Genomic DNA, 115,343 nt, shown 5'->3' on the forward strand with positions numbered 1-115,343 from the left:
CGAGCTGGCCAAGAAGAGCCCTGCCAAGGAAACGAAGTCGGCGACCAGCGAAGCCAGCAAGTAGTTTTGCTAGTCCTGCGTTCAAACTAGTTCGATATATTGAACGGGCGTTTGTCAGGTGACAAACGCCCGTTTTGTTTCTTGATGGTCAAAGGATGACCGATGACAAAAGATCGGCAAGTCGCGATTCCCACAGCGCGACCCGCAGCAAACGAGCAGCGCCGACTCATCACGCCCATGCGTTGTCTCTGGGCGAGCGCCGTTTTGACCGCCTTGACCATCGTGGCGTTGCCGTTCGATGTCTCGATCAGCGCGTGGATGAAACAGAACCACATCCGTGGCGAACTCGAGCGCATCATTTCGCTGTGCGAGTTCTTTGGCTTCGGCTGGACAGTGCTGTTTGTCGCGGTTACCGCCGCTTTCATCGATCGCCGCGGTTGGCGTGTCATGCCGCGACTGGTGATCGGTTCACTCGGCGTGGGCCTGGTGGCTGATCTGGGAAAGATCATCATCGCCCGTTGGCGGCCGAATGCCGATTTTGCGCCGCAGGGCTTTCGCGAGACGTTCATCAGCTGGCTGCCGTGGATCTGGCCCGAACAACTGCCGGACAAATGGAATCGCGGCTTTGCATCGTTTCCCTCCGGCCATTCCGCGACCGCGGTCGGACTGGCACTCGCGCTCAGCACGCTTTATCCCAAAGCAACGCTCTGGTTCATCTTTCTGGCCGGCATGACGATGCTCCAACGGGTCGAAAGCCGGGCGCATTATCCGAGCGACACGTTCGCCGGCGCCGCACTGGCCTGCTTCATCACGGCAGTGCTACTCCATTCGAACTGGCTGCAAAGCAAATTCAACAAACTGGAAAAATAGGCCGCTAGCACAACTGATCTTGGTCGATTGCTGCAACCGCAGGTACGATTCGCCGCATGGACGTGTCGCTGCTACTCGCGAATATTTTCTCCCAGATCCCGGGAAACTGGGGACTGGCGGCAGCGCTCGCGGCGGCTTGCTTTCTGCTGCTGCGCGGCAACTGGTTGAAGCAAAAGCGCTCGCAAGATTCCACGCCCGATCCGGTAGCCATCCAACAGTCGTTCGCACCCAAGACACGCGAACTCTCGGCGCACCACGCGCCAGAAGACCTGCTCCGCTGGCAAGTCGAGATGCACGAACTGGCCCGCGATGTGAAAGCCGAGATTGATACCAAGGTACTCGCGTTACAGTCGCTCATGATCATTGCCAACGAACACGCGCAGCGACTCGAATCGCTCATCGCGCAGGCCGAAAAGAACGGCGCGACCAAAGCGGAGCCGCCCATTACCGGGCGCGAAATCCTCACACGCATCGAAAACATGAGCCGCGATCTGCCGCCCCTCAATGCGAAGGCTCAAGGCCGAGAAGTGCTCAACGCCGCTCAAGCCAAGCTGGCCCGACAACTCGCCGAAGAGCACGACTACACGCCTGTGCAAATTGCTCAATACATCGGCGCGAGTACGGTTGATGTGGAGATGTTTCTCAGTCTGCACTCGCCGACTGTGTAGTCGTCACGCTCCGCGTGGCGCGCACCACGCGGAGCGTGGTGACTACACTGAAAGGCGACTTTACGACAGCTGCAACAGCTTTTCGTTCTTCTTCACAGCAGCCGGCACGCTAATGGTGATCAGCACATTTTTGAACGCCGGCGTCTTCGAATACGGATCCGCGGTGCGCGGCACGAGGACGTTCGATTCGGGGTAATACATCAGAGCGTTGCCGGCGCGGATTTCCGGGAAGGGCCGAACGAGAATGTTTTTCATCTCGCCCACTTCGCTGGTGATCGTCACCGGCTGATCTTCTTTGAGGCCCAGCCGTTCGACGTCGTCGGGATGAAGCAGAATCACATCGCGACGAGTTTGATTGCGATACAGGTCATAGTCTTCGTACACAACCGTGTTGAACTGCCCTTCACTGCGAACGGTCATCAGTCGCAGCTGTTCGCCGCTACCGCGCAGTTCCGGCAACTGATGGCAATGAATCTTTGCGCGGCCCGAGGGCGTCGGGAAGCCCGGCTTGTGAAACGTACGGCCGGGGATTTGAAATTCTTCCTTCGTCTTGTCGATCGTCGCGAGTTGCTCAAAGCCCGGCACGACCTTGGCGATGGCTTCACGAATCTTGCCGGTGTTCTGCATCGACTGCCAATCGATCGGCCCCGCATCGCCCAGCACCTGCGATGCCATGGTCGCGATCACTTCCACTTCGCTCCGCGGCCCTTCGTGCCGGGCCGGACCGCCGTCGCTGAGGCGGACGTAATTGAACATCGACTCCTGCGTCGTGACTTGCGGCTCTTCGTCGCGGGCGAGCACCGGCAGAATGATCGTTTCCTTGGCGAGGCCGTGAGCATGACCGGTGTTGAGCGTCGTGTTGAGATAAACGAGCGTATCGAGCGCGGCAAGTGCTTCGCCGGCAAACGTCGCCTCGGGATTGCTGCCGTAGAGATTGCCGCCCAGGCAAAAGCCAAACTTCAATCGGCCCGCGTGCGACTCTTCCATGCAACCGAGCGTATCAAGACCTTTGGTCGTCGGCAGTTGCACAGCAAACTCGCGCTCGAGCGCCGCAAACACGCTGTCCTTCAGCTTCGGTGTCACGCCCATGCTGCCGATCCCTTGCACGTTCGAGTGCCCGCGAATCGGCATCACGCCGGCGCCCTCCTTGCCGATCATCGCGCGGAGCAGCGCGAGATTGACGATGCCCTGCACGTTCTCCACGCCGTTGGCGTGATGCGTAATGCCCATCGTCCAGGCAAAAATCACTCGCTTCGCCGCGGCGTATTGCGCGGCCATATCGTCGATCTCGGCTTTCGATACGCCGGACTTACGTTCGACGTCTTCCCAGCTGAGTTCTTGCAGCGTAACCAGAAATTCGTCGTAACCCTCGCAAAACTCGCGCAGATACGCTTCGTCGTGGGCCTTCAGCTCCACGATCCGCTTCGCGAGGCCATGCAGCAACGCTAGATCGCCGCCAATGTGCGGCTGCACATAGGTCGAGCTGATCTTCGTGCCGAAGAACAAACTCCACATGTTGCTCGGCACGCGGAAGTTGACCATACCCGTTTCGATCACGGGATTGATCGAGATCACCTTGCCGCCGTTGTTGCGGACCTTCATCAGCGACGACATGAGGCGCGGATGATTACTCGGTGGATTGCCGCCAATGAGAAACACCAGGTCGGCGTGCTCGACATCCTCGAGCGTAACCGTCGCGGTCCCCGTGCCGAGCGAAGTCGTCAGGCCCACGCCGCTGGCTTGGTGACAATAGAAGCTGCAGTTGTTGACGTTGTTCGTACCGTACATGCGGGCGAACAGCTGCAGCAAAAAGCCCGCTTCGTTCGAACTGCGGCCGCTGAAGTACCAAAACGTTTCGTTCGCCGTGAGCGTTTTCAACTTGCGCGAGATTCGGCCGAGCGCGTCTTCCCACGAGATCGGTTTGTAATATTGCTCGCCTTTTTCCAGCACAACAGGCTGCGTGATGCGGCCGCAAGTTTCCAGCTCGAGGGGCGAAAACTGCTGCATCTGCGGCGTGCTGTAAGTGCTCCAAAACTCCGGCTTGATAGCCCCCTGCATGTCAGCCGCCATGGCTTGCAGCGACTTCTTGCAGAACTCCGGCCAGCTGCCGGCTTCGTTGACCATGCCCCCTTTTTGGCCGCCCATGCCCAGCGCGCAAGTCTTGCACGCGTTTTTGGTCCGCATGGCTTGGAACATTTTCCAGATGCCGCCGACCTCGCGTGACTTTTTCAGCGTGTACCAGATGGCGCGCCAGCCGCCACCACTTTTGACTTTTGACATGAGCGGGAGCTTTAGGAGGGAGAGACTGCTGGAAGCAATTATACCCCGCATTTCCGGCGGCCGCTCAGGTTTCCCGCGATACGTCTGGCATAGTTTTTTCGTACGACGCTAAAATGGAGACATGACCACGTTTTCAGCCATCATATGGTGCGTGCTCGCACCAGTCATGCTTTACGTAGCATGGGTTATCCTGTCGAGTGCCCTCACACAATCTCGAACGTCGAAACTGCCCCTCATCTTGCTCCTATCCGGTCTTAGTTTTGGCATTTCCGGTTTGGGTTTTGCTAGTTTTTCAATTGGGCACTTTGCAAGTCAACACGCTTTCTCCCTAGGTTCACTGTTAGTCGCAATCACTGCCTTCCTTCTCTTCGTTGCTGTTGGCTGGTTCGCGAAGGTTAGATTTCCGCAAGAGAAAGAATCGTTTGAAGAAACAAGTAGTACGGGGTCACAAAATCAGAACGATTCAAGTGACGTAGCTTCCCACGTACAGCGCCCGCAGGAGTAACAAAATCGTAGCGGAGTATTTCTTCCTGATGTCACCGCTACTTGGTCAACTGGACAAACGATTTGCACCAGAGATCGATTCTGCTTTCTTCGTGCGTCGTTTGCCTATCGTGCCGCGCGTTGCTGGGTCATCTCAATCGCCAGCAAAAGCCCACGAGCCTTATTGAGAGTTTCCTGATACTCACTCTCCGGATCGCTGTCGGCCACGATGCCGGCGCCGGCTTGCACGTAGGCTTGGTTCCCTTGCACGACAAGCGTCCGCAGCGCGATGCAGGTGTCCATGTTTCCCGCGTAATCGATGTAACCAACCGCGCCGGCATAAGGGCCGCGGCGATGGGGTTCGAGCTCGTCGATGATTTCCATCGCGCGAACTTTGGGAGCACCCGAAACAGTGCCAGCCGGCAGACACGCTTTCATCGCGTCGAAGGCATCGAGTTCGGGCCGGAGTTCGCCAGTCACGTTCGATGTGATGTGCATCACGTGGCTATAGCGTTCGATGACCATCACGTCGCTGAGCTTCACGCTGCCGAAGCGGGCAACGCGGCCGACGTCGTTGCGGCCTAGATCGACCAGCATCACGTGTTCGGCCCGTTCTTTCGGGTCCTTCATCAGTTCATCGGCCAGGCGGCGATCTTCTTCGTCAGTTTCGCCGCGCTTGCGGGTGCCGGCGAGCGGCCGAACCGTCACGATGCCGTCCTGCACGCGGCACATCACCTCGGGCGAGCTGCCGACGAGTGTGGTCTCCGGCGTGCGGAGGAAAAACATGAACGGGCTCGGGTTCACGACACGCAGCGTGCGATAGACCTCGAAGGGATCGCAGTTGAGCTCGAGCTGCAAACGCTGGCTGAGGACGACTTGAAAAATGTCGCCGGCGCGGATGTATTCAACGCACTTCTTTACGGCGTCTTGGTAGGCAGACGAAGTCGTATTCGATTTGAATGACAGCGAGAGTTTGTTCGAACGCTGAATGTCGACCGGCGGCAGCGCGGCTGCTTGCGTCAGTTTCTCGACCCATTCATCGACGCGCCGCTGTGCATCGGCATACGCAGTTTCGAAGTCAGCGAACTTATCGAGCCGAGCCATAGCGATGACGTACAGCGTCTTGTTGACGTTGTCGAACACCAGCATCCGATCGACGAGTCCGAAGCACAGATCCGGCAAGCCGCGATCGTCCTTCGGTGGATTCTTCAGTTTTTCGACGTAGCGAACCACGTCATACGCACAGTAACCAATGGCCCCGCCCGTGAACGGCGGCAGCTCGGGCAAGTGAGCCGCGGGAAACTCGGCCAAGCGGCGACGGAGTTCGACGAGCGGGTCGTCGATGGTGAGCGTCTCTTCCCCCTGCTCGCTCTTCACCGTCACTTGGTTGCCGCGGGCGGTGAGCGACAGGAACGGGTCCATCGCCACGAACGTATAGCGGCCGACTTTCTCGCCGCCGATCACGCTTTCGAATAGCGAGGCATAGCCACCCTGATCGAGCAGGTGGAACGCACTCACGGGCGTGAGGCTATCGCTGAGCAGCCGGCGATAAACGGGAACAAGCTTGTGCCCGGCAGCAAGTTTCTGGGCATCGGCAAGAGCAGGCAAATGAGGGGAGTTTGGCATGGAAGGATTTTAACACAGGTTTGTTTTTTGGGGATTGGGGCCCAGGGGATTGGACGCCGCGGGGATGCGAGGATAATGCACCGATATGACCCCGCCCGACGAAAAAAGTTCACGACGCGATTTCCTGGCCGGCCGTGCCGCGAAGAAGGAAATCGTGCGGTTTGTCGAGGAAACCACGCCGCGGCCCGCTGTTCCTACGGCCGAACCGCCGCGACCCGCGCCGCCGTTGTTGCATGTCAGCCGCGATGCCATGGCGTGCGAGTTCGAGATTTTTTTCGATCCGGTCCGCTATCCGAGCGGGGCCGATGTCTCGGTCGCGGCCCTCGATCTGGTGGCGGCGCTCGAAGATCAGCTGACCGTTTATCGTGACACCAGCGAAGTCGCTCGGCTGAATGCCATTGCTTCGTTTCGGGCGGTGCCAGTCGAGACCGGACTATTTGAACTGCTACAGAAGGCGAAAACGCTCTCGCGGCAAACGGGCGGAGCCTTTGATGTAACGGCTGGGCAGTTGAGCAAAACGTGGGGCTTTTATCGCCGCGCGGGACGCATGCCGTCGGCTGATGAGATTGAGGAAGCTCTAGCGACGGTCGGTTACGAGCAACTGGAATTGGCTGCCGACCAACAGTCGGTGCAGTTTCTCAAGCCCGGTATGGAAATCAATCTCGGCGCGATCGGCAAGGGTTATGCGCTCGATCGTGCCGCCGACATGTTGAAAGAAAAAGAACTCTGCGATTGCCTGCTGCACGGCGGCAACAGCAGCGTGCTCGCGCGGGGCCATCGCGAGGGAGATGCCGGCGGCTGGACGATCGCGCTGAAACATCCGCTCCGGCCGACCGAGCGATTTGCCGAGTTCACTCTCCGCGATCAAGCTCTCGGCACTTCCGGCAGCGGCACGCAGTATTTTCACCACGGCGGCCGGCGGTATGGTCACATTATCGATCCGCGCAATGGTTGGCCGGCGGAGAAAATCCTCTCCAGCACAGTCATCGCCCCCACGGCTGCCGAAGCCGATGCGTTTTCGACGGCCCTGTATGTGATGACGCTCGACGAAGCGGCCGCGTTCGCGCAACAGCGGCCCGATGTCGCCGCCCTCCTCACCACCTTCGGCAAGCATCCTGGCGAAATCGGCGTCCATCCGTTTAACCTCGCCGACGACGCTTGGCGTGTTTAGCGAAGGACTCTACCTTTCCGCTGCTACGCCCGTTAGCATCGCCACATGCTCGAGCTCAACGAACAAAACGCCGTCGAGATTCTGCACGCCCACGGCCATCTGCCGACAAGGCAGGGCGTGACTGTGCGCGAACTTTCCGGCGGAGTCTCGAACGCGGTGTTTCTGATCGAGCACGGCGACGAGCGTTTTGTTGTGAAGCAAGCTCGCGGCAAATTGCGGGTGGCTGCTGATTGGCAATGCAGCGTCGAGCGGATCTGGCGAGAAGTGGAAGTGCTGGCGGCGTACGCGGCGCTGCTCGATGGAAGTGCGCTTAAATTCGGCCAGATTCCCGCGTTGCTCTGGAAAAACAACGAGCTCTACGCCTACGCGATGACCGCTGCCCCTCCAGAAGCGGAGACCTGGAAACAGCGGTTGCTCGCCGGAAAAATCGACTTCGCGCTCGCCGAGGCGGCTGGCTCGATGCTGGGCTATCTGCACGGGCGCAGTTGGAACCGCGCCGACCTGGCAGATCAATTTCAAGATCGAACGTACTTCGCACAGCTGCGTCTCGAGCCGTATTATCTGGCAGCCGCTCAAGCTTTTCCCCGTTTATCGAATCCACTGTCGGATCTAGTTGATCAGACCTGGCGCGAACGGCATGCTCTGGTGCATGGCGATTTCAGCCCCAAGAATTTACTCGTCACCGAGCAGTCGTTGCTGCTGATCGATTTCGAAGTTGGCCACTTCGGCGATCCGGCATTCGACTTGGGATTCTTCCTGACGCATCTCTATTTGAAGGCGATTCATCTCCCCGCGAACCGCGATCGAATCTTGTTGCTCATTGATCAATTCGCTCACGACTATTCCGCCCGCATCAGTTCGTTTATATCGTCGGACGATCGCCAGTTGCTTTGGCGGCGAACTAGGCAGCACTTGGCCGGTTGCCTTGTGGCGCGTGTCCATGGCAAAAGCCCGGTCGATTATTTAGCTGCTGACGAGCAAGCGCGAGCGGTAGGCTTGGCCGAGAAACTGTTTGCAATCGATGAAACGGTTTCGTGGGAAGAGACAACTCAGCTGTTAAGAAACGAACTGAACTCTTAACCGATCTGCCTCCTCGCTGAAACTTTTGCGCACGCGCGGTATCTTGCCGACTTCGATTTCGCTCGCGACTGGAGAATTCGACCATGTTTCGAAACGCCGTTTGCCTGGTAGCGTTGCTCGCTTCTCTCTCGTTGCTATCGACGACTGCTCTGGCGCAGAACGCCAAGCCCAAGAACGTCCTGTTTCTCGTCGCCGATGATTTGAACTGCGATTTGCATTGCTATGGGGCCGAGCAAGTCGCCACGCCGAATATCGATGCGCTGGCGGCGAGCGGCACACGGTTCGACCGGGCTTATTGCCAGTACCCGCTCTGCAGCCCGAGTCGTTCGTCGTTCCTCACCGGTCGTCGGCCGAATGCCACAAAGGTCTTGAAGAATCCCGGCGCGGGGAAGTTTGCCACCGATTACACCTCGGCATCGCCTCACTTTCGCGAAGCCTTGCCGAACTGGGTGAGCATGCCGCAGCTGTTTAAGAACAATGGTTATCAAGTGGCCCGCGTTGGCAAGCTCTATCACTACGGCGTGCCCGGCCAGATCGGCACGCCGGGGCTTGATGACAAGGCTTCGTGGGAATATGTCGTGAATCCCGCCGGCCGCGACAAAGCCGAAGAGAACAAGATTTTCAGTCTCACGCCGGGGAGCTACGGTGCTTCGCTCAGTTGGCTGCGGGCGGAAGGAACCGATCTGGAACAAACCGACGGCCTGAGCGCGACGGCCGCGATCAGCCTGTTGGAGCAATACAAAGACAAGCCATTCTTTCTCGCGGTTGGTTTCTTTCGGCCACACACGCCCTATGTCGCGCCGCAGAAATACTTCACGACGCCACCCAGTGAGATCAAACTGCCATCTCTTTCGGCCGACGACAAATCGCGCACACCGGCGGCCGCTTACGTGAGTGCCAAGCCTGAGCAAGAGAAAATGACCGACGCGCAGCGGCAAGAAGCGATTCAAGCCTATCACGCCTCGATCTCGTTTATGGATGCTCAAGTGGGCCGCGTGGTCGACGGGCTGAAGAAGCTGGGCCTCGCCGAAAACACCGTGATCGTCTTCACGAGCGACCACGGCTACCACATGTACGAGCACGGTCTGTGGCAGAAGATGAGCCTCTTTGAAAACAGCGCTCGCGTGCCGCTGATCGTGGTCGATCCAGCAGCAAAGTCGAAAGGAAAAGTATCGACGTCACTGGCCGAGCTCGTCGATCTCTACCCGACCCTCGCCGATCTGTGCGGACTGAAAGCCCCTGCCGAAGTCGACGGCCTCAGCCTGCAACCCGTCCTCAACGATCCCGCCGCAACGGTCAAAGACGCCGCCTTCACGCAATGCCGCCAAGGCTACAGCATCCGCACCACGCAATATCGCTTTACTTCGTGGAACGGCGGCAAAGCTGGCGAACAACTCTACGACCTGAAAGCCGATCCGCAGGAAGCAAAAAATCTAGTCGCCGAGCCGCAGCACGAGAAGTTAGTCGCTGAGTTGCGTGCCCGACTGCAGGAATATGCAAAGAATGAACCGGCAGGGAATTAAGGACGTTTTCCCGTCTGGCAGGTAGTGAACTACGATAGAGATATGAGCACGACACCTTCTTCAATACCCGATCCCGCAGGCTGGACGTCAACCACCGTCAGCATGGGGCCTGAGATACTCGATCGGATGGAGCGCGCCGTGACCAAAGTTCGTGAACGCTTGCTGCGCGCGACAAAAGCCCTGAACCAAGCCGGCATTCCGTACGCCGTGGTCGGTGGACATGCGGTGGCGTCGTGGGTGGCCACGATTGATGAAGGCGCTGTTCGCAATACGCGCGATGTAGATCTGCTTGTGCGCCGCAACGATTTGCCCGTCATCACCAGTGTGCTTGAGCAAGCGGGTTTCGTGGCCGGCAAGGCGATGGACGTAGTCTTGTTTCGTGATGGCGAGGATGGCAAACCCAGCGAGGCGATTCACTTGCTCTTCGCTGGCGAAAAGACGCGGCCCGATCATTTGCTCCCCGCACCGGAGATCGAAACGATCGATGATCCCGCGAACTTTCGAGTTTTGCAGCTGGAGTCGGTGCTGATCATGAAGCTGATGAGCAATCGCGATAAGGATCGGACTCATCTTCGTGACTTAATTGCCTTGGGCTTGATCGACGCCACCTGGCTGCCGAACTTGCCCACCGAACTCGCCGCGCGGTTGCAGCACTTGCTCGATACGCCCGATGGTTAAATAACGTTGCCAAAATCCTTGTCCCGCCCCATTCGTAGGATTAGATTCAGAGGCGCAGACTCTTCTCTTTCTCTCGGACCTGTCAAATGGCGGCGGTCTCGCAACTCCTAGCCGATCTCGCGACGGGCGTCGCGCTCCTGACCATACCCGTCCTCGCGCTCTTCCTCGCGTTCACCAACCGCCTGCGGATGAACGTGTTGTATTGGTTGCTGATTGTGCTACTCGTCGCCGCCGGCGCGATGCACATGACGCAGGCCATTCCTTGGCTGCGCGAAAACAATACGCTGCATTTCATCGTCGGCACGACGATGGCCATTCTCTCGTGGGCCACACTCATCACGCTCTTGATCGTGGTGCCGCGGTTGCTCGAGCAGCGCAGCCCCGAAGAGCTGCAGCATCAGATCATCCGCCGCGAGTTGGCCGAAACGCGTCTGAAAGAAACGATCGCACTCTATCAGTCGTTGAATGAAAGTCTGCCGCTCAACGTGATCCGCAAGGATCTGGCCGGCGGTTTTATCGATTGCAATCAGCGATTTTGCGATACGCTGCAGCGCTCGCGTGAATCGATCTTGCACCGGAACGACTTCGATTTTTTCCCCGAAGAGCAAGCGGCCAAGTATCGCTACGACGATATGCAGGTCATCTCCACCGGCCAACCACTGGAAGTCGTCGAAGAATACGTCGGCCCGCATGGCGAGAAGTTGTACATGCAGGTGCTCAAGGCGCCCGTCCGCGATGCCGCGGGCAAGATCATCGGCGTGCAAGGAATGTTCTGGGATGTCACGCTTCGCATGCGAGCCGAAGATGCCTTGCGGGCCAGCGATGCTCGCTTCCGTAAGCTGGGGCAGTCGAGCATTATCGGCGTGATTGTCGCCACCTTCGACGGCCGCATCCTCGAAGCCAACGACGCCTTCCTGCATATGATCGGCCGGACGCGCGAGGAGTTTACCAAGGGGATGGTCCGCTGGGATGAAATCACGCCGGCCGATTTTCGCGCGGGCGACGAGCAGGCTATCGCCACGTTGCTCGAACACGACGATTGTGCTCCCTACGAAAAGGAATTCATCCACGCCGCCGGCCATCGCGTGCCCGTGCTGATCGGCGTGACGATGCTCAGCCGTTCGCCGCAAGAATGCATTTGCTTCGTGGCCGATATCACGAAACAGAAACAGACCGAGCGCGAACTAACTGCCGCCAAAGAAGCAGCCGACCTGGCGAACCGCGCCAAGAGCCAATTCCTGGCCAACATGAGCCACGAAGTTCGCACGCCCATGAACGCCGTGATCGGCCTGACCGAGCTTGTGCTCAATACGCCGCTCGAAATGCAACAGCGCGAATATCTGCAACTCGTGCTGCAATCGGGCGAAGGCTTGCTCTCGGTCATCAACGACGTGCTCGACTTTTCGAAGGTCGAATCTGGACACATCGAGCTCGATCGGCAACCGGTTGCGCTGCGCGAATGTCTGGGGGATGCGCTCAAGTCGCTCGCCGTGCGCGCTCACAGCAAGCAGCTGGAGCTGTTGCTCGACGTCGGTCCAGACGTGCCCGAGTGGGTTGTCGCTGATCGGGGTCGGCTGCGGCAAGTGATCATCAATTTGGTGAGCAACTCGATCAAGTTCACCTACGCGGGCGAAGTGATCGTGAATGTTGCGCTCGTCGGCAAGAGCGCCAGCGTGCACGAACAATCGGTCGAAGTGAAATTCTCGGTCACCGACACCGGCATCGGCATCGCGCAGGAAAAACAGCGTCTCATCTTCGAGCCCTTCGAGCAGGCCGATGCCTCGACCACGCGGCAGTTCGGCGGCACGGGGCTGGGGCTGACGATTGTGCAGCGGCTCGTCGATCTCATGGGTGGCTCGATCGACGTCGCCAGCAATCTGGGCCGCGGCAGTACGTTTCATTTCACCCTCACGCTCGATACTTGCCCGGCACCCGCTTCGGCGGTCGCTCAGCGCGCGGTGAGTCTCGATGGCGCCCGCGTGATGGTTGTCGACGATCACGCCACCAGTCGGCGAATTTTGGAAGAAACGCTTCGTAGTTGGCGGATGCAGCCGCTGCTCTTCAGCAGCACGCAGGCCGCGATTCAACATTTCGAAGCATCGAATGGTCAGCCTCCTTGCGATCTCGTGCTCGCCGATGTTCGGCAAAATGATCACGAGGCCTGGCAACTGCTCGAACAGATTCGCGGCAACCCGGCCACGGCCGATCTGCCGGTGATTCTGCTGATGTCGCACGACATTCTCGACATAGCGCCGCAATGTCAGCGGTTCGGCATTAAGACGCGCCTGTTCAAACCGGTGAAGCAATCGGAGCTGCTCGACGCTCTTGCCGATGCGCTGCATTCCGACGAATTGAACGACGGCGAAAAGAGTGCGCCGCTGCCGGCCTCGACGTCGCCGGTCGCCGTTCGTTCGCTGCGAATTCTGCTGGCGGAAGACAGCCTGGTGAATCAGCGGCTGGCCGTTGGGACGCTTGAGCGGCTCGGCCATCAAACAACGATTGCGAACAACGGGCAAGAGGCTTTGTCGCTCTTGCAGCGGCAGTCGTTCGATCTGGTCCTGATGGACATTCAAATGCCCGAGCTCGATGGCCTGGAGACAAGCCTGCGCATTCGCGAGCAGGAAAAACGCACCGGTGGTCACATTCCGATCATCGCGGTAACCGCCCATGCATTAAAAGGAGATCGCGAGCGTTGCCTGGAGGTCGGCATGGACGGTTATGTATCGAAACCGATCCGGCAGAAGTTGCTCATCGAGGAGATCGAGCACGTGCTGGGAACGTCGCTCGCGCCGCGGCCGGTATCGGCCGACGATTACTCGGTGAATGGCGTGAGTCCGATCAACTGGCAAGTGGCTCTCGATTTCTGCGGTGGCGATCCGGCGCTGTTACGCGATATCGCCGAAGCCTTTCTCGAAGAATGGCCGAAGCGCTCGACCGAAATCCGCCGCGCGCTCGATGCCTGCGATTTTGAACTGCTGCATCGCGCCGCCCACACGGTAAAAGGTTCGATGCGCTACTTCGGCGCTCATCAAGCCTTTCAAACGGCGCTCGATCTGGAATTGCGCGGCTCGCAAAAGAGCGACGCCGGGGCCGAAGAGATCTGGACGCGATTGCAGCATGAAGTGCAATGCGTCGTGCCGCCCCTCGTCGAGTACGTCCAAGGCCGCCTGCAATTGCCGGCGATGCCAGTGGCTGTTTAATCACCAAGGGAGGCGCGGCTCGCGGCTGCTAGCGTTCGACTCAAATCTCGCCTTAATTGCGCTTGCTGCATTCTCGGCGCCTTGGTAATTATCGCCCCGCACTGGTCATCAACGCGGTGGCCGTGCCGAACATTCATTGCGAAACTTTGGAAAGCTTCATCGTCCGTCATTCGTTTGCGGGAATGAATGACTCCCCCCCTCCTGGGTCGAAGCAACTAAGCTCGCGACGGGCAATTTCTGGGTCAATTGACGTCGCGGGTGCTTCACGATGAAGCTTTTACTGGCGGTCGGAGCGGGTTACACCGCTCCGGCCCCAGGGAACACGCGGGGCACTCACCAAGCATGGTGAGTGCCCCGCTTTTTTTTGCGCCTGCAGAAAACCCTCGCACATGCTGCCCGGTTCATTTCTCCGGAAGTGACAATCGCGTGACACGGCAACATTGAGATTTCGGGCCGCCGATGCCAGAATGCAGAAGGTCTGGAGAGAAGAAATTCTGTAGGAGAGGCAAACCATGCACGCGGATCGACCCCGAACAGGCCTGGCTTGCATCTGCTTCTTGTGGCTCTCTTGCTTGGCAGTCGCTCAAGAAAAATCTCTCGACGAGCAGTTGCTCGACGACCTCAAGCCGCCGCCGGCGAAGGTGAAGCCTGTCTCGCCGCCGAAACCCGCTGACAAACCGGCGAGCAAGCTCGATGAGGAACTCCGCCGAGATTTAGGAGGCCGCGATCTGGGTGGAGAGGATCTCGGCCAGGAGAAAAAGGAAGAGCATCCGCTGCTGAAGCTCGGCCGCGAGATGCGTGAAGTGCAAGAGCGAATCGCCGCCAAGGACACAGCCGAAGGGACGCAGCAAAAGCAAAAGGAAATTGCCGCCGAGTTGGCCAAGCTGATCGAGCAGGCCCAAAAGAAACCGCAGGGGAGCAAGCAGCAGGGAAATCAAAACAACAAGCCCAGCAACGGTTCGACGCAAAGCGGAGCGAACAGCGGCGACAACCAGCCACAGTCGCAGCCTGGCCAGCAGAGCACCCAGCGACTCGAGCAAGGAGAACAGACGCAGGCCCAAATGAACGAAGTGAAAGAGGCGATGCGGCGGATTTGGGGCCATCTGCCCGAGAAGGAACGGGAAGAAATGATCGGGGCCTTGGGCGAGCAGTTTTTGCCGAAATACGAACGGCTGATCGAAGCCTTCTATAAAAGACTGGCGGAACGACCTGCCGCGCGACCATAATGGCGGCCGGTAGGGTTTTCGAAAGGAAGTGTGCATGTTGCCAATTTGCCGCCGAAATTTTCTCGCTGCCACGGGAAGCCTGCTAGGAGCAGGACTCGCTGGCAATTTTCTGCCTGCTGCTGCGCAGGCCAAATTCGGCGATGCCGAACGCCTGGCCGCAACCCTGATCAAGCCCGCCACCCAAGCCGCCATCGACAAAGCACTCGCCTGGCTCGCCAGCCGGCAGAACGACGATGGCTCGTTCGGCGGCAATGGTTACAGCCGCAACATCGCCGTGGTCAGTCTCGCCGGCATGGCCTTCCTTTCGGCCGGCAACACTCCTGGCCGCGGTGAGTATGGCGAGCATGTCAACAAATGCATCAGCTATGTGCTGAATGCTGCCGATGAGAGCGGCTTTGTTTCGGTGCCGTCGACGGCTTCGCACGGGCCGATGTACGACCACGGCTTTGCGACCCTGTTCCTCGCCGAAATTTACGGCATGACGCCCGATTCCGATGTGCGCGACAAATTGCATCGCGCGGTTCGGCTGATCGTGACAACACAGAATCAAGAGGGTGGCTGGCGGTATCAGCCCAAGCCGGTCGAAGCAGACATCAGCGTGACCATTTGCCAGATGATGGCCCTCCGCGCCGCTCGCAACGCCGGCCTCTATGTGCCGAATGAAACGGTCGACCGCTGTATTGAATATGTGAAACGCAGCCAGAACGCCGACGGCGGATTCATGTACATGCTGCAGGGCGGCCCGAGCAAGTTCCCGCGTTCCGCCGCTGGAGTCGTCGCGCTCTATAGCGCCGGCATCTACGAGGGAGATGAAATTCGCAAAGGCCTCGATTACATTTCGCAGCAGTTGCCGAAGGCCGAAGACTTCAGCCGCGATACGCATGCGATGTACGGCCATTACTACGCCACCCAGGCCATGTGGCAAGCCGGCGGCGAGCACTGGAACAAATGGTATCCCGCCATTCACGATGTGCTACTCAAATGGCAGCAAAACGACGGCTCGTGGATGGATCTGATCTGTGCCGAATATGGCACAGCCATGGCGTGCATCATTCTGCAAATGCCCAACAACTACTTGCCGATTTTCCAACGGTGATTCGCGCTACGTTTTTGCTCGCCCTGTTGATGCTGCCGTCGCTGGTCCGCGCGCAAACATCACCAGCCTTTCCGATCACCGGCGAGCCCTTCTCGGCTGAACTCGCCGGGTTCGATACGCAGCAAAACGTAAAATTCAAAATCGGCAACAAACTGCGGATCATGCCCGCAGCGGAACTGGTCCGCTGGGGAACATTTCGCGATGCCGACACTGGTCCGCAGATCATTCTCGCCAGCGGCGGCGCACTCCGGGCCGATGTGTTGTCGCTCGATGAAACGCATCTCGTCATCGGCGATGCTTCGGATTTAGGCAGCGTGCTTTGGGGCGAGTCGTCGCTGCCGGTTGAAGCCGTCGGCGGACTCGTCTGGCAACCGCCAGCCGATTCACTCGCTCGCGATCGACTGCTGTATCGGTTGCTCGCGCTACCCGTCGGCGATGACCAGGTGCTGCTCGGCGGCGGTGAAGTCTTGCAAGGAACCTTGCTCTCCGTCCCGCCCGCAGGTCGTTTCGCCGAAAAGTTGACGAAGCAGGAACTGGCCGCGGCGGAAGTCTTCACATTGCAACTGCCGCGAGTCGAAAAGCCGCTGCTGATCGCCGCGAGCAAGGTTGTCGCCGTTCGCTTCGGCGCTGCCGCGATTGCGAAGCCCGCCGCGAATCAAGCCTTCACGCGCGTCGGTTTTCGCGATGGCTCGTGGCTGAATGCCAGTCGTTTCGAAGCTAACCGCGATAGCGTGCTCGTCCATTTTCCCGGCGGCGGCAAAGTCGCAGCCAACAATGCCTTCGGCGATGGCTCGGCCGATTGGTTTTGGAAACAGATTTCGCTCCTGCAGCCGATCAGCAACTCGGTTGTGTACGTTTCCGACCTGCAACCGATCGGCTACAAGCACCTGCCGTTTCTTTCCGGCGAATGGAAATACGGCGTCGACCAGAACGTGCTCGGCGGTCAACTTCGCACGCCCGACCAGGTTTTCTTCAAAGGCTTGGGCATGTTTCCCGCCTCGCGCCTGGCCTACGCGCTCGACGGCAAATTCCGCCGTTTGCAGGGGCAACTCGCCATCGACGAACGAGCCAAGCTGCAAGGGAGCGTCGTCTTTCGCGTGCTGCTCGAGACGGCCAGTGGTTGGAGCACGGCTTACGAAAGCCCGCTCATCCGCGGCGGCGATGCCAAGCCGATCGAACTCTCGCTCGACGTCAAAGACGCCCAGCGGATGGCCATCCTCGTCGACTTCGGCGATCGAGGCGATGCTTGTGACTATGCGAATTGGCTCGACCTGCGACTTTTGAAATAGCGAGCTATGGTGCGGCGAATCATCAAGTTGCTGTTGCCGGTGGCGTTCATCGTTGGCGCTTGCTTTTTTTGTCAGTCAAGCTTTCGTCGCTCTCAACTTGCGAAAGAGCACGCGCAGCTGACTCGCCAATTAGGCACGTTCGACCGCACGTCAAACGACAAGATCTATCTGCGGGCCGTGGATACGGGCGAACCGCTGCACTTCGCCTGGCGGATGTTCTTGCCCGCCAACTATCAGTTCGGCATGCAAACCAAGGTCATAGGTCCTGGTGGCGGAATTTCCTCAGCGGATCAGGAGTTTATCCTGCGCTATCGGCTTTACGAGCAGGGCGAAAAGTGGTTTGTGTACTCCGAGATTTTCGACTTTCGGCATGGTGGCTCGATCGAAGTGAAATCTCCCGAGTTGCTGGAATTTCTCTCGCAACGTCCCGAGAAAATCCGCGAACTGCGAGTCGACCAATTTGCCCGTGATGAAACCAAGACGCTAGGCCCTCAGGAAGCAGTCGACCTGCTCAAGCTCTGGATCCCATCCGACAAACCCATGCCCGTGGGCACGGAAAAATTAGTCGAATGGATTCGCCTTGGCCCGGCAAATGTCTCCAACGCGCCGCTTCCCTCGCTGCCGCAATGAATTCGAATCCCCCCACAACTCGGCGCTGGCCCCAACTCGGGCTGCGGACGCTGCTCCTGGCCGTCGCGGTGGCCGGGATTTGGTTGGCTGATTTTGTGAATCGCCGTGAGATCGGACGATTGGAAGGGAAAGTCAAAAGCCAACGAACAGCCGCGCGCGTTTTCGAAGTGAAGGACTCGAACGCCCTCGTCTATTTGCGTGTCAATCCGTTACGGGCGGACGATTACCGGTGGGATATTCACGTTCCCAGCGGTCAGTTCCGGCTGGTGCTGGCCACAAAAAACTTTCCCAACTCCAACCAACTACCGCCGGGCGAGTCGATCGTCTTACCTGCCGGCCGCTCACGAGTCGTGCTCGACAGCCAAGATGTGGATGGCACGTTGACGGCGAGCGCGCAACTCAACGGCAAAACGGTTCTCACCGCGCAGCAAACCTACAAGGCCACCGCGATACCGCAGCGGCCCGAGCGTTTAGGCTCGCGTGAAGCCACGCACGAGAAGGGAAACAGGCCAGTGATGTTGCACCGTCTTCGCCACCCGAGCGGCGACACCGGTCTGATGCTGTGGATCGAACCGGCGGTGAACTGAAAACGGCGGCGCTGTATACTTCAGCGCGGAGAAATTTGCCCGATGTCCGCTATTCCTCAACCACGATACAGCTTCGAAGAATACCTGGCGCGCGAACGCGTTGCTGAGGAACGGAGCGAGTTTTATCGTGGCCAAATCTTCGCGATGGCGGGGGGCAGTCCCCGGCACAACACGATCTGCCTCAGTATCGCCAGTGCGCTGAAGAGTCGTTTGCGAGGCGGCCCGTGTCGTCCGTTTGCCAGCGATCAACGGCTACGAATTCCCACGAACGGGTTGTCGACTTATCCAGATATTTCCGTGGTCTGCGGCGAACTGAAATTCAATGAAATCGATCACGACGCGATCGTAAATCCCAAGGTGCTAGTCGAAGTCCTTTCGCCGTCGACCGAAAGTTACAACCGCGGCAAAAAGTTTGATCTCTACCGTGAGCTGCCCTCGCTGCAGGAGTACATTCTCGTCTCGCAAGACGAGGCACTCGTCGAACGCTTTGTCCGCCAAGACGATGGCGATTGGCTGCTGACTGTCTTCAAAGGTATGAACTCGGTGCTCGAGCTGGGGACGATCGCCTGCCATCTCTCATTTGCTGAAATCTACGAAGACATTTCGTTCGGGCCGGATGAGACTCAGTTGAACATTACGAACTGAGATCGCGAAATTACTTGACCATCCGAATCGACAACGGATAACGGTAGGCATTCCCTTGGTACGCGCTCACGCCGGCGATGACGCTCATGATGATCAAAAGCGGAACAGCAACGATTGCGCCGACGCACGTGAGTGAGATGAGGAGCATGGTCAGCTGAAAGTTGAGAGCTTCTTTGGCCTGGTCTTGCAAGAAGGGGGAGTCCTTCTTCAGCACCATGCAGAGGATCGGCCCGAGAATTCCGAAGCTGACGTAGACTGACAAGTGCGAGGCCAGAGCGAAGACGCGCTCTTCGTTGTCGGATTTAATCGGTAGGGGTAAGTCGGACATGTTTGTTGCTTTCGAATTTCAAAACCTGCGGCCAGTGAAGGGGGATTCGCTACGACGGCAGGTTTCTTTTGCGCTCAGCGAGAAATTGTCGCAGGAACTGCGGCGATGACAGTTTTCGCTGCAGATCGCTGGTTAGTTCCTGTACGAGGGGCGCGCATTCGGCGAGGAGTTCGTCATCGCTCATTTCATTCGCGGCTCCCAGCACGGGCAGGCGTTGTCGCCAGCGGAGATCTTTGAGTAACTCGCGGCGGAGGGAATCGACCAGGTCGATGCCGGTCGGCGAGAGAATGCCGATCGAAAGCGAGGTGGAAATCTGCGGCGCGCTGGTGCGATGCCAGTAGCCGGCGGGAATGTAGAGCCAGTCGCCAGCCGCGAGCGTGCAACGCATGGCCGGCATGATTTCGCGCTCGTAACGCATGTCGGCAGGGATGGTTTCGACGAGCGGCCAGGGGTTCACCGTGTTCTTCCGCAGCCACCAATCTTTCGTCCCCTCCGTTTGCAGGATGAAGACATCTTCGGCGTCGTAGTGCCAGCCAAAACCAGGGCGCTCGGCGGGGGTGCAATAGACGTGCACGTCGATGGGCGCCAGAAACGCCGCTTGAAAATCAGCAGCTATTTTGGCCAGCAGCGGATCATGCCGATCGGCGTGGCGGATGCAAAGGGTGTAGCCATCGGCGAGGGCAGTGCGACCGACTTCGGCGCTGTTCACCGCAGCTCCGGGCCAAGGAAGACCTTCGCGGGTGACGAGCAGATCGAGTTCTGGCTGCGGCAGCAACCGCTCACAGGTGGCAGCGACATCCCACTCGACGACGTTTCGGCAACCGCCGGCGAGAGCAAACGGGCTGCGGAACATGTTTTCGGCGAGAAAGGTCGCGGCGGGAAGGCTGCCGAGAAGCTGTTGCAAAATCGTCATGAGGAACCAGAGCAGAGGCGGTCGTTTGGCAAGCAACGCGCGCGAGCGTTGCTCACCGCGCGTTGGCCTCATCGTAGCAGGATCCAGAAAACTGCGTGATTTGCCGTACAGAATTCACTGCATAAAACCGCAGCAAAATTTGGCACGCTCGTTGCATTTCTGATCGCCGCGTAGCAGTGACGCTTGTTTTGTCACAGCTGCACAACCCACACGAGGAGAGAAAATCATGGCAACGCTCGGCACTATCATTTCGTGGATCGTCTTCGGTCTGGTCATCGGTCTCATTGCTCGCATGCTTTATCCAGGCCGCCAGTCGATGGGCTTTTTCGCCACCATGCTACTCGGCATCGCCGGCTCGCTGGTGGGCGGTTTCATCTCTTGGGCGATGGGCTTCCGGCCAGAAGAAGGAGCGTTTCGCGGCGCGGGCTGGATCATGTCGATCGTCGGCGCCCTGATCGTCGTTTGGCTGGGACTTGCCGCCTCGACGCGCGGTTCGGCGGGACGCTTGACGTAAGTGTAATGAGCGTTGGTTTGCATTAGCCACCAGCTTTAGCTGGTGGCTAGATAACTGGTTTGCTGGGCTTCAGCCATGGACCTCCTACGAGGTGGAATGGCTGAAGCCCGCAGCGTTTTTTGCGCATTACCACCAGCTGAAGCTGGTGGCTAAGTTGCTGCGGCAAGACATCAAAAAATGCTGCGTCGAGGCGGCGCTGCAGTTTGCCGCTTCCCTCTCCTTGTCACCTTCGCCCTTCGTCTCCTATGTTGAGGAATGGCCCGCAGCGAATCGTTGCGGCCATGGCGCGAGTTCAGTGACTATCAGCAGAGGACCGCCGCGTGGGTTTTCGTATTCATCGTCCCTATGAGCCAGCCGGCGATCAGCCCGCGGCAATCGAAGCCCTGACCGCTGCCATCGAAAAAGGGCAGAAGTCGCAAGTGCTGATGGGTGTGACCGGCTCGGGCAAGACGTTCACGATGGCCAACGTCATCCAGAACGTGCAACGCCCGACGCTGGTGATCTCGCACAATAAGACGCTGGCCGCTCAGCTGTACGGCGAGTTCAAGGAGTTCTTTCCGAACAACGCCGTCCACTACTTCGTCAGCTATTACGACTACTACCAGCCGGAAGCGTACATTCCGCAGCGTGATATCTACATCGAGAAAGACGCCTCGATCAACCAGGAACTCGATCGTCTGCGTCTAGCCACGACGAGCTCGCTCGTTAGCCGCAAGGACGTGATTATCGTCGCGAGCGTCTCGTGCATTTACGGCTTGGGTTCGCCCAAGGATTACAAGGCGATGATGGTCGGCCTGACCGTCGGCCAGGTGATCGATCGCGACGACATGCTAAAGCGGCTCGTCGACATTCAATACGACCGCAACGACATTTCGTTCGAGCGCTGCAAGATCCGCGTCCGCGGTGATTGCGTCGAAGTCTGGCCGTCGTACGAAGAGTATGCCTATCGCATCGAGTTCTGGGGCGACGAGGTCGAGAAACTCTCGATCATCAATCCGACGAGCGGCGAAACGCTCGTGCAGCAGCAACAGCTGTTTATTTATCCGGCCAAGCACTTTGTGATGTCGGAAGACCGGATCAAGGCCGCCATCGATTCGATCAAGAGTGAACTCGACGAACGGCTGCAACAATTGCGAGAAGCCGGCAAGCTGCTGGAGGCGCAGCGGTTGAGCGCGCGGACGCGATTTGATCTCGAAATGCTGCAGGAAGTTGGGCATTGCCCGGGCATCGAGAACTACAGCCGGCCCCTCTCCGGTCGGCCGCCGGGTTCGACGCCCGATACGCTCTACGATTTCTTTCCCGAAGACTATTTGCTAGTCATCGACGAATCGCACGTCACGCTGCCGCAGATCCGCGCGATGTACAACGGCGACCGTGCGCGAAAAATGACGCTCGTCGAGCACGGCTTTCGGTTGCCGAGCGCGCTCGACAATCGGCCGATGAAATTCGACGAGTGGGAAAAGAAGATCAACCAGATCGTCTACGTTTCGGCGACCCCCAACGAATACGAACTGCAGTCGACCGGCGGCGAAGTGGTCGAGCAGATCATTCGCCCGACGGGCTTGCTCGATCCGGTCGTCGAAGTGAAACCAGCCCGCGGCCAGGTGCCAGATCTGCTCGAGCAAATTCGCGAACGGGTGAAGCTCGGCGAGCGCGTGCTCGTTACCGCCCTCACCAAGCGTCTCGCGGAGGATTTATCGGCGTATCTCGTCGAACAGAAAGTGCAGTGCAAATGGTTGCACAGCGAACTCGATGCATTTGAACGCGTCGAGCTGCTCCGCGATCTGCGGCTCGGCCATTTCGATTGCCTGGTCGGTGTGAACCTGCTTCGCGAAGGTCTCGACTTGCCAGAAGTGTCGCTCGTCGCGATTCTCGATGCCGACAAGGAAGGCTTTTTGCGGAGCGAGACGTCGCTGATTCAAACCATCGGCCGCGCCGCTCGTAACGTGAATGCCAAGGTCATTCTCTATGCCGATAAGATGACCGAATCGATGCGACTCGCCATCGAAGAGACCCGCCGCCGGCGTGAGATTCAGGAAGCGTACAACAAAGAGCACGGCATCACGCCCGAAACGGTAAAGAAGAACATTCGTCAGGGCATTGAGGAAGCCGTCTCGGCCCATCGCATCGCCAACGAAGCTGTCGGCCGGAAGGACGAAACGGAGTATGTCACGCAGGAATATCTCAACGAGCTCGAAGCTGAAATGTACGCGGCCGCCGAAGCGATGGAGTTCGAACGGGCCGCAATCCTGCGCGATCGGATCACGAAGATGCAGGATTCGATCGGCGAAAAGGTGAGCGACGTGAAAGTCGACTCCTATTCGCCCAAAGGCAAGAAACGCGGCGGCGGCAAAGGTCAACGCGTACCTCGGCCGAAGAAGAATGCTTGAGCTACAGTGCGATGCGAGAAGTAGAACTGCCGCGCACCGTTCAAAACGAAATCGACGCCGGGAGACTCACGCTCCATTGGGGCGATGGCGTTCCACTCAAGGCATATTTCGAAGGAGCAGATGAAGCATTTGTCGATTTGTGCAAGCTAGGAACTCTGATTGAGTTGAATCTCGATAGTTCAGCAGTCACTTCCGCAGCGTTTGCGGCTGTCGCGTGGTCGACTCGATTGGAAGCACTGTCGTTACAATTCACTTCTGTTAGCGGAGATGCGTTCAGGGCATTGCGCTCGTGCACGAATCTACAAACCTTGGTCTGTAACCCTGCTCAGGAAGTGACCGAAGCCGCAACCGCAATCGGCTCTCTCGTCTCCTTGCGCGATCTGAATATCGAAGCAGGGAGTTGGTGTGATCTGGATGTGAGGCTGATCTGCGAGAAACTGCGATTGAGAAGCCTCAGCCTGGCTCAATGTTCTCAGCTTTCCGACGAGTCGGCAGCCGCACTTTTGCCGCTAGTGCCGAGCCTTGAGAGTTTCTCCGCGAGCGACACAAGTTTCGGTGACGATGCGTGCCGTTTCATTGGCAAGTTGGATCATTCAATCAAACTGGGTTTGGGCGGGACCGCAGTGACTGCAGTTGGCGTTGCGCAGCTTCGATCGCTTGTGCAGCTACGATCTCTGCGGCTAATCGGGTGCACTAATCTCAATGACGCAGATTCATTTATCGATACGATAGCTGCACTGACGAACCTCGAATCGCTGTTCATCGACGGATGTGCGATGCCGCGCTCGGCGGTTCTGAAACTATCGCGATTACGAAAGTGGAAATTGTTGTCAGCGTGAAGAATATTCACGCTGAAATGACCCGCGTTGAATGAAGGACGCGTGCTTTTTCGAAAGAACGCGTAAATTCGCCGCACCAAATGGCGGGATTCTCAACCGGTAGTTTTCCGACAGGCTACAATGCGGGCGCTATTCACTCTTCCTTTTCATCGAGGGGCTACCATGAAACTGCGCCTGGTTTGTCTGTCGTTGCTGTTATTGGGTTGTGTAACCACTATTGGCTGGTCACAACCAGCGGGCGGCTCGAAGCCGAACATTCTCTTCTTGGTTTCGGACGACACCGGCTACGGTGATCTCGGTCCTTATGGCGGCGGCGAAGGCCGCGGCATGCCGACTCCCAACATCGATCAACTCGCCCGCGAAGGGATGACGTTCTATTCCTTCTATGCTCAACCGAGTTGCACGCCCGGTCGCGCGGCGATGCAGACTGGAAGAATTCCGAACCGTAGCGGCATGACGACCGTCGCTTTTCAGGGACAAGGCGGCGGACTTCCCGCGGCCGAATGGACCCTTGCTTCGGTGTTGAAAACGGGCGGTTACAAGACCTACTTCACCGGCAAGTGGCACCTGGGCGAAGCCGACTACGCGCTGCCGACCGCGCAGGGCTACGACGTGATGAAGTACTGCGGCTTGTATCACTTGAATGCCTACACATACGCCGATCCAACCTGGTTCCCCGACATGGATCCGGAGTTGCGCAACCTGTTTCAAAAAGTGACGAAAGGTTCGCTGTCGGGCAAAGCAGGCGGCGCGATCACCGAAGATTTCAAAATCAACGGTCAATACGTAGACACTCCCGACAAGGGCGTCGTCGGCATTCCTTATTTCGATGGCTATGTCGAAAAAGCGGCGCTCGAATTCTTGGACGATGCGGCCAAATCGAAAGAGCCGTTCTTCATCAACGTGAACTTCATGAAAGTGCATCAGCCGAACCTGCCGCACCCTGACTTCGTTCACAAGTCGATGTCGAAGAGCAAGTTTGCCGACTCCATCGTCGAGCTCGATACGCGTATCGGGCGGATCATGGACAAGCTGCGCTCGCTCGGCCTCGATAAGAACACGCTCGTGGTTTACACGACCGACAACGGCGCCTGGCAGGATGTTTATCCCGATGCCGGCTACACGCCGTTTCGCGGCACCAAAGGAACCGTGCGCGAAGGTGGCAATCGTGTCCCCGCCATTGCCAGCTGGCCCGGCAAGATCAAGGCTGGAGCGAAGAATCACGAGATCGTCGGCGGTCTCGATTTGATGGCCACTTTCGCATCCGTAGGCGGTGTGAAACTGCCAGCCAACGATCGCGAAAACAAACCGATCATTTTCGACAGCTACGACCTGACTCCCGTGCTGACCGGCACCGGCAAATCGCCGCGCAATACTTGGTTTTATTTCACCGAGAACGAACTCGCTCCCGGTGCTGCCCGCGTCAACAACTACAAAGCCGTCTTCAATCTCCGCGGCGACAACGGCCAGGCCACGGGCGGCCTTGCAGTCGACAGCAATCAGGGCTGGAAAGGCCCGGAGAAGTATGTTGCCACCGTGCCGCAAGTTTTCGATCTCTGGCAGGATCCGCAGGAACGCTACGACATCTTCATGAACAACTACACCGAGCGAACGTGGACCATGATCACGATCTCGTCCGAGATCAAAAAGCTCATGCAAACGTACGTGAAGTATCCGCCCCGCAAAGCTCAAAGTGAGTCGTACACTGGACCCGTCACCATCTCGAACTACGAGAAGTTCCAGCATGTTCGCGAACTGCTGGAAAAAGAGGGAGTGAAAATCCCGATCCCCTCGGGCAACTAATTTTTCACTGCAGATAGCTCCGGTTGCTTCAGCAACCGGAGCGGCGCAGCCGCAAGAGGCATCCGGCTCAACGGCTGATTTCTAGCGGCGCCTGTTTGGCAAATCGACGATCTCTCGTAGGCGCACCGCACACAGGATGCCTCTCACCGCTGGCGCGGAACCGATTGCTGAAGCAATCGGTTCTAGCCAAGGCCCAGCATACTATTCAGCCACTTCGTGAATAGTTCGGCATCGGCTTCATTCGACTGCTCCGGCAGAGTGAGCGAGCTTGGCGATTGCGTCGCCGAATCAAAAAACGGCAAGGTCAGCGGAAACTTCTCTACGCGATCACCATCCGAGTCTTTCGACTCTTGCCGAGAATACGTCACCGGTTGCAGATCCTCGTGAGCAACCGAATAGCTCACGCCGTTTGGCGAGCGGAGTTCGATGCGACTGCGCAGCGGATCGCGGCGGATCTCGGTGTACTTCCGCCGGGCAAACCACCAACCCCACACAGCCGCGGCGATCGTCGCAATCCAACCCAGCGCGATGGCCACGTCAGATGGCAGCAGCATGGTGATCAGCAAGAAGGCGAACACGCTGACGAACCCGGTTCCGCCGCCAGCCATGAGGGCGGCCAGTGCCGGACTGATTTCGTAAAGGCGAATCGTCTGCCCCAGCACATCGTTGCGAAAGTACACGCCCATCATCGGCCTGCCGAGTTGTCTCGATCGAATCCAGGCACAGGCCCCAGCGACAAAACCGAGCGCCACGGCGTTGAAGGGCACCAGAAATAACAGCACGAGCAGATTGGCCGAATCCAACCCGAGTTCCAAAACCGCTTCCTCCGGCGCTGCCGAGTCGTAATGCACCGTCGCGGCATTTCCCGGCAAATACTTGCTGACAGTCGCCTGCGCGTGCGCCTCACCAATGCTCACTGCGTCGTAGCGAATCCGCTTTCCCTCGAACGGCCGACCGTTGACCTCGTAGCGGTATTCAACTTCCGCCTTGTACGAACTCCCTTCACTGTCGCGGTCGACTTTCACTTTCGACTGGGTGATGGTCCCATTCGTGGTCGCAAACGAACTGGCTCGAACTTGCTGGCAGGCATTCCAGCCCAACATGCCATCGAAAAAGAAGACAAAACTGCACCACAGAAGCCCAAAGAGACCGAGGAAAATTCTGCCGCCGGTGTCGTGCATGGGAACCAGATTTCGCGGTGCAGGTGTCAGATGGATCTCCTGAGTTATCTACCTGACGATTCGTTTCGTCCAGGCTGACCTTGGAAAGCTACTTCGGAAATTCATTTTCCCGGTAGTCTTACTCGCGATAAGGCTGATGCTGGTAATACTTCGGCGAATTGTCCAGGCGAACATGCAGCCAGTAAACGCCAGCGCCTGCCGTGCTCAGCCAGACTGGCTCAGCGTTGATTCGTTCCTGCATCGCGTTGCCAACGCATTGCCATAGCCGATCGCGCTGCTCGGCAGGTGCACCGCGAACGAACGCGCCGAGATGCGGATAATGCTTGTCAGCGGCGAGCGGAACGGGCGCAACCAGCACGGCGTTGCGGCCGAGATTGGCGAAGGTCACGACCGATTCGTCTTCAGCAGCGCGATAGAAGTGCTCGGCAAACGCATCGCGCTCGGGCCGCGGCGCCAGTCCGGGGCTGTCGTGAACGACGAACTCGAACGGCTGGTGGATGGTCTGCTGAGTGACCGGTGGCGTTTCCCAGCGGAAGGATGGATAGGGAACGGCGGCGAGCAGTTGATTGAACCAAGTGCGAAACGTTGCATCGTTTTGCCAGGCAGCGATGACTTGCTCGAAAGAAGCGTCTCGCCCGTCGATTTGGAGTTGATACTTTTCAGTTCCCGCGCGCACGAGTTCGCGAGTTGCCGACCATTCAGGCATATTTGTTTTCCAAGGGGCTACGGGAGTCGCGGAGTAAAGGCACCGAAATGAACCATGCCGCGGATTGACATCAGTACAATCGCTACGGCGACGATCAGCATCGGAAAATGTAGACCGAGCGCCCAGTAGAGCTTGCGACGCAGGGCGGGCCGGATCGGCAAGTCGCTTTTCCAAACATCGAGCAGCACCCAGGTCGCATACAACTGCAGCGGAATCATCATGTAACCGACGAGCACCGCGCGATAAGCCCGCTCGATGTTGTCCTCACGTTCGTTCAGCGGCGGCTCGTCCTCTTCGTCGTCAGTGCCCGGCTTTGGTTCGACGAGTGCAGCAGCTTCGTCGCTTGATTTTTCTTCTGCCGTCTCGTCTGCCGCCTGCTTGTGTCGCTGCTCGAGTTCATCGAGCACCGCATCGGCTCGTTCCACATCTTCCTCGGCAACCTGGAGCTTGATGCCGCCGATCGCGCCCGCGAGATGCCAGAAATTCGAAACCGCAAACTCATCGGCAATGACGCAACGAATGCCCGCGTCTTCGAGTTGCTGCTTGACCAGCCGAGCTTCCATCGCGTTTTGATAGCTTTCGATCGTGATCAGTCGGCCGAGCATAAGAATTCGCTTGCTGAGAAGGGCAGGTCGTTTCTCTCATCATAACTGGTGCGGCAACAAAACAATTGCCGGCCAGCAACCGTCTTCGCTATAACCGACATGCAAGCCATTACTCATTCAAATGAAATTCCGATGAAAACTTTTTCACTCTGCGCGTTGTTGCTTACTGCTTTGCTCGCCGGTTGCACTACCGAACAAGCCTCGACGCCGCCGATCACGGAGACGCCGAAGCCAGCGTCGGTTGATCCGGAGACGCCGCTGCAAAGGTCGCCAATTGAAAGACCGGATCAGATCGAAAAAGTGCCGGTCGAGCCAGCGCCAGCTGATCCAACGCCTGTCGATCCGCCGGCGAAAGTGCCGGAAAACAACCCGCCGACGCCCACTCCGCCGAAACCGGTTGTCAATGTTGACGATCTCGTCAAGCAACTCGCCACAACCGAACGGCAAGCAGCAGCCGTGTCGCTCGCCACGGCGGGAAAGCTCGCAGTCCCCGCGCTGGTAAAGGCACTCGACGATAAAGATTGGCAAGTGCGGGCCGCAGCCGTTTTCGCCCTCGGTCAGATTGGCAAGGATGCCATGGATGCGAAAACTCGTTTGCAGACCATCGCCGAGAAAGATGAAAACGCCAGCGTGCGCGATGCAGCCGCGTTCGCGCTCGATGCGATCTCGGAAGGTTGATTTTTGCAATCAACTCTCGCGCGCGTTACATTGCGGCTCCTCCGTCCCTTCCCACCTTGAGCGTGCGAGGAGCTGCATGTCGCGAAACTCTTTCTTCGTTCTTTGCTGTGCGATTCTGCTCACGCCATCGGCTTCGAGCTTCGCCGCTGATCCGCCCGATTTGATTTTGCATCACGGCAAGATCGTGACGGTCGACAAGCAATTCAGCATCGCCGAAGCGATCGCTATTCGCGGCGAACGGATCACCGCCGTCGGCAAGAACGACGACGTACTAAAGACCAAGGGAGAGTCGACAAAGCTCGTCGATCTGCAAGGCAAGTTCGTGATGCCCGGCTTGATGGATTCGCACGTTCATCCAGGCGGGGCGAGTCTGCACGAGTTCGATCATCCGATTCCCGAGATGGAATCGATCGCCGATGTGCTTGCCTACGTTCGCTCGCGAGCGGCGGTTGTTCCCGCCGGCGAGTGGATTGTCGTGCGGCAGATTTTCATCACGCGACTGAAAGAGCCGCGCTATCCGACCCGGGCCGAACTCGATGCCGCAGCGCCGAAGCATCCCGTGATGTTTTCGACTGGGCCCGATGCGATGCTGAACTCGCTCGCGCTCAAGGAAAGCGGCATCGACAAGGACTTCGTCGTTTCGGGTACCGGCCAGATCGAAAAGGATGCGAATGGCGAACTCACCGGCATGCTGCGGAGTTGTTCGCGTTATGCGAAGAGCAAATCGAGCGGTAAGAGTGCGACGGACGAAGAGAAGACGCAACGGCTGCGCGATTTATTTGCCGATTACAACAGCGTGGGCCTGACGACCGTTTCGGACCGCAGTTGCGGCGAAGGGGAGCTCGCGCGCTATCACCAGATGCACACCGACGGCAAGCTAACCGTGCGGATGATGGTCTCGGGGAGCGTCGATGCCGGCGGCAAAACCGAAGACGTGCAAAAGCGAATCCGCTTTTGGGGCGCTCATCCGTTGCGGGCCAAGAGCAACTGGGTTCGCGTCATCGGCACGAAGTCGTTTCTCGATGGCGGCATGCTCACCGGCAGCGCGTACATGCGTCAGCCGTGGGGCGTGAGCGAGATCTATTCGATTCGCGATCCCGACTATCGCGGCATTCTTTACATCGAACCCGACAAGTTGAAAGCGATTGTGCAAACGGCCGTCGAAGAGAAGTTGCAGTTCACCGCCCACTCGGTCGGCGATGGCGCGATTCATAATTTGATCGATGCCTACGCAGCGGTGAACCCGACGCATCCGGTGCGTGAGACTCGCCCCTGCATCACGCATTGCAACTTTCTGACAAAGGACGCCGTCGCGCAGATGGCCCAGCTCGGCATCGTGGCCGACCTGCAGCCGGCCTGGCTGTATCTCGATGCTCGCGTCCTCACGCAGCAGTTCGGCTACGATCGCGTGCGCTACTTTCAGCCGTACAAAAGTCTGTTCGAGCAGGGCGTGATGGTTGGCGGCGGCAGCGATCACATGCAAAAGATCGGTTCGCTGCGGAGCATCAATCCCTACAACCCGTTCCTCGCGATCGCGACCACGGTCAGCCGTCGCGCGCGTTGGTACGACGCGCAGTTTCATCCCGAAGAATGCATCAGCCGCGAGCAAGCCATCCGCTTCTACACGAGCAACAACGCTTACCTGTTGTTTCTCGAAGAGGAAACCGGCTCGCTCGAACCAGGCAAGCTCGCCGATCTGATTGTGCTCGATCGCGATCTGCTCACCTGCGAAGCCGATCAAATCGCGGCGACGCAGGTGCAGAAAACCTGGCTGGGTGGCAAGTTGGTTTATGAAGCGAAGTAGCACGCGATTCGGGATGGCGAGGCCATCCCGAGAAGACGCGTCCTTTCGCGGAGCGAAAGGCGACTATCGGGGGAACAGGTTCTTGAACTGATCCAGCGGATTCACCGGCGCTTGCGGTGCGGCTCCCGGTGCTGCGGGGTTCGCGCCAGGCGCCTGCCCGGCGGGATTGAAGCCCGGCGGCAGGAACTTGTTGATCTCCGAACCAACTTTGTCCTTGAGCAAACCGGTGGCCGCATTGCGGGCGAGATCCTTCGACAGATTCGCCAGGCCGCGGAAATCGGGGGCCGGTGCTGACAGCGTGCCGCGGATCGGAATCTGCAGCATCTGTCCCTTCAAACCGCTGAGCGCGGCGTTCTTCTTCAGCCAATCGTCTTGCACGGGAATCTCGGCGACCAGTTCCATCGTTTGATCGAGACCCACGCTGCCGCGCGTAGTGATAACGACGTCCTTCACGGCCATCTGCAGGCCCTGGTGATGGACGCGGCCGTCGATCATTTCAAATTTCACCTGCTGTTGCGGCAACACCAGCATGCCGCGGTTGTTGGTCGCGCCGGGCGATTGCGGTTGAGCCGGTGCGGCCCCCGCTCCGCCGAAGAGATTGCCGATGGCAGCGTAGTTGCCGTCGGCGATGTCCTTCACTTGCTTGGCCATGTTCAGGTACTGCTGCGCGAGGGGGCCAGGGCCGACCTCGGCTTTGTGAATGGTCATCACGCCGCCGAGCGATCCCTTGGTGGGAACCATCACGGGGACCTTGGCCATCTCGAGATCCATCGAGAAGTTGCCTTCCGCCCGCGTGACGCCAGCGAGGAGCGGCGCGACGAATTTCATCCAGCCGTCGCAGAGTTCGGGCGAGATCCGCAGGTTCTGAATGACCGGACCTTTGTCCATTTCGATCAGCGGCGATTCGCCGGCGAGATTGAGTCGCGGCGCACCGACGAGTTTGCCTTCGTTGATCGTCAGATCGAGCGGCCCCATATAGACGACGCTGTTTTCCAGCTTCGCCGGAAAGACGCCGGGACCCGCCGACAGGCCGAAGTACGTCGCGCTTTGCCAACCCATCTCGGCATTGGCGACGAGTTCGGAACTGACCACCGCTTTCGAACCAGCGGCCGGCAGCAGCGGCCCCTTCACGGCAAACTGCCGGTTCTCCTTGCCGGTGAGTTCCGGCACGTTGAGGGGTTTTTCGTTGGGATTCTTCGCGAGGGCTTCTTTGTTGAGCTTGTCGTTGATCAGCTGCGTGATCACGGCCAGGTCGTAAGCGATCTGACCTTTCACATCGGCCACGCATTGCTTGGTGAGCCCGGCGACACTGCCATCGGCGTTGAGGCTGGCGAGGGACGATTGCAGCTGAGCCTTGGAAACGGTCAGGGCGTCGGTGGCCGGATCGTAAGAAGCCTGTGAGCTGATCTTTACGAGCGGCTCGACGTGACGCACGACAAACGGCCCGGCCGAAGAGTTCGAAACGAGCGCTGCGTTGCGCGGACCAGGGCCGGGCATGTCGGGCGAGGCGTAGGTCAGGTTCTTGATGTCGTTGGTAAAGATCGCTTCCACCTTGCCATCGCGGAGAGCAGCTTCGAGGCGACCCTCGAGCATGCCGGAGAGCTGATAAGCCCGCGGCTCGGTTTGCGGCATCCATTGCATGAGGCGATTGAGATCGCCGCGATAATCGATCACGCCTTGCACGGTCGGCGTGCTGCCGGTGAGAACGGCTTTGATATTGTCGCCGCGGAGTGCGATGGCCGAGCTGGCGATGGTGGTCGAGGTGCTGATGAACGTCAGATTTTTCTGATCCCAGCTGCCGGCCGTTTCGATGACGACTTGCGGTTCCGAAATGGCGACGCCCGGGCCGCTCACTTCGAGCTTGGTGAGCGACAGCTTCGTGGCCGTGAGCTCCGTCGTTTGCGGCGAGAACGTGCCGTTGCCGTTCAAATCGATGCCACCTCCGGTGCGCCAACCGGCGAGCGGCACGAAGGCTTGCACGCGCGGTTGCCAGGTCGCGAGATCACCCTTGAGCGCGAACCGCAACGGCCAGGCCGTGGTGCTGCTCGGCGCGTCGACTGGCTTGGTGAGCGAAGCTTCGAGTTGATCGGCCGAAGAGAGCACGTTGAACGTGGCCGTGCTAATTTGTTGCAGCGCGGTGCCGACGACTCGGCCCGTCACCTGGCCGCCGAGTTGCAGATTGTCTTCGCGCCACGGCACGACGCCCGGCGCTTCGAGCGCGAACTGACGGACTTGCGCATTGGCAGTTGCTTGCCAGTTGTCGCCCTGATTCTGCTGCCAGTTGAGCTTGGCCGCGAGATTGCCGGCGAGCTTCACGGCGCCGAAGTCGACGAACTGATCGAGCTCGGCGACCAGGCGATTGAGATCGGCGCCGGCGGTGAGTTCACCCTTGGCCAGCGTGCCGTTGCCTTGCATCTCGAAGAAGCTGGCCTTGCCGGTGAGTTGTTCGATGGTCACACCGCTGGCCGATTGCCGCGCGGTGGCTTCGACGGTGAGCGGTTCATCCCACTGCACCTGCCGACCGGCGGCATGCGCGACGAGGTTGTCGGTTTGCAAACCGGCTCGCCACAAACGGCCCGTGGGTTCGCTGCGGCTGACGAGCATCAGGTTGACGCGGCCGCTGGCGATGCGCGTGTCGTTCTTCAGATGGAGCGTTGCCGGCAACTGGGCCGCGAGCGCGGCGAGATCGAGTTGTCCTTGCACCTGCAGCTGCGTATCGCCACCGAGGTTGCCACTCGCGGCAGCAGCCGTCAATTCACCGACCGCGGCCTGTCCGCTGCCGGAGAGGGTGAGGACATTGGTGCGGACATCGAGTCCGGCGACCGTGATCTTGCCAGCCGCGTATTGCACCTGGCCTTGGCAGGCTTCGATCGCCAGACGCGGCACGTCGGTGGTGAGATAAGTGCCGGAAGCAACGGCCAACTGGGGCGCGCTGAGCCGACGCAACTGAATGCCATGGTCCTGCAGGTCGCGAGCAAAGTTGTAAACGAGTTCGGTGGTGAGCGAGCCAGCCGCTTGCACATCGACACCGGCGCGGCGGAGCGCGCCCTGCGAGATATCGAGGGCGAGGCTGTTGGCGCGGAGCGTGACTTGTCCCGAGCCGAGACCTTTTTCCGTCGGCTGCCAGGAGAAATCGCACTGCAGATCGCCGGGAGGAATGGTCGAGGGTTGCGCACCAGCTGGGCGCACGGCGGCGCTTACTTTGCCGGTCTTCGGTTTATCGGCTGCGGCGGTCCAATCGAGCTCGCAGTTCAAACCATCGACGGTCCATTGCTTGCCGGCGATTTGATCGTCGAGTTGCACCGCGCCGCGGAGCACTTCGAGTTGAATGCCGACCGGCTTCGATGCGGATTTCGATTCGCTCTTCGGGAGGATTTTCAGGAAGTCTTCCCAGTTGCTGCCGTCGGCCCGCAGCACGACGTTGGCCTTGGGTTCGGTGACGCGGAACTTGCCAAGGTTGGTGGTATCGAAGGCGAGTTGCAGCAGCGTCTTGTCGCTCTGCAGCTCGGCGACATCGGCCAGGGCGTTGCCCTGAGCATCCTTCAGCACGATGTTCTTGGCCCGAATGCCCGACAGCCAACCGAGCGACAGCGTGCCGATGGCGACGCGGTCTTTCAGTTCCGGCGCGGCAAAGCCCAGGCCGGTCTTCCAAACGCTGGAGCTCGAGGCGATCGCCGGCAGAAACCAGACGAGCACACCCAGCAGCAGCGACATGACGATCAGTCGGCTGGCGAACCAGCGGAGCCGCGAGGGCTTGGCACGTTCCTTGGTGGGCGTGGGTGTTTCTTCGTATTCGTCGTCGTCGGCAGGGGCGACCTTGTGCTTGGCCATGGCCAGTGCTCTCTTCATCCGTGAAAATGGGCTATCAAGCGGCGGATTGTAGAGCGCGGCGGCAGTTTTTCCCTAGAGAGAATTGGCCCTGTTGGAGTTCCGGCAGCGGCTGTCGTTGGAGCTCCGGCTTAAGCCGGTTGGTTTGTGCACTTTGGACACGGAGGAGCAGCTGAAGCCGAAACCCGATCGCAACAGCCACCCGAAACAGCTACAATATATTGCAATATCTTGAAGTGAATATCGCAGCCATTCTTATTCGCAAGTCGTTTCCAAATAGAGACTTAAGAAAAAATCAAGAAGTTGCAAGACTTGCAATACTCCGGGAGTACGAAAGAGGGGGTGGGGTGCCAGGATGGCGGCCGCGGATTGGCTGGTCTCTTTTCCGCGAACCGCCTCTCGACGAACTTCCTCGATCCCTGTACACTCTGTGATTCCCAAGAAATCCACCGCATCTCCAGAGCAGTAGCATGTACGCGATCATCGCCGATGGCGGCCGCCAGTATAAGGTCGAAGAAGGCCAGATTCTCTCCATTGATCTCCGCGACGGCATCGCCGAAGGCGCTGCGATCACGTTCGACCAGGTGCTGGCTGTGAGCGGCGCCGGCGGCATCAAGATCGGCAAGCCGGTCGTCAGCGGCGCTACGGTGCAAGCTGAAGTGATCATTCCGCTCGAAAAGGGCGAAAAGGTCTACATCCAAAAGATGCGCCGCCGCAAGAACTACCGCCGCCGCACCGGCCATCGCCAGAAGTACACGCAAGTGAAGATCAACAAGATCCTGGCCTAAGTGCTCGCGGACAAAAAGTCTGCCGCAACGGCGAACCTACATCAAAAAGCCATGCTCCTTATGGGAGGATGGCTTTTTTCGTTGCGCCAGTGAAAATCGGCGGGCGACGTAGCACGAACCCCTAGGTTCGTGTGAGTCGGGCGTGCAAGACACTGCGCTGGTTTTCATACGCGCTCGCACGAACCTAGGGGTTCGTGCTACGCGACTTGATTAGACCAAGCCTGTGATCGGCGCTGGCGTCGAGATCGCTCGCAGCAGATCCTGCGGCAGGCCGGTTTGCAGGCGGGCTTGGCCGAGGTCGACGAGGGAGTGCATGACGGTGGCGAGCAGGTTGTCGAGTTCCTGCGGTTCGGTGTGAGGGCTGCCGCCGTCGCTGGTGCTTTGGCCGATTGTTTGACCCATGTTCAGCCCGCCGCCGTGCAGCAGCAGCGGCGTGAGACCGCCCCAGTGATCGCGGCCGCCGCTTTTGTTGATCTTCGGAGTGCGGCCCATTTCGCCCGTAACGACCACGAGAACTTTCTCGCTCAAGCCGCGTTGATGCAAATCTTCGATCAACGCCGAGAGGGCGTAGTCGAGCGGGCTCCCCATGTAACCCATCCCTTCCTCCACGCCGGCGTTGTTCGAGTCGGCGTGCATGTCCCACACAAAGTTGGTGGTGACCGTCACAAAGCCGCAGCCCGTTTCGCACAAGCGGCGCGCGAGGAGCAGCAGCTTGCCGAGCGACTTGGCGTTGTCGACGTAGTTGTTGTAGTTGTTCCACTTGCGGCTGATCTGATCGGGCCGCACCAGCGGCGCCGTGTCATAGCGAGCGACCGTCTTTGCGTCCTCCTGCTTCAGATCAAAGGCCTTCGCAATGCCGCCGAGCACGGTTTGAAAGGCTTGCGTCTGCAGCCGGTCGACGCCGTTGATGTTCTGTGAATCGAGATTCCGCTGCAAGCGATCGAGACCGGCCAGCAGGTTGCGGCGGTCCTCGACGCGATCGCGCGAGAGATGCAGTTCCAGGTCCTTCTGAAAATTCCCTTCGCCGCCGGGCGTGAACGGCGCGTAAGCCGTGCCGAGCGTGCCGGTGGAACTGAACTTGCCAAAGGCGCTCACTTCTTTTTGCGTATCGGGATCAACCGCCCGCGGATAGAGTGCGGCGTTCGTGGGCATGCCAGTTACGGGATGATTTGTGCCGGCGATGCGGGCGTACAGCGAACCCATATTCGCGCCGAGTGTCGTTTTGCTGACGATCGGTTTGATGTCGTGATTGCCGTCGCCGGTGCGGAACGAACGGACGATGCTGAACTTGTCGTTGAGCGCCGCCAGCCGCTGAAAAGTGCTGCCGAACGTGATACCGGGGATCTTCGTCGCAATCTCGCCGGTCGAACTGCGCACGCCGTGAGGCGCTTCCATCTTGGGATCGAAAGTTTCGAACTGGCTCGGCCCGCCGTGGAGGAAAACAAAGATGACGCTGCGGTCCTTGAGGACTTTGCCCTTACTCGAACCACCAGCTTGCGCTTGCTGCAAACCGATGAGCTGCGGCAAGGTCAGACCGCCGAGCGCGAGGCTGCCGACCTGCAGAAAGTTGCGCCTGCCGAGTCGCGAGTTGCCGTCGTGAAAGGTGAGCATGGTGATCTCGGGCGGGAGTGGAGAGAGGGATTAGCCGAACAGGTCGGTGAGCACACGACCGCCGTCGACGATCGACACGGGACGGCCTTGCGGATCGGGAAGTTGCAAATGGGGATCGATGCCAAGGGCGGAATAAATGGTCGCGGCGAGATCCTCGGGCGTGACCGGTTTATCGATGGGATACGCCGCGTCTTTGTCGCTGCTGCCATAGGCGATGCCGCGCTTCAAACCGCCGCCGGCGAGAACCGCAGGAAAAAGCGTGCTCCAGTGACTACGGCCCCAGGTCGGTGTGGGTTGCGGTGTGCGGCCCATTTCGCCGAGGCAAACGACCAGCGTTTCGTCGAGCAAACCGCGATCCTGCAGATCGGCGATGAGCGTGGCGAGCGCGTTGTCGAGCGCCGGCAAGAGGGACTTTTGCAAGTCGTTGCTCGTGGTGTGCGAATCCCAACCGTAACCATCCACCGCATCGAAATGAACGGTGACAAACCGGGTGCCGGCTTCGACGAGGCGGCGGGCCATGAGCACCGATTGCCCGAACAGATTGCGGCCGTAGCGATCGCGCAGTTCGGGCTTTTCTGCGGCGATGTTCAATGCCTGGCGCGTAGCCGACGAGGTGGCGAGCGACATGGCCCGCTGTTGCAACTTGCCCCAGGCGGTGACGCCGGCGTGTCGATCGAGCTGCCGCAACTGATCGTCGAATTTCGAAACCAGCGTCTGCCGATGCTGCAGTCGTTCGAGCGTGATCCCCTCGGGCAACTGTAAGCCTTGCACTTCGAACTTCAGCTCATCATCGGCGCAGTCGCGATAATACGGATTGTCCTTCGCCGACTTTTTGCCGACGCTCGTCGTCAGGCCGTCGTAGCCACGGCCGAGCCAACCGGCATATTCGCCCGGGCGGCGAAGTTGCGAAGAGTACTCCTGCAGCTTTCCCAAAAAGTTCGGCAGCACGGCGTAGTTCGGCAGGTCGCCTTGCTGCAGGCCGTTCTTCTGCGCGACGTACTCCGTGACCGAACCCAGCGACGGCCAGTCGCGGGGCGTGGCATTGAAACCGCCGCCGATCGGGATCTGCCAACGATGGCCCGTTTGAATGTAATGACCGCCGCCGCTGTGGTCGTTGTAGTTGTGCGTCATCGTGCGAATGACGCACAGCTGATCGCTGATGTCGGCGATACGCGGCAGGTGCTCGCTCACGCGGAGCTCTGGATTGCGGCTCGTGGTCGTTTGGAACGGGCCACGAATTTTCGCCGGGGCGTCCGGCTTCATGTCGAAGGTTTCGAGCTGACTCGGACCACCAAAGAGGAACAGAAAGATGACCGACTTGGCCCGCGGCTTGTTTCCGCTGCTGAGTTGCTCGGCGGCCAACAGTCGCGGCAAAGTCAGTCCAAACAGGCCCGCCCCGGCGGCTTGCAGCACGGTCCGTCGTGTGATGTGGTCGCAGGAGTGAACCTGCGGCGAGCCGAGGAGGGAAAGCATGGTCGCCTCGTTGACCAAGGTGGCGGGAGAGCCCCAGCGAAACGGCTGCGCGAGTCGGCCGCGTCGCTGCGAGTACTCAGTCTCAAAGTATCGGCAGCCGCTGATGCATGCAAGAGAATTCTTGAGGCGGTCGCGGCCGGGAAGCGTCTGGCCGCGGGTGTATACTCAACGCACCTCTTACTTTACCAGGATCTACCGATGCGCTCCGTATCCTTACTGTTCGCCCTCGTTGCCGTCTCGGCCACACTCTTCGCAGAACAAGCCAGCGCGGAGAAACCAAACATCGTCGTCATTGTCGGCGATGACATGGGTTACGCCGACGTCGGCTTTCATGGTTGTACTGACATTCCCACGCCGCATCTCGATAAGCTGGCCGCGAGCGGTGTAAAGTTTACCAGCGGTTATGTGAGTGGTCCTTATTGCTCGCCGACGCGGGCCGGTTTGCTCACCGGCCGCTATCAAACGCGCTTCGGCCACGAGTTCAATCCCGCCGGCGGTGAAGCGGGTTTGCCACTCAGCGAAAAGACGATCGCCGATCGTTTGAAGGGCGCCGGTTATAAAACGGCCCTCATCGGCAAATGGCACCTCGGCGGCAAACCAGACCAGCATCCGCAGGCCCGTGGCTTTGAGGAGTTCTTTGGATTCCTCGGTGGAGCGCACGATTACTTCAGCGACAACGGCATTCTTCGCGGCCGCGAACAGATCGAAGAGCCCGCCTATCTGACCGATGCCTTCGGGCGCGAAGCCGAAGCCTTCATCGAGAAGAACAAATCCAATCCGTTCTTTTTGTACCTGGCCTTCAACGCGGTCCACACGCCGATGCAAGCCGACGATGCGCGGCTGAAAAAGTTCGACATCGCCGACAAAACCCGCCGCACTTATGCAGCCATGATGTCGGCGATGGACGATTCGATCGGCCGCGTGATCGCCAAGCTCGAAAGCGCGAACCTCACCAAGAATACGCTGGTCATGTTCATCAGCGACAACGGCGGCCCCACGATGCCGGGCGTCACGATCAACGGCAGCGTGAACAAACCGTTCCGCGGCAGCAAACGCACCACGCTCGAAGGCGGCGTGCGAGTTCCCTTTGTCATCAGCTGGCCCGGCACCATCCAGCCGGCCACCTTCGACACCCCCGTCATTCAACTCGACCTGCATGCCACCTCGCTAGCCGTCGCCGGCGTGAAGGCGACCGAGGACATGCAACTCGAAGGAGTCAACTTGCTGCCGCATGTGCAGGGCGAAACGAAAAAGCCGCCGCACGACGCGCTCTACTGGCGGTTCGGCCAACAGATGGCCATTCGCGCCGGCAACTACAAACTCGTCCGCTACGACACAACGGCTGACCTCGACGACAAGCCAAAAACGACGAGCCCCGCGAAACTCTACGACCTAAGCGCCAATCCGAGCGAAACCACTGATCTGGCCGAAAAGATGCCCGAGAAAGTCAAAGAGCTGCAAGGCTTGTGGGACAAGTGGAACGAAAAGAACGTGAAGCCGCTGTGGGGCGCCGGCGCGGCTGGCAAGGGAGAAGGGAAGAAGAAAAAGCAGCAGGACGACTAGTCGTCGACCGCTCCGCGGTCGATGAACGGAGCTAAACCAACAACGCGCCGTGAGCACCAGCGCGGCGAAGTATCCAACTGCGAGCATCGGCGGCCCGTTGAGTCGCTACTTCCATTCATCGACCGCGGAGGTTCGACGACTGTGAGCTGGCGACTCAGTTAAAACTCTTGCCGCTCCATATACACACAACCAATCAGCAGCATCACGCACATAAACGCGAGGCTGCTGTAAACGGGGCGCCAAGGACTGATCTTGGGCTCGGGTTCATATTCGTGGCGCTCGGAGTCGGGAGTTTCCAAGGCCTTGTTGTCTTCGGGTTTCTTTTGCTCGGTGAGCAGGTAAGTAACCGTGCGATACAGTTCGCCCGGCTTGGGGCAAACGGTGTAGACCGGCTTGAGTACGTAGAGATAGATCATCGTCTGCACGTCGAGTCGCGGCGCCCAGGTTTGCTTTCGCTCCCACGTTTGCGTGTCGTACTCGCTCACGCGCTGAAACAAATCGGTCACGAGGAACTTGTTGTCGGCTAGAAACTGCGACGAAGAAATATCTCCCTGGCCGCGAACCGGCGCGAGCTTCAGTTTTTCTTCGCCATCGGCGAGGAGCCATAGCTTGCGATTTTCCATGAGGATGGCCAGAGTTTTGCCATCGGGCGAAGCCGAAAGAATGCGAGGGCATTGGCCTGGGGCTGGCTCAAGCGTGCTGCGGAGTTCCAGTGTCTGCGGGTCACGCAACTGCAGCTTGCCATCGAGATGACTGAGATAGAGCGTGCTCTTGGTGGCTGCGATCCAGCCGCGACGTTCGGCCTTGGGCTCGAATTTTTCCGTCTTATCGAGTTCGTATTTTCCCTCGCTCGTCTTCGTCAGCCGTTGCAGTTTGCCGCGCGAGTAAACGAACAGTGTGCCATCGGGGCCAAACGCCGCCGAGAACGGTGTATCCCAGTTTTGCATCGGCGTGGGACCAACTTCGTGCAGCGGCCCACGACTGGGGAACGGAATTTTGTAGCCGAAGAACTTCACTTCGTCGGCTGTCGACGCCAAATCACCTTGCAGCCGATACAACCCTTGGCTGGTGGCGAGCATCGGTTCGCCCGTCGGTTCATTGAAGAGCAACATCGACGACGAAGGAGACACAGGGCCCTCCTTGTAGCTGAACCCAGCGTCGGCCTTACCGCTGCCAATAAGTTGCTGTCCGCTCTTCATCGAAACTTGCACGACAACCGCTTGCTTCCCCTGTTCGTCATAGATGGGACCACGCACCGGCATCTGAGCCACGACCGAGATAATCGGTCGCAAGTTGCGCAGCTCGCGCGACAGCAGGCCGGGAACCCATTTTCGTTTTTCTTGATTCCAGATCAGTGGCGTATTGGTGCAGTCAACGGCCAGCAGCCCGTCATTCGCTGGCACAACGCGCCGCAGCCGCGCTTTGTTGAGCGAGCCTTCGATCCATTCCTTGCTTAGCCCCACGGAAAAGCAGAGGGCCCAGAACACGATCGCCACAATGATGCTGACGATCATGTTTCGCCACACCAGCGCAGCGACGGCGGCCACGGAGTAGTAGATGCCGAAAACGAAGGTGTAAACCGGAATGCACCACATCAACCGCGGTTCCCACACACCCCAGCGCGTGCCGAGCAGAAAATAAATGCCGATGAACAAATAGGTGGCACACATCAGCACGAATGCGCACGAGCCGAGAAACTTGCTGAGAAACATCAGCGAGCGCAGCACTGGCTTGCTCAGCAGCAAGTGGAGCGACCCCGGATCGAACATATTAGGAATGGCCGGCGACGTGACGATGATCGCCACCAGCAGACCGATGCCGAGCAGACCCTTATCCACCAGGAACGGCAGCCAACCGCGGACAATGTCGACCAGCATTTGCTTGCTGACTGGCCAGGCATCTTCGGTCAGGTCGTACCCGGCCAGACAGAGCACCAGCGACGTCGCTTCGCTCTCGCCGATTGCATTCGGAAAAGCTGCCTCGAGCAGCAGTCGATTGAGTCGCAACCGTTCGTCTTTGGCGAGTGCTTTCTCGCGCTGCAACAACGCCTTGCCTTCGGTCGACACGCTCGACGCCGAGAACGACGTCGATTGGTAGAGATCTTCTTTGTTCAGAATGCTTTGCAGATCTTTTACGATCGACTGAGTGACCTCGCGATGGATTTGCTGCTCGTCCAGCGTCGAGCCCGGCAGGATCGGCTTGAACTTGGCGATGTTGTCTTGAGCGGTCGAGTTCATCAGCGACCAGATCCGCTGTGCGCCCGAAGTCCCTTTGCCGGCTTTGGCTTTTTCGAGTTGTTCGATCAGCGCTGGCCAATCAATTTCATTGCCGCGCAGTCCGACGGTCAACGTTTGCCGATAGCTGAGAAGCGCGAGAGCCAACAGAAAAATGGTGATCAGTGCGATCACGATCCACAAGACGTACGAATGAAACGCCTCGCGAAAAGAATCCTTGATGATGGCCAGATACGGTCTCATGCCTGCTCCGTGAGGGCGGTCAAACGCTACTTTTCAATGACTTCTGCCGCGACAATTTCCAGATACGCCTGCTCCAGGCTCATGCGCGGCCGCGTCAGCCCAACAATACTCACCTGCCGGCGGCGAAGTTCGTCGACCAGCGAGTCGACACCCAATTGATCGGGAAGCTTGACGTTAAAACGAAAGCTGTGCGCTTTCACCGGCGTTGCTCCAGCCACTTGCGGATCCGCCACCGCTTGCCAGTTCGTCACGGCTGCTGGCGGAACGGCTTGACGCTGCAAGCTATCGCGAATGGCTGTTTCCTCGCCGACCAGGTCGAGATGCACGTCCACTTCGTTGAGCAAACTCGCGCTCTTACGCGCGGTCAGTTCCTTCACCGGCGCAACTTCTTTCAAAACTCCCTGAGCCAGAATCGCCACGCGATCGCAGATCAACTCCACTTCCTGCAGAATGTGGCTATTGAGAAAAACGGTCTTTCCCTGCTGCTTTAACTCGGCAAGGTAACCGCGGACTTGCGAGCGCGCGATCGGATCGAGTCCGTCGGTCGGTTCATCGAGAATGAAAATGTCTGGATCATGCAGCATCGCCTGCGCGAGTCCGAGGCGCTGCAACATCCCTTTTGAATAGTTCCGCACCGGATCTTTCGCTCGCGGCGCCAGACCAACGCGTTCCAGCAACGGACCGCGGCGCGAGCGAATGATGTGGCTCGGCACGTTGCTCAGATGGCCGTAGTACTCAAGCGCCGTGATCGCCGTTAAATGCCGCGGCACGCGGAGGTTTTCAGGTAAATAGCCAACCCGTTTGCGGGCACGGCGATCGCCGGCAGGAAAGCCCAGCAGCATGGCGAGCCCTTCCGACCGCCGGATGATGCCGAGCAGAATCTTAATGAAGGTCGTCTTTCCCGCGCCGTTGCCGCCGAGCAGGCCGAAGATTTCGCCCGGCTGGACCGTAAAGCTCACGTTTTTTAGAGCCTGCCGTTTTTTACGGCGCAAGATGCCCTCGACATAAGTCTTCGAGAGGTGCTCGACGTGGATAGCTGCCGACATGCAGGTGCCTGAAAAGGTCGAAACGTGCTGCGATTGTTCTTACGCTGCATTGAACTTAGCAGAAATTACCCTCGCGGCGGGGCTTTGGTTTCACCCCGTTTGCCTGCGGCCCGTTTGACGGATAATGAAGCCATTCGCCCTGGAGAACCGCATGTCCGACTTGTCCCCGTCACCGGCCGCCCTCGATTTGTATGCCCAACTGCATCAGCACGCGGCCGTGCTGTCGCTCGGCAACTGCACGCACGTGATCCTCGCGGGCGCCGATCGCGTCGGCCTGCTGAATGCGTTCTGCACGGCGGATATTAAGAAGCTGCAGCCGTCGCAGGGAGCTGAAGCGTTTGTTACGAATCATCAAGGCAAAGCGGCGGGGCATCTGTTGATCCTCGCGGAGGATGATCAACTTCTGCTGCACGGCGCGCCGGGCCAAGGCGAAACTGTGATCCAGCATTTGGATCGCTTTGTGATCTCCGAGCGCGTCGAGTTCAAAAATCAATCGGAGGCAACTACCGATTTGCTCCTCGCGGGGCCGGCGGCAGACTCGGTGGTTAATCAGCTGAAGTTCGCTCAGCCGCAGCCAGAGCGGTTGAGTCACAAGCGATACGCACTTGAAGGCCGCGGAGACTTGTTGCTGACTCGCGTCGATTTTTTCGGAACAACCCCGGCCTATCTGATCACCGTGCCCGCGGAATTCGCCGACCAAGTGCAAGCCGAGATTGCCGCCTGCGGCGCAAGCACTGCTAACAACGAGACCTGCGCTGCCGTGTGGAACATGGCCCGCATCGAAGCCGGCTATCCGCTCTTTGGTCAGGACATTACCGACGACAACCTGCCTCAAGAAGTTTGCCGCACCGAGCAGGCGATCAACTTCAAAAAGGGTTGCTATCTGGGCCAAGAAACAATCGCTCGTCTCGATGCGTTGGGACACGTGAATCGCGTGCTGACCGGTTTGAAGCTTCCTGCCGGAAGTGACATGAAGCCGGGCGATACGATCCAGCTAGGCGAGAAGAAGATCGCGCAGATCACATCGCTGGCCTGGTCGCCCAAGTTGCAGCAACCGCTGGCGCTCGCCTATGTCCGCACGTTGCACGCGACGTCGGGAAAAAAACTGGCCGTGACGGGCGGCGAAGCCGAAATTGTGAAACTACCCCTGGAGTAAATGGAAAAGATGGCTGAGTATCGCTGGAATACATCTGAATTCGCTGAAGGATATGATGCGGCGGCGCCGGAGATTCATCCGCGTTACACCGCAGTGCAGGAGCAGATTGTTCAGTTGCTGATTGAGCATGCGAAATCGCTCGGTGGCAGTTATCACGTTGTCGATCTCGGCGGCGGTTCGGGCCGGTTGCTACAACGGGTATTGACGGCCATTCCGAGCGCGACCGCGACGATCATCGATCAATCGGAAGCCTTTCTCGCGCTGGCCGAGCGGCGGTTAGCTCCATTTGCCAATCGCGTCACCTACGTCGTAAGTCGTCTGCAAGAAGACTGGCTCGCAAAGCTTACGCAGCAGCCGCAGGCCATCATCAGCACATCGGCCATCCATCATCTCGATCCGGTTGAAAAACAGAAGCTCTATCAGCAGATCGCCACGAAGTTGCCTGCCGGCGGCCTGTTTCTCAACGGCGACGAAGTGCGTCCCGAGGACGATGTCGAGTATCAGGCCACGATGGAACGCTGGGCCGATTTCATGCGGGCAGGAATGCAGAGCGGTAAGATTCCACAGGGCTTTCATCCGGCGGCCAGCAGTTGGATCGAGCGGAACGTGACGAAATTCGGTCAGCCAAAAAAGAGCGGCGACGACTGCCACGAAACGGCGCCGGTACAACTCGGCTATTTTCGTGCAGGTGGGTTTCGCGAGGCGGATGTCGCCTGGAGTGAAGAGTTGTGGTCGGTGCTGCGCGGCAAGCGCTAGCTACAATCTCTCCGCCAACTTGTCGAGGATCAGCTTCCCCACATTCAATGCCGATGTCGCCGCGGGCGACGGTGCGTTGAGGACGTTGACGAAACGGCCGGTCCCTTCGATCAAAAAATCGTCCACGATCAGGCCATCGGGCGTGATGGCTTGGGCGCGAACTCCTGTTCGCGCGGGGACCAGGTGTTCGCTGCGGATCTCAGGAATGAGATGCTGCAGCGCGCGGACGAAGGCGGCTTTGCTCCACGATCGCCACATTTCGCCGGCGCCGGTGCGCCAGTACTTGGCAGCGAGGCGGAGAAAGCCGCCATAGGTGAGCGTGCCGACGAGATCGCCGAAGTTGAGGTCGGTTTTGCGATATCCTTCGCGGGCAAAGGCCAGCACCGCATTCGGACCGCATTCGATGCCCCCTTCGATCATCCGCGTGAAATGCACGCCGAGGAAAGGAAACGACGGATCGGGAACGGGGTAAATCAAGTTGCGGCAGAAATGCTCGGCTTCGGGCTTGAGGTCGTAGTACTCGCCGCGAAACGGCACGATGCGGTTCGGCGTGGGATGGCCGCTGAGCTTGGCCAGGCGGTCGCTGTGCAAGCCGCCGGTGGTAACGACGTGCTTCGCCATGAGTTCGCCGGCGGGAGAAATCAACAAGACGCCGGTCGGCTCTTCATGCATCTTCGTCACTTGCCAGCCGGTCAGCACTTCGCCGCCGCGCTGCTTCAAGATCTCTGCGAGCTTGCGCGTGACGGCGGCGTAGTTGACGATGCCGGCTTCGGGAACATGAATCGCCTTGATGCCCGCGGTGTGCGGCTCGAGTTCGCACAGGCGCTCGCGGCCGATCATTTCGCACCGCACGCCGTTTTGCTGGCCTCGCTCAAAAATGATTTCAAGTCGCGGCAGCTCCTGTTCATTGACGGCGACGATCACCTTGCCGCAGATGTCGTACGGCACGCCCTGCTCTTTGCAAAACGCTTCCATCGCCGCTTTGCCGGTACGGCAATTGGTGGCTCGCAGCGAGCCCGGCTTGTAGTAGATGCCGGAGTGCAGCACGCCGCTGTTGTGACCGGTTTGATGGGTGCCGACCTCGGGCTCTTTTTCGAGCACGGCGACGCGCAGCTGCGGAAAGCGATTGCCAATCTGCCAGGCCGTGGCAAGGCCGACAATTCCGCCACCAACGATTGCGACATCAGCCTGGTGCATCGATGGTCTTCAACTTCCTGCCGAGTTTTTCTTCCACACTGCTGACCTTGGCGTTCAATCGGCCCGTTGCGTCTTTGCGATAGTCGAGCTTCATCGTGCAGCTGACGCGATCGCAATCGGCCGAGATCGCGGCCAGGCACTGCTGAAAAACGGCCAGCACTTGGTCAACTTCTCCCTCGATGATCGTCCCCATCGCATGCAGCCGATAGTCGAGACCGCTGGCTTCGATGATGGCCAGGCTCCGCGCGACATAATCACCGACGCTCGGCCCTTTTTCCAGCGGCGCGATGCTGAACTCGAGAAGCACCATTATTTCTTCTCAACCGTGTCTGCGGCGTTCTTATCGACCGCTTTTTCGGCTGGCTTATCCGCAGTGGGCTTTTCTTCGGCTTTATCGTCTTTCTTTTCCACCGGGCCCGGATTCTTCGCTCGATAGTCAGTCCACTTCTTGAAGACTTCGGCTCGCTTGGCTTCGTCCGAATGGCCGATGATGCGCGCGTTGGTCAGCACCATTTGCGGATCGCTAAAGGCCTGGCCGGCGGGAATTGTGTAGTACGACTTCAAATCTTGCTTGGTCAGAAATAGCGCGGCAGCGAGGGCCGAATCGCGAACTTCGACTTTGATCATCACCTTCTCGCGCTCTTGCATCTGCGTCACCAGGTTGGTGTCGGCAAAGAGCTTTTCGATTTGCGGCAGATGCGACTCGTCGCCCATCGCCGCGATCGTCATCAGCGCCATGCTGGCCATGTGCGGCTGGCGGTTGGCTTTGAGGATCTTTTCGGCGCAGGTCAGGCCTTCCTTCATATTGAACCGGCGGGCCAGCGACATAGCCGAATAGGCGGCGAAATCTTCGCTCTTGAGGATCAGTCGCGAGAGCATTTTCCTCGGCACATCGCCGCGCGAACTGCCGGTGATCGCATCGGCGAAATTGGCCTGGCTGCAATAATTGAAAACCACGCTGTTGTGATTCTGATTGAGCGAGACATCTTCCTCGCCGGCGACGAACACCAACATGGCCACCTGTCCGTAACCGAGCTGCGTGTTGCCACCGCCGCCGAACTGCGCGAGCTGTTGATTCTGCTGAATACGCACGCCGAACAATTCGGCTACGTTCTTGGGATTGGATTCGAGCGTTTGCAGCATTTCAGGATCGGCCTTGGTCAGGTCGACGAAGTTCTTACGCGATGACTCGGCATCGCCGAACGCCTTTTTGAAACGAGTCCAACCCGGCAGCTGGTAGTCGTCAGTGGCTTCTTTGCCGGCGATGAATGCATCCAACCGCCGCTGCAGATCCGTCTGGCGGATACGCCCCAGCACGCGCTCGGCCCGGTAACGGACCTCGCGGTCAGGATGTTGAACGGCTCCTTCGACCGCCTTGTAAGCGGGCAAGCCAATACGGGCGAGCTGTTCGGTGGCCGCTTCGCGCGTGGCGAATTCATCGGCGCCGAGTTCTTCGATCAGCTTCTTCACCGTCGGTGCATCGGCGGCGGGCTTTTCCGGCGCGGCGGGTTGAGCGCGAAGCAGCGTGGTAGCGAAGGAAGCAAAACCGAGCAGAATCGGTAGGAGGTAGGAATGGCGGAGCATGCCCGGCCCTTTCGTGCGGCGGATTCAGTCCGGAAGGAATGGACTTCGAGAGAAACAGCCAAGCCCGGATTATAAGATGAACACGGGCCTCTTCGCGAGCATTACGCAGCAAAAATCAGAAACTAGCCGGCTGCCGACTCAACCGTCACTTTTTTTTTATCGACGGCGGCGCGGATCAATTCAAAGACGTCGTCGGGCGAACCCATCGCGTCGACCGATACGAGCAACCCCTGCTTGCGATAGTAATCGAGCAGCGGCGACGTTTGCCGATGATAGACTTCCATTCGCCGGCCGATCGTTTCGGGCGTATCGTCGACCCGTTTTTCGGTAGCGGCTCGGCGGAGCATGCGGGTAATAAGTTCCGCTTCATCGGCTTTGAGCTCGATGACGATGCTGAGCGGCGTGCCTCGCTGGCGAAGCGAATCATCCAGCGACTTGGCTTGCTGAATGGTACGCGGAAAACCATCGAACATGCAGCCGCGGCTGAAGGCGGGCTTGTCGAGCTCTTCGCCAACCATGCTAAGCACGATTGGATCGGGCACGAGTTGACCACGATCCATATACTGCGCGGCGAGCCGGCCGAGCGGTGAACTCTGCTTGGCAGCCCGCAGCAACTCGCCCGTCGATAGGTGAGGAATTTGCAGATAGTCGAGCAATTTGCGCGACGCTGTACCTTTGCCGGCGCCGGGCGGGCCGATGAACACAATCAACATCGCAACCTCGCGGCCGGTGCCCCCATGATCGCAAAAACCTCCACCCGCCTGCGTCTCTGAACTGTGAGTTGACTGTTGCCTAATCCAGTCAACCGATAGCCATCCAACCTATGCTTCGAGCAGACCACGATAGTCACGCATGACCAGGTGACTATCGATCTTTTGAATCAAATCGAAGGCCACGCTCACCGCGATGAGCAGCCCCGTACCGCCATAGAAACTAGCCACACCTGGATCAACCTTCAGCCAAGCTGAGATGATCGTCGGCACGATGGCCACCAGGGCCAAAAAGCCGGCGCCCACGTACGTGATGCGGATCATCACCTTTTCCAAATGCTCCGCGGTCCGTCGGCCTGGCCGGTAACCTGGAATGAACGTGCCGAAATCCTTGAGGTTCTCGGCCATTTCCTTGGGATTGAACGTGATCGCCATCCAGAAGTAGCTGAAGAAGTAAATCAGCGCGACATATAGGAGGTTGTAGATAAACGAGCTGCCTTGGCCCAGTGAATTGGCAATTGCGGCGATGGTCGCGTTTTGGGTCTGGGTTCCCAGCCACTGAAACAAAAACGCCGGCAACATAAGCATGCTGCTGGCAAAGATGATCGGCATCACGCCCGACTGATTGAGCTTCAGCGGCAGGTATTGACGCGAACCACCAAAGACGCGACGACCGCGAACATGCTTGGCGCTTTGGGTGGGAATCTGCCGTTGACCGAGCGTTATGAAGCAAACGCCCATCACCACAATCACGAACAGGAACAGCAAGATCACCAGCGTTTCGATACCGGGCGTGCCGTTGAAACCAGTGAGCTGCCATTGCATGTTGGCAAAGAAGTTCATCATCGCCTTCGGCATCTGAGCCAGAATGCCGGCCATGATCAACAAGCTAATGCCGTTGCCAATGCCGAACTCGTCGATCTGTTCACCCAACCACATCACAAACAGGGTGCCGCAGGTCATGATCGCCAGGCAGGTAAAAAACCAAGCCGGATGCAAATATGGCGAACCTGTCGATGAGATCACCAGGAAGGTGTCGTAAAGCGGCACCGACGCTTGTGAACCCTGCGCTGTCATGCCCCGCAGATAGAAGTAACTCTGCACGATGCAAATCGCGACCGTCAGATAGCGAGTGTATTCGTTGATCTTTTTCCGCCCGGTTTCGCCTTCTTTCCGCAAGTCTTCGAGCGGTTTATAGACGCTGCCGAGCAACTGCAGAATGATCGAGGCCGAGATGTACGGCATGATGCCGAGGCCGAGGATCGTGAGGACCCGCATGTCGGCCGCGCTAAACACTGCCACCTTGGTGAGCAGGTTGCCGAAGGCGGAATTGTCTTCCCGCTGCAGCCGTTCGGCCATCTTTTCCTGGTCGACGATCGGCAGGGGAATTTGATAACCAATCCGGAACACAGCGAGCAGAATCAGCGTGAAGAGAATCTTCTGCCGCAGTTCAGGAATGGTGAAGATGGCTCGGAATTTCTCCCACATAGCATCCGTCCAGTTTTGAGGATCGCGAGCGTTGCTTGGAACCGTGATTCGAGTAAACCGACCGCTAACGCAACTGCAAGCGGTGCATCAGCTTACCAGAAAGCAAGGTAGCAAAAAAAGAGCAGCGTCACGATGCCGCTGCTCTTCCATACATTTAAATTTGGGTGGAGCGCGACAAATCGTTCGTCCCGCACTTCAGTTTTCGATCCAATGCAGCAGTCACAATGCAGCTTATCGTTTCTTGGCCGCCTTGTTGTCGCTCGTCTTCTTACCCTTGGCAGCGCGAGACGCGGCTTGCTTTTCGGCAACTGGGGTGCGGCCTGGAATGACCGTCGCCGTGCCGCCAGCCTTCTCGATCTTTTCCTTGGCCGTTTCGCTGAAGCGATGGGCCGAGACCTTGAGCTTCTTGCTCAGATCGCCGTTGCCCAGGATCTTCAAAACGTCGAAGGTCTTCTTCAGCAAACCCTTGGCTTGGAGGCTGGCGATATTGACTTCTTCGCCGGCTTCAAACAAATCTTGGATTTCGCTGACGTTGATGCTGGTAATAGTCAGGGCGAACGAGTTGGTGAAACCACGCTTCGGCACGCGACGAACCAGGGGGCTACCGCCACCTTGGAAAATCGGCAGTTGCTTCCAACCCGAACGGGCCATCTGACCCTTGTGACCGCGACCCGAGGTCTTGCCCTGGCCGGAGCCAATGCCGCGACCCAACCGGTTCGGACGCTTGTGTTTGTGAACGCCTTGATTTACTTCGTGCAAGCTCATGACAACGTAACTCCCCGCAGACGCTCCGTATCAGCGGTCGTGCGTAATTGCTTCAGGGCCTTGATCGCGGCTTTGACGACCGTGATCTGATTGCTGGTGCCCATGCTCTTGGTGATGATGTTCTTAATGCCCGCTGCTTCGCAAACCGAGCGAACGGCAGCGCCCGCGATGATGCCCGTACCGCCACCGGCCGGCATCAAGAGCACGTCGGCCGAACCGAACTTGGCCCGCACGGCGTGGGGAATGGTGTCGTTCACAAGGGGAACGGTAACCAGGGTACGAGTCGCTTGCTTTTGACCTTTTTCCACGGCTGGCGGCACTTCGTTGGCCTTGCCATAGCCCCAACCGACGCGGCCCTTGCCGTCGCCGACGACGACCATCGCCGCAAAACTGAATCGACGACCACCCTTGACCACTGCGGCGCACCGCTTGATCTGGACAGTCTTGTCGACAAACTCACCACGATTCGATTCGTTAGACACGCTGGATTGCTCCGTCGCTGGCTCTTATCTCGGAAAACTACTAGAAGCTCAAACCACCTTCGCGAGCAGCATCGGCCAGCGACGCGACCCGACCATGATACCGCAAATGACCGCGATCGAACGCGACCTCTTTGATTCCCTTGGCCAGCGCCCGTTCAGCAATGATCTTGCCGATCTTGGCCGCTGCGTCCTTATTGCCGCCGTATTTGAACTCGGCGCGGAGATCCTTGTCCTGCGTGCTGGCCGCAACCAGCGTGGTGCCGGTCACATCGTCGATGATCTGCACAGCCATGTTCTTGTGGCTGCGATTGACCGACAGCCGCGGACGACCGCCGCCATGCTTGAAGTGCTTCCGCACGCGGTAGGCGCGACGTTCGCGACGGCCACCCAAAGTTCGTTGCTTGTCCATTGTGTCTTCCTTCTCGCGTTGCTCGTCCGCGTATAAGACGAAGCCGAGAATCTTTTAGAATAGTAATTACTTCGAAGCGGCCTTACCTGGCTTGAGCTTGATCTGCTCGCCCTGGTAACGCACACCCTTGCCTTTGTATGGTTCCGGCTTGCGGAGCTGACGGAGTTCGGCAGCGAACTGACCAACCCGTTGCTTGTCGGGGCCTTGGATCACGACGTGCGTCGAGTCCGGCACGGTCACGTTTAAGCCTTCGGGAATGGCCCGCACCAACTCGTTGGCGAAACCAACCCGTAGCGACAGGTTCTTGCCCTTCAGCGTGGCTTGGTAACCGACGCCAACGATCTCGAGCCGCTTTTCGTAGCCGTTCTTGCAGCCGAAGATCATGTTGTTGATCACGGCGCGGGTCAGGCCGTGGAAGGCCCGAGCTTCGCGCTCATCGTTGGCCCGCTTCACGACAACGTTCTTGCCGTCGACCGCTACGCAAACTTCAGGCCGGTGTTCCCAGCTGAGCTTGCCCTTGGGGCCTTCGACGTTCACGGTCCGGCCATTCACGCCGACTTTGACGCCGTCGATGATGGCAACCGGTTTATTTCCAATTCGTGACATGATTCGTACCTGCCGATATGGGCTCTTTTTTAAGGCGCGGGCTGGCGACTGCCGGGTGACAATTACCGGGCGATCATCTGCTTACCAGATTTCGCACAGCACTTCGCCGCCGATGTTCTTTTGCCGGGCTTCGCGATCGCTGACCACGCCGCCACTGGTGCTCAAAATGGTGATCCCTTGGCCGTTCAGCACGGGACGCAGTTCCTTGGCACGACGGAAAACCCGTCGACCAGGCGAGCTGACGCGCTTGATGTGCTGGATGACGTGCTCGCCAGCCGGGCCGTACTTGAGCTCCAAACGGAGCTGTGGCACGGGGTCGAGTTCCACGACCTGCCAGTCCCAGATGTAGCCTTCGCGCTTCAGCACATCGGCCAGGCCGCGCTTCAACAACGAAAGCGGCACATCTACGCTGGGCCGCTCCACCGAGACGGCGTTTCGGATGCGGGTCAACATATCCGCGATTGGGTCAGTCAACATGTTACCGGGGACCCCTCTTACCAACTGGCTTTACGAACACCGGGAATCAACCCTTTGTCCGCGAGATTGCGAAAACAAATACGACAGATGCCGAACTTCCGGTACACGGCCCGGGGGCGACCGCATAGCTGACAACGCCGGTGCTGCCGGGTCGAAAACTTCGCCGGCTGCTTGGCTTTGGCAATCTTCGAGTTGCTTGCCACTGGATTTACTCACACTGCGAAATGAAAAACGAAACGATTCGAACGAGAGCGATCAAGCTCACCGACCTGGCCGGCCAATGTTACTTGGGGGCGGCGGCTGGCTTGGGCTCTTTTTTGACTTCTGCTTGAAACGGCACGCCGAGGATTCGGAGCAGCTCACGCGACTCATCGTCCGAGGCATTCCGAATGACGAACGTAATGTTCATTCCCTGCACTCGCAGGAATTTGTCCGGATTCAACTCCGGAAACACGAGCTGTTCCGACAACCCCAGGCTATAGCTGCCATTGCCGTCGAAGGCTTTGCGATTCACACCGCGAAAGTCGCGGACGCGAGGCAGAGCGATCGAGACCAGGCGGTCGAAAAACTCATACATTTTTCGGCCACGCAAGGTAACCTTGCAGCCGATCGGCATGTCTTCTCGCAGCTTGAAAGCCGAGATCGCCTTGCGCGACTTGGTGACGATCGGCTTTTGACCGGTGATCAACCCCATCGCTTCGACGGCAACTTCCAAGTGCTTCTTTTCCTGCGTCGCGATGCCGACACCCATGTTCACCACGATCTTTTCGAGTCGTGGCAAGGACATTGGGTTACTCCGCCCCAGCTTTTCTGCTAGTGCAGGAATGGCTTCCTTTTGGTATTTAGTCTGCAGGCGGGGGGTCGGAGCGGGGCCGCTCGACGCTTCGGCTTCTGCTGCTTTTGCTTTCTTGGCCACTGAATCAATCCTCTGTGAAGACGGCTGTACTAGAACCGCTCGTTATTGTTTTGCACTGCGAAGCTACTTCGCGGCGACCTTCTTCTTGGACTTCGAAACTTCGCCGAGCGAAGCGTTGCACTTCTTGCAAACGCGATGCTTCACGCCGTTCTCTTCCTTCACACCCGTTCGCACACCCTTGTTGCACTTTGGGCACATCAGGAGGACGTTCGAGATCTGGACCGGCATTTCTTTCGACAGACGGCCACCTTGTGGGTTGCGTTGGCTGCGTTTGACGTGCTTATAGACCTTGTTGACGCCTTCGACCGTCAACCGACCTTTTTCACGATCGATGTGCAGCACTTTGCCTTTGACGTCTTTGTCGTCGCCGGCAATCACTTCCACGATATCGCCAGTTTTAATGTGCATTAGACCACCTCGCTCGCCAGGCTGACGATTTTCATGAATGACATTTCGCGGAGTTCGCGGGCTACTGCGCCGAAAATGCGAGTGCCACGCGGATTGTTGTCCGCATCGATCAGCACGACCGCGTTGCTGTCGAACTTCACATAGCTACCGTCCTTGCGACGAGCGGGGCTCTTGGTACGAACCACCACGCCGCGTACAACGGCCTTCTTTTTGATTTCGCTGCCGGCGATCACGCTCTTCACGCTGCAAATGATGACGTCACCAATGCCAGCCGACCGCTTCTTCGAGCCGCCGAGCACCTTGATGCACATCACCTCTTTGGCGCCGGTGTTGTCAGCCACCGCCAGGCGAGTTTCTTGTTGAATCATGTTGTTGTTCCTTGGTCAAATGCTACTTCGGCTTCGGCCGTTGCAACTAGGAGGCGGGGGTCTCGGCGACGATCGCAGCGTTCTGCGAAGCCGAGGCCTTGGCGACCACGCGGGTCAGCACCCAGCGCTTCAGCTTCGACAGCGGACGCGATTCTTCGATCTCGACGGTATCACCGTTCTTCGAGATGCCATCGGCGTCGTGAGCGTAGCAAATCGTCCGGCGACGCATCGTCTTGCCGTAGACTTCGTGCTTCACAAGGCGCGGCACTTCGACACGCCGGGTCGTCGGAGACGAATCGCGAGTCACCTGGCCGATCAACAATCGCTTGGGCATATTCCACCAACTTCCAACCTGCGTATTCGCAGCAATAAAACGTTTGAGTTGCAGCCTTACTTGGCGGCGGCCTTGGCTTTTTCCGATTGAACCGTCTTCACGCGAGCAATCAGGCGACGTTGCCGGCGGAGTTCGCTAGGAACGTCGAGCCGTTCGGTCGAGGCCTGCATCCGCAGCTTGAACAACGACTTTTCAGTCTCTTCAATCGTGAGCACAAGTTGCTCGTCGCTCATCTGTCGCAGTTCTGCAGCTTTCATCCGACTAATCCTTCGCCAACACTGTTCGAAACTTTTCACTTTGCTGAATCAGCAAAGCCCTGCTTATTCGCAGTCAACGTCTGCGTACTTGCAGCAAAAACCTAGGCAGGACGACGGCGAACCATGCGGCACGGAATCGGCATCTTGTGGGCGAGACGAGCAAAGCAAAGCTTTGCTTGAGCCTCGGTCACACCAGCCAATTCAAACAACACAGTCCCTTCCTTCACCACAGCCACCCAGTGATCTGGTTCGCCTTTACCCTTACCCATCCGGGTTTCGAGCGGGCGAGACGTCACCGACTTGTGCGGGAAGATGCGGATGTACAACCGACCCTCGCCGCGGATGTATTGCTGAGCCGCAATACGTCCCGACTCGATCGTGGTTGCCTTGATCCAGCCACCCATCAAAGCCTGCAGGCCGAAGTCACCGAAGGCAACTTTGTTGCCTCGGGTGGCTTTACCTTTTATACGTCCTCTTTGGCTTTTTCGGTGCTTCACTCGCTTGGGCATCAGGGCCATTTGTCGCGTCTCCCTCGTGCATTCCTTGGTTTACCCAGACCTGTACGCCGATGTTGCCTTGGGCAGTGGCCGCCTCGGTAAAACCGTAATCAATTTTTGCCCGCAACGTACTGAGCGGCAGCGAGCCAGCCGAAGCCTTTTCGCAACGTGCCATTTCGGCGCCACCCAACCGCCCCGCGAGTTGAATCTTCACACCACGAGCACCGGCATCCATCACGGATTCGATAGCTCGCTTGATCGTCCGCCGGAAGCTTGCCCGCTTGGCCAACTGCAGAGCAATTTCTTCTGCAATCAGCTGGGCCATGATTTCCGGACGGGAGATTTCTTCAATTTTCAAGTTCACCCGGCGACCAGTCAGGTTCTGCAGTTCTTCCTGCAGGATTTCGACTTCCTGGCCCTTCTTACCGATGATCAGACCTGGCCGAGCGACATGCAGCACGACCTTGACTTCGTCGCGTGTCCGCTCGATTTCGATCCGGTCGATACCGGCGCTTTTGTATTCTTTTCGCGGGTGGTTCTTGATGAATCGCCGCAGCTTGAAATCTTCCAGCAACAGGGCCGAAAATTCCTTCTTGGAAGCGTACCAGCGGCTCTTCCACCCGATCATGATCCCGGTGCGAAATGCAACAGGATTCACTTTTTGACCCATAATGTCCTCAACCAAGTTTCAAGTAACAAGTTCCAACGATCTGAAACTACGTCTACAACTCGGAAATTTCTTCCACCGTCACGTGAATGTGAGCCGAACGCCGCTTGATCATGTAAGCCATGCCGCGCGACACCGGACGAATCCGCTTGAACATCGGGCCGCCATCGATGCGTGCATCGGTGACCACGAGTTGTTCCACGCGGATGTTCTTACCTTTGTTTTGTTCCGGGTCTTGGGCGTTGCCGAGGGCGCTCATCAGCACCTTCTCAAGCAACCGAGCACCACGTTCCGGTTGATACTTCAAAATGTCGAGCGCTTCGTCGGCGAACTTGCCGCGAATCAGCGTGGCCAGCGGCCGCACCTTACGGGCGCTGATCCGAATGAAGCGATGCGATGCTTTGTATGCCATTGTCAGGTACCTCGAATATCGTCAGACAACACTGAATGAGTCATTCAGAGCTGGACTACTTCGCTTCCTTCTTCGTTTTGCCGCCGTGACCTTTGAACGTTCGCGTTGGCGAGAACTCGCCCAAGCGATGGCCGACCATTTCTTCGGTGACGAAGACCTTGAGGTGGGCTTTGCCGTTGTGAACCATGAAGGTCAATCCGACAAACTCAGGCACAATCGTGCACGCGCGAGCCCAGGTCTTGATCGGCTCCTTCGAGCCGCCCTGCTGCTGGGCTTGCACCTTCTTGTACACGTTGGGGTCGACGTACGGCCCCTTTTTGCTGGAACGACTCATGACTTATCTCACACCACTACAGCTGCGTAAATTAATTCAGGTGAATTGCGTTTGGCGGATTACTTCAACTTCAATTGACCGTAACGGCGGCTCTTGCGGCGACGCACGATCGCAGAATTCGACGGCTTGCGACGCTTGCGGGTCGAACCACCCTTGGCGAGCACACCCGAAGGGCTAACCGGATGGCGGCCACCCTTGGTACGACCTTCACCACCACCGTGCGGGTGATCGATCGGGTTCATCGCAGTACCGCGGACGTGAGGACGAATCCCCTTCCAGCGGTTGCGACCAGCCTTGCCGATCACCACGTTCATTTGTTCGGAATTACCCACCATGCCGACCGTAGCCCGGCAAGTGGCGGGAATCTTGCGGATTTCGCCGCTTGGCAGGGAAATCTGAGCCCACTCACCATCGCGGGCCATGAGAATCGCATTGCAACCAGCACTACGGCACAGCTTGGCACCGGAACCTGGCAGCAACTCAATTCCGTGAATTTGCGTGCTCAGCGGAATGCGAGTCAGGGGCAAGCAGTTGCCGACGGTCGGGGGCGCTTCGGCACCATTCTCGATCGTCTGGCCGACTTCCAAACCCTCAGGAGCGAGGATATACCGCTTTTCGCCGTCGACGAAATACAACAACGCGATGCGGCAATTCCGATTCGGATCGTACTGAATCGAGTTGACCTTGGCCTGCACACCGTCTTTGTTGCGCAGGAAGTCAATAACGCGATACTGTTGCTTGTGACCGCCACCGCGGTGCCGGGCCGTGATGCGACCTTGGTTGTTACGGCCACCCTTCTTCTTCAGAGGGCGGAGCAACGACTTTTCCGGCTTGGCACCAGGCGTGAGTTCAGCGAAGTCGCTGACGCTCGCACCACGGCGTCCTGCTGTAACCGGCTTGTATTGTTTGATACCCATGACTCAAGACCTTATTGCAACCACTGAAGTCAACCTGCGCACCCGCAGCAAAGACACTGGATTAGTAGAAGTCGATCCGATGCTCTTCGTTGAGCGTGACCAGAGCCTTCTTCCAACCCTTGGTGGCACCCAGCTTGAACTTGTGCCGACGAGACTTGCCGAGCCGGTTCTGCGTGCGAACCTTTTCGACCTTCACATTGAACAAATCTTCAACAGCCCGCTTTACGTCTTCTTTGGTGGCTTGCGAGTTCACTTCGAAGGCATACTGATTGTAACGCGTCGAGCGGTGCATCCCTTTTTCAGTCACCAGCGGACGCAAGATGATCTGATAGGCCGGCAACACAGCAGGAGTATTTTCAGTGCTCATGACTTACGCCCCTTCTTTCTTGGCGGCATCTTTTTCGCTCTTCAGCTTGGCAGCACGATCGCGAATCACATCCAAGGCCGCCCGAGTGACGAGCAACTTCCGAGGAATCAACACTGACAGTGCGTTTAGCTCACCGACCGGAGCGATCGTCACACCGGCGATATTACGAGCACTCTTCAGAACCACCGGATCCAGAGCAGCCGTCGCCAGGATGGTGCTCACACCTTCCAGCTTGAGGGCCTTCAGAATCGCGGCGACTTCCTTGGTCTTTGGCTCTTTCAGCGACAACTCATCGAGAACCACCACGTCTTGCGAATTCAACTTGCTGGCGATCGCCATGCGAGTAGCGGCTTGAATCGCCTTCTTCGGCAAGCGATAGGAGTAATCACGATTGCGGAGAGCAAAGGCATGACCACCACCGGTACGCTGCGGAGCTTGCTTCGAGCCAGCACGAGCGTTGCCAGTACCCTTTTGACGATACATCTTCTTGGTCGTGCCGCGCACTTCAGCCCGCGACTTCGTCTTGTGCGTACCCATGCGTTTATTCGCTTGGTACATCACGACGACATCATGCAACAACTGCTTGTTGATGTTCGGAGCAATCGCGGCTGGGTCGATGTCGTACTTGCCGACCTCCTTACCCGCACGATCAAAAACCGGAAGACTTGCCATGACTTATTTATCCGAAGTAGTTCTTAAAACCTTGCTGCGACAGCAAAACTGGGCCTAGCTCTTGTAATTCGATTCGCGAATCACGAGCATCTGCCCCGGCGGACCAGGCACAGCACCATAGATCAGCAGCAGGTTCTTTTCCTTATCCACTTTCACGAGCCGCATGTTGCGGATCGTCACTCGCTCATTGCCGTAGCGACCGGGCATATGCTTGCCCTTCTTCATACGACCACCACCGCGGTTCGCGGCGAGAGCACCGGTACCACCCATGTGACGGTGCACCTTCTTCACACCGTGCGTGGCACGCTGACCAGCGAAATTCCAACGCTTCATCGCACCCGTGAAGCCGCGGCCCTTGGTATTGCCGGTCACATCGACCGTCTTCACACCTTCCATGGCCGAGACATCGACCGTTGCACCAACAGCCAGACCAGCGGCGGCACCGCGGAGCTCGCGAACAAACCGCTGCGGCTCGCAATTGGCCTTCGCAGGAACAGCAACGCCAGCAGCCTTGAGCTTGGCCGAGCGACGGCTAGAGATATCGGCAACGTGGCCCGATTCCGAGCGAGAAGCCAAACGGCGAGGCTTATCCAAGAAGCCGAGCTGAACGGCTTCGTAGCCATCCTTATCGGCAGTACGGACCTGCAGTACGCGGCAAGGGCCAGCCAGAACGACAGTCACGGGCAAGCAGGCCCCGGACTCATCAAATATTTGCGTCATCCCGACCTTACGGCCGAGTATTCCCTTGGTCATCGCGATATTCCTGTGGTCCGTTGCCCACCGAGAACACCAAAGCTCAACTTCAAAGCTTGGCTTTACTCGGACGGCTTCCGTTCAATAAAAACGGCTCGCATGAAACAACGAATTCGAAACAATTAAACAACAAACAACGTGCGCACTTGCAGCAAACGCCACTTAGCGAGTTGTTGCCTTGATTTTGATATCAACGCCAGCCGGCAGGCTGAGCTTATTGAGCGCTTCGATGGTCTTGGCAGTCGCCTGCACAATATCGATCAAACGCTTGTGCGTTCGGATTTCGTATTGCTGGCGAGCCTTCTTGTCGATCGTCGGACCCGAAAGGACCGTGTAACGCTCGACGCGGGTCGGCAGCGGAATCGGGCCGTGGACTTCGCTATGGGTACGCTTGGCCGTATCGACGATCTCCTGGGCACTTTGGTCCAGAATCGCGTGGTCGTACGCTTCCATTCGAATTCGAATGACTTCTTTCGCTGCAGCCACCGTGGCTCATCTCCTAACTTGCAAATGCCCAGCGGCCAAAGGTTGGCCAATTGGGAAGCGACTAAGATTAGCAGCGAAGCGGCAAAACGGTCAACGGGGTCTGCGATGAAATTTCAGTATTCCAGAGAATATTTCGCGAACCCGAGCGACTGCCGACGCCCAAGCGAGTCAAACGCCGGAAAAGTTTGCCCTATTGCCGCAAAACCAAGACCGGGCAGTGCGCCAATCGCACTACTCGCTCTGCCGTCGATCCCATTAGTAGTCGAGTTAGTCCTCTTAGACCGTGCGAGGGAATGACAATTAGCTGGGCTTTGTTCTGCTCGGCAAAATCCGCGATTCCGTGGGCTGGGTCGCCCAAAATCACTTCCAGAGTGACGGCAGAATATTTTTCAGCCGTGAGCCGTTCTTGCAGGGCTTTGCGAGCACTCTCGATCCGCGCGGTCGGATCGACGACTCCCCACACCTCGCCCGCTTCCAGCGGCGCGATGTCCTGAATCACATGCACGATGCTCACTTGGTTTGGCAGCTCGACTAATTGCAGCGCGACATCGAGCGCTCCAAACGACTCCGCCGAAAAATCGATCGGCACGACGACGCGTTGTTTCGGAAACCAAGTCATATAGCTGCTCCAGGGAAGAGGTGGATAGGCTTCATCCTATCGAATCGCCAGCGCAGAAGAAACGCAAGCATTTCGGCTGCTAGCAAGGCCCCGACGCTAGCAATTCACTGCCAGCCGCCGCAAAGTCGCCTTAATTCGCCAAAACGCACGGAGGCGTCAAAGTCGACTAAACCGTCACCACCCATCCAACCGATACATGCTGCGAATAGAAGTTTTCAGATTCCGTAGAAGGGGATCCGACGATGCCTCGTCGAGCCGCTGTTTGGGGAACGAGCCTGATGCTCGCTGCCATTTGTGTCGTAGCCATCGTGCGTGCACAGGATGGTAGCTGGCAACCTGCTGCTAGCAACTCGCCTCCTCCGGAACCCGCGTTTCTGCCTCCCCAAGCCATTGGCGATGCCGTGCCGGTCGCGATGCAAATCGACGATCCACCGCAACAACACGGCCCCGCGCCAGCCGCCTTCGGCTTCGGTGCTCGCCGCCAAGGGAATCAGCCTGGGCCGCAGCCGATTGCCGAAGCTCCGGCCAACGCCGAGCCGCTGCCGTTTCCGCCGGTAAATCAGCTGCCGCCTGCTGAATATGCTCAGCAACCGGCAACTCCACCTGGCCCAGTTCCGCAGCAGCGCAGCGTGCTTCGTCGTCCTGGTCAACCTGCACCTCAGGCAGCGCCGCAGCCCGAGACCTATCCTACGTCGGCCCCTGTTGTGCCGAACGAATCTGTTCAACAACAGCCTGTTTATCAGCAGCAACCGTCTGCCGCGCCGCGTTCGGTTCTCAAGCGTCCGACGGGACCAGTCATTGGTGAAGCCGCTGCGCCGATCGCGCCCGTTCAAGAAGCTCTGCCGCCGATCGCTGATGTGCCGAGCGGCTCGTCGCGCCGGCAATACGATCCTGCTACTCCTGCCTCGCCAACTCCGCGCAATCCCGCCCGCTCGGGCTTTGGCGCTGCATCCGACATCATGGTCTCGTCGCAATCGCCGCGGCTGCGCGTCGAACTCGCCGGCCCGCAATCGCTGATGGTTGGCAAGAGCGCCAAGTACACGCTCAACCTCGTCAACGATGGCGATGTCGCTGCCGACGACGTTCAACTCCGTCTCAATATTCCGGCCTGGATCAGTGTTGAATCGGGCGAATCGACTTCGGGCGATGCCGCCGCGCAAGCCGACGCTCAAGGCTCGATCCGCATGGTTTGGAATCTGCCGAAAGTGAAGGCCGGCTCGCAAGAAACGCTCCGCCTGCAACTCGTTGCTGCGGAAGGCAAGCCTTGCGAACTGACTGCCGATTGGACCTGCCGTCCCACGTCGCTAAAGGCCGCCATCGCGGTCAAACAGCCGCAAATCGAACTCTCGCTTTCAGGTCCTAGCGACATGGTCTTCGGCGAAGAAAAACCGTTCACCATCAATGTCAGCAACCCCGGCAACGGCGATGCCGAACACGTCGTTGTTCAACTCGTCGCTGGCGGCAATGCTCCGCAGACGGTCGAAGTCGGCACGGTTCCCGCCGGCAAAGCCAAAGACGTCAACGTCAAGGTTGTCGCCAATCAGCAAGGTGGCATGGATCTGAAAATGACCGCTACAGCCGATGGAAATCTCCGCGCCGAAGCCGCTGGTCGCATCATCGTGAAACAAGCGATCCTCGCCATTCACGTCGAAGGCCCGCCGCTCAAGTTTGCTGGCGCCGAAGCCACCTACGCCATTACCGTTTCGAACACCGGCAACGCTGCCGCTGACGATCTCACCGTTTCGACCACGCTGCCAACCGGGGCCAAGTATCTTGGTGGCATCGACGGCGCTCAGTTCGCCGGCGGCGTGTTGAAGTGGAAGGCCGGTCTCCTGCCGCCCGAAACACAACGCACCTTCGATATCCGCTGCCAGCTCAACGCTGCCGGCGCTCATCGTGTCGTCGCCCAAGCCATCGGTCCTCGCACCGGTGCTGTCGCTCACGAAGCCGAAACCACCGTCGAAGCCGTCTCGAATCTGAAGCTCGCCGTCAACGATCCGACTGGCCCAGCTCCGACCGGCCAGGACGTGACTTACGAAGTGCAGCTGATGAATCGTGGCAGCCTCGCCGCCAAGAACGTCAAGGTGGTGATGCAGTTCTCGGAAGGTCTCGAACCCTCGATCGTCGAAGGGGCCGAAGCTCGCCTCGTCCCAGGCCAGGTCTTGTTCGACACGCTGCCGGAACTCGCCGCTGGCGAACAGGTGGTCGTTCACGTCAAGGCCAAGGCCGTCAAGGAAGGCTCACACCGCTTCCGCGTCGAAGTGGTCAGCACCGACAACGACACCCGCCTGGTCAGCGAAGGAACCAGCCGCTTTTTCACCGACACCCGCGGCCCAGCCAACTCGGCTGCGACCCGCACGGCGACGAAGCCCAAGCTGGCCCCGCAACCGATTCAGAATATCCAACGATAAGCGTTGGAAGTCGAGCGACTCGCTCGTTCGTTTCAATCAACTCGTTCAAAATTCACCTCGAATTTTGAACGGCCCCTGGCAAAGTACTGCGGGAATAGTGATAGACAGTGTTCAAAGTTTCCAGCGAACTTTGAACGCCGCTCACAAGCATTAGCGAGCAACTTGCAGCGATTCCGTTGCAGACTCTTACGCCGTCGCTGCGGCGAGTCTAACTCAGCTTCTCAACAAACCGGACTGCGATTTCGAACATCGATCCCTTGCGCCGACAGCGAATGCGTTCGGCGAGCAGGCGGATGATCTGGTCCGAATCGGCGGCGAGCAAGTCGACGATGGCGAGATCAGAGAGAAGCGGATGGTCGCTCATGAGGCACAGACCACCGCGCGAGAGATCGATCGAGACCGCATCAAGCCGAGCGCCCATCGCCTCGCGTTGGCCGTTGACTGGTTGTACCGCCACCACCAGATGCGCCGGATTGCGCGGGCTATTGCGACGGTTTTGATCGAATTCGGTAGTCATCAGTCGCGCGGGTCGTTTCCCACGACGTGTTCGAGTGTCACTGGTTCGTCGGGGGCACCGGCGGCATCGAGCAGCGCGCGGGCTCGGCGAATGTCGGCGATCAAGCGACTCAGTTCGCGAACCGGCGGGATTGCGCCGATTTGCTTGGCGGCAGATTCGCGGTTCCAAGTGGCGGGTGCGGTTGGCGGCGAGGCAGAGAGTTCGAGTTGGTTCATGGGCTGGCAGGTTGAACGCGAAATCGAAACCAAGGGCGTTGCCCGGACAGATGTTGTCACCTACCGGCAAGCCGCATTAAAGATTGACCACTCCCCGCCAAAGGCAAACGAACGGTTGAATTTTGCACGCGCCATACCAGCAAGATCAACGCAATCGATACAGCCCGCAGCTGGCGTTTTCAGTGCGTCTCGCCTTTTGACGATTCCGACGATTCGCTATATTGAATGCGATTCGTCAACAACTGTTCACCGGCTAAGCCCGGCAATCTACGGATGGACGGAACGAGATGCCGCGCGAGAAGATTGTTACACCAGACCCAGACGATGAGCCGCTTGGTTCGGCAGGCGAATCGGGTTCGCAAGATGCCGACCGCGATTTGCGGCCGACGCGGATCGCCGAAATGATCGGCCAGCGCGATGTGATGGCCCGGCTCGACATCGTGCTCGATGCCGCCCGCAAGCGCGGCGAACCTCTCGGCCATATTCTCTTCGACGGCCCGCCAGGCCTCGGTAAGACGACCTTCGCCACGTGCATTCCTCGTGAGCTCAACGTACCGCTACACACCTCCAGCGGCCCGGCCCTCAAGGCTCCGAAGGATCTGATTCCCTATCTGACGAATCTCGAAGAAGGGGCCTGCCTCTTCATCGACGAGATCCATCGCATTCCCAAAGCGGTCGAAGAATACCTCTACACCGCCATGGAGGACTTTCGCCTCGATATCATCCTCGGCGAAGGGGTGAATGCCCGCACGATCAACTTGCGGCTGAAGCAGTTCACGCTGATCGGCGCCACGACGCGGGCCGGCATGCTCACTGCGCCGCTGCGCGATCGCTTTCATGTGCGCGAGCATCTGGGCTTCTATTCGGTCGAAGAACTGACCGCCATCGTGCGCCGCAGCGGTCGTAAGTTGGCCTGCGATCTTGATGACGATGCTGCGATTGAAATCGCTCGTCGCAGCCGCGGCACGCCGCGCGTGGCAAATAACCGCCTGCGCTGGGTGCGCGATTACGCCGACAGCAAAGCCGGTGGCAAGGTATCGCTCGACGTGGCCCGCGCCGCACTCGCCATGGCCGGCATTGATGTGCTCGGGCTCGATAAACAGGATCGTGGTTATTTGGAAACGATCATCCGCGTTTTCGGCGGCGGCCCCGTCGGTGTCGAAGCCGTCGCGCACACGATGAACTTGGCGACCGACACGCTCTCGGACGAAGTCGAGCCGTTCCTGCTGCGCAGCGAACTCGTGGTTCGCACGCCGCGCGGCCGCATCGTCACGACCAAGGCTTATCAGCACCTCGCCATCAAACCGCCGGAAAAAAAGCAGTCGGATGAAGAGCGGCCGCTGTTTGATTGAGTTGTCGGCTACAACCGCAACTCCAACTTATGCCTGCGGAATCCGAATGCCGCTGAGAGCATGTCGCAGGTTCGACTTCGGAATGACCGGCACCGGCGGGACCTTTTCTTCCTTGACCCACGGCATTTCGGTTTTGAACGCTTCGGGAATGCCGGCCACGCGAGTTTGCACGAGGTGCGGCATCCAGAGGGCTTTGCTGACGAGTTCGATCAGCACTTCGGGATCGAACGGCTTGCGAAGATAATACGAACCGTCAGCCGCGTGCGAACGGCGAACGATATCGGGCTGCTGCGACGACGAGATGAACATCATCGGCACGTCTTCGACGCCCGGCAGTTGCCGCAGTTGGCTGCAGAGATCGAGGCCGCTGTGCGGTCCCAGATCGACATCGCAAATGATCAGGTCGAGAGCCAGCGTTTGCACGGCCTTCGTCGCCGCGGCTCCGTCACGAGCACAGTGGCACTCGTAGCCCGTCATGTTGAGGACGGCAGCAATGCCCGTCAGCATGATCGGGTCATTGTCGATAATCAAAATCACGGCCGGTTCATGAGCCAAGGCAGACATGCAAACCCTCGCGTCTAGCGCAGAAGTGCAAACCCGTCCTTGGCGGAAAAATCCTCGATCACAACTGACTTCGGCCAGCAGAGTCGCCGTGAATCAGAAATGTTTCCGCAAGCGGCACGCGAGGCACAGTCGCTACAATGCGATCTGCCGTCCGCAACCGTAATCGACCCTCACGAAAAATGCCTGAGCTCAACAACCTTCCCTGCTGCGGCCCCACCGAAACCGCCCAGCTCAAAGAGCTGCCGCACGCGTTTGGCTACGACTTTGACCTGCATCAATGCCTCGGCTGCGGCCGAACGTTCATCTATGTCTGGTCGAACGCCGGAGCAGCTGGCGCGTGGGAATGGGTGCCGGAATCAACCGCGCAGGCGATGATCGATGCAGAGGGCGAAGACTTGCTCTCGCTGTTGCGCGATTGGGCGAAAGAGTTATAGGGCCGGAGTGTCCGCACTCACGCAGTTGGCAGCGGTGGGTCGGCCGGGGCATACGAGATTTGCCCGTCCGTCACGTTCTTGATTTCGATCGCCGGCCCGTACGGTTGCTTGACCAGACGAAAGGTGAAGGGAATCACCGCGGAAGGAAGTTCCACTTGGTCCGTTTGAGTCGAGGTGCCGACTTCGATAAAGCTTCCCTCTTGCAAGCGAAGGAGAGTGAGTTGCCAGGGTTTACGGTCAACGATCAATAACTCGCGCGTGCCGACCTTGGCGTAGAAGTCGAGCTTATCCCAAGTGCGGTCATTTTCGCTGACGACTTCGACCGCGAAGTCGGGACCACCTTCCCAATGTGCGCCGTGGAATTTAGCCGTTGTGGTTGTCAGAAAGACGACCACGTCGGGACAACGATAATTTTGCATCCAATCGCCGGCGCGATCGCTGATATTGCAACCAGGCACTACTCGACCAAGTTTTTGCCGCCGTAGTGCCGTCTGCAGGCAGGAATTCAAGTCACCAACAATTTCCTGATGATAATACTCTGGCAATGGCGACACGATGTAAACTCCGTCCCACACTTCGTCGTAGCGATCGAGTCCCTTGGCGCGGCGATCGGCGAGATAGTCGGCTTCGGCGAGTGGATCGATAATGAGCGTGGTCATGGCGGTTTCTCCCGACCTGAATTATAGCTCAATCGCGCTGGCGGCTCGTAGCTGAGCTATTTCTTCGGCTGCAGTTCAATCATCGACTTCGCTAGCGCACCGCCGATGTCTTTCATCGTGCGGCAACTGCCGAGGTAGTGGAAGGGATAGTCGCTGCCGACCTTGTTCCATTCGTCGATGTTATCGCGCCAGCCTTTTTTGTAGACGGCTTCGGCGGCGGTGTCCCAAAAGACGTCGGTTTTCACGAGCGCGACGTTCCCTTTGAATTCGGCGGCGTCGAGCACGGCGGCTTGGGCTTCTTTGAATTTCTGCACGTTGCCGGTCGCCTTCTCGCCATCGACACCCATTTGGCCGATGACAAACGGCAGATTCGGCTTGTCCAAGTCCTTCCGCACATCGCGAATGAAGTGTTGCAGATTCACGGTGTACTCGGCCGTGTAATCGGCGTTGATCATGTCATTCCAGCCTTGGAACCAAGCCAGGCCGCACAGCTCGTACTTCAGATCGGTCGCGCCGGGAAATTGATTCTTAAGATCGGCAAGCGTTTCGCGAACCTCTTTCAGCATGTCGCGATACGCGGCGCCAAACGGCGTCTTCACATCATCGAGCGTGGCTTCCGGTTTTTTCTTCTGCATCTCGGTGAGCATCTTCTGCAGCACTTCATCCTTCGGCAGACCGGCGCTCGGCGAGCGAAAGTCGCGATAGAGGCTCCTGCCGCCCCAAGCTGTTTTGATCAGCAGCACCGGCTCTTCGTAGTGATTGCCGACGACCGTGCCGAACTCGATCTCGGGACCGATGCACTTTGGCGAGCCGTAGCCGATGGTGAGCGGTCCGGCGCGATCGAGAAACTTGATCCGCACATCCGAGCGTTCGATCCACTTGCCATCTTTCTGCCAATGGGCAAAGAGGTCGCGCGTTTCCGGCTGTGCGATTTGATATTCGAGGAGAGAGACCTTCCCCTTTCCCTCCATGTTGGATTGGCCGGCGAGGATAAAGACTTTGATCGGGCGATCGGCGGCAGAGAGTTTGAGCGATCCAAACGCCAACAGCAGAAGCGACACGCAAACAGTGCGAATCATGGCAGGCTCACGCGGAGAGGGGGATGATAGAGCAGCGAACGAAGTATAAGTTCGCCGCTCACCCGTCGAAAGAAGCTACCTGCTGATCGCTACCAACTGAACTCTGGCGAATTCAGCAACATTCCAATTTACTTGCTGGCCGTGGTCAGATTCGTAGCGGCTTGCAAGCCAGCCCGCAGGATGGCATCGTCACCGGCAGCAACCGGCTGGCCCGGCACCGGCTTGGCGACCGAGCGAACCACGATGTCCGGATCGATACCCTTCTTGCTGATCGCAGTGCCGTTCGGCGTGAACCACTGAGCCGTAGTCAAGCGGATGCCGGTGTGGTTCACGGCCAGCGGGAAGATGCCTTGCACCGAACCCTTACCGTAGCTCTTCTCACCGACCACCGTGCCGCGGTGATGATCGTGGATGGCACCGGCGAGAATTTCGCTGGCACTGGCCGAGTCGTGATCGATCAGCACCACCAACGGCATGCCCCACGTGTTTTCGGTCTTGCCCCAGTGCGAGGCGTTTTCGCGATTGCTACGGCCGCGAGTTTCCACAATCAGACCGTCCTTCACAAACTTGTCGGCCACGTCGACGGCAGCCGTCAGCAGACCACCTGGGTTGCCGCGGAGGTCCATGATCAGGCTCCGCATGCCCTGCTTGTGCAGGCTCCACAGAGCAGCGTCCACATCTCGCGAAGTCGTCTTCTGAAAGCTCGTCAGTTTGAAGTAACCGACGCCCGTGTCGTCGATCATCCGCACGTCTTCAACGCTGGGGACTTCGACACGGCGGCGAGCAAGCTTCAGGGTACGCAACTCACCGGTTGGGTTGCGGAGCGTGACCGAGACCAGGCTCCCTTCCGTGCCGCGAAGTAGATCGGCCAACTGATCAGGCGAAACTTGATCGCTACTCTTTTCATCGACTTGCACAATGCGATCGCCAGCCCGCACGCCGCCTTGCTGAGCAGGGCCGCCGCTGATGACGTTCACCACGAGCAGGCCGGCCGGTTCGGTCTTCAGCTCCACACCCAGGCCGACAAAGTTGCCTTCGATTTGAGCGAAGATTTCGTCCATCTGGCTGTCGGTGAGGAAGCTCGAGTATTCATCGAGGGCCGCGGCAGCGCCACTGGCATATTCCAGAATGATGGCTTGCGGGGCGATCGAGTAGCGATGCTTGATCGTACGGGCGATGGCTTCGACCAGATCCTTCGCAGCGCGACGATCGTCGATCGGCTGGCGGTCGGTCCAAAAGCGAATGTCACGTTGCAGCTGAGCGTGCTGTTCGGCGGTCAGGTTCAAGCGGTTCGAGGAAGCGAACACCGGTTCGGTGAGAGCAGCGCCCAGGTTGGTCGTGCCTTGCCGCACCAGATCTTGCCACTTCGGCGCGGTTACATAGTGGGCCGAAACCTTCAGCAGCACATCTTCATAGATCTGCAGGGCTTCGACTTCGGTGAGCGTGTGAATGGCCTTCGTGTAGCTGCCGTCGTTGTAGCGGCGGGCCACATCGTAGTGAGCCTTGACCATGGTCAAGCGTTGCTTGAGCTCAGGTCGTTCGGGGTTGGCTTTGAGGGCGTCTTCATAGTGCAGCACAGCCTCGGCCCAGCGTTTTTGCTGTTCGAGCTGCGAGCCTTGCTCGAGCGCCTGGGCGAGATCGCCGTGATTGATCGCAGCGCCGCTATTGAGAGCGGGAGCGTTCAAAAGTGGTTGCTGAGCGCGACCAACGGTCGGAATGACCGTCAATGCGGCGAGAGCAACAATGCAGAGCGGGGAGTTGAAGCGTAGAGTCATCTGCCTTCTCGGCCGGCGTGCTTCCGCTCCCCACGCCTGCACCATCCGGCCGAGCGCAAACGCGCAAGCAGCAGGGATGGAGCCGGGGAGCGGAACCACGCCGTTTCAGGATGCGGGCGAATCATCGGACCGAGAACTTGACGGCAGCGGGGAAGCTGCCGGCCGGTGCAGAAATCGAAGGTCCCGATCACAACGACAGAATCGCTACAACCGGGCTGGAGCCCCTCAAATCCCGCGGCCAGCTCACGCAATGTGAATTGCGTGCGAAGCATCAGCCAGATGGAATATAGGACACGATTTTGCCGTGGTCAAAGAAAGTGGCGACGAACTCTACGCTTCCCTGTGCAGCGCGGTCTAACAATCGACACAAGCGGCATGATGAGTTACGGAACCGCGTGGCCGTTGGTTCGCGCGGGCGTTTCGGAGGTCGCCTCGTAGCGATTTTGCGGACTTTTTTGCCGAACGCGATTCATCAGCCGCCAAAGAACTGATCGGCGCGATAGGTTTTTGACTTCGCATGCGCCGCGGCTTGGCGAACATGCCAGGCTCGCGGCGAGAAGTGGGAATCGAGCAACGAACCAACCGCATCTCCTCTCTTCCTCTCCTCGGCACTCCGGGGAAAGGGCTGAGGTGAGGGGCAGACGCCACAACCGATCCCGACTAACTCAAACGTATCCCCCGCGCGAAAAGAAAAGTGCTCCGTCAGGCCCGCCAGCTTCGCCACAAACAGCGTTTGCTTGCCACCTTTCCGCCGCGGCAAAAAGATCGCGCCGTGCCAGTTCTCTTCCGCCGTCTCTGTCGACTGTTGTGATTCAGCAGACATCGCCGCCGTAATAAGCCGTTCGCCGCGCTGCGACAGTTCGAGCGACGCGGGAAACTTCGGCTCGACGGCAATCTTCCCTGCGGCGTACGGCGTGCCGAACATCGTCCGCTCGATCCAAGCGAAAGCACTTAACGAGTTCCAAGCCTGAATCAAAAACATCGCCGGCATGCCCTCCGGCATCGTGCTCGTCGGCTGCACGTGAATGCCAATGAGCGATTCGCGGAAAGTGATCCCCATGAAGCGAGCTTCGGTCGCGCTCACAAAAACCTGCGCGAGTCCATCGGCCGCCAAGGGCTGCAGATTTTCCGCCGCGAGTTTCTCCCGCCAGTACGCCAGATCAGCCGTGCCGTGCAGCGTCACTTCTTTGACGGGGGAGACTTCGGCGACGTATTTCACCGGTTGCATTTTCATGTTGCTTACCAATCGCCCACGCTGCCGTCGCTGAGAAAGACACGTTGCAGCAGTTCCTGTTCGAACGGATGCTTGCGCACTTCGGCTTCGTTGATCTCAATGCCCAGGCCAGGCCGAGTGTTCGGTCGCACGATGCGTCCTTTCGGGTCAATCGAAAAACCTTCCTGCACTACGTCGTTGCGCCAGGGAACGTCGTTGTGAACCGTTTCGCAAATGATGTAGCTCGGCTGCGAGAAGCCGAACTCCAGCGAAGCCGCGGTGCTCACCGGCCCTTGTGGATTGTGCGGCGCGAGTGAAATGCGATGGGCCTCGGCCAGTGCGGCGATGCGACGAGCTTCCGATAGACCGCCGCAGTGCGTGATATCGAGCTGACAAACTTCGCACCCGCGGGCCGCAAACAAATCGCGGAACTGCGCGAGATGCGTCATCCGCTCGCCGGTCGCGACGGGCGTGACCAGCTCGCGATTGATCATCGCCAGCCCTTCGATGTTCTCTGCCCAGCAGGGCTCTTCGAAAAAGTAGAGATGATACGGCTCGAGCGCCTTGCCGAATTGCAAACCCATCGCCGGCGAAGGCCGAGCATGGCAATCGACCATGATGTCGATCTCCTCGCCGACTGCTTCGCGCATCGCGCGCACGGCCGCTTCGGCAGCGCGGATCGGCTTCATCCCTTCCAGCGGCAACGTCGAGGGCACGGCCATGCTCTTGAACGCGGTGTAACCATCGGCCACGGCCTGCTGCGCGAGCTCGGCAAATCGTTTCGCATTGTCGACCGGCGTTTCATAAAAATCTTCCATCCGCCCGCCGCCGAGATGGCAATACGTGCGGACATGATCGCGCACCGGACCGCCCCAGAGTTTGCTGCAGGGCATGCTCGCCACCTTGCCGAGAATATCCCACAGCGCGAGATCGATACCGGCGATCGCCGTGGCGCGCACGATGCCCGTGCCGTGCCAGAAGTGTTGGCGGTGCATCATCTGCCACAGGTGTTCGATCCGCGTGGGATCTTCACCGACGAGGAGTTGCGAAAGATCCTCAAGCGCGCCAACCACGGCCCGCGTGTGCCACTCGAGCGTCGCTTCGCCCCAACCGAACAGGCCCGGCTGATCGGTGTGGACCTTCACAAAGATCCAATTCCGCATGCGGGCGTGACAGACGAGTGGCTCGATCCGGGTGATTTTCATGGGCGATGCTTGCGGGCCGCTGGTGGTATTTGCGTATTACGATTCGAGGCGAACCGTTATGATGGCGGGAACATTTTGTTCCGGGAGTTTCGTCATGTACAGATTGCTGGCTTGCACTGCACTGGTTGCCGCCTTCCTGCTGACCCATCGTTCTGCTGCAGCGCAGATTCCGGGCGCGCCGGCGTTTCCGGTGCAGCTGCGAATCTTCGAGAAGTATGACGAGAACCTGGCCACTCTGCTGGTCAAAGAGTCGTATCTCGCCGAGCGACCCGTGACCGTGGTGAGCATCAACGCGGCCGGCGTGGAAGAAAAACGTGTCGAGAAGACGATGGAAGTTCGCGAGGCCACTTCGAAGTACCTGCTCGCCGAAACCACGATCTACACCGTCGGCGGCAAAGAACTCGACCGCAAAGTCGCCGCTAAAGAAATCAAAAAGGGGCAACCGGTGATCATGGTCACCCCTTTCAGCAAACTCCCCGATGCCTACAAACAACTCTTCCGCGACGATGCGATCATCCTCGAAGTGAAAGCCCTCGGGACGCTGCCCGATCTCGACGGCGTGCCACCAGAGAAACCGTAAACCGAGAGCGACCAAGCCGGAGGCTAGCGCCTGGCGGCTGATAAGACGATCGGCAATTTGGTTTTGAACGAATTTGGAAATCTCTAGTACGAATGGATTCTATGCGACTCTCTCTCCTAACCCTGTTCTGCTGCGGTCTCGGTTTGGCCACTCAGCTTCACGCCCAATCGCCGCCCGCGCCGCAAGTGATGGGCGTCGGTGGCTACGACGCGGCATCGAAAGTTCTCAGCCTCAACTTCACGGTGATGCTCACGCGCGAAGTGCTGCAACGGCAAACAGCCCCCGATGGCAAACTGATCGCCGTCCCGGTCACGGTCTTCGAAGAATCGCTTCGCCGCCAAGACCTGAACCTGGCCGATCTCAAATTCAGCAACGTGGCTGGCAAGGACCTCAACGCCGCCGACGCTGCTAAGAAACTAAAGCCCGGCCAGGCCGTTGTCGTCCTGACGATGGGCGCGAATCTCTCGAAGTTGCAACGCAGTCTCTACCGCGACGACGCGATCATCATCGAAGTCAAACCGATGACGCCAACACCAGCGCAAGGCCCGCCGCCCGCACCGTAGGCCGCTGGCGGCGGAAATGCGCCGTGATGAATTTGCTGTGAAGAAATCGGAGGCGAGCAAGACGCAGACATCGAGCGCGAATAGAGAGTAAAGGAGCGTTCGATGAGCAGCAGTGAGCAGCCAGTCGCCGACAAGCCGATCACCGTCTGGGAGGTCGCTCAAACGCTGACTGGATTTCTGCTGCTGCTCGCGATTGGCTACTCCTGGCTGTTCACGCTCACGTTCATCAATCGTTGCAACATTCGGTGGAACAAACAGAACTACGGGTTGGAAACATTTGTCGTGACGGCGGTTGATTACGACGCGAATGGCGAGTTTGGCCCTGATTATCATCTCGATGGAGAAGTTGCAGGGAGCTCTGAGCGGCACGTGCCGCGACTGCGCCGCGATCAAGCGGTGAGAGGAAAGGGGGATCTGGCACGGCTATTCCCCGCGGGGACGAAACTCGCCGTTTACTACAACCCCACAATGCCGCGCTCGATTATCCAGAACGAGTCTCTCCGCGTCCTGACTGCCGAACCGGACTTCTGGCAAAAAGAAATCAACTTGACGGTCTGGCTAGGCTGGCGAGTGTTTTTGCCGGTACCAGTCATGGCGACGATCTACCTGCTGGTGCGGAGAGAAAACTTTCGACGGTCCCAGCTGATTGCGGCCGGGAGTGACGTTGCAAAACGGGGTCGGCAAGCAGTTGACTAAATGGTGAACATTAGTACAATATCGATGGCGTGTCGCCATGCCGTGATCGTTGGCAATTTGGTGGAAGATCAGGATCCGTAGCCAGCTGCGATTGCACCTTCGCTCTCATCTCGAAGAGATCACTTGGGGGAATGAGGCGACACACGCAGATGTGGACGGCGATGATTGAATGGTGGTGGAGAACGGTTGTGAATCGTTGTGGAAACTGTTGTGAAGTTCGACGGCAATTCGAGTGACGTTTAAGGGTTTGCATCGATGGGATGCACGGCAAGTTGCGAAGCAGCAGTAAGTTGAATCACCTGAAAACGTCGCAAGTGGTTATGCGACCACGGTTGTGAAAGTGTTGTAAAAAAATACGGAGAATGGTGGTGATTTGTTGCGTAAGCAATGGCTAGCGAAGAGCTTGCGGCAGTTTCAATTCGCGCTCACAACTGTTGTGAAGCTCGTACACCGCCAGTGTTAAGGGCAGTGGCGGCGGCGCAAGTCGCTACGCAGGTCGCGGTACGGCGTAACGCAGTTCGGCGAGGCCGTTGTTGATCTGTTCGACGGAGAGCAACTTCAACGGCGGCGTGATGATGCGGCGGGGGAGGAGTGGCTTGCCGGTGACGAGTGTGACCGCGCCGATTTGGAGGATGAGTTCGTCGAGCAAGCCGGCGTCGTAGAATTGGCCGACGAGTTCGCCGCCACCAACGATCCAGAGATTTTTGCCACCGGCGGCAGCGGTCATTTGCTCATGGATGGGGCGGACATCGCCAGAGACAAAGCGGATATCGGCGCCGGGAATGACGGGCAGCTGGCGCGTGGTAAAGATCCAGGTCGGTTGTGAGTAAGGCCAGGGTTCGCCGGCTGGATCGCCAGGTTTGATGGCATGGCGGAGGAGCCATTCGTAAGTGGTCGAGCCCATGGCAAGGGCGCCGACATTGCGAATGAATTCGCCGTAGCTAGTTTCGCTCGGATCGCCGAGCTGAAAGAGCCACTCGAGGGAATCGTCCTCGGTGGCGATGAAACCGTCGAGACTGCATGCGGTGTAGTATTGCGTGGGCATGCCACGATCATACATTTCCCTCCCGCGATCGTGACACGGGAGGGATGAACGCCGCGAACTCGCCTAGGCCTTGGCCGCGATGTTGATATAGGCGTGCACGTGGGGTGCGCCGCGGAAGTGCCAGACAAACGACGGACCTTCGACGCGCCAGATATCCCAGGTCTTGTCCTGACCGAGATCGCCCGTTTGATAGAAGGCCATGTGGAGCTTGCTCACGCCGCCATCGGCTTTGAGCATGGCCATCACTTCATCGGCGTCTTCGGCACGGTACGGAGCAAGCAGCACCTTGAGGGTGTCTTCGACCAGTTCCTGCTGATCACTGCTTAGTTCGCTCACACCGACGCCGGGGAACTTGCCGCTGGCACCTTGGATCTGCACTTTGTCTTCGCCAGGTGCATTCGCGAGCAGCGCCTTCTCGGCTTGCTTCGGATCGAGGGCTTTGAAGACCTCGTTGGTCTTTTGCGTTTGATAGAGGTAGAGGTTTTCCTTGGGATTTTCTTCGCCGTGGCCATAGATCAGCGGCCCGCCGAAGGCAGCCTTGTCGACGCTGTCGCCATCGGCCCGCAGTGTGAGATGGCGGCCGGTAAGAGTCCACTGAAACTTGCCCGAGTCGGGGTTGCCGAAGAAGGCCATGCTGTAAGCACCGACGCCGCCGTCGTCGTATTCGGTTTGCTTCAGCAGCCGCTGATAGCCGTCTTCGGAGCAGACGCGCTTGACGATTTCGTTGGCTTGGGCCTTTTGTTCCTTGGTATAGAACGGGTCGTCGATCTTTTGCTTGGTGATGTGCCAGTTGGCGTTGATCTTTTTGCGGAGGTCGTGATCGAAGTCAAAGCAAACGGCTTTGCGTTGCTCGGCAGAGAGTGACTTGAAGAGCTCGGCAGCCACGGTTTCGGCGGCGCTCTTGGGCGAAGGCGCGGCAAAGACAGAGCTGGTCAGCAGCGGCGCGGCTGCGGTGGCGAGGGCTACGCCGCCTACCGCGCGGAGGAAGTCGCGACGATCGACTTCGCAGTCGGGACAGGCTTTTTTCTTCAGGTTCATGCTTGCTCTCCGGTTCAATTTCTGGGGAGGGATAACTGGCGGGAACGCCCGGCATTGTAGCGAAGCGGCGCGGCGGGTGCGAAACTAAATCGTGCCGGAATGGTTTACTACTTGGCCGAGTCCGTGTTGTCGCCGCCTCTCCTTAACTTGGTGCTCACATGCAGACGAAAATGTGCTTTGTGTTGATGGGCTTGTGTTCTGTTGGTCTCTTAGGCAACGCGTTCGGACAGGAACGGGCTTCGGAACGAGGGAGGGTCGCCGCTCGGCCTGCAATCGGCGAACCGACCAATCCAGTCACTCAGCTGCGAGTCGATAAAGTCGCGCCGAGCCTGAAGCATGACTCGCGGGTGATTGAGTATGTCGAGAATATGCTGAAGGACTATGACAAGAACAATGACGGCGCGCTCGATAGCACCGAATGGAAAGCCGCCCGCTGGAATACTCCGCCAGAGACCTCCGACACCAATCAAGATGGCAAGCTCGATCGAGATGAGCTCTTGCAACGAATCGCAGCCCGCTTCAGCTTGACTGCCGTCAGCGCTCCGGCTGCGGCCAACGAAAAATCGGTCGCTCGCAAGCTGATTCATTTCGAATTTGTGCTCATCGAACGAGGTGCTGGCGAACTGGGTGTTGATAAGCACAAGACGCCATCGGTCGAGCAGTTGCTGCAACTCGAAAAGGATGGCAAGGCTTCGCAAGTACAGCGGCTGAAGCTTAATGCGCTCGAGAATGTGGAAGCCCGTTTGCAACTCGGCGAGGATGCGCCGTTTGTGACTGGTCGCACGAATCGCGCGGGAGGCGGCGGTTTTGGTGGCTCACAAGAGAGCGTGACTTACAACTCGCTCGGCACGACGATCACACTGACGGCGGAAACGGAAAGCGATGGCAATGTGCTGGCGTCGCTCAATCTGGCTCGCAGCACGGTGGCGCAGCCGAAAGCGGCGGAGAAGATCGAAGGACAAGAGCCGACTACGAATTCGTATCCGCGGCGCGTATCGGGAACGATCGTGACCACGGTTCGCATCAAGCCCGGCGAAGCCACGCTGATCGGCGGTCAGCAAACTCCCACCGGTGCCTCGGCGGGCGAATTGTGGGTGATTGTGACCGCGAAAGTGGACTGAGAGTCGGCTTTCGCTCCGCGAAAGCGGTAGGTCAGGCACTTAAGTGCCTGACCTACGAAGCGGGCGTTTCCGGTTCGGCAGCAGCGGTCTCGGCGAGGAGTTGCTTGCGGTCGATTTCGGTCGCCACGAGATACGACTTGAGATTGGCGAGCATCTTGCGAGCTCGTTCCAACACGTCGGACTGACGGCGGTCGCGGTTGCGGACCGGGCGGACCGAGACTTTGCAGATCGTGCGATCGGCGATGCCTGTGCGGCCGCCGAGATCGAGCTTGCCTTCTTCGAACCACATCTCGATGAGGAAGGCGACCGGGCGATCGCTGCTGCGGCGCATGTGCGGCGAGTTTTGGCCGTTGATACGCAACAGCAGGTGGCCTTCTTCGATCTTCTCGACTTCGGCGTAGTAGTCGGAGACGAAGCCGCGCATCTTTTCGACGACCACGTTGAGCGGCACGGCGGTGGCGAGCGTCTTCTCGAGCAGGTGGTCGGTCTTTTCGCCGCGGAACCAGTTGAACCAGCTCCAAGCCTTTGGCGCGGGCTCTTCGCCCGACCAGCCGCTGCCGAGTTGCACGACGCAGTTGCGGCCGTTTTCCTTAGCTTGATACAAACCGCGGTCAGCCCGGCGGAGCATGGTTTCCGGCGTATCGCCGCTTTGAATTTCGGTCACACCAAAGCTGGCAGTCACGCTGCGGCCGTTGAGGGCTGGCAGCGGCAACTCGGCGAGTTCGGCACGGATTTCGTCGCCCTTGCGAGTCGCACTGCTGTTGTCGCAGTCACTGCAAAGCATGACGAATTCTTCACCGCCGTAGCGAGCGACGAGATCGCCGGCGCGGCAGTTGCGCCGCAGCAAAGCCGCGAAATTCACGAGTACTTCGTCACCGGCCTGGTGACCAAAGGTGTCGTTCACTTTCTTGAAGTGATCGATGTCGCAAATGATCAAGCTGCAGGGGAGATTCCGTTTCATGTGGTCGGAAACGGTCATCGAGAAGAAGCGATCGAACTCGGCGCGGTTGGCGACCTGCGTGAGCGGATCGCGCGTGGCCCGTTCGTGCAGCGATTGGACGCGTTGTTCGAGTGTGATCTGCGACGAGGCGTCGTGCATTAGCACCGCGGCGCCAAAGGTCACGCCGTTTTTGCCGTGCACGGGAACTACATGAGCATCGACATCAATGACGGCTTGATTGCGGCCGGTGATCGAGAGCCGCTTCAGGGTTTGACCGCCCTGATGAATGGCTTGGATGACCGGGCAGTCGTCTTCGTCGACGAGCTTGTGGCGATCGTCTCGCAGGCTGACGAGCGACGGCGTCCAGTGTTTGTGTTCGATGCTCGCAGCCGCAATGCCGGTAAGGCGTTCGGCCGCGCGATTCCAGAGGACGATGCGGAGCGAGCTATCGACGAAAATCACAGCGTCGTGCATGTTTTCGAGCAAGCGCTGCTGGAACACGCTGTCGCCAGAGGCGCTCGAAGTGCCCGTCGATTGCGATAGTTGCCAGAAAGCGTTGACCTGATCGGGCTGCAGATTTTTCAACCAGCGACGGGCCGAGTTGCCATGCAACTTCACCATGTCGGCGCTGAGATAGCTACAGAACTCGCGCACGAGTTGTGGATCGAATTGCACGCCGGCGAATTCAAACAATTCGGCGACGGCACGTTCGCGCGACAACGCGCGGCGATAAACCTGATCGCTAGTCATGGCATCGAAGGCATCGACGATCGCCAGAATACGAGCGCCGAGTGGAAGCTGTTCGCTGCGCAGGTCGTAGCCTTCGCGACTGCCATCGAACCAAGCGCCAGCATAGTGAACGATATTGAGCATCGGCGGCGACGCAGCGCACGAGCGGAGAATCTCGACGCCGATGCGGCGATGGTTCTCGACAACAAGGTATTCATCGCGCGTCAGTTTGCCGGGCTTGAGCAGGATGCGATCGGGCACGCCGATCTTGCCGATGTCGTGCAGCAGCGCGGCCAGCTCGATTTCATCGCGCAATTGATCGGGCAACCCCAACAGTGCAGCCCACGACGAGCAGCCCATGGCAACGCGCAAGCAATGCGCTGCTGTCGGCGCATGCTTCGCACGGAGCGCCGAGAACAAGCTGCTGCCGAGTCCCAGACGCACTTGAACCAGCTGATTTTCGAAAGCGAGCTCGACGGGATTAACGTCCTCGAGCGCGGGATCGAGTTGATCGAGCAAGCTGGCAACGGCATCCAAGCGCGCGTCAGTCTCTCGCGAGGGACTCGCGGAGGTGTTCGAAGCGCTGGATGGGCAAGGCTTATCCATGTAGCTGGGCAGGTCTTCAGGGTAAGTCGTGGGATGTAACAGCGAGCAGGGCCCGCTCAGACCGACTTATCGGGTCTGTAGCCAAACGTAGGACGCACCAGCGGAAGTGGCAAATGACGACCCATCGGAAGTATGGCAACGAAGCAAACTCAGGAAAAAATCGCGCACGGAAATCCGTTTTTTATGATTTTGTTGATTCTGAGGATTACAAAAAGTAAAGACAGCAATTAGCTGTCAGGGGGCGAAAGCAATACCGTCTTCTCGTCACAACGGCGTCTTATTTCGCATTGCTGATTTATCGCTCTATTACGAAATATGAAAGAGAGGCGGCCGATCATCGCAATTCCGAAATTTATCGCCAAAAGGGCTTTACGCGTTAATCCAGGCCAATTAAGTTGTTAGGCGTGAAAGCGACCTGCTGAATCAGGCAACAGAACATTCCAGCTTGGCGGCGACGGATGTTTTGGCAGCGGGGCGACCGAGGCACGTGTGTTAGCGGTTGCTGACAGGCGACACGAGGCCTCGAACGTTTCGAGTGACACTTGTCACAGAGGAAGAGTCGATGTCTGAAACCCGTATGTCGTGGCGGCGCTCCGGGTGCGCGCTGGCCCTGTTGGTCCTTTTCACCAGTTTCGCTTTTGGCCAGGAAACCCCACCTGCCGAAGCCAAGACCGAAACCCCTAAGGCAGAGGCTCCTGCCGAAACGCCCAAGGTGGAAGCACCGAAAACTGAGACTCCACCGGCCACTGCCGCGGAGCCCGCTGCAACTACCGTAGCGGCACCGACCCTCGCATCGGTCGACACCAAGGCCAATCTCGCGCTGCTCGCTGCGAACAATGCCTGGTTGCTGACATCGTCGGCGCTGGTGCTCTTCATGACCGCGCCGGGCCTGGCCATGTTCTACAGCGGCTTGGTTCGCAAGAAGAACGTGCTCGGCGTCATGATGCAGTGCGTGTTCTTGATGGGCCTCATGACGGTTCTCTGGGCCATCTACGGTTACTCGCTGTCGTTCGGCGGTTCGAACCCGTACATCGGCAACGGCGACTACTTGTTCATGAACGGCGTCCAACGCGAATGGAAAGACGGCGCGCCGTACACTCCGCTTATGAACGAAGGCTTGCCGAACGTGCTGCCTCGTTTGACGCACATGCTCTTCCAGGGCATGTTCTTCATCATCACTCCTGCTCTCATCTGCGGTGCTTTCGCCGAACGGATGAAGTTCAGCACGATGGTGGTCTTCAGCATTCTCTGGGGCACGCTGATTTACTGCCCGCTCTGCCACATGGTTTGGGGTGGTGGTTGGCTGGCATTCCGCACCGATGAGACCATGAAAGACAGTTTGATGGGCGGTGCGATGGACTTTGCTGGTGGTGCAGTCGTGCACATCAGCTCGGGCGTTTCGGCCCTCATTTGTGCCCTCGTGATGGGCAAGCGGTTGGGTTACGGCACGGAGCCGATGCCTCCGCACAATCTGACTTACACCTGCTTGGGCGCTGCCATGCTGTGGGTGGGTTGGTTCGGCTTCAACGCCGGTAGCGAACTCGCCAGCGACGACTTGACCTCGAGCGCTTTCGCTACGACGCACTTCTCGGCCGCTGCCGGTACGCTGGCTTGGGCCCTGATGGAATGGATCACTCGTGGCAAGCCGAGCGTGCTCGGTGCTTGCTCGGGTGCCGTAGCCGGTCTCGTGGTGATTACGCCTGCTGCTGGTTTTGTGAACTGCATGCCAGCCCTCGCCATGGGTGCTGCTGGTGGTGTGGTTTGCTTCTTTGCTTGCACCAAGCTGAAGAGCATGTTCGGCTACGACGATTCGCTCGACGCCTTCGGCGTGCACGGTGTAGGCGGTACTCTCGGTGCAATCCTCACTGGTGTCTTCGCAACCCGAGCTTGCTGGGACATTAACACCGGCAGACCGCTCGGCCTGATCGAAGGTTCGTCGCGGTTTTTCATCGGTCAAATCGCTGCCACGGTGTTGACTTGGGTCTTTGCCGCGGTCGTCACCTTCATCCTCCTCAAGATCCTTGACGCCACGATGGGTCTCCGCGTGAGCAAGGAAGACGAAATCACCGGCCTCGACCTGAGCCAGCACGGTGAAGAGGGCTACATCTCGCTGTAAGCGAGGGGTAGACTATCGATTAGTCGTCAAATAGCGGCGAACCAGCTGGAGAGATCTAGTTGGTTCGCCCCTTCGTTCCAGCGTACTGCTGATTCGCAGCTACAAAGCTCTGCGACGCTGCGCTGGAAATTCGGGCAGACGATATCCACTGAGTACCGCTATCCATAGAGTACGCAGCCAGGCCGATGCTGATTGGCTGGCTGTTTGCACGTTGAGGAAGAATCTATGAAAAAGGTCGAAGCGATCGTCCGGCATTTTAAGCTGGAAGACATCAAAAACGCCTTGGCAGAACGGGGCGTGCATGGAATGACGATCTGCGAGGTGCGCGGTTTTGGACGGCAAAAGGGTCACACCGAGATGTATCGCGGCACGGAATACGCCGTCGATTTCGTTCCCAAGGTGAAGATCGAAGTCGTCGTGGCCGATGCCAACTTGCCCTTGGTTTTGGATACCATCATGCGGTCGGCCCAAACCGGGCAGATCGGCGATGGCAAGATTTTTGTGCACGAACTCTCCAATGTCATTCGTATTCGCACTGGCGAAACGGGTGAAGACGCCCTCTAAAGCGTCGTAGCAATGTCCACTGGCCCCAGGCTTCATCCTGCCGTTCTTGCAGCTAAAGAAAGCCTTGCGGCCGGTCGCGCCAAGCTGCGCAAGCAGCACGAAAGTGGTTCGCTGGGAGTGCAGGTTTGCACGCACTTCTCCGAACTGCTGGATGGTGTGATCGAAAGTCTTTTCAACGCGGCGACTGACGACTTAGATCAGTCGCTGCGAACTCAGGCGATCGCGGAAACTTGCGTCGCCGTGCACAGCGGCTCGGGCCGACGCGAAATGGCGCCATTCTCCGACCTCGATGTGCTGCTGCTGCATCCCGAAGGGGCCGACGACAAATACTTGCCGCTCGTCCGACGTTTTTCGCAGCATTTATACGACACGGGCCTGGAAGTTGGCTTCGCGGCTCGCAGTCCTGAGGAAGCGGTGAAATCGGCTCGCGGTGATGCGACGATCTACACCGCCATCACCGAAGCCCGCCGACTGATCGGCAATGAAACACTGTTTGCTGATTTGCAAAAACGTTTCAGCAACCTGGCCCGTTGGCAGTGGCCGCTGCTCATGCGGATGGTTGTCGAAGCTCGCAAAGACGAGCGGTCAAAATTTGGCGAAACGGTTTTCCTGCTCGAGCCGAATGTGAAACGCTCGCGCGGCGGCCTGCGCGATATTCAATTGATCCGCTGGATCGGGTTCACTCGCTATGGTGAGAGCGAACCCGAAGCATTGATGCGGATCGGCGTGCTCACCAAGAGTGAATTTAAGCAATTGCGCGATGCCCGCGATTTCCTGCTGTGGCTGCGCAACGATCTGCACTTTCAAGCCGACAAAGCCAACGATCTGCTCGAACGACACGAACAGTTGCGCGTCGCTGAACAGCGACAGTATCCGCCGAAGGAAGGCTTGCTGCCGGTTGAGCAGTTCATGCGCGAATACTTCACGCATACCAGTGCGGTGCGCGAGATCGCCGCCAATGTGTGCGCAAACGCAGAACCGCGGCGGTGGTGGCGCTGGTTCACCGATCCACTCTTCAGTCATCAATTCGAAGGGGATTACCGAGTTGGCCCGCAAAGCGTGTATGCCACCAGCCGCGGCTTGAAGAAGCTGCACGGCGACACGGCTCAAGTGCTGCGGTTGTTGGAAATCGCCAATCTCTACAACAAGCGAGTCGATCAGCACACCTGGCAATCGATTCGTCTGTCGATGGCGACTCCGCCGCCTGTTGATGCAAGCGAACCAGTTCCAGAAGAACTGTCGCAGCGATTTATGTCGCTGATGGCCACTCCCAGCCGGCTGTATGATTCGTTGCGTCGATTGCATGAACTACGCGTGCTGGAGCGAATCGTTCCCGCCCTGACGCACGCCCGCGGCCTCTTGCAGTTCAACGCCTATCACCGCTATACGGTCGATGAGCATTCGCTGCGGGTCGTCGAAGCCGTCGCCAAAATGCAGCACGATTCCGGTGTGCCTGGGCAGGTGTATCGCAGCCTGCGCGACAAGCGGATCCTGCACTTGGCCGCGCTAATTCACGATCTCGGCAAAGGCTATATCGAAGACCACAGCGAACTCGGCGCACGGCAAGCTCTACAGCTCGGCAAGCGACTGCGTCTTGAGCAGCACGAGACCGAGCAACTCAGTTTCCTGGTCCTCAAGCATTTGCGGATGTCGCACCTTGCCCAGCAACACGACATCAACGACGCCCAGGTCATCGTGCCGTTTGCGGCCGAAGTTGGGTCACCCGAGCTGCTGAAGATGCTGTACGTTCTCACGCTCGCCGATCTCACGGCGGTAGGGCCCGGCGTGCTGAACGATTGGAAGCAACAGCTGCTGACTGATTTGTACGAACACACGCTCGCGCTGCTGGCCAGCGATTCACCGGCGGCGAAGGCCAGTCAACGACAACGGGCTCAGCGGGAAGAATTGCAACTCCTGGCCGAGCGCTATCCCGATCAAGATTGGTGGAAGGAGCAAATCACTAACTTGCCGGCCTGCTGCTTATTTGCAGGTCCCAGCGAGCAAGTGGTCGGCGAACTTGAACGCCTCCGCAATCTGCCGCACAACCAAGCCATGGCTTGGGGACGGTACATTCCGCAGCGCGACGTCGTGGAATACACGATCGGCACTTACGAAGAGATCACGCCTGGAATTTTTCATCGCCTGACGGGAACGCTCACAAGCAAACGGCAACAGATTCTGTCGGCAGAGATCAATACACTCCGCCGCGGCCTCGTGCTCGACCGCTTTTATGTGCATGACGAAGACGCCACCGGCGAGCCGAGCACGCAGCGAATGGATGAGGTGAGCGAAGCCCTCGAAGCAGCTTTGAAGCGGCCCAGCGATCGACCGCCCGTCTTTCGCAAGCTTTGGCAAGATCGTTCGAACGCGCAAGAAGCGGCCGTCAAACATCTGCCGACGCGAGTGACTTTCGATAACACAACGTCGGATACGTGTACGATCCTCGCCGTGTTCGCCTACGACCGAATGGGGCTGCTGTACACGATTTCGAAGACGCTGTTCGACGTCAATCTCTCGGTGAGCATCGCCCGCATCGGCACGCATCTCGATCAGGTGGTCGACGTCTTCTACGTGACCGACCGAGAGCGGGGCGGCAAGATTACCGACCCCGGTTATTTGCATCACATCCGTGAACGCGTGCTGGCAGAGATCACGGCGTTAGAGCAAAAGCCCGCGTAAGCGGCTGTGGTTTATCTTCGGCAGCAACTAGGTTTCATTCAGCCCGGCAAAATAATTCTTCACCGCGACGTCGAGTCCTTTCGCCGTCAGCACCAGCGGCAGGTCGTGGAACTCGCAGAACGTGCGCACCTGTTCGATCAGATCGCGCGGATGACAGTACCGCATCGGCCGGCCCGATTCGGCATAGTGCTTCGTCAGCAAATGCTCGAAGGCATCGTCGCGAAATTCAATGCCGGCCTTCTGGCAGCACAGCTTGAGGAGATCGCGGAACTCGCGCGGAGCCGGGTCGTTGACTTCGATTTTGTAGGGAATTCGGCGGAGAAAGGCTTCATCGACTAGGCTCTTCGGCGGCAGGTTGGTCGAGAAGATCAGCAGCTGATCGAAGGGCACCTGCACCTGCCGACCCGATGGCAGCGACAGATAATCGTAACCCTTTTCGAGCGGAACGATCCAGCGATTCAAGAGTTCGGCAGCACCCATCCGTTGCCGGCCGAAATCGTCGACGACCAGTGCGCCGCAGTTTGCTTTCAGCTGGACCGGCGATTCGAGAATGCCGGTCGCTGGGTTGAAGATTACTTCGAGTTGTTCCATACGCAGTTCGCCACCAACGATGATCGACGGCCGCTTGATGCGGACCCAGCGACGATCGAAGTGGACCGTGTCGAGGAGCGCGCCGCCGGCGAGCGGTGGCGCTTCTTCGTGACTGGCGGGGTCGAACAGCCGGATGATCTCGCCCGAGATCGTCATCGTCCGCGGAATCCACACATAGTTGTTGATCGAGCGAATCACCCGTTCGGCAATGCTCGTCTTGCCGTTGCCAGGCTGGCCGAAGACAAACATCGCCTTGCCGGCGTGAATGGCCTGACCGATCTGGCTGATGATCGCGGGCGGTAGCATGAGGTCGCTGAACGCGGCGCATAGGTCGGGCAAGCGTGGCCGCGATTTGCGGACCGATTGCCGTTCGATGCCGGCGATGTAATCCTTCAGCGGCACGGGAGCGGCGCCGCAGTATGTGCAGCGCTCGAGATGAAAACGGGCTCGCTTGTCACCTTCTTCGCTCAGTTCGTATTCAAAGTCGCCGACGGTGGCCTGACCTTTGTAATTGAGCAGCATCTGGGCCTTCAGACTCCGCAGCGCTTCCTGCAGGATGCCGAAGGGGAGCTTGATTTGGTCAGCGATTTTGCGGCCGATGCACGAACCGGTCGTGAGGAGCTGTTTAAGGATTAGCGCCTCGACTTCGGTCAACGTCAGGCCGGTGTCTTCGAGTGCTTTTGGTTCCGGTGGCAGGAAGCCGTCGTACTTCGGCTTGGGCTGCGCGGCGAGCTGGGCGAACTGAGTCTCGATCGGGCGGCCGCTTTCCGTCTGCGGCTTTTCGGTGGACAGAGCATCGGCGGTGTTCGACATGGAGAGTCCCGATCTAAATCAAGAAATGACAGTTGCTGACAGAGGAACCCTACCTTACGGCACGACTGGCGCGGCCGCGAAAAGTCGATTCGCAGCCGAAGTAATCCGTCTCGCGCGGCAAGGTTGGCGCAATCCGCACAACTGCGTTGTTCGCTGCTTGTCACATTGCGATCCGCCCAGCGGCAACTCCTGACGTATGTTGCAATGTACGTCCCAAATCTCCGTACACTCTCGTCTCATTGCCCCTTCACTTATCAGCGGCGCGCATGATTCACGTTCACCGGCTCGCAAAGTCGTACGCCGATCTGCATCAAGGTCCGCGCGTGGCCCTGGGGGGCATTTCGTTTCAAGCGGCGGCGGGAGAAATCTTCGGCCTGCTCGGTCCCAATGGCGCGGGAAAGACCACCGCGCTGCGCATCCTGGCGACCATCCTGCAGCCGACTTCCGGGACGGCGACGGTCAACGGATATGACGTACACACGCAGCCCGCGCTAGTTCGCCGACAGATCGGCGTGGTGAGCTGCAACACGGCCATCTACGATCGCATGACCGCTTGGGAAATGGTCGAGTATTTCGGCCGACTTTATGGTCTGCCTGCCGATGAACTGCGCGACCGCATGACGCAGCTGTTCGAACGGCTGCAGATGAAAGAAATTCGCGACACGCTCGGCGCGAAGATGTCGACGGGCATGAAGCAAAAGGTCTCGATCGCGCGAGCCCTGGTACACGATCCGCCGGTGCTGATCTTTGATGAAGCCACCGCTGGTCTCGATGTGTTGGTCGCGCGGGCGTTGCTCACGACGGTTGGTCAATTGCGTGATCTCGGCAAGTGCATCATTTTTTCGACACACATCATGCGTGAAGCCGAACGGCTGTGCGATCGCCTGGCGATCATGCACCGCGGCCAGATTCTGGCGCATGGAACTTTGCCGGAACTCGCCGACAAATACAACGAAAAAGATCTGGAAGAGTTGTTCTTCCGCCTGATCAGCGAACAAAGCGAATCGACCGCGACCTTGCTAACCATGTCGCCTACCAGCGCCCTCACTGCAGCCACCACCACGAGTCACGCATGAGCTGGACCAATACCAAGCTGATTTATTTGCGCGAATTGCGCGACCAGCTGCGCGATCGGCGAACGCTGTTCACCATCGTCATCTTGCCGCTGCTGATGTATCCGCTGCTGGCGATGGTGTGGTGCCAGATGCAGCAGTTCCTGAAGGAACGGCCATCGAAAGTGCTGATCGTGGGGGCAGAGCATCTGCCCGCCGAACCAGCCTTGCTCAAGGAAGCCATCTTTTCGTCGATCATCTGCACCGAAATGGAAAACGGGCTGCTACAGCTCGAGACCAAGAGCAAATTCGATAAGCTGCCTGCGAGCGACGTGAAATCAACCGCCGAGCGCGAGATCGCGGCGCGGCTGTATGACCTCGTCGTCTATTTCCCGCCGGACTTCGCCGCCAACCTGGATCGCTTCCGACAAGAGAAGAACAAAGTCGGTGAAAAGAATCTGCAAGTCGCCGATCTCGATCAGGCGCCGCAGCCGGAGATTTTTGTCGACTCGGCCAGTGACAGTTCGCGCGTGGCCATGTCGCGAGTCGATTTGATCTTGCGCCGTTGGCGCGAGACGCTGGTTCAACAAAACTTAATTCAAAGCGACATTCCCCTCGGCGTAGCGCGGCCGTTCGAAGTGGTCAATACCGATATTGCCGAGACGTTTCGACGACGAGCAGCGCTCTGGTCAAAGGTTCTGCCGTTTGTCGTGCTGATTTGGGCATTGACCGGCGCGTTCTATCCCGCAGTCGATTTGTGTGCCGGTGAAAAAGAACGAGGTACGCTCGAAACTTTGCTCGTCAGCCCCGCGATGCGGAGCGAAATCGTCTGGGGAAAACTACTGACGGTCACTACGTTCAGCATGGCGACCAGTTTGCTCAACCTGGCTTGCATGGGATTGACCGGTTCGCTGTTTTTCATGCAGATGGCCCAGCAGTCGTCGATGATGCTCGACCTGGGACCGCCGCCGCTCGCTTCGCTTTGCTGGCTGGCCGTCGCGGTGGTACCGATCTCGGCGCTCTTTAGCGCGCTGGCCCTGGCGATTGCCGCGTTCGCGCGCAGCACCAAGGAAGGTCAGTATTATTTGATGCCGCTACTGCTCATCAGTTTGCCGCTGATGGTGCTGCCGCTGCTGCCGCAGGTTCGACTCGACTTGGGTTTCAGCTTGATTCCCGTGACCGGCATGATGCTGCTCCTGCGAGCGCTCATGGAAGGCCAATATTTCGAAGCGCTTCGTTACGCACCGTTCGTGCTCGGCGTGACCGGACTGTGCTGCTGGTTGGCGATTCGTTGGGCCGTGCATCAGTTCAACAGCGAATCGGTGTTGTTCCGCGAGAGCGAACGCTTTGGCGTGGGCTTGTGGCTGCGGCATTTAATTCGAGACCGCGGCGACATGCCGTCGCCGACCGAAGCCATTGCTTGCGGCATTTTGCTGCTGGTGATCCGCTTTGTGGCGAGCTTCACCATTCCGATGCCGACCGGTTTCTCGCACTTCGTGATGACGACGGTCGTCGTGCAGATCGCGCTCATCGCTACGCCCGCCTGCTTGATGGCGATCATGCTCACTCGCAAACCGCGACAGACGCTCCTCTTGCAAGCCCCGTCGTTCTGGTTGACCTTGCCGGCCGCGGCTGCACTGGCCGTGCTACTGCATCCGACCTTGATGTTCTTGGCGACCGGCATTCGCGAGATCTATCCGCTCAGCAACGAAACGCTCCGTGCTCTCGCCCCGTTTGAAGTGATGTTGCGAGAAGCCACGTTGCCGCAACTGCTGTTGCTCGTCGCGGTGACGCCGGCGATCTGCGAGGAACTTGCTTTCCGCGGCTTTATTCTCTCCGGTCTGCGGCGACTGGGTCACAAGTGGACCGCGATCGTAATTTGCAGCGTGATCTTCGGCGTCGCGCATGGACTGCTGCAGCAATCGATTGCTGCGACGATCGTTGGCATTGTGATTGGCTATATCGCGGTCAAGACGAATAGCCTGTTGCCGGCGATGGCTTATCACCTGGTGCATAATTCGCTGGGGGTGCTCATCGGGCGCGTCGACGCCGAGTTGATCGCCAATTGGCCGATCTTGGATGCCGTACTGTTGCTGAGTCCGGACGGCGGCGTCGAGTATCGCTGGAATGCGATGGTGATTGCCGGGCTGTGCGGCGCACTCGTGCTGCTGTGGATCAAACGGCTGCCGTATCATCCGTGCGCGGAAGAACGCCTGCAGACCGCACTCGCTCAGCAAACACCGCTGCTGCGGCCGGCTACGACTTAGGCCTTCGGCGGCGTGGTCGGCATTGGTGTAGTCGGCATCGGCGTGGCAGGTGTCGTTGGCATCGGCGCTGGAGCAGGTGTGGGAGTCGCTGCTTTCGGCGGTGTGACGCCCTTGGCCGGCGTGGCAGGCTTCTTGGCGGCGAGCAGTTCGCGCTGCATGGCGTTCCCCAGCTCTGGATCGAGGAACTTGCTGAGCAATGTGCGAGCGTCGACCAGCATCTTGTCGATCCGCTTTTGCGTGGTGGGATCGACCGACTTGATGATTTGCTTGTCGAGCATGCGGCTCAGGTCGGAACGCGTTTCGAGATTGCGAAACTCCTCGAACATTTTCTGCGCGTCGTCGAGCTTGTCATCTTTGATCTTCGCCCGAATCCGCACGGCGGAGATCTGCCGGCGAGCTTCCAGATCCATGATCTTGCTCTGCAGCGAGGCGATGAACCCTTCTGCCTGCAGGCGACCGTCGTCGTTGACCACGGCGGCTTCGAGCTGTGGCTGTTGACCCGGAACGAGCGGCAGCCGCGCGAGCAATTGATTGCCGCTCTTCACCAGCAAGGTTTGGAGCGCTGCCGTTTCGGCTTGCGGCAACTCGATGTCACCGCGCCAATCGGTCGCGCCGATTCGCTCGGCGTCGGTATCGCCCGTCTTGCGCCAGATTTCATAACCGGCGAGCGGCGAGGCGCTGGCATCGCGCGAGCGAAGATGCAGCACCGTAGAAGGAAACTGCGGTTTGACGAGCAAGGCCAGCCGTTCGAGCCGGGCGGTACCCTTGGCGGGGATCGGCGAGCGATAGCCTGTTTGCAATTTGCACGATAGCTGCGGCCCACTCTGCTCGAGTACATTCAGCATGGTCCAGGGGAGAATGCTGATGCCCCCAGCCGCAGGTTCGCCATTCCGATCGTTCCGGCGCAGTACTGGCCGCAGGGCCACATTTTTCCTGATCCAGGCGGGAGAATCTTCCGTCGTAATCAAACCGCCGGCGCGCGTTCGCGCGGCAAGTTCGTTGCCGTTGACGCGCTCGATGCGGGCAATCGGCGTGAACGCCGTGACAATCCCGTCCCAAATGGTCCAGGCGAGCGCATCACGCTGCATGGTTTCGCGATCGAGCACTACGCCAAACAGACGGGCCCGGTAATCGAGCTCGCGAATTTGTAGTTGCAGGCGCCCGTGATCGTCGTTCACGGCTATCAGGTAGATCTTGTCGATCCCTGCTTCGCCGGGAATGGCGTTTTGAACTTGCTCCACCTTCAAGCCATTGAGGTCGCCCCTCATCTGCGTGGCGAGCACGTCCGGCGCGCGATCGACCTTTGTATTCCACACCGGGCCGAACGTCGTTTCCGCCCGGCCGAGCAAAACGGTGCGCAGTTGCGCGATTTGCGCGTCGTTCCAAGTCGGATCGTCCGGCAACGCAAGCCAGATGCGAACTTCGTAGGGAGTGAACTCCCAAGCCGCCTGAGCAAAGGCCGACGAAGACGAACTAACGATCACGAGCAGCAACAGCGCGCACCACTGCAGGCCTGAGAACAGGTTACGGAGCATCGTGCTGTGGAGTAACCTCGTCATCTAATTCCTTGCCGCCAGTCGCGCTGCGGGTTGCCACTGCTGAACGTTCTGATAGAGCGTCACGCGATTCGATTCGAGGCCCGTGAAGCCTGCGCGGAACGCGTAGTAGTCGTAGGTTTGCCAGAGCGGAATCACCGAGACGTCTTCGTGAACAAGCTGATGAAGTTGCTGCATCCGCTGACGAACCTGTTGCCAGTTGGTCGCTGTTTCGGCTTGTTTGATCGCCAGGCGAATGTACGAATTGTCGGTCGGCGAGAGCCCTTCTTCACCGAAGATGCGGGCCGCGTCGATGATTGGTTCCCAAGCCGCCGCTTGCACGTAAGTCAGGTCGCATTTTTTCTTCGGGTCAGAAAACACACCAAGCGGAAACTCTTTCAATTGCACTTCGATGCCAACCACTTTCCACTGCTGCACGAGAGCTCGGCAGGCCAGGCGACTTCCTTCGTCGGCAGGATGGCCGAGCACAATCGGCCGCCACTTGGCGACTTCGGCCATCTTCTTTTCCGCTTCGACTTTCAGTTGACGCTGCGTCAGCACTTTCAAAATCAGCGCCAGGCGCGGATCGTAATCGCGGGGGGCAATCGAATCGTCGTAGCCGTAAGCAATGTTGTTGGCCGTGCCGCTCGGCGCCGGAAAAACATTGCTGACGACGCGCCAACCGGGCAATGTCTTTCCCTTGAGGAAGCCTTGCTGCAGGATGGCGTTGCGGTCGGTGGAGTAGAGCAACGCCCGGCGGAACGTGCGGTTCGCTAGGTAGGGATGCTCGCGATTGATGACCAGGAAGTGAGTGGTCGGCGCCGAGTATTGCTTGACGACAACGTTCGAATCGAGCGAGAGGGCCGCGATGTCGGAGGAATAAACTTGATCGATGACATCGATTTCGCCCCGCTTGAGCGCGAGAATCGCTCGCTGAGGATCATCGAAATAACGTTCGACCACTTCAGCCGGTTGACCAGGAATGACAAACGGCGAGCGATCGTTTTTAGCAAAGCGATTGGCGGCCGCATCGGCGGAGAATAATTGGAATGGTCCAAATCCCTTGCCGCTCGCGCTTTCAATGGTCGTAGGGAGCGCATCGACCTGCAGAAGTGCTTCGGGCAAAACGTGCGGCAGACGCAAATCAACCTGGGCTTGATTGCCTTGCTTAACCTGCACGGCGGAAACCAACCGCGACCACGCCGCCTGGTAATCGGCGTTGTGAGGATCGGCGAGTTGCAGCAATCGCTGCGAAACATCGAAGGCCGTCAGCTTGGCGGGTGGTTTCACCTCGAGCGTGAAACTCGTGCCGTCGTCGCTGCGGGTGAAGCTGCCGTAAGGGCTCGAATATTTGCCACCTTCCGGACCCATGCCAGAGAAATCCATCAGTTGCCGCTGCACCAATCGCCCCGCGCGACGTGCGGCAGGATCGATCAAGCTCCGCGAATCGAACGCCTTGGCAGGCTGCGAAACGGCGACGATCACCAACGGGTATCGCCGCGACATTTCGGTGATGAGCTGTTCGCCGCCGGGTACCTGCGGCCAAATGTTTTTCATCCGCGTCGACGCATCGTACGCTTCGACGTATTTTTGTTCGGCGAGAAAGCTCTGCGCCTTGTCACGCTCAGTCGCGGCGAGCTCCGACATTTGTGTGACCCACTTCGTGGCAAACGGCTCGTTGGCCGCGTTGTAGGTTCGCACCAATCGCTCGAGCAGAATGCGGGCCGACCGGTAGTCATTTTTGGCGACATACACGCCGATCAGATTGTCGGCCATGCTGCTGAGGCTTTGCATGACTGTTGGCGCCGCTTCGCTCGCGCGGAAATTCGGATTGAGCGTATAGAGCTCTTCCAGAATACCGAGGGCCTCGGCGTAGTTTTTTTGCCGATAGCCGAAGATGGCCGCCGCAAACATATATCGCTGCCGGGCGTCGTCGAGCCCTTCGGTCTTGGGATAGTTGTCGAGCAGAAAGACAAAGTAGTCGAAGGCTTCGTCAATCTTGCCGGCGGCGGTCAGCTTGTTCGCCTCTTCGAGCACGATGTTCTCGAAAAGCTCGACTTTCTTGATGTTCTGCCACAGGATGTCGTAATCCTTGCCATCCTCGATCAGCTTGACGCGCAGTTTTTCGCTCGGCTTGGGCTTGGCCGGGACGCGACGATTGGGGAAGGGAATCGTGCGGACGCGCAGTACGGCGTTTTCGTTGGCTTCGTCGAGCGTGAGGCGATCGAAGAAATCGCCTTCGAAAATACGCTGCGGCGGCGCCGGCTGTTGGGCAAAACTGATGGTCGTTGCGCACCACAGCCAGGCAACCGCGAACGCGGTGCTGAGCATGAAAGGCAACAGGACTTTTCGACGATCTGGCATCGAGCGAAATTTCGTAGTTGGAAAAAATCAGGGCGAAGCTTGCGGCGGCGTGACGACATGCAACACGCCATCGCGACCACCTACCAAAAGTCTGCCGGAGAAAGGAGAAACAACGTCACCCAAGGGCTCGCCGGCGTCAACTGCGGCAAGCTCCTTGCCATCGCTCGCGCTGAGCCGTGCGAGAGCGCCGCTGGCGTGCAGCAGCAGTAAGTCGTTGTCGAGTTGTTGCGGACGTCCCATCAGCGGACCGCGGGCGAGATCTAATTGCCATGCCTGGCGATCTGCCGCGATAGCGAGCAGTTTGCGTTCCTGCAGTTCGACAAACACATGGCTGCCGACTGCAAATGGCCCCGCTCGATAGCGGCCGCCAAGAGGCAGTTTCGCACCCAGTGCAAGATTACCGGCTTGGAGAAGTTGCAACACATCACCGCTCCCTTCGCGGACGACTGCGTAGACAAAATCTCCCGCCGTGGCGATGGGCGAGATCAAATCTCCCTCGACGCGAGCTTCGGCTTCTTTGTTCAAAGCCGCCTGGCCGCCTTCCTTCAAACCGACTCGATAAACGGTCTGCTTACCGTCGCCGATCACCAGGGCGCGATCGCCAGTCAGAACGGCTGGTTCGTTCCAGGTCATGCGTGCGCCGGGTGCGAGAGCGGGTTGAAATGGATTGGCACTTCGCTGGCCGGTGGTGGGATTGATGAGTTCCAGCAGGCCTGTCGAGAGTGGCAGGGCGAGACTCTGTTTGAATTGCACTGCCGGCGCGATTAGGTCGCGCACCGTGGGACCAAGATCGGTCATACGGACGCGATCGCCGGCCTGCGCTGGATCGTAGAACAATCCAAACGACTTGCCGCCGCCACTCAATGCCAACCAACGGCCATCGGCTCCCTGCCGCGCGGTGCGGAAACTGACGATGCCTGCGCCGGGAGGGGGCGTGAAAATCGGCTTGTCGTAGTAACCCGCGCTTAATTCCGTGCCGGGGACTTCAAAGACTCGCCCAGCGCTGTTGAGAGCGATGAATCGCTTCTTTTCCATATCCGCAGCCAGGCCGATCAACGGCGCGGCGAGTTGCGTAACCCAAATGCTTTTGCCATCGCCAGCCTGGCAGGCCTCGACGAGAACGGCAGCCGAATTAGGACGGCGGCGAATGTGGAGTAGCGTATCGGCGTGAATCTGCGGAGCGGCGAGGAATGCGTCGTCTTGATAGAGAGTCCACTTACGACCAAGTTGCTGCAGCGAGACTTGAATTTCAAACATCGAGCAACGATGACCGGCCAGCCACAGTCGACCGCCATCGGTTGCTTGATATAGCATCTGCGGCTTTGACTCGCTGGCCTCGATCTTGCCGACGACCTGCAACGGTTTGTCTTTGATGGCAGGATCGATTTCGAACGAATCGACCTGAGCCAAGTCCGTCACCACGCTGACTTTCTTACCGGCAACGGCGAGCGGAGTAACCACGCGTCCCTTCAGGCGGAGTGGCCGATCGACCTCACGCAGCTTCTTCTTCTCTGGATCGCGACTGACTACGCGGAGCAAGGAGAAATCATCGCCAGGACTTTCGACCATCAGGAAAAGGTCGAGGGCAAACACTGGAGGAACCAGGATCGCGCCCGCTTTGTGCCCGCTGTAAAAAGTCTCCTCGCAAGCCAGTGAATCATTGATGACAAACAGCGTTGAATGTTCACCCAGCTGATACAGCCGCGAATTGGTTCGGTCGTACGCAGGAGGTACCGAAAGCTTTTGTGGCAGAACCACTTGGCGGGCAACGTCGCCACTCGTCAGATCTACTTCGATGATCTTGCCGGCTGGCGTGGCCACGAACAGTTTGTTGACGGCAAAGGTCGGCTGAAAAAACGGTTCGCCGATTGTCAGTCGCCATTTCACATTGCCAGTCGCCGCATCAAGGCGATAAAGCTCGTGCGTCCGACTATCGCCCACCAACACATCGGCAGCAGGCTCGCGAGTAACCGGCGTGGGAGTGAATTGCGTTTCATGACCGACGTAGCGCCGCCACAGCACCTTGCCGGTCGCGAGATCGAGGCCGTAGACAGCTCCTTCGACAGTGACGAACACAGGCTGACTGGCAGGCGCCGTTCCTGTGCCGGGCTGACGACTGGCGAGGATGATGCGCTGCATCACCGGGCGAGGATCATCTTTGGCGGCAGTGATCACCGTCTCTGAGATCCGCACCGCTTGCCGTTCGCGCTCGCTGATCGCAAGGGTCGATTCGATGAGCTGCGGATGGATTTCCAAACCAGGAAAGCGACGCACCAAGTCGGTGCGGACCTGATAACAATCCGCCGTTTTGCCGTCGGCGAGGTGCTTGGTAATATCGGCCAAGCCGACTTGCAATTCCTTTTCTTGATCGATACTGCGGCGGGCAGCCGACAGTTTATCGAGGATATTGGCGATGCGCCCTTCCAGATTCTTCCGCTGAGCACTGGGGAGATACGACGGATTGTTGACGAGCACCATCGAATCGTCGGCGAGCTTGGTGAGATCAACCTTGCGGGCCACTTGATCGGTGGCTTTGGCCTGCTCGGCAAAACCATCGGCAATTTCAGGCAGGATAGTGGCCAGTTGATCGCGCACATCGGCGAAGGCCGCTTCGCGCTCGATCTTCGGCAGCACTTCTTGAGTCGTCTTCAGCGCCGAGCGGGGATCCTTCGCAGAGTTACTGCTGGCCTGACGAATCTCCGACATACCGCGCATCACGCGGGCCTGGCTGATGAGCGGATCCTTCGGATAGGACTCGATGAACTTGTCGAAGGCCGCCATTGCTGCGACGTACTGGCCGCTCTTGAAGTCTTCGTCCGCTTTACGGAAGACTTCGGCCGACTTGCCGCGGGTCAGCGCGTAGAGCAAAACGACAAAAGCAATGATCATGACTAGCAGGCCGCCGCCGCCAAGCAACAAGAGCGGCGAATCCCAAACGTTGGCCCGGCCTGTCTTCTTTTTGAGCTCAGGCTTACCAGGCTTCTTTTCGGCGGGCGCTGGCGCGAGTGGATTTGCAGCGGGAGGCGCCGTTGAGAAGGGATCGAGACCAGCGCCACCACCAATCGGCGAAAGCAGATCAGCCGAACCGCCCAATGAATCCAGCCCCGTCATTGGCGATAACGGAGCAAGATCCGTTAGTGGCGCCATCGGCGCGGGACCGCCGAGCGGCGTTAGCTCGGCCAAAGGCGCTGGCGCGGGAGTCGGAGCAGCTGGTCGCGGCGCGGGGGCGACTGGTTTGGCTGCAGGAGCCGGCGTGAGTGGTTCCAGCGGCGCGAGATCCATCATCGGCGCGAGCTCGGCGGGAGCTGGTGCGGGTTTGGGCTTCGGCTTTTCGGTGCGCGCGGGAGGAACAGTCTTTGGAGGCTCTGGTTTCTTTACCGGCGCGGGAGCCTGTGGAGCCTCGGCCATATCAAGCGGCGCGAGTTCGAGCAAATCAACCGGCGCAGGAGCAGCCGGCTTGGGCGCTGGGGCCTTTGGTTTCGGCGCGGGTGTCGGAGCAGGTTTTGGTTTGGGAGCCGGCTCGACCGCTTCGAGCATTACCACGTCATCGTCTTCTTCGGCGACCGGCGCGGGAGGTGGCGTTGGCTTGGATTTTGGTTTCGGCGCGGGGGCAGGTGGCGGTTCGTCGAGCCCCAGATCAAGGTCGAGATCGAGTTCCGGCGGCGGGGCGGCGGCCAGCGCAGCCGTGAGTAACTTCTTCGACTGAAACGCCGTCAGCAGGCCTTTGTCGACAAGTTTCTTGGCGATTAGTTCCGCAGTGACGTTCGGTTTGGCTTGCACCTGCTTGCGCAAAGTGGCAATCACTTGTGGCTCGAGCAAGCCCTGCTCTTCTGCGAGTTCCAGTATCTTCACTGCCGACATCGATGCTGCTGCTCCGTGTGCCTGCTCGGCTTGCTGGGTTGTTGCCGGATACCGCCGCGGGAGAGACATCGCGCACTGCTGCGCGCGAGTCGGGGTGTGAGTCAACAGAATCGTCGTGCCAATCCCGATTCGACTGGTAACGCCTGCTCGCTCTCAACTGCGGATAAGTATTCTGGCTGCTGTTCCGTCGCGGTCTAGACAAGGCAATATCGCGACACCCTGATTCTAATTCAACCTGCGCGGGGCTGCAGCCCCGCGAAAAAGATTCCAGCCACCCTTTCAGGGCTGTGCCAGATCGGCCTTCCGCCAGCGGTTGGCTGTTGAGTTTGTAATCTCCGGTAGCGTCCCCGAGCTCACTCCTTGGCTGGTTCGGTTGGACTGGCTGGCACTTCGGCCGGCGCTAGAGGTTCGATGGTGGTCGTCGGCGCTAAATCGGGCGGAGCCGATGGCGGCGGCGCGATCAGCATCGGCGGCATTGGTCTCGGTGCATCGACGGCCATCACGAAAAACGCCCCCGCACCAATGACCACGACCACTCCAATCAGCAGCAAGATCCCGAGGGCCAAAATAATCGCAACAACCGCGCCATTGCTGCTGTCGCTGCGGCGTTCTTCGTGACTCATGATGATTCTCCTATTCAGGCTGCCCACATCTTAATGCCGTTTCCACGATGAGACATCATTTCTTGTTATATTTGCAGGATGGCCGACGCGAGTTTTCCCAAAGTCTTTCATCTTCTCAAACAGGCGGAATTTGACCGCGTGTTTGCTACGCGAGCCTATGCCGCCGACGATCACTTGATCATTCATGGCTGCGCGAATGAACTGCCGATCAGTCGCCTGGGCCTGAGCGTTTCGAAGAAGTCTGGAAACTCCCCACAGCGGAATTATTGGAAGCGATCGATCCGCGAAGCGTTTCGTTTGAATCGCGAGCAAATGCCGCGCGGCATCGATATTGTCGTGAGGCCGCAAAAGGGAGCGAAGGCCGACAGCCTGGCCATTCAGCAATCGCTGCCGGTGCTGGTGCAAAAATTAGCCAAGCGTTTGAAACTGCCGTCACGGCCCACGGAGGAATCGGCATGATCGTCCTCCGTTGGCTGCGCGAAGCAGTCTCTGCCGTGCTGATCGGCTGCGTTCGCTTGTATCAGATTTTTCTGAGTCCGATCTTCGGCCGGCAGTGCCGGTTTCAGCCGACGTGCAGTCATTACTACATTGGCGCCGTGCAAAAGTACGGGCCGATCCGCGGCTCGCTTAAAGGGGCATGGCGAATCTGCCGTTGCAATCCGTTTTGTCAGGGCGGCTTTGATCCGCCGTAACCTAGCGAAGAAATAAGAGGAGCGATCGTTGGCGAAGTTGATTATCGGCTGCGGCTATTTGGGTTCGCGTGTGCTCGATCTATGGCTCGCGCGCGGCGAAAAGGTTTATGCAATGACGCGTTCGCCCGCGCGCGCTGCGGAATGGTCGCAGCGCGGCATCTCGCCGCTCGTTGCCGACATCGCTGCGCCTTTGAATATCGAGGCGCCAACGGACATTGACACTGTGTTGTTCGCCGTCGGCTTCGACGCCCAGGCCGGTCGCTCGATTCGCGAAGTTTATGTCGACGGCCTGGCGCGCGTGCTCGCTTGGTTGCCAGCAACGATTCGCCGTTTCATCTACATCAGTTCGACGGGCGTCTACGGTTCATTCCAAGGCGAATGGATCGACGAAATAGCTCCATGTGATCCGCAACGCGAGGGAGGCAAGGCTTGCCTCGCGGCAGAACAACTCCTCGCAAAATCCCCTTTCGCCGATCGCAGCGTTATTCTCCGCCTCGCCGGCATTTACGGCCCAGGGCGAATTCCGCGCGCGAAAGATTTGCTCGAAAACAAACCGCTCGATGCGACGCCAACAGGTTATCTGAATTTGATTCATGTTGCCGATGCCGCGCGAATCGTGTTGCTCGCCGAAAAACCTACGTCGCATTGTCTGCTCGTCAGCGATGGAGCACCGGTCGTCCGCGGCGAATATTACGCTGAGCTCGCCCGCCTCTTGAACGCCCCGCCGCCGCAATTTGCTCCTGCAGCCAATGAACCACCGGTCGCCAAGCGCGGCGCCGCCGACAAACGGATCAGCAACGCACGTCTCATAAGCGAACTATCGCCCGAGTTTCAATTCCCTGACTATCGCGCCGGCTTGTCCGATGCAGTCAAGCATTGGCAAGCTTCGTAAGCCATATTTCCATTTACTTGCCCGGCAATTGCCAGACCGGATCGAAATCTTCTTTCTCTTCCACCATTGCCTGCACTGTGCGATGCAGCAGTAACAGCGCCGGAGCGTCGGCGCCATGTTGCATTCGCCAATTCCCTAGAATTCGGGCAGCCGGAGAAAAACGACGATTCTCAAATTCCGTGAGGGCCGCTTCGTAGACGGCTTTGGCTTCGGGCCAATCAGGGCTGCCGGGCGGGACGAGCTGATACAAGTCAACTGCCTGCGCGATGTTGAAGACGCGCACCTGGCACAACCGGCGAGTCAAAAATTCCGGGCCGAGCTTGGCTTGCGTGGTGCCGGTGATCAGTAGTTTGCATTTCGCGTGCTTGGTGGCGCCCTGCACTCGGCTGGCGAGGTTTACGGTGTTGCCCAGCGGTCCGTATTTGAATTTGTGACTCGAGCCGATGTTGCCGACGCGGGCGATGCCGGTGTTGATACCAATTCCAATATCCAGCGGCTCCTTTAGCTCGCCTTGCCAGCGTTCGTTCAAGATCGGTAGTTGTTCCAGCATGGCAAGGGCAGCACGGCAGGCTCGCTCGGCATGATCAGGCTGTTCTTCCGGCGCACCCCACATGGCGAAGGTTTCATCGCCCACGTAATCGACCAGAACGCCGGACTCAGCCCGTACGCAATTTGAAATCGCATCCATCACGTCGCTGATCCAGTCGACCGTACGGGCGGCGCCGAGTCGTTCGCTGATGCGGCTGAAGCCGCGAATGTCGCAAAACAGCAGAGTCACTTCGGCATCGCGCACATTCAGCAGATCGGGCTGCAACGTGAGTTGCCGTGAAAGCTCTGGGCTGAAAAAGTTCGCAAACTGCACCTGCGCTTTGAGAGCGGCCTGCTCTTGCTCCAAACGGGCCAAGCCAGCCGCGATGCACCGAGCCAGCAGTTGCACGAAATTGGCTTCGCCTTCGTCGATCGAATCGACAATTCCCAGGCCGACTCCCTGCCGGTTGCCGCACAGCGCACCGATGACTTCCCACTGGCGATTAAAAATAGGCGCGGCGACAAATGCGTCGACGCCGGTGAGGCTTTCCATTTTTTCCGGTGTCGGCGACGGCGGTAACTGCCAGAAGGTTTGCTTCTTTTCTCGCACTAATCTAAGCACGGTCTGGCTGAAGTCCTTCGTCGCGCTCGAACCGACACGCGGCGAGATGTAGCGCGCCTGTTGCCGCCATTTGCCGTTTTCGAAAAAGAGTACCCAAGCCGAATGGAGCTTGGCGAGGTCCACCACCGCGCGAGCCGCCTTGTCGTAAAAATCGGCCGAGTTGGCGGCGCTTTCGAGCACATCCATCGCCGCTTGTACCCAGCGATCGACCGCCCGCGTCTCCTGGCTCAAATTCGCCGCCGACAAACTCTGAAAGGCCGTCTCCCCGAAGAAGCTCTGCCCCGGCCCATCGGAATCAAGATTCGGCAGGCTCTTGTACAGCGATTCGTCGATCAATTCGCGATCGGCAACGCGGCTCGCGTTCATCGGTTGCAGGCGAATCGCCGTAGTCCTGCCGAAACCGATCAGTGTTTCGCCTTCCAAAATGCGTTTCGCGCCTGGCTCAAGTGTGCCGTTGATATCGAGCAGATTGATCGCCCGGTTGGTGCTGATATTGGTGAGCTGGCAGCAGCCTCCTTCCAGCGGCTCCAGTAGGGCCTGATTCCGGGAGACTGACTTCTCCTCAGTCACCACGAGTCGTGGCCGGCCAGCGACAATCGCGGTCGCATACAGCAATTCCTCGGCGGCAGCCTGGCGCCCCAGTTCGATGGGACCGCTTACTTCGGCTGTGTGCGCGAGCTTGCCATCCTCATAGATGCGAATTTCCCAACGTTGGTTCATGGCGTGTCCTACGCAATTTCCAAACTAGCAATGATGAGCGCCAGGGGGCGGCATTCTAACAGGAATTGGCGGAGTCGCGGCGATTTGGCGGTCGACGTTTGCCGGGAGAAATCACTATGTTAGACTCTGCCACTAATAACTTGTGTTTGCGTCTGACCATCCCCGCCCAGACAGGAAATGGATTCCAGTGCTGAGTGACCGCCAGTCTTTTGTTGCCTTGCATTTGCGGTGGTTCATTGCCGCAATCCTGGCGACGGCGGGGGCGATCGCCTGGTACGCGCTGGAAGCGGCCGGCGGACTCCGCTGGCCCGGCGGCAGCTCGTTGGTTGGGCTGACGTATGGAATCGTGGCGGCAGGCATTATTCTCTTTGAATGCCTGCTCGGCCTGCGGCGAACTAGCTTCTTTCGCACCTCACGCTGGCTTGGCTCGGCGAAGTTTTGGATGAAGGCCCACATCTGGCTCGGGTTGCTCGCGGTGCCGCTGGTGCTCATGCACACGGGCTTTCACTGGGGTGGCTGGTTGTCGACCTTGGTGGCCGGGGCGTTTGCCTTAGTCACGGCCAGCGGCATTTTCGGTTGGTACATGCAAAACCTAATTCCTCGCTGGCTGATCGAAGCTGTACCGGAGGAAACAATTCATTCGCAAATCGATGCCGTCGCTGCTCAACTGTGTGCGGATGCTCGGCGAGCCGTCGGATTGCATGCGCCGCTCGCTGATGGCCACGAATTATCTTTTAAAGATTCGCGTCGAACTGGGAAGTTGATCATGGCTGGTGCGCCGCGTCGCGTGGGCACGATGGTCGAGCGCACGCCGCGGCCCAAACAGGAAGCAACGCAGGAACTCGCAATTCCGCAACTGCTGCGCGATGCCGTCGAGCAGGACATCGAGCCCTATCTGCTGACTGGCAAGAGCCCCGATCGTGGTTTGCACACGACGCATCGCGGCGTGTGGTATTTCGAAGAAATTCGCCGGCGCATCAATGACCGCGAGTTGCAAACCGTGGTCAGTACGCTCGCCCAGCTGTGCGAAAGACGGAGACAGATGAATACGCAGCAAGTGTTGCACTTCTGGCTGCACAGTTGGCTGTCGCTGCACTTGCCGCTGGCGATGATGCTGTTGATTTTGCTCGCCGCGCACGTGTGGTTTGCCCTGCGTTACAGTTAAGCAGTCATGATGACGACCCATTCACCAACGCCCGAATCGAGCAAGCAGCGCGCACTTCGGATCGTGCTCGACTACCATCGTCGCGGCGATCGACTGGTCCGCTCGAAGTATTTTTGGACATTCATCGGCACACTCGTCGCGCTCGCTTACGTTGCCTGGCTGTTTGTCGGCGGCACAAGCGCGCAGCAACAACTTTCGCCCGGTTCGCTGGCGGCGGTCCATTCGTCGCTGAATTCTGATTGCGCGAAGTGTCATCAGAATTTCAAACCACTGAGCGCCGATGCCAGCGGCTCGCGGATGTTGCTCGCCGCCTTTCATGAAACGCATCCAGCGAAAGTCAGCTGCCGCGATTGTCATCCTCAGCAAACCGATTTGCCGCATCATCCCAACCAGTTGTCCACCGATGAGATGAGCTGCGCTGCCTGCCACGTCGATCACCAAGGGAGCGGTGCTCAACTCGCCCGGCCAGCTGATCGCACTTGTACGGTGTGTCACGAAGATATGGCCAGCCATCGTACGCGTTCGCAGTTCGAGCCGGCCCTGCAAAGCGTCGCTCAATTTGCCCGCCTCGCGCCCGAACAATTTGCTCATCCCGGTTTTCGCTCGCTGCCTGCCGAAGACAAGAACGATTTCAAATTCAACCACCAGCTTCACCTGCTCCCCGGCCAATGGCCTAAGGACGGCAAGCCCGAAGGAGCCTGGAAACTCGGCCAGATTCCCGCCGAGTTGCGCGAGCAATTCAAAACCAGTCCCGATCAATCGCTCGATTCACTGGTGCAGCTCGATTGCAGCTCCTGCCACGTCACGGCGACAACCGATTCTGGCGCGTACATGTTGCCGGTCAATTTTGAGCGGCATTGCCAGGCCTGCCATTCGCTGACCGTGGCAAAGACCTTGGGCGGAAATACCCAAACCTGGAACATCCGGCATGGCTTGAAACAGCTCGAACTGCGCGACGTGCTGCTCGGCATATCGGCCTCGGTCGAAAAACAAGATTCCAGCGCAACGAAGCTCTCGCCAAATTCGCCGCTTGGTCCACCGCTGCCGGTTCCTGGCAGGACGCCGGGGTTCAATCTTGCGCAACAGCTAGGCGATCCTGGCCAAGTCGATGCGTGGCAAAAAAGCTTGTTTCGCGAACAATGCTTGAAGTGCCACACCGACGCTTCAGCCCTATCAGCGAAGGAAGCCGAGCCGATCGATTTCCTCAAGCCGCGGATTCCCGAACGCTGGTTCACGCACGGCGCTTTCAATCACCGCACGCACGAAGCCTGGGCCAATTGCCGCGATTGCCATGCGGGAGCTTACGCTACCGATGCCACCGGCAAACCACCGATTGATGACCAGCGCGTTCTCGTGCCGAACATCGACAACTGCGTGCAGTGTCACGCGTCCAAAAGTACGCACGAAAAATTCAAAGCCACCGCGCGCTTCGATTGCGCAGAGTGCCATCGCTATCACCCGACGGGAGCGCAACCGCATGTCGCTCCATAACCGCTTGCTGCTCGTATTTCTGGCCGTTGTCGTCGCTGGCTGCAAACCAGCCGTACCCGCGGCGAGCGTTTATCAACTCACCAACGTCGTCGAGTCGGTAGAAAACAGAGCAACTGCACCAGCCGACGTTCATTTCGTCGGCCGCAATTCCTGTTCGGCCACGGCCTGCCATGGCCAACCGCAAGCCGAATCGATCAACTGGCGAAACGCTCATCAAGCGTTCGAAGCCAACGATCCTCACCGACGGGCCTTCGATGTGCTCTACACCGCGCGCTCGGTGCGGATGTATCGCTTGCTGGCCGAGGATGAGGCGAAAACGATCGACGATGGAGTTTACCTGCGGTTCCTCGAGAAGAATTGCGTCGGCTGCCACGCTACGCCGCCGCAGGGAATGCCAGCCAATGGTGCATTCGCTCCGCAACCGAGCCCGGAAGTTTACTGGCAAGGCGTGTCGTGCGAATCGTGCCACGGCCCGGCCAGTCGTTGGCTGGGAACACACTATTCTCTCTCGTGGCCAGAGAATGCCACCGCACGAACCCACCAAGCGGCGAATGGCTTTCAGGACACGCGCAACTTAGATTCGCGCGCCGCGGTCTGCCTCAACTGTCATCAGGGACCTCGCCAACTGGGCGAGGAAACGTACGACGTCAATCACGATCTAATCGCAGCCGGGCATCCGCGTTTGAAATTCGAACTCCACTCCTACCTGGCCAACTTGCCCAAGCATTGGAGCGAAGCTCAAGAACTGCAGCGGCAACAAGCTGCCGATTCTCAACTAGCGGCGGCCTTCCACTTCAACACCTGGCGGGCAGGGCAGAACCAATCCGCGGCCCGCGAACAGCAGCTGCGAGAGTTCCGCACGAAGAAATCCGCTGATGGACTCAGCGGCTGGGCCGAGTTTGCCAATCACGATTGCCGTCATTGTCATCATCTGACTGCCGAACACACTTTTCGTTTGACGCATAACGAACCGAGTGCCCGACCCGATCTCTTTAAAAATGTTTCACTCACGCCGACACCAGCCGAGCGGGCCGGAGTGCTGCTGAAGCATCTGGACCAAAGTCGTAAACCGCAAAGCACCGCTCTGTTGCCGAGCAGCGATCAAGGTGTCGACATTTATCTCGCAGCCGCTGCGTTCGCTCGCGATTTTCCGCAAGAGCCGCCGTTCACTGACCTGACTCGTTTGCAGTGGCTCCTCGCGCAACAAGCAGGCAAAACTCAATACGACCTGCCGACCAATTTCGATCCAGAACAACCCGAACTGAGACAAGCCTTGAACGATTTGCAACAAGCTCTCGAGCGATTGGCCCAGCCGAATCGTAACGGGAGTCGCCGACCATGATCATTCAAGAGTTGCAGCATTTGCAACATCAGCACGGCTATCTGCCGCGACATGCGCTGCGGCAATTATCCGACCGCCTCGCCGTGCCCCTGTATCGCATTCAGGAAGTGGCCAGCTTCTTTCCGCACTTCCGCATCTTCGCCGATGAAGCCGCCGAAGCTCGCGAGATCGCCAAGCTGCCGCAGTGTGAAGTTGCCGTTTGTCGCGACATGGCTTGCCGGTTACGCGGCTCGGCCGTGATCGCCGATCAGTTGAAACAACTCCCCGCTGCGAAGAACGGAACGCTCGCGGTGCATGAAGTCTCTTGCCTAGGCCGCTGCGATCGCGCGCCAGCTGTGCGCGTTCATCAGAACGACAGCCACTCGGTGCGCAATTTGTTTGGGCGCTCGCCAGACGAGGTTGTGCAACTCGTTTCGCAGTCAACCGGCAGTGTGGCTGCCGATTTGCCCGATGACCGCGACGAAGATCTCGCGCTGGACGCTGGCAGCTGGAAGATCAATTGCTATGCCAATCAGCCGCCGGAGCAGCGTTACGCTGCCGTCAAGCAATGGCTGAACGTGCTACAGAATCCACCGCCGCCGCGCCGGCCTGATCCCAACGCGCCGCGCGACGACAGGCCGCAGCATCCGCTGATCGCCGCGCTCTGGACTGCCAATCTACTCGGCATGGGTGGCGCTGGCGGGCGAGCCTGGAAGAAATGGGAAGAAGTGCTGCGGGCCCGCGGGCAACACAAATATGTCGTCTGCAACGGCGACGAAAGTGAGCCCGGCACCTTCAAGGACCGCGAGATTTTTCTCCGCACGCCGAACCTGGTGCTGGAAGGAATGATCCTCGCCGGCCTGCTGCTGCGAGCTCGTCGTGGTTATGTCTACATCCGTCACGAATACGAAGAGCCGATCGCTGCCATGCGGGCCGAGATCGACCGGGCTCGCGCGGCCGGCGTGTGCGGCAAGAATATTCTCGGCAGTGGCATCGATTTTGACGTGGAAGTGTTCGTCTCACCTGGTGGATATATCTGCGGCGAACAAACCGCGCTGATCCAAGCCATTCAAGACGAACGAGCCGAGCCTCGCAACAGGCCGCCGGAGTTGCAAACCAATGGCCTGTGGGACATGCCGACGCTGCTCAACAACGTCGAGACCTTCGCCTGGGTTCCATCGATCCTCACACAAGATGGCAGCGACGGCAGTTGGTATTCGAAACTCGGCCAAGCCAAAGCCGCGCCGGTAAAAGAGGGCGCGCTCCCCCATTACCAAGGTGCGCGCTTCTTCTCCGTCTCCGGCGATGTCGCCAAGCCCGGCGTGGTCGAAGTGCCGATCGGCATCACGCTTGGCGAGCTTATCGACAACTACTGCGGCGGCATGCGTGACGGTAAAAAACTGAAAGCCGTCGCCACCTCAGGGCCCTCGGCTGGTTTTCTTCCCGCCGCAATTCCACTCGATGCGTTCAGTCCGCGCGTGCAGAAAAAGCTGGCCGAGCACAAGCTCGTCGCGCCCGGCGACAAGGAATTCGAACTCCGCCGTTTGCCGCTCGAGCTCGGTGTGGTCCGCGATTTGAATCTCATGCTCGGCGGCGGCATGGTGGTCTACGACGAGCGGGCCGATCTGGTCGACCAGGCAGTGGCTTGTCTTCGTTTTTATCAATCCGAATCGTGCGGCAAGTGTGTCCCCTGTCGCATTGGCTCCACCAAGATACTTGAGCTGGGCGAAGCCATTCAGCGGAAAGAACTGACCGTCAGCGAAGTTGAAGGGCTGTTGTCGACCTCCGGCGGCTTGGTGCTGGAGTTGTCGCAAACGATGGCCGAGACGGCGATCTGCGGCCTGGGCAACGTCGCGCCGAATCCATTGCGGACGCTGCTATCGTATTTTCCCGGCGATTTGCAACCTTATCTTCGAGCACGGAAGTAACGCACGATGCCGGCCAAACTGTTTGTCGACGAAATCGCGCGGGCCTGGGAAGAGGAAGGTCTCTTCGCGCGCGACTTGAATGGCCAGCTGATTCGCGCCGAAGAAGCGACTGCGAAACAGTACAGTGAGTTTGTCACGATGACGATCGACGGCCAGTCGATCTCGGTGCCGCGAGCGACTCCCGCCGTCGATTCGCAAGGGAATATTATTTTTCTCGATGCCTCGGGGCGAACGCAGCCGCGGGCGACGACGATTCTCGATGCCCGCAATGCACTTCGCCGGCAGACGGAAAACAAACCTGAAGCCTGCGAACATTTCATTCCGACACTTTGCCACTTGCCGCACTTGCAGCCCGCTGGCGTGTGTCGCGTTTGCTCGGTCGCCGTGGGCAGAAAGGACTCGACCGGTCGGATCACGGTACAGGACAAACTTGTGCCAGCCTGCATGCAGCCGGTGCAGCCAGGAATGCAGATTTTCACGCTCGATGCGCCAAGCGAGGCAGCTGATCCTGAAGACAAATCGCACGAAGTGGCGCAGGCCGCGCGGAATCGCGTGCGCGCGAATGTCAAAACGCTCATGGAGCTGCTCTCAGCCGACCATCTGCCTACGCAGCCACCTGTCGCCGCCGATTCCGATGCGGCGAGCGATTTGGAAAAGCTCCTTGCTCGGCTGCAAGCGAAAGGGATGCAAGTGCAGCGGAGTCGGCTCGCGACACGCGCTGCTTCGCCTGCGCCGGTAGTGGCCAGCGACACTTCTTCGCCGCTCATTCAAGTCAATCACGAGGCGTGCATCCTGTGCGATCGCTGCGTCCGCTCCTGCAGCGACATCAAGCAGAACTTTGTCATCGGCCGCACCGGCAAGGGTTACATCACGCAGATCGGTTTTGATCTCGATCAACCGATGGGCGAATCGACCTGCGTGGAGTGCGGCGAGTGTGCGCTGAATTGCCCGACGACCGCGCTGACCATCACCAAGCCGCCGGAAGAACCCGAGTGGTGGCTGGAGCAAGTCGGCGGCGTGAACAGCGTGACGAAGCAGAAGTTCCGCGGCCATCCGGGCAAAACAGCCGTCACGCCGGAGTCGCTCGCCGCGCATCGTTACTTCGGCCAGCTCAGCTATCGGCAGCGGCAGTGGTTTCAGTACTCGATTGTGCGCTGGGAACTGAAACCGGGCGAGGAGCTTTGCCGCCGCGGCGACTACGGCTTTACGGCGTTTCTGCTGGAGAGCGGGCAGTTTGAAGGCTGGCGCTCCGATCCGCGCGAAGCACTGACGGAAACAACGAAAACGGGCGGCATTTTCAGTTGGCTCGGTCTTTCCTCAAGGACGCCCAAGATGCCGACGGCGGCGGAGTTGGGCAAACCCCATTTCGAATGCGGCGCTGAGGCGATCATCCTGGGCGAAATGACCCTCATCAGCCATCAAGCCCGCACGGCGACGCTGCGGGCCAAGACGCCTTGCGTGGTGTATGAAATTCGTCGCAACGTGCTCTATGCGCTGCAGCGGCATCCGTATGTCCGCGAGGAACTCGACAAGGTGTATCGAGCTCGCGCGCTGCGTGATGTGCTGGAGTTTGTCGAAAATCGTTCGGCGCGAAATCTCAAGCATCGCCTCTTCGGCGAACTCGGCGCTGAGGACCTGGAGAAATGCCGCCGCTTTCTGGAAACGGCCAGCCAAACGCCCATTTCGGCGACCAATCCCAAACGGCAGGTCGATTTGATTCGCGTCGAACCCGATCAGGTGATTTGCCGGCAAGATGAACTTGCCGAGGATTTTTACATCATCCGCATCGGTCACGTGAAAGTGACGCAAACGATCGCTGGCGAGGAGCGGGTCATCGATTACTTCCGGCCGAAGCATTCCTTCGGAGAAATTTCCTGCGTCGCCGATTGGGACGATCTGCAGTCAGAATTGCAACTGCAAGCCGGCGCGAGTCGACGCACGGCGACGTGTACGGCGCTGGATGACGTCGAGCTCATTCGCATCGATAAGCAGGTCTTTCGGCAACTGCTCGTGCAAGTGCCGGCTCTCTGCACCATCGTGCTCGCGCGAGCGAAACAGTTGCAATCGGCAGCACCAGTTCAACCTGCGGCACAAAAGCCGACGACGAACAGCCCGATTTTGCGTGAGTTCACCGAGCAGGGACTTTACAACGCGCAGCGGTTGCTGGTGCTCGATCTCGAAGCCTGCACGCGCTGCGACGAATGCACAAAAGCCTGTGCCGACACGCACGGCGGCGTGACGCGGTTGATCCGCGAAGGACTGCGGTTTGATAAGTGGTTGGTCGCCAGTTCCTGTCGGTCGTGTACTGATCCGTATTGCCTGGTTGGCTGTCCGGTCGATGCGATTCACCGCAGCGGCGAACGACTCGAAATTCAAATTGAAAAGCACTGCATCGGCTGCGGGTTGTGCGCGAACAATTGCCCGTACGGCAACATCAACATGCACGAGGAGCAAGCCGGGCCGATCTTGTCGCACACAGCGACGACGTGCGATCTGTGCCACAAAATCGTGGGACCGAACGAAGACGTCAGTTGCGTCTTCGCGTGTCCGCACAATGCTGCGTTCCGCATGAGCGGACCGCAGTTGCTCGGAAAAATCGAAGGGTACCGGGCGGTTTAGCGTGAGTCCTTCACCCCAACCCTCTCCCCGTATTACCGGGGCGAGGGAGTATGACGCCAGGGCAAAGGCTATTTGCTCTTCGGCTGTTCAATCGCAGCCATCTTTTCCGGCTTGAGCACTACGGTGCCGAGTGGTGGCAGCGTGAGATTCAGCTTATGGCTGCGGAAGTGCCAGCCGGGTTCCTCGGCTTGGACGCCGGGGAAGTTGCCTTTGTTCGAACCGCCGTAGTACTGCGAGTCGCTGTTGAAGACTTCCTGGTACCAGCCGCCGCGGGGCACACCGATTGGGTAGTTTTCGCGATAGGCAGGCGTGAAGTTCTGCACGACCAGTACGAAATCGTTCGGATCTTTGGCCTTCCGCAGATAGGCCAGCACGCTGTCGTTGCGGGCGTTGCACTCGACCCATTCGAAGCCGTCGCCATCGAAGTCGCGTTCGTACAGCGCGGGCTCGGCGCGGAGCAGCTTGTTCAGGTCAGCGACCATCTTCTGCATGCCGGCGTGCGATTCCCATTGCAGCAGGTCCCACTGCAGTTCGGCATCGTGGTTCCATTCGTTCCACTGAGCAATGTCGCTGCCCATGTAGAGCAGCTTCTTGCCCGGGTGCGTCCACATGTACGAATACAAGAGACGCAGGTTGGCGAAGCGTTGCCACAGGTCGCCCGGCATCTGGGCGAGCAGCGACTTCTTGCCGTGCACCACTTCATCGTGCGACAACGGCAGGCAGAAGTTTTCGGTGAAGGCATAGATGAGGCTGAAAGTCAGCTCGTCGTGATGGTATTGGCGGTGAATCGGATCGTGCTTCATGAAGCGAAGCGTATCGTTCATCCAACCCATGTTCCACTTGATGCTGAAACCCAGGCCGCCCGTCTCGACCGGCCGAGAGACGCCGCCCCACGCGGTCGATTCTTCGGCGATCGTCAGCACGCCAGGGAAATTGCCGTGGGCTTCGTAGTTGAACTCGCGGAGCAGCGAAATGGCTTCCAGGTTTTCGCGGCCGCCGTGGACGTTCGGAATCCACTCGCCTTCTTTGCGGCTGTAGTCGAGATAAAGCATCGAGGCCACGGCATCGACGCGCAGACCGTCGATGTGGTACTTGTCCAGCCAGAACAGCGCGTTGCTGAGTAGGAAGTTCCGCACTTCGTGCCGGCCATAGTTGAAGATCATCGTCCCCCAGTCGGGATGTTCGCCCATGCGGGGATCTTCGTGCTCGAACATCGCCGTGCCGTCGAAGCGGCGCAGGCCGTGGCCATCTTTGGGGAAGTGGGCCGGGACCCAGTCGACGATCACGCCAATATCGTTTTGATGGCAGTAATCGACGAAGTACATGAAGTCTTCGGGCGTTCCGTGGCGGCTCGTCGCCGCGAAGTAACCAACCGTTTGATAGCCCCAGCTCCCCGAGTAAGGATGTTCGCTGATCGGCAGCAATTCGATGTGCGTGTAGCCCATCTCTTTGACGTAGGCGACGAGCTGATGAGCCAGCTCGCGGTACGACATCCAACCATGATGGCGCGAAGGGTCCCGCCGCCAGCTGCCGAGGTGGCACTCATAAACGCTGATCGGCTTATCCAGTTGATTGGTCGCCGTGCGGCGAGCCATCCACTCGCTGTCTTGCCACTGATGCTGCGTGAGGTCGGTCACGATCGAAGCCGTGCGCGGCGGCAACTCGGCAGCGAAGCCGAACGGATCGGATTTGTCGACCGATTCGCCCCACTTGGATTTGACGCGGTACTTGTACTTCTCACCCGCTTGCATGCCAGGGATGAAGATTTCCCACACGCCGCTGCTCTCGCGGCGACGCATCAAGTTGCGGCGGGCATCCCATTGATTGAAATCGCCGACCAGCGAAATGCTCTGCGCGTTCGGAGCCCAAACAGCAAAGTTAACGCCCTTCACCCCCTTCACTTCGCGCAGTTGCGCGCCGAGCTTGTCATAGGCTTTCAGCAGCCGGCCTTGCCCGAACAGGTGCAAGTCAAACGGCGTGAGCATCGGTTCGAAGGAATACGGATCATGTTGCGTGGTCATCTCGCCCCCCTGATTGGCAAATCGTAGCTGATATTGTGGCTCCGATTGCTGCGACGGCAACGGGCAGAATGCCTCGAACAACCCGGCCGGGTGGATTTTCCGCATTGGCCGAGACACGCCATGCGACTCGTCCAGAACCCAGCCTTGCTGAGCTTCGGGGGAAAACGCCCGCACTGCAAGTACCTGGCGGCCGTCATGTTGCACTACGGCTGGTCCGAGGACGCTCGTAGGGTCGTGCAAATTGGCATCGAGCAAAGACGACATATTTGAAAGAGAAACACTGGTGCGCACGCTCAGCTCCGCTGTTCGTTACTAAGTGGGATGTTCGGTGGTGGGAAAAATCGCAGGGGAAAGTCAGTGGCAGGCAGACCGGTAGGGTCAACTCCCTGCAGGCAGGAAGTTTTTTTCGGTGGGAGAGGCTGTCTGATCGCGGTTAGCGATCACCGTTGCTGAAGAGGCTGCGAACTCCACCCACAGCTCGTTGCCACAGCGAAGTAGCTGCAGCGGGCTGACGGGCACGAGTTCGCCGAGGTGATGCTTTGGCTGTTGCGGTTGATGCTGGTTCGCCCGCATCAAATCGCAACTGCTTGCCACGCACACGGCGGGGTTTGGGCATCGTAACGGCTGATGCCGTTGCTGAGAAGTCGACCGCATCGCCCGTGATCGACTCAGGCAGGTTCAGGTCATCGCTTCCTGTGCCGATGGTCAGCTTGCAATTCACCTGGTGAATTTGCAGGGCCTGATCGACGCGGCGCCACAGGTCGCTGTTCTTAATGGGCGTCAGGCTGCCGAAGCGCTCCCATTGGTAGTCGTTCTCACGCCATTGGTTGAGCCCTTCGCGAATGCCGCGGCTAATGGCCTGCGACTGCGTGTGGAGCGTGACTTGCGACGGTTGATCGAGGGCTTCGAGGCCGCGGACAATCGCGAGCAGCTCGAGTCGTTCGCGGGAATTGCCTTCTTCTTCGTCTTCGGCGTCGAGCACCGTCTCGCCTTCTGGCGATTGCAGCACAAATCGCCACCGGCCACCGTATTCGGCAGCGGTCGTTTCGGCATCGGCATTGGCCTGGCCGCGGGAAGGAGCCCCGACCAGCGTGTTGCCGGTGACGTGGGCGAAGAGCATGAAGTGAGGTGCGGAGACGCTCATGGGAGGTGGAGCCGGTGAGAGCCGGATTTAAAGTCCTGGGCCGACAGGTCGCCAAGTGCGTGCATCCTGCCTGGAACCAGAGGCTATCCCGCGCCTCCGCTCGAACTCTGCGTCTGCCGGGCTTAGCCGGTGTAGAAACAATAGCTCGTTACAACATCCATCGGCCCGGTCTACGTCACTGCTTCAAATTATCCAGCCGACAGAGTTTGGTTCTCTGTCACCTTTTGAAATTCCGCGCACGATCGTGCGGGTTAAGAGAATGAACCACAGAGGCACAGGGGACACGGAGAAGTTACTCTCCGTGTCTCGGTGGTCAAATCACCAGACCGGATGCTCGAAATACTCCGGCAAAAACTCCTCGATGAAAGTCTTTTGCGGAGCGCCCAGGTTTTGCAAAGCAGACTTCAGCAACTCGATCCCTTGCTTGCGATCGGTTAACTCAATATCCACACCGCAGTAGTCGATTGCGTCGCCATCACCGAGCGACGAACCGCCACCAACCACTTCGCCCAAACCATGATTTTGCAGCATTTCCTGCAGCGGCACTTCGTACTTGGCCGCCCGTTCTAGCGGCTTGATATCTTCGTGAATTCGCACGTAGACGAAATGCAGCCCCACCACGGCCGAACTTTCAGCCATTTCTGCGGTCATGAACTCGACACGGCTAGCATACTCAGGATCCGGCTCAGGCATGGTGGTTACACCGCGGCGAGAATCTGATCCCCAACGCTCCACTTCGCCGGGTTCGCCGCATCTCGTTCGATGCGCCGATACAGCGTATCGCGCTCAATCGGTTCGCGGCCTGCTTCGATGATCAGGCGGCGGATTTGTTCCGTCGTCAGCAACTCGGGAGTCGTGGCCCCCGCATCGTGGTAGATCAATTCGTGACGAACCGTGCCATCGATATCATCAGCGCCGTAAGCCAGCGCCGATTGTGCCGTGCCGATGCCGAGCATGATCCAATAAGCCTTGATGTGCGCGATGTTGTCGAGCATCAGCCGGCTGACCGCGATCGTCCGAAGATCCATCAGCGCCGACGGCTTTTTGATGTGCGACAAGCCGGTGTTTTCTGGATGGAAGGCCAGCGGAATGAACGTTTGGAAACCGCCGGTTTCGTCCTGCAGTTCCCGCAGGCGGATCAGGTGATCGATGCGATGGAAGGCGTTTTCGATGTGTCCATACAGCATCGTGCAGTTGGTTTTGATCCCCAGCTGATGAGCGGTCCGGTGAATGTCGATCCAGTTGCGACAATCGGCTTTGTGTTCGCAAATCTTGCCGCGGACTTCCGGGTGGAAAATCTCCGCGCCGCCGCCGGGCATCGAGCCCATTCCGGCAGCTCGCTGCTCTTCGAGAATGGAACGGACCGAGCGCTTCGTCAGAAACTCAAACCAGTTAATCTCGACGCCCGTCCAAGCCTTCAAGTGCAGATCAGGAAACGCATCGTGCAGTTGCTGCACGACGTTCAAATACCAGTCGTACTTCTTTTGATGGTGTAGACCGCCGACGATGTGCAGTTCGGTGCAGCCGTTATCGACTGCTTCCTGGCCGCGGGCGATGATTTGCTCATCGCTCATCGCGTAACCCTTGGCTTCGCGCAGGTCGGAACGAAACGCACAAAACGTGCAGCGATAAACGCAGACGTTCGTGGCGTTCAGGTGCGTATTGATGTTGTAATACGCCGCGTTGCCGTTCTTCCGCTCGCGTACGAGATTCGCCAGGGCACCAACTTCGTGCAGCGGCGTGGCCTGATCGTATAG

At 58.8% G+C, this 115,343-nt stretch carries 103 protein-coding genes (2 of these 103 cut by a window edge); 44 read left to right on the forward strand and 59 right to left on the reverse strand.

What is annotated here, in order from left to right:
* From M9Q49_RS20115 to M9Q49_RS20125, 3 genes are all read left to right on the forward strand, one after another.
* On the forward strand, positions 1-64 hold the final stretch of the coding sequence (locus M9Q49_RS20115; RefSeq protein WP_254510621.1) for a hypothetical protein. Its footprint begins 755 nt before the window's first position; the window shows 64 of its 819 coding nt (coding positions 756-819); the start codon falls outside the window, past its left edge; it ends in the stop codon at positions 62-64.
* A 98-nt stretch (positions 65-162) separates the two neighbouring features.
* The gene (locus tag M9Q49_RS20120; RefSeq protein ID WP_254510622.1) at positions 163-870 is read left to right on the forward strand and encodes a phosphatase PAP2 family protein; all 708 of its coding nucleotides are present in this window, start codon (positions 163-165) and stop codon (positions 868-870) included.
* 56 nt (positions 871-926) lie between these two features.
* Positions 927-1,538: a hypothetical protein gene (locus tag M9Q49_RS20125; protein WP_254510623.1), complete on the forward strand. Its 612-nt coding sequence runs from the start codon at positions 927-929 to the stop codon at positions 1,536-1,538.
* 60 nt (positions 1,539-1,598) lie between these two features.
* Here the strand turns inward: M9Q49_RS20125 and M9Q49_RS20130 are convergent, their stop codons facing one another.
* Together M9Q49_RS20130 and trpE are read right to left on the reverse strand one after the other, a co-directional pair.
* The gene (locus M9Q49_RS20130; RefSeq protein WP_254510624.1) at positions 1,599-3,818 is read right to left on the reverse strand and encodes an FdhF/YdeP family oxidoreductase; all 2,220 of its coding nucleotides are present in this window, start codon (positions 3,816-3,818) and stop codon (positions 1,599-1,601) included.
* Positions 3,819-4,427: 609 nt separating this feature from the next.
* The gene (trpE, locus tag M9Q49_RS20135) at positions 4,428-5,927 is read right to left on the reverse strand and encodes an anthranilate synthase component I (protein ID WP_254510625.1); all 1,500 of its coding nucleotides are present in this window, start codon (positions 5,925-5,927) and stop codon (positions 4,428-4,430) included.
* A gap of 85 nt (positions 5,928-6,012) precedes the next feature.
* Here trpE and M9Q49_RS20140 point away from each other — a divergent pair, with 85 nt between their 5' ends.
* The 11 genes from M9Q49_RS20140 to M9Q49_RS20190 all read left to right on the forward strand — a co-directional run bounded on the left by M9Q49_RS20140 (position 6,013) and on the right by M9Q49_RS20190 (position 19,052).
* Positions 6,013-7,098, forward strand: a complete 1,086-nt coding sequence (locus M9Q49_RS20140; RefSeq protein WP_254510626.1) for an FAD:protein FMN transferase — start codon at positions 6,013-6,015, stop codon at positions 7,096-7,098.
* 45 nt (positions 7,099-7,143) lie between these two features.
* Positions 7,144-8,178, forward strand: coding sequence for a phosphotransferase family protein (locus M9Q49_RS20145; RefSeq protein WP_254510627.1), 1,035 nt, complete (start codon positions 7,144-7,146; stop codon positions 8,176-8,178).
* 83 nt (positions 8,179-8,261) lie between these two features.
* The gene (locus M9Q49_RS20150) at positions 8,262-9,701 is read left to right on the forward strand and encodes a sulfatase (protein WP_254510628.1); all 1,440 of its coding nucleotides are present in this window, start codon (positions 8,262-8,264) and stop codon (positions 9,699-9,701) included.
* 42 nt (positions 9,702-9,743) lie between these two features.
* Positions 9,744-10,379, forward strand: a complete 636-nt coding sequence (locus M9Q49_RS20155) for a nucleotidyltransferase family protein (RefSeq protein WP_254510629.1) — start codon at positions 9,744-9,746, stop codon at positions 10,377-10,379.
* Positions 10,380-10,465: 86 nt separating this feature from the next.
* Positions 10,466-13,579, forward strand: coding sequence for a PAS domain-containing hybrid sensor histidine kinase/response regulator (locus M9Q49_RS20160; protein ID WP_254510630.1), 3,114 nt, complete (start codon positions 10,466-10,468; stop codon positions 13,577-13,579).
* 512 nt (positions 13,580-14,091) lie between these two features.
* Complete coding sequence (locus M9Q49_RS20165; protein WP_254510631.1) at positions 14,092-14,805, forward strand: hypothetical protein; 714 nt, start codon at positions 14,092-14,094, stop codon at positions 14,803-14,805.
* 34 nt (positions 14,806-14,839) lie between these two features.
* Positions 14,840-15,901: a prenyltransferase/squalene oxidase repeat-containing protein gene (locus M9Q49_RS20170; RefSeq protein WP_254510632.1), complete on the forward strand. Its 1,062-nt coding sequence runs from the start codon at positions 14,840-14,842 to the stop codon at positions 15,899-15,901.
* Positions 15,898-17,190 carry an NPCBM/NEW2 domain-containing protein gene (locus M9Q49_RS20175; RefSeq protein WP_254510633.1) on the forward strand — a complete coding sequence of 431 codons (1,293 nt, stop codon included), beginning with the start codon at positions 15,898-15,900 and terminating at the stop codon, positions 17,188-17,190. Before M9Q49_RS20170 ends, M9Q49_RS20175 begins: the two co-directional genes overlap by 4 nt.
* 6 nt (positions 17,191-17,196) lie before the next feature.
* Positions 17,197-17,820, forward strand: coding sequence for a hypothetical protein (locus M9Q49_RS20180; protein ID WP_254510634.1), 624 nt, complete (start codon positions 17,197-17,199; stop codon positions 17,818-17,820).
* On the forward strand, positions 17,817-18,407 hold the full coding sequence (locus M9Q49_RS20185) for a hypothetical protein (RefSeq protein WP_254510635.1): 591 nt from the start codon (positions 17,817-17,819) through the stop codon (positions 18,405-18,407). The genes M9Q49_RS20180 and M9Q49_RS20185 overlap by 4 nt, the downstream gene beginning before the upstream one ends.
* A 42-nt stretch (positions 18,408-18,449) precedes the next feature.
* Entirely contained in the window at positions 18,450-19,052 is a 603-nt protein-coding gene (locus M9Q49_RS20190; RefSeq protein WP_254510636.1) for a Uma2 family endonuclease, read from the forward strand.
* A gap of 10 nt (positions 19,053-19,062) precedes the next feature.
* On the opposite strand, the gene M9Q49_RS20195 is transcribed toward M9Q49_RS20190, so the two are convergent.
* A complete protein-coding gene (locus M9Q49_RS20195; RefSeq protein WP_254510637.1) occupies positions 19,063-19,380 on the reverse strand; it encodes a DUF4870 domain-containing protein in 318 nt (105 codons plus the stop codon).
* 49 nt (positions 19,381-19,429) lie between these two features.
* On the reverse strand, positions 19,430-20,293 hold the full coding sequence (locus M9Q49_RS20200) for a JmjC domain-containing protein (RefSeq protein ID WP_254510638.1): 864 nt from the start codon (positions 20,291-20,293) through the stop codon (positions 19,430-19,432).
* A gap of 226 nt (positions 20,294-20,519) precedes the next feature.
* Between M9Q49_RS20200 and M9Q49_RS20205 the strand changes: the two genes are divergently transcribed.
* The 4 genes from M9Q49_RS20205 (at position 20,520) to M9Q49_RS20220 (ending at position 25,839) form a co-directional block, all read left to right on the forward strand.
* Positions 20,520-20,807 carry a GlsB/YeaQ/YmgE family stress response membrane protein gene (locus M9Q49_RS20205; protein WP_254510639.1) on the forward strand — a complete coding sequence of 96 codons (288 nt, stop codon included), beginning with the start codon at positions 20,520-20,522 and terminating at the stop codon, positions 20,805-20,807.
* A 320-nt stretch (positions 20,808-21,127) separates the two neighbouring features.
* Entirely contained in the window at positions 21,128-23,197 is a 2,070-nt protein-coding gene (gene uvrB / locus M9Q49_RS20210) for an excinuclease ABC subunit UvrB (RefSeq protein WP_254510640.1), read from the forward strand.
* The gene (locus M9Q49_RS20215) at positions 23,194-24,036 is read left to right on the forward strand and encodes a hypothetical protein (RefSeq protein WP_254510641.1); all 843 of its coding nucleotides are present in this window, start codon (positions 23,194-23,196) and stop codon (positions 24,034-24,036) included. Before uvrB ends, M9Q49_RS20215 begins: the two co-directional genes overlap by 4 nt.
* Before the next feature lie 162 nt (positions 24,037-24,198).
* The gene (locus M9Q49_RS20220) at positions 24,199-25,839 is read left to right on the forward strand and encodes an arylsulfatase (protein ID WP_254510642.1); all 1,641 of its coding nucleotides are present in this window, start codon (positions 24,199-24,201) and stop codon (positions 25,837-25,839) included.
* Between the two features lie 182 nt (positions 25,840-26,021).
* Here the strand turns inward: M9Q49_RS20220 and M9Q49_RS20225 are convergent, their stop codons facing one another.
* The 3 genes from M9Q49_RS20225 to M9Q49_RS20235 all read right to left on the reverse strand — a co-directional run bounded on the left by M9Q49_RS20225 (position 26,022) and on the right by M9Q49_RS20235 (position 28,331).
* The gene (locus tag M9Q49_RS20225) at positions 26,022-27,020 is read right to left on the reverse strand and encodes a DUF3592 domain-containing protein (protein ID WP_254510643.1); all 999 of its coding nucleotides are present in this window, start codon (positions 27,018-27,020) and stop codon (positions 26,022-26,024) included.
* A gap of 118 nt (positions 27,021-27,138) precedes the next feature.
* A complete protein-coding gene (locus tag M9Q49_RS20230; protein ID WP_254510644.1) occupies positions 27,139-27,726 on the reverse strand; it encodes a DUF6940 family protein in 588 nt (195 codons plus the stop codon).
* Between the two features lie 17 nt (positions 27,727-27,743).
* The gene (locus M9Q49_RS20235) at positions 27,744-28,331 is read right to left on the reverse strand and encodes a putative signal transducing protein (RefSeq protein WP_254510645.1); all 588 of its coding nucleotides are present in this window, start codon (positions 28,329-28,331) and stop codon (positions 27,744-27,746) included.
* A gap of 132 nt (positions 28,332-28,463) precedes the next feature.
* On the opposite strand from M9Q49_RS20235, the gene M9Q49_RS20240 reads away from it, so the two are divergent.
* Positions 28,464-29,009, forward strand: a complete 546-nt coding sequence (locus M9Q49_RS20240) for a HEAT repeat domain-containing protein (RefSeq protein ID WP_254510646.1) — start codon at positions 28,464-28,466, stop codon at positions 29,007-29,009.
* Positions 29,010-29,085: 76 nt separating this feature from the next.
* Complete coding sequence (locus tag M9Q49_RS20245; protein WP_254510647.1) at positions 29,086-30,813, forward strand: amidohydrolase; 1,728 nt, start codon at positions 29,086-29,088, stop codon at positions 30,811-30,813.
* Positions 30,814-30,876: 63 nt separating this feature from the next.
* Here the strand turns inward: M9Q49_RS20245 and M9Q49_RS20250 are convergent, their stop codons facing one another.
* Positions 30,877-34,644: a hypothetical protein gene (locus M9Q49_RS20250; RefSeq protein ID WP_254510648.1), complete on the reverse strand. Its 3,768-nt coding sequence runs from the start codon at positions 34,642-34,644 to the stop codon at positions 30,877-30,879.
* A gap of 467 nt (positions 34,645-35,111) precedes the next feature.
* Between M9Q49_RS20250 and rplU the strand changes: the two genes are divergently transcribed.
* On the forward strand, positions 35,112-35,429 hold the full coding sequence (gene rplU / locus M9Q49_RS20255; protein ID WP_254510649.1) for a 50S ribosomal protein L21: 318 nt from the start codon (positions 35,112-35,114) through the stop codon (positions 35,427-35,429).
* Positions 35,430-35,639: 210 nt separating this feature from the next.
* Here the strand turns inward: rplU and M9Q49_RS20260 are convergent, their stop codons facing one another.
* Positions 35,640-37,040 carry a DUF1501 domain-containing protein gene (locus M9Q49_RS20260; RefSeq protein ID WP_254510650.1) on the reverse strand — a complete coding sequence of 467 codons (1,401 nt, stop codon included), beginning with the start codon at positions 37,038-37,040 and terminating at the stop codon, positions 35,640-35,642.
* 30 nt (positions 37,041-37,070) lie between these two features.
* Positions 37,071-38,513, reverse strand: coding sequence for a DUF1501 domain-containing protein (locus M9Q49_RS20265; protein ID WP_254510651.1), 1,443 nt, complete (start codon positions 38,511-38,513; stop codon positions 37,071-37,073).
* 198 nt (positions 38,514-38,711) lie between these two features.
* Between M9Q49_RS20265 and M9Q49_RS20270 the strand changes: the two genes are divergently transcribed.
* On the forward strand, positions 38,712-40,076 hold the full coding sequence (locus M9Q49_RS20270; protein WP_254510652.1) for a sulfatase: 1,365 nt from the start codon (positions 38,712-38,714) through the stop codon (positions 40,074-40,076).
* Between the two features lie 158 nt (positions 40,077-40,234).
* Here M9Q49_RS20270 and M9Q49_RS20275 read toward each other — a convergent pair whose 3' ends face one another.
* Both M9Q49_RS20275 and M9Q49_RS20280 read right to left on the reverse strand, forming a co-directional pair.
* A complete protein-coding gene (locus M9Q49_RS20275; protein WP_254510653.1) occupies positions 40,235-42,553 on the reverse strand; it encodes an ABC transporter permease in 2,319 nt (772 codons plus the stop codon).
* Between the two features lie 26 nt (positions 42,554-42,579).
* Complete coding sequence (locus M9Q49_RS20280; RefSeq protein ID WP_254510654.1) at positions 42,580-43,599, reverse strand: ABC transporter ATP-binding protein; 1,020 nt, start codon at positions 43,597-43,599, stop codon at positions 42,580-42,582.
* Positions 43,600-43,750: 151 nt separating this feature from the next.
* Between M9Q49_RS20280 and ygfZ the strand changes: the two genes are divergently transcribed.
* Both ygfZ and M9Q49_RS20290 read left to right on the forward strand, forming a co-directional pair.
* Positions 43,751-44,755, forward strand: a complete 1,005-nt coding sequence (gene ygfZ, locus M9Q49_RS20285) for a CAF17-like 4Fe-4S cluster assembly/insertion protein YgfZ (protein WP_254510655.1) — start codon at positions 43,751-43,753, stop codon at positions 44,753-44,755.
* A complete protein-coding gene (locus M9Q49_RS20290; RefSeq protein ID WP_254510656.1) occupies positions 44,756-45,511 on the forward strand; it encodes a class I SAM-dependent methyltransferase in 756 nt (251 codons plus the stop codon).
* Here M9Q49_RS20290 and lhgO read toward each other — a convergent pair whose 3' ends face one another.
* The 26 genes from lhgO to M9Q49_RS20420 form a co-directional block, all read right to left on the reverse strand.
* On the reverse strand, positions 45,512-46,708 hold the full coding sequence (lhgO, locus tag M9Q49_RS20295) for an L-2-hydroxyglutarate oxidase (protein WP_254510657.1): 1,197 nt from the start codon (positions 46,706-46,708) through the stop codon (positions 45,512-45,514).
* Positions 46,695-47,018, reverse strand: a complete 324-nt coding sequence (locus M9Q49_RS20300; protein WP_254510658.1) for an MTH1187 family thiamine-binding protein — start codon at positions 47,016-47,018, stop codon at positions 46,695-46,697. The genes lhgO and M9Q49_RS20300 overlap by 14 nt, the downstream gene beginning before the upstream one ends.
* Complete coding sequence (locus M9Q49_RS20305; protein ID WP_254510659.1) at positions 47,018-48,292, reverse strand: HEAT repeat domain-containing protein; 1,275 nt, start codon at positions 48,290-48,292, stop codon at positions 47,018-47,020. The genes M9Q49_RS20300 and M9Q49_RS20305 overlap by 1 nt, the downstream gene beginning before the upstream one ends.
* 122 nt (positions 48,293-48,414) lie before the next feature.
* Positions 48,415-49,005, reverse strand: coding sequence for an adenylate kinase (locus M9Q49_RS20310; RefSeq protein WP_254510660.1), 591 nt, complete (start codon positions 49,003-49,005; stop codon positions 48,415-48,417).
* 108 nt (positions 49,006-49,113) lie between these two features.
* The gene (secY, locus tag M9Q49_RS20315; RefSeq protein ID WP_254510661.1) at positions 49,114-50,490 is read right to left on the reverse strand and encodes a preprotein translocase subunit SecY; all 1,377 of its coding nucleotides are present in this window, start codon (positions 50,488-50,490) and stop codon (positions 49,114-49,116) included.
* Positions 50,491-50,721: 231 nt separating this feature from the next.
* Positions 50,722-51,255 carry a 50S ribosomal protein L15 gene (rplO, locus tag M9Q49_RS20320; RefSeq protein WP_254510662.1) on the reverse strand — a complete coding sequence of 178 codons (534 nt, stop codon included), beginning with the start codon at positions 51,253-51,255 and terminating at the stop codon, positions 50,722-50,724.
* Positions 51,252-51,737, reverse strand: a complete 486-nt coding sequence (gene rpsE / locus M9Q49_RS20325) for a 30S ribosomal protein S5 (protein WP_254510663.1) — start codon at positions 51,735-51,737, stop codon at positions 51,252-51,254. The genes rplO and rpsE overlap by 4 nt, the downstream gene beginning before the upstream one ends.
* A gap of 40 nt (positions 51,738-51,777) precedes the next feature.
* Positions 51,778-52,146 carry a 50S ribosomal protein L18 gene (gene rplR / locus M9Q49_RS20330; protein WP_254510664.1) on the reverse strand — a complete coding sequence of 123 codons (369 nt, stop codon included), beginning with the start codon at positions 52,144-52,146 and terminating at the stop codon, positions 51,778-51,780.
* A gap of 66 nt (positions 52,147-52,212) precedes the next feature.
* Positions 52,213-52,752, reverse strand: coding sequence for a 50S ribosomal protein L6 (gene rplF / locus M9Q49_RS20335; RefSeq protein ID WP_254510665.1), 540 nt, complete (start codon positions 52,750-52,752; stop codon positions 52,213-52,215).
* Positions 52,753-52,833: 81 nt separating this feature from the next.
* Positions 52,834-53,229, reverse strand: a complete 396-nt coding sequence (gene rpsH, locus M9Q49_RS20340; protein WP_254510666.1) for a 30S ribosomal protein S8 — start codon at positions 53,227-53,229, stop codon at positions 52,834-52,836.
* Positions 53,230-53,246: 17 nt separating this feature from the next.
* Positions 53,247-53,432, reverse strand: coding sequence for a type Z 30S ribosomal protein S14 (locus M9Q49_RS20345; protein ID WP_254510667.1), 186 nt, complete (start codon positions 53,430-53,432; stop codon positions 53,247-53,249).
* An 80-nt stretch (positions 53,433-53,512) separates the two neighbouring features.
* Entirely contained in the window at positions 53,513-54,082 is a 570-nt protein-coding gene (gene rplE, locus M9Q49_RS20350; RefSeq protein ID WP_261365280.1) for a 50S ribosomal protein L5, read from the reverse strand.
* Between the two features lie 126 nt (positions 54,083-54,208).
* The gene (gene rplX / locus M9Q49_RS20355; protein ID WP_254510669.1) at positions 54,209-54,553 is read right to left on the reverse strand and encodes a 50S ribosomal protein L24; all 345 of its coding nucleotides are present in this window, start codon (positions 54,551-54,553) and stop codon (positions 54,209-54,211) included.
* Entirely contained in the window at positions 54,553-54,921 is a 369-nt protein-coding gene (gene rplN, locus M9Q49_RS20360; protein WP_254510670.1) for a 50S ribosomal protein L14, read from the reverse strand. The genes rplX and rplN overlap by 1 nt, the downstream gene beginning before the upstream one ends.
* 46 nt (positions 54,922-54,967) lie before the next feature.
* Positions 54,968-55,255 (reverse strand): 30S ribosomal protein S17, encoded by a 288-nt coding sequence (gene rpsQ / locus M9Q49_RS20365; protein WP_254510671.1) that lies wholly within the window; start codon positions 55,253-55,255, stop codon positions 54,968-54,970.
* Between the two features lie 56 nt (positions 55,256-55,311).
* Entirely contained in the window at positions 55,312-55,512 is a 201-nt protein-coding gene (gene rpmC, locus M9Q49_RS20370) for a 50S ribosomal protein L29 (RefSeq protein WP_254510672.1), read from the reverse strand.
* 101 nt (positions 55,513-55,613) lie between these two features.
* A complete protein-coding gene (rplP, locus tag M9Q49_RS20375; protein ID WP_254510673.1) occupies positions 55,614-56,030 on the reverse strand; it encodes a 50S ribosomal protein L16 in 417 nt (138 codons plus the stop codon).
* On the reverse strand, positions 55,969-56,679 hold the full coding sequence (gene rpsC, locus M9Q49_RS20380) for a 30S ribosomal protein S3 (protein ID WP_254510674.1): 711 nt from the start codon (positions 56,677-56,679) through the stop codon (positions 55,969-55,971). Before rpsC ends, rplP begins: the two co-directional genes overlap by 62 nt.
* Positions 56,680-56,731: 52 nt before the next feature.
* Positions 56,732-57,088 (reverse strand): 50S ribosomal protein L22, encoded by a 357-nt coding sequence (gene rplV, locus M9Q49_RS20385; RefSeq protein ID WP_254510675.1) that lies wholly within the window; start codon positions 57,086-57,088, stop codon positions 56,732-56,734.
* A gap of 55 nt (positions 57,089-57,143) precedes the next feature.
* Positions 57,144-57,422: a 30S ribosomal protein S19 gene (rpsS, locus tag M9Q49_RS20390; RefSeq protein ID WP_254510676.1), complete on the reverse strand. Its 279-nt coding sequence runs from the start codon at positions 57,420-57,422 to the stop codon at positions 57,144-57,146.
* 59 nt (positions 57,423-57,481) lie between these two features.
* The gene (gene rplB, locus M9Q49_RS20395) at positions 57,482-58,339 is read right to left on the reverse strand and encodes a 50S ribosomal protein L2 (protein ID WP_254510677.1); all 858 of its coding nucleotides are present in this window, start codon (positions 58,337-58,339) and stop codon (positions 57,482-57,484) included.
* A gap of 61 nt (positions 58,340-58,400) precedes the next feature.
* The gene (gene rplW / locus M9Q49_RS20400; protein WP_254510678.1) at positions 58,401-58,706 is read right to left on the reverse strand and encodes a 50S ribosomal protein L23; all 306 of its coding nucleotides are present in this window, start codon (positions 58,704-58,706) and stop codon (positions 58,401-58,403) included.
* Positions 58,707-58,709: 3 nt separating this feature from the next.
* Positions 58,710-59,378 carry a 50S ribosomal protein L4 gene (gene rplD / locus M9Q49_RS20405; RefSeq protein WP_254510679.1) on the reverse strand — a complete coding sequence of 223 codons (669 nt, stop codon included), beginning with the start codon at positions 59,376-59,378 and terminating at the stop codon, positions 58,710-58,712.
* 54 nt (positions 59,379-59,432) lie between these two features.
* Positions 59,433-60,131, reverse strand: coding sequence for a 50S ribosomal protein L3 (gene rplC, locus M9Q49_RS20410; RefSeq protein WP_254510680.1), 699 nt, complete (start codon positions 60,129-60,131; stop codon positions 59,433-59,435).
* 162 nt (positions 60,132-60,293) lie between these two features.
* On the reverse strand, positions 60,294-60,617 hold the full coding sequence (gene rpsJ / locus M9Q49_RS20415; protein ID WP_315861186.1) for a 30S ribosomal protein S10: 324 nt from the start codon (positions 60,615-60,617) through the stop codon (positions 60,294-60,296).
* A gap of 190 nt (positions 60,618-60,807) precedes the next feature.
* Positions 60,808-61,236 (reverse strand): universal stress protein, encoded by a 429-nt coding sequence (locus M9Q49_RS20420; protein WP_254510681.1) that lies wholly within the window; start codon positions 61,234-61,236, stop codon positions 60,808-60,810.
* Between the two features lie 242 nt (positions 61,237-61,478).
* Here M9Q49_RS20420 and M9Q49_RS20425 point away from each other — a divergent pair, with 242 nt between their 5' ends.
* The gene (locus tag M9Q49_RS20425) at positions 61,479-63,647 is read left to right on the forward strand and encodes a CARDB domain-containing protein (protein WP_254510682.1); all 2,169 of its coding nucleotides are present in this window, start codon (positions 61,479-61,481) and stop codon (positions 63,645-63,647) included.
* 208 nt (positions 63,648-63,855) lie between these two features.
* On the opposite strand, the gene M9Q49_RS20430 is transcribed toward M9Q49_RS20425, so the two are convergent.
* Entirely contained in the window at positions 63,856-64,164 is a 309-nt protein-coding gene (locus M9Q49_RS20430) for a PilZ domain-containing protein (RefSeq protein WP_254510683.1), read from the reverse strand.
* Complete coding sequence (locus tag M9Q49_RS20435; protein WP_254510684.1) at positions 64,164-64,379, reverse strand: hypothetical protein; 216 nt, start codon at positions 64,377-64,379, stop codon at positions 64,164-64,166. Before M9Q49_RS20435 ends, M9Q49_RS20430 begins: the two co-directional genes overlap by 1 nt.
* Before the next feature lie 287 nt (positions 64,380-64,666).
* Here M9Q49_RS20435 and ruvB point away from each other — a divergent pair, with 287 nt between their 5' ends.
* On the forward strand, positions 64,667-65,731 hold the full coding sequence (ruvB, locus tag M9Q49_RS20440; RefSeq protein WP_254510685.1) for a Holliday junction branch migration DNA helicase RuvB: 1,065 nt from the start codon (positions 64,667-64,669) through the stop codon (positions 65,729-65,731).
* Positions 65,732-65,758: 27 nt separating this feature from the next.
* Here ruvB and M9Q49_RS20445 read toward each other — a convergent pair whose 3' ends face one another.
* The gene (locus M9Q49_RS20445) at positions 65,759-66,295 is read right to left on the reverse strand and encodes a response regulator (protein WP_254510686.1); all 537 of its coding nucleotides are present in this window, start codon (positions 66,293-66,295) and stop codon (positions 65,759-65,761) included.
* 179 nt (positions 66,296-66,474) lie between these two features.
* On the opposite strand from M9Q49_RS20445, the gene M9Q49_RS20450 reads away from it, so the two are divergent.
* The gene (locus tag M9Q49_RS20450) at positions 66,475-66,729 is read left to right on the forward strand and encodes a hypothetical protein (protein WP_254510687.1); all 255 of its coding nucleotides are present in this window, start codon (positions 66,475-66,477) and stop codon (positions 66,727-66,729) included.
* Between the two features lie 17 nt (positions 66,730-66,746).
* On the opposite strand, the gene M9Q49_RS20455 is transcribed toward M9Q49_RS20450, so the two are convergent.
* The 5 genes from M9Q49_RS20455 to M9Q49_RS20475 all read right to left on the reverse strand — a co-directional run bounded on the left by M9Q49_RS20455 (position 66,747) and on the right by M9Q49_RS20475 (position 72,660).
* Complete coding sequence (locus M9Q49_RS20455; RefSeq protein WP_254510688.1) at positions 66,747-67,388, reverse strand: Uma2 family endonuclease; 642 nt, start codon at positions 67,386-67,388, stop codon at positions 66,747-66,749.
* Between the two features lie 56 nt (positions 67,389-67,444).
* Positions 67,445-68,467: a sialate O-acetylesterase gene (locus M9Q49_RS20460; protein WP_254510689.1), complete on the reverse strand. Its 1,023-nt coding sequence runs from the start codon at positions 68,465-68,467 to the stop codon at positions 67,445-67,447.
* A 128-nt stretch (positions 68,468-68,595) separates the two neighbouring features.
* Positions 68,596-70,242 (reverse strand): S41 family peptidase, encoded by a 1,647-nt coding sequence (locus M9Q49_RS20465; RefSeq protein ID WP_254510690.1) that lies wholly within the window; start codon positions 70,240-70,242, stop codon positions 68,596-68,598.
* A gap of 472 nt (positions 70,243-70,714) precedes the next feature.
* The gene (locus M9Q49_RS20470; RefSeq protein ID WP_254510691.1) at positions 70,715-71,476 is read right to left on the reverse strand and encodes a hypothetical protein; all 762 of its coding nucleotides are present in this window, start codon (positions 71,474-71,476) and stop codon (positions 70,715-70,717) included.
* A 5-nt stretch (positions 71,477-71,481) separates the two neighbouring features.
* A complete protein-coding gene (locus M9Q49_RS20475) occupies positions 71,482-72,660 on the reverse strand; it encodes an enolase C-terminal domain-like protein (RefSeq protein WP_254510692.1) in 1,179 nt (392 codons plus the stop codon).
* 94 nt (positions 72,661-72,754) lie between these two features.
* Between M9Q49_RS20475 and M9Q49_RS20480 the strand changes: the two genes are divergently transcribed.
* The 3 genes from M9Q49_RS20480 to M9Q49_RS20490 all read left to right on the forward strand — a co-directional run bounded on the left by M9Q49_RS20480 (position 72,755) and on the right by M9Q49_RS20490 (position 74,499).
* Positions 72,755-73,240: a hypothetical protein gene (locus tag M9Q49_RS20480; protein WP_254510693.1), complete on the forward strand. Its 486-nt coding sequence runs from the start codon at positions 72,755-72,757 to the stop codon at positions 73,238-73,240.
* Between the two features lie 101 nt (positions 73,241-73,341).
* Positions 73,342-73,803, forward strand: a complete 462-nt coding sequence (locus tag M9Q49_RS20485; protein WP_254510694.1) for a hypothetical protein — start codon at positions 73,342-73,344, stop codon at positions 73,801-73,803.
* Between the two features lie 102 nt (positions 73,804-73,905).
* Complete coding sequence (locus tag M9Q49_RS20490) at positions 73,906-74,499, forward strand: hypothetical protein (RefSeq protein ID WP_254510695.1); 594 nt, start codon at positions 73,906-73,908, stop codon at positions 74,497-74,499.
* 487 nt (positions 74,500-74,986) lie between these two features.
* On the opposite strand, the gene M9Q49_RS20495 is transcribed toward M9Q49_RS20490, so the two are convergent.
* Positions 74,987-75,544: a dihydrofolate reductase family protein gene (locus tag M9Q49_RS20495; RefSeq protein ID WP_254510696.1), complete on the reverse strand. Its 558-nt coding sequence runs from the start codon at positions 75,542-75,544 to the stop codon at positions 74,987-74,989.
* A gap of 63 nt (positions 75,545-75,607) precedes the next feature.
* Positions 75,608-76,582: a DUF3500 domain-containing protein gene (locus tag M9Q49_RS20500; RefSeq protein WP_254510697.1), complete on the reverse strand. Its 975-nt coding sequence runs from the start codon at positions 76,580-76,582 to the stop codon at positions 75,608-75,610.
* 158 nt (positions 76,583-76,740) lie between these two features.
* Here M9Q49_RS20500 and M9Q49_RS20505 point away from each other — a divergent pair, with 158 nt between their 5' ends.
* Entirely contained in the window at positions 76,741-77,703 is a 963-nt protein-coding gene (locus M9Q49_RS20505) for a hypothetical protein (RefSeq protein WP_254510698.1), read from the forward strand.
* A 52-nt stretch (positions 77,704-77,755) separates the two neighbouring features.
* On the opposite strand, the gene M9Q49_RS20510 is transcribed toward M9Q49_RS20505, so the two are convergent.
* The gene (locus M9Q49_RS20510) at positions 77,756-79,909 is read right to left on the reverse strand and encodes a sensor domain-containing diguanylate cyclase/phosphohydrolase (RefSeq protein ID WP_254510699.1); all 2,154 of its coding nucleotides are present in this window, start codon (positions 79,907-79,909) and stop codon (positions 77,756-77,758) included.
* A 631-nt stretch (positions 79,910-80,540) separates the two neighbouring features.
* On the opposite strand from M9Q49_RS20510, the gene M9Q49_RS20515 reads away from it, so the two are divergent.
* The 3 genes from M9Q49_RS20515 to glnD all read left to right on the forward strand — a co-directional run bounded on the left by M9Q49_RS20515 (position 80,541) and on the right by glnD (position 85,337).
* Positions 80,541-82,094: an ammonium transporter gene (locus M9Q49_RS20515; protein WP_254510700.1), complete on the forward strand. Its 1,554-nt coding sequence runs from the start codon at positions 80,541-80,543 to the stop codon at positions 82,092-82,094.
* Between the two features lie 225 nt (positions 82,095-82,319).
* On the forward strand, positions 82,320-82,658 hold the full coding sequence (locus M9Q49_RS20520; protein ID WP_254510701.1) for a P-II family nitrogen regulator: 339 nt from the start codon (positions 82,320-82,322) through the stop codon (positions 82,656-82,658).
* A gap of 12 nt (positions 82,659-82,670) precedes the next feature.
* Complete coding sequence (glnD, locus tag M9Q49_RS20525; protein WP_254510702.1) at positions 82,671-85,337, forward strand: [protein-PII] uridylyltransferase; 2,667 nt, start codon at positions 82,671-82,673, stop codon at positions 85,335-85,337.
* Positions 85,338-85,364: 27 nt separating this feature from the next.
* On the opposite strand, the gene M9Q49_RS20530 is transcribed toward glnD, so the two are convergent.
* On the reverse strand, positions 85,365-86,741 hold the full coding sequence (locus M9Q49_RS20530; protein WP_254510703.1) for an AAA family ATPase: 1,377 nt from the start codon (positions 86,739-86,741) through the stop codon (positions 85,365-85,367).
* Positions 86,742-87,007: 266 nt separating this feature from the next.
* Between M9Q49_RS20530 and M9Q49_RS20535 the strand changes: the two genes are divergently transcribed.
* Both M9Q49_RS20535 and M9Q49_RS20540 read left to right on the forward strand, forming a co-directional pair.
* A complete protein-coding gene (locus tag M9Q49_RS20535; RefSeq protein WP_254510704.1) occupies positions 87,008-87,817 on the forward strand; it encodes an ABC transporter ATP-binding protein in 810 nt (269 codons plus the stop codon).
* A complete protein-coding gene (locus M9Q49_RS20540) occupies positions 87,814-90,060 on the forward strand; it encodes an ABC transporter permease subunit/CPBP intramembrane protease (RefSeq protein WP_254510705.1) in 2,247 nt (748 codons plus the stop codon). The genes M9Q49_RS20535 and M9Q49_RS20540 overlap by 4 nt, the downstream gene beginning before the upstream one ends.
* On the opposite strand, the gene M9Q49_RS20545 is transcribed toward M9Q49_RS20540, so the two are convergent.
* The 4 genes from M9Q49_RS20545 to M9Q49_RS20560 form a co-directional block, all read right to left on the reverse strand.
* Positions 90,057-91,619 carry a hypothetical protein gene (locus M9Q49_RS20545; RefSeq protein WP_254510706.1) on the reverse strand — a complete coding sequence of 521 codons (1,563 nt, stop codon included), beginning with the start codon at positions 91,617-91,619 and terminating at the stop codon, positions 90,057-90,059. The genes M9Q49_RS20540 and M9Q49_RS20545 overlap by 4 nt on opposite strands.
* Positions 91,620-93,959 carry an ABC transporter substrate-binding protein gene (locus M9Q49_RS20550; protein ID WP_254510707.1) on the reverse strand — a complete coding sequence of 780 codons (2,340 nt, stop codon included), beginning with the start codon at positions 93,957-93,959 and terminating at the stop codon, positions 91,620-91,622.
* A gap of 27 nt (positions 93,960-93,986) precedes the next feature.
* Positions 93,987-97,820, reverse strand: coding sequence for an outer membrane protein assembly factor BamB family protein (locus tag M9Q49_RS20555; RefSeq protein ID WP_254510708.1), 3,834 nt, complete (start codon positions 97,818-97,820; stop codon positions 93,987-93,989).
* A 353-nt stretch (positions 97,821-98,173) separates the two neighbouring features.
* Positions 98,174-98,443: a hypothetical protein gene (locus M9Q49_RS20560; protein WP_254510709.1), complete on the reverse strand. Its 270-nt coding sequence runs from the start codon at positions 98,441-98,443 to the stop codon at positions 98,174-98,176.
* Positions 98,444-98,521: 78 nt separating this feature from the next.
* Between M9Q49_RS20560 and rnpA the strand changes: the two genes are divergently transcribed.
* Genes rnpA through M9Q49_RS20575 form a run of 3 tightly spaced genes read left to right on the forward strand, consistent with a single transcriptional unit; the run spans position 98,522 to position 100,027 of the window.
* On the forward strand, positions 98,522-98,902 hold the full coding sequence (gene rnpA / locus M9Q49_RS20565; protein ID WP_254510710.1) for a ribonuclease P protein component: 381 nt from the start codon (positions 98,522-98,524) through the stop codon (positions 98,900-98,902).
* Positions 98,899-99,135: a membrane protein insertion efficiency factor YidD gene (gene yidD / locus M9Q49_RS20570; protein ID WP_254510711.1), complete on the forward strand. Its 237-nt coding sequence runs from the start codon at positions 98,899-98,901 to the stop codon at positions 99,133-99,135. Before rnpA ends, yidD begins: the two co-directional genes overlap by 4 nt.
* 28 nt (positions 99,136-99,163) lie before the next feature.
* Entirely contained in the window at positions 99,164-100,027 is an 864-nt protein-coding gene (locus M9Q49_RS20575) for an SDR family oxidoreductase (protein WP_254510712.1), read from the forward strand.
* 13 nt (positions 100,028-100,040) lie between these two features.
* Here the strand turns inward: M9Q49_RS20575 and M9Q49_RS20580 are convergent, their stop codons facing one another.
* Positions 100,041-101,897 carry an adenylate/guanylate cyclase domain-containing protein gene (locus M9Q49_RS20580; protein WP_254510713.1) on the reverse strand — a complete coding sequence of 619 codons (1,857 nt, stop codon included), beginning with the start codon at positions 101,895-101,897 and terminating at the stop codon, positions 100,041-100,043.
* A 223-nt stretch (positions 101,898-102,120) separates the two neighbouring features.
* Between M9Q49_RS20580 and M9Q49_RS20585 the strand changes: the two genes are divergently transcribed.
* The 5 genes from M9Q49_RS20585 to M9Q49_RS20605 are packed head-to-tail and all read left to right on the forward strand — an operon-like array spanning position 102,121 to position 110,421.
* The gene (locus M9Q49_RS20585; RefSeq protein ID WP_254510714.1) at positions 102,121-103,062 is read left to right on the forward strand and encodes a hypothetical protein; all 942 of its coding nucleotides are present in this window, start codon (positions 102,121-102,123) and stop codon (positions 103,060-103,062) included.
* A 9-nt stretch (positions 103,063-103,071) separates the two neighbouring features.
* Entirely contained in the window at positions 103,072-104,553 is a 1,482-nt protein-coding gene (locus M9Q49_RS20590) for a cytochrome c3 family protein (protein WP_254510715.1), read from the forward strand.
* Positions 104,540-105,895, forward strand: coding sequence for a cytochrome c family protein (locus tag M9Q49_RS20595; protein ID WP_254510716.1), 1,356 nt, complete (start codon positions 104,540-104,542; stop codon positions 105,893-105,895). The genes M9Q49_RS20590 and M9Q49_RS20595 overlap by 14 nt, the downstream gene beginning before the upstream one ends.
* Positions 105,892-107,802 (forward strand): NADH-ubiquinone oxidoreductase-F iron-sulfur binding region domain-containing protein, encoded by a 1,911-nt coding sequence (locus M9Q49_RS20600; RefSeq protein ID WP_254510717.1) that lies wholly within the window; start codon positions 105,892-105,894, stop codon positions 107,800-107,802. The genes M9Q49_RS20595 and M9Q49_RS20600 overlap by 4 nt, the downstream gene beginning before the upstream one ends.
* Before the next feature lie 6 nt (positions 107,803-107,808).
* Positions 107,809-110,421 (forward strand): cyclic nucleotide-binding domain-containing protein, encoded by a 2,613-nt coding sequence (locus M9Q49_RS20605; protein WP_254510718.1) that lies wholly within the window; start codon positions 107,809-107,811, stop codon positions 110,419-110,421.
* Between the two features lie 68 nt (positions 110,422-110,489).
* Here M9Q49_RS20605 and glgB read toward each other — a convergent pair whose 3' ends face one another.
* The 4 genes from glgB to mqnE all read right to left on the reverse strand — a co-directional run.
* A complete protein-coding gene (gene glgB / locus M9Q49_RS20610) occupies positions 110,490-112,733 on the reverse strand; it encodes a 1,4-alpha-glucan branching protein GlgB (RefSeq protein ID WP_254510719.1) in 2,244 nt (747 codons plus the stop codon).
* Positions 112,734-112,875: 142 nt separating this feature from the next.
* Complete coding sequence (locus tag M9Q49_RS20615) at positions 112,876-113,586, reverse strand: RNase H family protein (protein WP_254510720.1); 711 nt, start codon at positions 113,584-113,586, stop codon at positions 112,876-112,878.
* A gap of 318 nt (positions 113,587-113,904) precedes the next feature.
* Positions 113,905-114,279: a hypothetical protein gene (locus tag M9Q49_RS20620; protein ID WP_254510721.1), complete on the reverse strand. Its 375-nt coding sequence runs from the start codon at positions 114,277-114,279 to the stop codon at positions 113,905-113,907.
* Positions 114,280-114,284: 5 nt separating this feature from the next.
* Positions 114,285-115,343 carry the 3' portion of an aminofutalosine synthase MqnE gene (mqnE, locus tag M9Q49_RS20625; RefSeq protein WP_254510722.1) on the reverse strand. The gene runs 87 nt beyond the window's last position, so the window shows 1,059 of its 1,146 coding nt (coding positions 88-1,146); its start codon lies off the right edge, out of view; it ends in the stop codon at positions 114,285-114,287.

The sequence above is a fragment of the Anatilimnocola floriformis genome, from assembly GCF_024256385.1.
In the GTDB taxonomy this organism is placed as follows: domain Bacteria; phylum Planctomycetota; class Planctomycetia; order Pirellulales; family Pirellulaceae; genus Anatilimnocola; species Anatilimnocola floriformis.

Coding starts and splice junctions, on each gene's coding strand:
- M9Q49_RS20120 (WP_254510622.1), top strand. CDS start 163: ATGACAAAAGATCGGCAAGTCGCGATTCCCACAGCGCGACCCGCAGCA.
- M9Q49_RS20125 (WP_254510623.1), top strand. CDS start 927: ATGGACGTGTCGCTGCTACTCGCGAATATTTTCTCCCAGATCCCGGGA.
- M9Q49_RS20130 (WP_254510624.1), bottom strand. CDS start 3,818: ATGTCAAAAGTCAAAAGTGGTGGCGGCTGGCGCGCCATCTGGTACACG.
- trpE (WP_254510625.1), bottom strand. CDS start 5,927: ATGCCAAACTCCCCTCATTTGCCTGCTCTTGCCGATGCCCAGAAACTT.
- M9Q49_RS20140 (WP_254510626.1), top strand. CDS start 6,013: ATGACCCCGCCCGACGAAAAAAGTTCACGACGCGATTTCCTGGCCGGC.
- M9Q49_RS20145 (WP_254510627.1), top strand. CDS start 7,144: ATGCTCGAGCTCAACGAACAAAACGCCGTCGAGATTCTGCACGCCCAC.
- M9Q49_RS20150 (WP_254510628.1), top strand. CDS start 8,262: ATGTTTCGAAACGCCGTTTGCCTGGTAGCGTTGCTCGCTTCTCTCTCG.
- M9Q49_RS20155 (WP_254510629.1), top strand. CDS start 9,744: ATGAGCACGACACCTTCTTCAATACCCGATCCCGCAGGCTGGACGTCA.
- M9Q49_RS20160 (WP_254510630.1), top strand. CDS start 10,466: ATGGCGGCGGTCTCGCAACTCCTAGCCGATCTCGCGACGGGCGTCGCG.
- M9Q49_RS20165 (WP_254510631.1), top strand. CDS start 14,092: ATGCACGCGGATCGACCCCGAACAGGCCTGGCTTGCATCTGCTTCTTG.
- M9Q49_RS20170 (WP_254510632.1), top strand. CDS start 14,840: ATGTTGCCAATTTGCCGCCGAAATTTTCTCGCTGCCACGGGAAGCCTG.
- M9Q49_RS20180 (WP_254510634.1), top strand. CDS start 17,197: ATGGTGCGGCGAATCATCAAGTTGCTGTTGCCGGTGGCGTTCATCGTT.
- M9Q49_RS20185 (WP_254510635.1), top strand. CDS start 17,817: ATGAATTCGAATCCCCCCACAACTCGGCGCTGGCCCCAACTCGGGCTG.
- M9Q49_RS20190 (WP_254510636.1), top strand. CDS start 18,450: ATGTCCGCTATTCCTCAACCACGATACAGCTTCGAAGAATACCTGGCG.
- M9Q49_RS20195 (WP_254510637.1), bottom strand. CDS start 19,380: ATGTCCGACTTACCCCTACCGATTAAATCCGACAACGAAGAGCGCGTC.
- M9Q49_RS20200 (WP_254510638.1), bottom strand. CDS start 20,293: ATGACGATTTTGCAACAGCTTCTCGGCAGCCTTCCCGCCGCGACCTTT.
- M9Q49_RS20205 (WP_254510639.1), top strand. CDS start 20,520: ATGGCAACGCTCGGCACTATCATTTCGTGGATCGTCTTCGGTCTGGTC.
- M9Q49_RS20220 (WP_254510642.1), top strand. CDS start 24,199: ATGAAACTGCGCCTGGTTTGTCTGTCGTTGCTGTTATTGGGTTGTGTA.
- M9Q49_RS20225 (WP_254510643.1), bottom strand. CDS start 27,020: ATGCACGACACCGGCGGCAGAATTTTCCTCGGTCTCTTTGGGCTTCTG.
- M9Q49_RS20230 (WP_254510644.1), bottom strand. CDS start 27,726: ATGCCTGAATGGTCGGCAACTCGCGAACTCGTGCGCGCGGGAACTGAA.
- M9Q49_RS20235 (WP_254510645.1), bottom strand. CDS start 28,331: ATGCTCGGCCGACTGATCACGATCGAAAGCTATCAAAACGCGATGGAA.
- M9Q49_RS20240 (WP_254510646.1), top strand. CDS start 28,464: ATGAAAACTTTTTCACTCTGCGCGTTGTTGCTTACTGCTTTGCTCGCC.
- M9Q49_RS20245 (WP_254510647.1), top strand. CDS start 29,086: ATGTCGCGAAACTCTTTCTTCGTTCTTTGCTGTGCGATTCTGCTCACG.
- M9Q49_RS20250 (WP_254510648.1), bottom strand. CDS start 34,644: ATGGCCAAGCACAAGGTCGCCCCTGCCGACGACGACGAATACGAAGAA.
- rplU (WP_254510649.1), top strand. CDS start 35,112: ATGTACGCGATCATCGCCGATGGCGGCCGCCAGTATAAGGTCGAAGAA.
- M9Q49_RS20260 (WP_254510650.1), bottom strand. CDS start 37,040: ATGCTCACCTTTCACGACGGCAACTCGCGACTCGGCAGGCGCAACTTT.
- M9Q49_RS20265 (WP_254510651.1), bottom strand. CDS start 38,513: ATGCTTTCCCTCCTCGGCTCGCCGCAGGTTCACTCCTGCGACCACATC.
- M9Q49_RS20270 (WP_254510652.1), top strand. CDS start 38,712: ATGCGCTCCGTATCCTTACTGTTCGCCCTCGTTGCCGTCTCGGCCACA.
- M9Q49_RS20275 (WP_254510653.1), bottom strand. CDS start 42,553: ATGAGACCGTATCTGGCCATCATCAAGGATTCTTTTCGCGAGGCGTTT.
- M9Q49_RS20280 (WP_254510654.1), bottom strand. CDS start 43,599: ATGTCGGCAGCTATCCACGTCGAGCACCTCTCGAAGACTTATGTCGAG.
- ygfZ (WP_254510655.1), top strand. CDS start 43,751: ATGTCCGACTTGTCCCCGTCACCGGCCGCCCTCGATTTGTATGCCCAA.
- M9Q49_RS20290 (WP_254510656.1), top strand. CDS start 44,756: ATGGAAAAGATGGCTGAGTATCGCTGGAATACATCTGAATTCGCTGAA.
- lhgO (WP_254510657.1), bottom strand. CDS start 46,708: ATGCACCAGGCTGATGTCGCAATCGTTGGTGGCGGAATTGTCGGCCTT.
- M9Q49_RS20300 (WP_254510658.1), bottom strand. CDS start 47,018: ATGGTGCTTCTCGAGTTCAGCATCGCGCCGCTGGAAAAAGGGCCGAGC.
- M9Q49_RS20305 (WP_254510659.1), bottom strand. CDS start 48,292: ATGCTCCGCCATTCCTACCTCCTACCGATTCTGCTCGGTTTTGCTTCC.
- M9Q49_RS20310 (WP_254510660.1), bottom strand. CDS start 49,005: ATGTTGATTGTGTTCATCGGCCCGCCCGGCGCCGGCAAAGGTACAGCG.
- secY (WP_254510661.1), bottom strand. CDS start 50,490: ATGTGGGAGAAATTCCGAGCCATCTTCACCATTCCTGAACTGCGGCAG.
- rplO (WP_254510662.1), bottom strand. CDS start 51,255: ATGAGCTTGCACGAAGTAAATCAAGGCGTTCACAAACACAAGCGTCCG.
- rplR (WP_254510664.1), bottom strand. CDS start 52,146: ATGGACAAGCAACGAACTTTGGGTGGCCGTCGCGAACGTCGCGCCTAC.
- rplF (WP_254510665.1), bottom strand. CDS start 52,752: ATGTCACGAATTGGAAATAAACCGGTTGCCATCATCGACGGCGTCAAA.
- rpsH (WP_254510666.1), bottom strand. CDS start 53,229: ATGTTGACTGACCCAATCGCGGATATGTTGACCCGCATCCGAAACGCC.
- rplX (WP_254510669.1), bottom strand. CDS start 54,553: ATGCACATTAAAACTGGCGATATCGTGGAAGTGATTGCCGGCGACGAC.
- rplN (WP_254510670.1), bottom strand. CDS start 54,921: ATGATTCAACAAGAAACTCGCCTGGCGGTGGCTGACAACACCGGCGCC.
- rpsQ (WP_254510671.1), bottom strand. CDS start 55,255: ATGCCCAAGCGATTGTTGATCGGCCAGGTGACTCGCGATTCGTCTCCG.
- rpmC (WP_254510672.1), bottom strand. CDS start 55,512: ATGAAAGCTGCAGAACTGCGACAGATGAGCGACGAGCAACTTGTGCTC.
- rplP (WP_254510673.1), bottom strand. CDS start 56,030: ATGGCCCTGATGCCCAAGCGAGTGAAGCACCGAAAAAGCCAAAGAGGA.
- rpsC (WP_254510674.1), bottom strand. CDS start 56,679: ATGGGTCAAAAAGTGAATCCTGTTGCATTTCGCACCGGGATCATGATC.
- rplV (WP_254510675.1), bottom strand. CDS start 57,088: ATGGCATACAAAGCATCGCATCGCTTCATTCGGATCAGCGCCCGTAAG.
- rpsS (WP_254510676.1), bottom strand. CDS start 57,422: ATGAGTCGTTCCAGCAAAAAGGGGCCGTACGTCGACCCCAACGTGTAC.
- rplB (WP_254510677.1), bottom strand. CDS start 58,339: ATGGGTATCAAACAATACAAGCCGGTTACAGCAGGACGCCGTGGTGCG.
- rplW (WP_254510678.1), bottom strand. CDS start 58,706: ATGAGCACTGAAAATACTCCTGCTGTGTTGCCGGCCTATCAGATCATC.
- rplD (WP_254510679.1), bottom strand. CDS start 59,378: ATGGCAAGTCTTCCGGTTTTTGATCGTGCGGGTAAGGAGGTCGGCAAG.
- rplC (WP_254510680.1), bottom strand. CDS start 60,131: ATGACCAAGGGAATACTCGGCCGTAAGGTCGGGATGACGCAAATATTT.
- M9Q49_RS20420 (WP_254510681.1), bottom strand. CDS start 61,236: ATGACTTGGTTTCCGAAACAACGCGTCGTCGTGCCGATCGATTTTTCG.
- M9Q49_RS20425 (WP_254510682.1), top strand. CDS start 61,479: ATGCCTCGTCGAGCCGCTGTTTGGGGAACGAGCCTGATGCTCGCTGCC.
- M9Q49_RS20430 (WP_254510683.1), bottom strand. CDS start 64,164: ATGACTACCGAATTCGATCAAAACCGTCGCAATAGCCCGCGCAATCCG.
- M9Q49_RS20435 (WP_254510684.1), bottom strand. CDS start 64,379: ATGAACCAACTCGAACTCTCTGCCTCGCCGCCAACCGCACCCGCCACT.
- ruvB (WP_254510685.1), top strand. CDS start 64,667: ATGCCGCGCGAGAAGATTGTTACACCAGACCCAGACGATGAGCCGCTT.
- M9Q49_RS20445 (WP_254510686.1), bottom strand. CDS start 66,295: ATGTCTGCCTTGGCTCATGAACCGGCCGTGATTTTGATTATCGACAAT.
- M9Q49_RS20450 (WP_254510687.1), top strand. CDS start 66,475: ATGCCTGAGCTCAACAACCTTCCCTGCTGCGGCCCCACCGAAACCGCC.
- M9Q49_RS20455 (WP_254510688.1), bottom strand. CDS start 67,388: ATGACCACGCTCATTATCGATCCACTCGCCGAAGCCGACTATCTCGCC.
- M9Q49_RS20460 (WP_254510689.1), bottom strand. CDS start 68,467: ATGATTCGCACTGTTTGCGTGTCGCTTCTGCTGTTGGCGTTTGGATCG.
- M9Q49_RS20465 (WP_254510690.1), bottom strand. CDS start 70,242: ATGACTCTACGCTTCAACTCCCCGCTCTGCATTGTTGCTCTCGCCGCA.
- M9Q49_RS20470 (WP_254510691.1), bottom strand. CDS start 71,476: ATGAAAATGCAACCGGTGAAATACGTCGCCGAAGTCTCCCCCGTCAAA.
- M9Q49_RS20475 (WP_254510692.1), bottom strand. CDS start 72,660: ATGAAAATCACCCGGATCGAGCCACTCGTCTGTCACGCCCGCATGCGG.
- M9Q49_RS20480 (WP_254510693.1), top strand. CDS start 72,755: ATGTACAGATTGCTGGCTTGCACTGCACTGGTTGCCGCCTTCCTGCTG.
- M9Q49_RS20485 (WP_254510694.1), top strand. CDS start 73,342: ATGCGACTCTCTCTCCTAACCCTGTTCTGCTGCGGTCTCGGTTTGGCC.
- M9Q49_RS20490 (WP_254510695.1), top strand. CDS start 73,906: ATGAGCAGCAGTGAGCAGCCAGTCGCCGACAAGCCGATCACCGTCTGG.
- M9Q49_RS20495 (WP_254510696.1), bottom strand. CDS start 75,544: ATGCCCACGCAATACTACACCGCATGCAGTCTCGACGGTTTCATCGCC.
- M9Q49_RS20500 (WP_254510697.1), bottom strand. CDS start 76,582: ATGAACCTGAAGAAAAAAGCCTGTCCCGACTGCGAAGTCGATCGTCGC.
- M9Q49_RS20505 (WP_254510698.1), top strand. CDS start 76,741: ATGCAGACGAAAATGTGCTTTGTGTTGATGGGCTTGTGTTCTGTTGGT.
- M9Q49_RS20515 (WP_254510700.1), top strand. CDS start 80,541: ATGTCTGAAACCCGTATGTCGTGGCGGCGCTCCGGGTGCGCGCTGGCC.
- M9Q49_RS20520 (WP_254510701.1), top strand. CDS start 82,320: ATGAAAAAGGTCGAAGCGATCGTCCGGCATTTTAAGCTGGAAGACATC.
- glnD (WP_254510702.1), top strand. CDS start 82,671: ATGTCCACTGGCCCCAGGCTTCATCCTGCCGTTCTTGCAGCTAAAGAA.
- M9Q49_RS20530 (WP_254510703.1), bottom strand. CDS start 86,741: ATGTCGAACACCGCCGATGCTCTGTCCACCGAAAAGCCGCAGACGGAA.
- M9Q49_RS20535 (WP_254510704.1), top strand. CDS start 87,008: ATGATTCACGTTCACCGGCTCGCAAAGTCGTACGCCGATCTGCATCAA.
- M9Q49_RS20540 (WP_254510705.1), top strand. CDS start 87,814: ATGAGCTGGACCAATACCAAGCTGATTTATTTGCGCGAATTGCGCGAC.
- M9Q49_RS20545 (WP_254510706.1), bottom strand. CDS start 91,619: ATGACGAGGTTACTCCACAGCACGATGCTCCGTAACCTGTTCTCAGGC.
- M9Q49_RS20550 (WP_254510707.1), bottom strand. CDS start 93,959: ATGCCAGATCGTCGAAAAGTCCTGTTGCCTTTCATGCTCAGCACCGCG.
- M9Q49_RS20555 (WP_254510708.1), bottom strand. CDS start 97,820: ATGTCGGCAGTGAAGATACTGGAACTCGCAGAAGAGCAGGGCTTGCTC.
- M9Q49_RS20560 (WP_254510709.1), bottom strand. CDS start 98,443: ATGAGTCACGAAGAACGCCGCAGCGACAGCAGCAATGGCGCGGTTGTT.
- rnpA (WP_254510710.1), top strand. CDS start 98,522: ATGGCCGACGCGAGTTTTCCCAAAGTCTTTCATCTTCTCAAACAGGCG.
- yidD (WP_254510711.1), top strand. CDS start 98,899: ATGATCGTCCTCCGTTGGCTGCGCGAAGCAGTCTCTGCCGTGCTGATC.
- M9Q49_RS20580 (WP_254510713.1), bottom strand. CDS start 101,897: ATGAACCAACGTTGGGAAATTCGCATCTATGAGGATGGCAAGCTCGCG.
- M9Q49_RS20590 (WP_254510715.1), top strand. CDS start 103,072: ATGACGACCCATTCACCAACGCCCGAATCGAGCAAGCAGCGCGCACTT.
- M9Q49_RS20595 (WP_254510716.1), top strand. CDS start 104,540: ATGTCGCTCCATAACCGCTTGCTGCTCGTATTTCTGGCCGTTGTCGTC.
- M9Q49_RS20600 (WP_254510717.1), top strand. CDS start 105,892: ATGATCATTCAAGAGTTGCAGCATTTGCAACATCAGCACGGCTATCTG.
- M9Q49_RS20605 (WP_254510718.1), top strand. CDS start 107,809: ATGCCGGCCAAACTGTTTGTCGACGAAATCGCGCGGGCCTGGGAAGAG.
- M9Q49_RS20615 (WP_254510720.1), bottom strand. CDS start 113,586: ATGAGCGTCTCCGCACCTCACTTCATGCTCTTCGCCCACGTCACCGGC.
- M9Q49_RS20620 (WP_254510721.1), bottom strand. CDS start 114,279: ATGCCTGAGCCGGATCCTGAGTATGCTAGCCGTGTCGAGTTCATGACC.